This window comes from Microbacterium aerolatum (genome assembly GCF_007988825.1).
GTDB lineage: Bacteria > Actinomycetota > Actinomycetes > Actinomycetales > Microbacteriaceae > Microbacterium > Microbacterium aerolatum.
In genome coordinates this window covers 1-113,814 of the sequence record NZ_BJUW01000008.1, presented here as the reverse complement: position 1 = coordinate 113,814, position 113,814 = coordinate 1, and the positions used below count along the sequence as shown (strand labels likewise).

Here is a 113,814-nt window from a genome sequence, read left to right as displayed (position 1 = left end):
ACCGCAACGACCGCCCCGGCCACCAAGCAGGTCGCCATCAACGACATCGGATCTGCTGAGGACTTCCTGGCCGCGGTCGAGAAGACTCTGAAGTTCTTCAACGACGGCGACATCATCGAAGGCACGATCGTCAAGATCGACCGCGATGAGGTTCTGCTCGACGTCGGATACAAGACCGAGGGTGTCATCCCCTCCCGCGAACTTTCCATCAAGCACGACGTAGACCCCAACGAGGTCGTCAAGGTCGGCGACGAGGTCGAGGCTCTCGTTCTCCAGAAGGAGGACAAGGAAGGCCGTCTGATCCTCTCCAAGAAGCGTGCGCAGTACGAGCGCGCCTGGGGCGACGTCGAGAAGATCAAGGAAGACGACGGCGTCGTCACCGGTACGGTCATCGAGGTCGTCAAGGGTGGACTCATCGTCGACATCGGCCTCCGTGGCTTCCTGCCGGCATCGCTCATCGAGCTGCGTCGCGTCCGCGACCTGACCCCGTACCTGGGCCAGGAGATCGAGGCGAAGATCCTCGAGCTGGACAAGAACCGCAACAACGTGGTGCTCTCGCGCCGCGCTCTGCTCGAGCAGACGCAGTCCGAGTCGCGCACGACGTTCCTCAACAACCTGCACAAGGGCCAGGTCCGCAAGGGCCAGGTCTCGTCGATCGTCAACTTCGGTGCGTTCGTCGACCTGGGCGGCGTTGACGGCCTCGTGCACGTCTCCGAGCTGTCCTGGAAGCACATCGAGCACGCCTCCGAGGTCGTCGAGGTCGGCCAGGAGGTCACCGTCGAGATCCTCGAGGTCGACCTCGACCGCGAGCGCGTCTCCCTGTCGCTGAAGGCGACGCAGGAGGACCCGTGGCAGGTCTTCGCCCGCACCCACGCGATCGGCCAGATCGCTGCGGGCAAGGTCACCAAGCTCGTTCCGTTCGGTGCGTTCGTCCGCGTCGCAGACGGCATCGAGGGCCTCGTGCACATCTCCGAGCTCTCCAGCAAGCACGTCGAGCTGGCTGAGCAGGTCGTCTCCGTCGGCGAAGAGGTCTTCGTCAAGGTCATCGACATCGACCTCGAGCGTCGCCGCATCTCGCTGTCGCTCAAGCAGGCCAACGAGTCGGTCGACCCCAACGGCACCGAGTTCGACCCGGCCCTGTACGGCATGCTCGCCGAGTACGACGACAACGGCGAGTACAAGTACCCGGAGGGCTTCGACCCCGAGACCGGTGCGTGGAAGGAAGGCTTCGACGCTCAGCGCGAGGCATGGGAGCAGGAGTACGCTGCGGCCCAGGCTCGCTGGGAGGCCCACAAGGCTGCGGTTGCGAAGGCAGCCGAGGCCGAGGCCGCCGCTGGCGACGACTTCGGCGCAGCCGCTGGTCAGTCGTTCGCGAGCGACTCCACCGGCGCCGGCACGCTCGCCGATGACGAGGCTCTCGCCGCTCTGCGCGAGAAGCTCTCGGGCGGCAACGCGTAAGCATCACTGACGAAACGGGCCGTCATCCTTCGGGATGGCGGCCCGTTTCGCGTTCCCGTATACACGAGATTCGCCGGTTGTGACGGAACATTACGGCGCGACTCGTCACATTCGCCCTGCTCCGCGACGATGGAGGCATGACCTCCGCACTCCTCTCGTCGCGCGCTGAGACCGTCGCGCCCTCCGGCGCCGCGACCGCCGTGAGCCTGGAAGGTGTGGAGCGCCATTTCCCGGTCGCCGAAGGGCGTCGCCAGGTGCTTCGCGGCCTCGACATCGACCTCGGCGCCGGCGAGATCGTCGCCGTCGTCGGACCGTCCGGATGCGGAAAGTCGACGCTCCTGCGTCTCATCGCGGGACTCGACACCCAGAGCGGCGGCGTGATCACGATCGACGGGTCCGGCGTCACCGACACCGACGAGCGCACCGCCGTCTCCTTCCAGGAGCCGCGACTGCTCCCGTGGCGCACCCTCGCCCAGAACGTCGAGCTCGGCCTGCCCCGCCGTCTCCGCGGCCGCGCCCGCAAGGACCGCGTCAGCGAACTGCTCAGCCTCGTCGGCCTCGAGCACGCCGCGAACCAGCGCCCGCGCGAGGTCTCCGGCGGCATGGCGCAGCGCGCCTCGCTCGCCCGCGCTCTCGCCCGCAACCCCAGCGTGCTGCTGCTCGACGAGCCCTTCGGCGCTCTCGACGCGCTGACTCGCCTGCGGATGCAGGATCTGCTGCTCGACATCCACGCCGCGGAGCCCACCACCATCCTCCTCGTGACGCATGACGTCGAAGAGGCCCTCTACCTCGCGGACCGCGTGCTGCTGCTGCGCTCGCTGACCGTCGACCCCGACCCGGATGCCACCTCGATCGCGCGCACCATCAGCGTTCCCGGCATCCGACCGCGAGACCGCGCCGATCGCGGCATCGCGGACCTGCGCGCCGAACTCCTCGAAGGACTCGGCGTCGACACCCACCACAGCACACTGGAGACCCGATGAGCCTCATCACCCGCCGAATCGTCCCTGCGACCGCGATCGCCGGTGCGATGATGCTCATGGCATCCGGCTGCGTCGCAGGCGAGAACGCCGACGCGGCACCCGCCGACGCATCCAGCGAATGGTCCGCGAGCACCGTGACCGTCGACTGGGCGACATACAACCCGCTCAGCCTCGTCATCAAGGACCAGGGCATCCTCGACGACATCCTCGGCGACGACGTCACCGTCGAGTGGGTGCAGTCCGCCGGCTCCAACAAGGCCAATGAGCTGCTGCGCTCGGGCTCGGTCGACGTCGGCTCGACTGCCGGCTCGGCAGCGCTGCTCGCCCGCGCCAACGGCTCGCCCATCAAGGTCATCGACATCTACTCGCAGCCGGAGTGGTCGGCCATCGTCGTCGGCCCCGACAGCGACATCACCTCCGTCGAGGACCTCGCCGGCACCTCGGTCGCCGCGACCAAGGGCACCGACCCGTACTTCTTCCTCCTGCAGGCTCTCGAGTCCGCCGGCCTCAGCGTCGACGACATCGAGGTGCAGAACCTGCAGCACGCCGACGGCCGCGCGGCACTCGACGGCGGTTCCGTCGACGCGTGGTCGGGCCTCGACCCGATCATGGCGGCAGCCGAGGTGGAGACCGGTGACCAGCTGATCTACCGCAACGTCGACTTCAACACCTACGGCTTCCTCAACGCGACCGAGGAGTTCATCACCGACCACGCCGACCTCGCACAGGCCGTCGTCGACGCCTACGAGCAGGCGCGTGTGTGGGCGCTCGAGAACCCCGAGGAGACCGCGCAGCTGCTCGCCGATGCGGCCGGGATCGACATCGACGTGGCCACCACGGTCATCGAGGAGCGCTCGAACCTCGACGTCAGCGGCGTCCCCGGCGACGCGCAGCTCGAGGTCCTCGAGAAGATCGCTCCGGTGATCGTCGACTCCGGTGACGTGCAGGGCGGTCAGGATGCCGTCGACAAGGCCCTGTCCGAGATCATCTTCGCCGACTTCGCCGAGAAGGCGGTCGCAGGAGAGTGAGCGCATCGATCCCGGACCAGCGCGTGACCGTTCCCGCAGACTCGCGGGAGGCGCGTGAGTTCGCCGCCGGCCGCGGACGGAACACGGATGCTGCGCCCCGGGGTCCGTGGAGCCGCCCAGGAGTCCGCCTCATCGGCGGGCTCCTGGTCCCCGTCGTCATCCTCGTCGCCTGGCAGATCGCCACGACCTCGGGCCTGGTGCCGACGTACCGGCTTCCGACCCCCGCGTCGGTCTTCACCGCCGGAGTCGAGCTCGCCGAACGCGGGCAGCTGTGGACCCACATCGCGATCTCGGTGCAGCGTGTGCTGCTCGGCTTCGCGATCGGTTCGCTGATCGGCCTCGCCATCGCCGCCATCGTCGGCCTCTCGAAGCTGGGCGACGTGCTGCTGAGCCCGACGCTCGCAGCCCTCCGCGCCGTCCCGTCGCTCGCCTGGGTGCCGTTGCTGATCCTGTGGATGCAGATCGGCGAGGAGTCGAAGGTCACGCTGATCGCGATCGGCGCGTTCTTCCCGGTGTACACGACCGTGGCCGACGCCCTGCGGCACGTCGACCCGCATCTCGTCGAGGCCGGCCGCTCGTTCAGCCTGCGGGGCTGGTCACTGTTCCGCACGGTGCAGCTGCCGGCCGTCATCCCGTCAGTGATGTCCGGTCTGCGCCTGGCGCTCGCGCAATCGTGGCTCTTCCTCGTCGCGGCCGAGCTGATCGCCTCCTCGATGGGCCTCGGCTTCCTGCTCGACGACTCGCAGAACAACGGTCGTGTCGACCGCATCCTCCTCGCGATCGTCCTGCTCGCACTGCTGGGCACGATCACCAACGCGATCCTCGGCTTCATCGAAAGGCGACTGCTCAAGCGATGGACCTGATCGATGAGACGAGCCAGACCGAAGCCCGCCTGATCGAGGACCGCGTCTTCCCGCCGTCGCCGGAGTTCCGCGCGCAGGCGAACGTCACCGAGGAGATCTACGGTCAGTCGGATGCCGACCCGATCGCCTTCTGGGAGGGCGCCGCCAAGCGGCTGGACTGGGCGACACCGTGGCACACGGCTCTGGAGTGGAACCCGCCGACCGACGGCGCGATCCCGTCGGCGCGGTGGTTCACCGGCGGGACGCTCAACGTCGCCTACAACTGCGTCGACCGGCACGTCGAGGCCGGTCGGGGCGACAAGGTCGCGCTGCACTTCGAGGGCGAGCCCGGCGACCGCACCGCCGTGACCTACGCCGATCTGCAGCGCCGCGTCTCGCAGGCAGCCAACGCGCTCACCGCGCTCGGCATCGTGCCGGGGGACCGTGTCGTCGTTTACCTTCCGGTGCTCATCGAGACGGTGGTCATCGCCCTGGCGTGCGCACGCATCGGCGCTGTGCATTCGCTCGTGTTCGGCGGATTCTCGGCCGAGGCCGTACGCTTCCGTCTCGCCGACACCGACGCCAAGCTGTTGGTCACCAGCGACGGCCAGTTCCGGCGCGGCACCGCCGTCGAGGTAAAGTCCGCCGCTGACATCGCCGCCGCCGACCTGCCAGCCCTCGAACACGTGCTCGTGGTCCGCCGCACCGGTCAGGATGTGGCATGGACCGAGGGACGCGACGTCTGGTGGCATGATGTCGTCGACACCGCCGCAAAGACGCATGAGGCGCAGCCGTTCGAGGCGGAGCATCCGCTCTTCATCATCTACACCTCCGGCACCACCGGGAAGCCGAAGGGGCTCGTACACACCTCCGGCGGCTACCTCGCACACGCGAGCTGGGCGCACTGGGCGCACTTCGACGCCAAGCCCGACGACGTGCACTGGTGCACCGCCGACCTCGCCTGGGTGACCGCGCACACCTACGAGATCTACGGCCCGCTCTCGAACGGCCTGACCCAGGTGATCTACGAGGGAACGCCCGACAGCCCGCATCGCGAACGGCACCTCGAGATAATCGAGCGCTACGGCGTGACGGTGTACTACACGGCGCCCACGCTCATCCGCACGTTCATGACCTGGTTCGGTGACACGCTGCCGGGTGGCCACGACCTGTCCAGCATCCGCCTGCTCGGCACCGTCGGCGAGGCGATCAACCCGGAGGCCTGGGTCTGGTTCCGCCGCACCTTCGGGCGCGACGAGCTGCCGATCATCGACACGTGGTGGCAGTCCGAGACGGGCGCCGCCATGATCGTGCCGCTGCCAGGGGTGACCGCGCTCAAGCCTGGGTCGGCGTCGGTGGCGCTCCCCGGCATCGACGTCGCAGTGGTGGACGAGCAGGGCGACGAGGTCGCGGCAGGACGCTCAGGTACCCTCGTCGTTCGGCGGCCCTGGCCGGGCATGGCCCGCACCGTGTGGGGCAACCCGCAGCGCTACCGCGACTCGTACTGGTCGGCGTACGCCGGGCGCGGCGAGTACGGCGGCTACTACGTCGCCGGCGATGGCGCGACGCGGGACGCAGACGGGTACATCTGGATCCTCGGACGCCTGGACGACGTCGTGAACGTCTCCGGCCACCGGCTGTCGACGATCGAGATCGAATCTGCGCTCGTCGCCGACCCGACGGTGGGGGAGGCCGGCACGGCCGGCGTCTCCGATCCGTTGACCGGCCAGGCTGTGGTGGCGTTCGTCATGGCGTCCGGCATCGGCGATCTCGCGGCATCCGCTCTGCGCGACCGCGTCGCACGTGAGATCGGCCCGGTCGCGAAACCTCGGCATATCGTCGTCGTCCCGGACCTGCCCAAGACCCGCTCGGGGAAGATCATGCGCAGGCTCCTCGCGCCACTGTGGGAGGCTGAACAGGACCGCCGCGCCGGCCGCGAGCCGCAGCCGCTGGGGGACACCACATCGCTGCAGAATCCGGATGCAGTGGAAGGCATCGCCGCCGCGCTTGCGGCGTTCTGAACTCGAGAACAGCACCGAAGGAAGTCATGACGGAAGAACACCGCTTCGGGTTCCGCACTCGCGCGCTCCACGCCGGCGGAACACCGGATGCCGCCACCGGCGCGCGCGCCGTGCCGATCTACCAGACCACCTCGTTCGTCTTCGACGACGCCAAGGATGCCGGAAACCTCTTCGCCCTGCAGAAGTACGGCAACATCTACTCGCGCATCGGCAACCCCACGGTCGCGGCGCTCGAGGAGCGGCTCGCCTCGCTCGAGGGTGGAATCGGGGCCGTCGCCACGGCATCCGGCATGAGCGCGGAGTTCATCACGTTCGCCGCTCTCGTCGGCGCGGGCGACCACGTCGTCGCATCCGCACAGCTCTACGGCGGCACCGTCACCCAGCTCGATGTCACGCTGCGCCGGTTCGGCGTGGAGACGACCTTCGTGCCCTCGACGGATCCTGCCGATTACGCAGCGGCGATCCGTCCCGAGACCAAGGTCGTCTACGTCGAGATGATCGGCAACCCCTCGGGTGAGATCGCCGACATCGAGGGCCTGGCCGAGGTCGCGCACGCGGCCGGTGTGCCGCTCGTGGTCGACGCGACGCTCGCCACCCCGTATCTCGCGCGTCCGCTCGAGCACGGCGCCGACATCGTGATCCACTCGGTCACGAAGTTCCTCGGCGGCCACGGCACGACCCTCGGCGGTGTGGTCATCGAGAAGGGCACGTTCGACTGGGGAAGCGGCAAGTTCCCGCAGATGACCGAGCCCGTCGAGTCCTACGGCGGCATCAAGTGGTGGGACAACTTCGGCGAATACGGATTCCTCACCAAGCTCCGCTCCGAGCAGCTGCGCGACATCGGCCCCGCGCTCAGTCCGCAGTCGGCGTTCAACCTGCTGCAGGGCATCGAGACGCTGCCGCAGCGCATTGACGCGCACCTCGCGAACGCGCGGATCGTCGCCGAATGGCTCGACTCCGACCCGCGCATCTCGTACGTCACCTGGGCGGGGCTGGAGTCGCACGCTCACCACGAGCGCGCGAAGAAGTACCTGCCGCTCGGCCCCGGTTCGGTGTTCGCCTTCGGTGTCGCGGCTGACGACGGGCGCGCCGCGGGGGAGACGCTGATCGAGAATCTGCAGCTCGCCTCGCACCTCGCCAACATCGGTGACGCGCGCACGCTCGTCATCCACCCGGCATCGACCACGCACCGTCAGTTGACCGCCGAGCAGCTCGTCGCCGCCGGCGCTCCCGCCGACCTCATCCGGATCTCGGTCGGTCTGGAAGACCCCGACGACATCATCTGGGACCTCGACCAGGCCCTCACCGCAGCGACCGGAGCCACACGATGAGCACGAACGACACCTGCGAGTTCACGCCGCCGGCGGCCGCGACCGACGGCGTCGCGTGCGAGCTTCCTGGGGTCGCTCCGGCGTCGGACCCGGGTCGCAACTGGGCGAGCCCGAGCCAGCAGGAGCGCTTCGCGCTGCTGCGCCGCTCGCGCTCCGTCGCGATCGTCGGGGCGTCGAACAACCCGGCACGTGCCTCCTACTTCGTCGCGACGTACCTGCTGTCGAGCTCGCCGTACGACGTGTACTTCGTGAACCCCATGGCCGACGAGATCCTCGGTCAGCCCGCGTACGCGTCGCTCGCCGACCTTCCGGTGGTCCCCGACATCGTCGACGTGTTCCGCAAGCACGACGACCTCCCCGGCGTCGCGCAGGAGGCGGTCGACGTCGGCGCGAAAGCGCTGTGGCTGCAGCTCGGATCCTGGAATGAGGATGCCGCCGCGATCGCAGAGGGCGCAGGTCTCTCGGTCGTCATGGACCGCTGCATCAAGATCGAGCACGCCCGCTTCCACGGCGGTCTGCATCTCGCCGGTTTCGACACGGGCGTCATCAGCTCCAAGCGGCAGTTGCTCGGGCGCTGAGTCATAGGGGCGGAGCGCGCAGACGATAACCTGTGGTCATGTCGAACGGCACGGTCAGCAGGTGGCGCACCATGCGGGCGGACCGGACCCGCGAGCGCACCGTCGTTCTGAACCAGCTGCTGCTGGGAGTCGTAGCTCTGCTCTCCGCGACCATCGCGTTCGCAATGGAAGCGGTCGCCGTCCCCGAGCTGGTCCTCGGGGGGCTGCTGCTGGTCGCAGTCGTGACGGGCATCGCTCTGGCCGTGCCGTGGAATCGGATTCACGCGCCGTGGAGCGCGCTGCTCCCGATCTGCGACATCCTTGCGATCGCCCTGCTACGGGAGTCGAACCCGTCCGCCGGCTTCTCGCTGCTGTGGATCTTCCCCGCTATGTGGATCGCCGGCTCCTTCGGACTGCTGGGACTCGTCGTCGTGAATGTCCTCACGAACGGCGTGTATTGGCTGACAGTGGCGCTGGATCCAGCACAGTCCCTGACCCCCGTCATCATTCTCATCCCCATGACCATCGTCGCGGTCTCCACCACGGCCTACCTGGCATCGAAGCGCGCCGCCGCGCAGCGAGCCCTTCTCGACGCGCAGGCGCGCCTGCTCGCCCGCGCCGTGGAGCGGTCGCGCCGTCAGGAGGACCTCGTCACGGAGGTCCTCGACGCGGTCGACTTCGGTGTGATCCGCCTCGGCATTCGCGGTGAGGAATCCGTGCGCAACGAGGCTCACGCCCGGATGCAGCGGATGCTCGCCCCCGGCGGCGCAGAGCAGGCCGCGTTCGCCGAGGACGGCCTGACCGAGCTGGGTGTCGAGCAGACGCCGCTCGCCCGCGCCCGCCGCGGCGAGACGTTCGACGGCGATCTGGTCTGGTACGGCAAGCCCGGCAAGGGACGACGCGCACTCAGTGTGACCTCCCGTGCGCTGGAGAGCGCGGGCGGCGAGCGAGTAGGCGGCATCCTCGTGTCCCGCGATGTGACGGATGAGGTCATGGCGTTGCGCGCGAGGGAGGATCTCGTCGCTTCGGTGTCGCACGAGTTGCGTACGCCTCTGACAGCGATCCTGGGGTACCTCGAACTCGTACTCGACGGCGACGACCTCTCGGCAGCCTCCCGGCGCGGGCTGGAGGTGGCTGAGCGCAACGCGGCCCGACTTCTCGACATCATCGCCGATCTTCTGACCGTGTCCGCCGATCACCACGGCGGGGTGCGACTTTCCATCGATCAGCGGGTGGCGCGGGTGGACGAGATCGTGCACTCGAGTGTCGAAGCCTTGCTCCCCCGAGCCGCGGAACGGCAGATCACTCTCGACGACGCCGGGATCGAGCAGGTCACGGCCTTCATCGACCCGCTGCGCATCCGGCAGGTCGTCGACAACATCATCGGCAACGCCGTGAAGTACAACGTCGATCAGGGGCGCGTCGAGGTCGGCGTCACCGCCGACATGGACCACGCCTGGATCGTGGTTCGCGACGACGGCACCGGGATCTCTGCGGAGGAGATTCCGCGCCTGTTCGAACGCTTCTTCCGCGCGGATGCCGTCCGCAAGACCACCACGCACGGCAGCGGACTCGGACTGTCGATCAGCCGGGAGATCGCTAGAGCTCACGGCGGTGAGATCACCGTCCAATCCGAACTCGGCAGCGGATCGACCTTCCTGATCCGATTGCCTCTGCGCGAGAAGGGAAGACGCAGCTGATGGAACTCGACGTCGCCACAGTCTCGGTGATGACAGCCTTGGTCGTCATCACCGCCGGAATCCTGTTCATCGTCGAGACGGTGCTCCGGGAGGACGATGCCATCGGCCGCATCTGGTCGATCGCCTTCCTCGCCGGGATCCTCGCCTCGGTCGCCTACGCGGTGTGGGCGTTCGTCCCGGAGACGTGGGGGGCCGTCGCCGTCGGCAACGCCGCGTTCGTGGCTAGCTCGGGCTTCATGTGGCTCGGCTGCCGCCGGTACAGTGCCCGCGCCGTCGGCTGGGCCGAGGCCGTCGTGGTCGTCGCCGCTCTGGCGGCCGCGACGGCAGTCATCGTCGAGGGTCCCGACGGCGGAGGATGGGCGGGCGCCGAGGTGATGTTTCTCGCTCTGTGCGTGCTGCCGGCGGCCGCCGCATGGGAGACGGTGCGCGGCTCCTTCGTCGGCATCCGTACGTCCCTCGCGCTCGCCTTCGTGTTCAGCATCCAGTCGGTGTACTACCTGGCGCGCCTCATCGTCCTGCTCACCGCCGGCCAGGACAGCGACGCGTTCCTGGTCTGGTGGGGCACCGTCCCGACGAGCGTGCTCACCGTGGTCCTCACGATCGTCGTGGTCGTGACCGTGTCGGTCCTCCGCGCCGAGCGCGCCGGCCTGCGAGGGCGGCGCCGGCTCGCCGCGCCGGGTGCGGCGTTCTCGGGCATCCTCGAACCGGTGTGGTTCGAGAGGTTCCTTGCGGATGCGGTGAACCGCGGATCGACCAGGGCCGAACGGATCGCCGTGATCTCCACGCGGATCGACGATCTTGGGCTGGTATCGACCGCCTTCGGTGCGAGCGAGGCGGAGAGCCTCCGGAAGGCGTGGCACGACGCCGTGCGATTGCACGCGCCGACGCAGACCTGGATCGGGGATGACGGCAGCGACGGAGTCGTGCTGAGCACGGTCGTCGACTCTGAGGCCGACGCCCGACGGCTCGGCGCCACCCTTCACCGTGCGATCTATGACGGGCTCAACAGCGTAGAGGTGAGCGTCATACCCGTTCTCGGTGTTGGCGTTGCGCTGAGCGACGCATCGCGCGCGGACGCGAGTGCGTTGATCGCTGCCGCCAGGACGGCGGCCGCCGAGGCGGCGGTCAGCGAAGACACCAGCGTCGTCGTCTCGCGCTGACAATCAGGCGGTGCGACGGTAGCCGACGCCCCGAACCGTCTCGATCCAGCGCGGGTCGGATGGAGATTCGCCGAGCTTGCGGCGCAGGTTCGCCACATGCACCTCGATGGCCCGTCGGTCGTGTTCGCTGATGAAGTCGCTCGTCATTCCGCGCTCGCCCCGTACTGTCAGCGCCAGCTGTGTCTTGCTGACCACCCGGCCTGCGGACTGGAGGAGGTCGAGCAGGATGTCGAACTCGCTGCGGGTGAGCTCGACGACTTGTCCGTCCACCACGGTGATGCGCGTCTCCGGCTCGACGTGAAGCCCGCGGTGTTCGACATGGTCCTCGGCGGGCGCCGCTGAAGCTGCCGGTGCCGTCTCATCGGCCTGCAGGCCGCGCGGACGTCGGAGCATCGCCTCGACGCGTGCCCTGACCTCGCGCGGCCGGAACGGCTTGGTGATGTAGTCGTCGGCCCCGGACTGCAGCCCCTGCAGGGCATCGATCTCCTCGGAACGAGCGGTGAGCATGAGCAGGTAGGTGGCGCTGAACGTGCGGATGCGCTTTGCAGTTTCAAAGCCGTCCATGCCCGGCATGCTCACGTCGAGGGTCGTGATGACCGGGTTGTGCCGGCGCACGAGCTCGACGCCCTCGGCGCCGGTGCCGACCCCATGCACCGTGAACCCGGCCTGCTCGAGGATGTCCGTGAGAAGCAGGCGGATGTCGGGCTCGTCCTCGATGACGACGGCGATGCTCATGTGCGGCAGATCCTCACTTCCGGCCCGCCAGCTCTCGGTCTCTGCATCGTCCGGAGCGTGCCGGGGGGCGGCCGGCGGATCTTCCGAGATGATATCGCAGAAGACCCGCTTGAACTCCTCACCTGGCAAGGGTGCTCCGTCCCGTCATCGACATACCGTGGAAGCCCCGCCGGCCTCGGCCACCTGGAAGTAGATCGCGATGGTCTGCCAATCCGCTCCCGTGCCGCGCACCCGAGGCAGCTCACCGCAGGTCCACCCGTCACGAGCGGTGAACTGCGCCCCCGCAGGGATTCTGGCGTTCTTCCAGGACCAGGTCCGCCCGCTCCCGGTCGCCGTGCTGAGATCGACGTCGAAGGCTACTGAACGCGCGCCGGCGGGGGTCTGCAGGTTGATGTAGTAGTTGCGGATCTGGTTGCCCGGGCTGCCCCATCCGGTGAAGGTGATGCTCGTCACCGTGCAACCGGTCAGCACCCTGCCGTCATTGCCGTACGCCGTGCAGGCATTCGTGGGTGCCACCACCCACGTGCCTGACGTCACCGCCGCAGCGGCATGCGTCGTGTCCGTCCACGCCGCTGATGTCTGCTCGACGGGGCCGCGGCCGCCGGATGCGGCCCCGATGGTTCCGACGAGCAGGAGGGCCAGGGCCGCTGCGAGCGCCGAGAAGCGCCCGCGCCTCATGCCAGGGCCGGCTTCCGCGACGGGCGGTCGGTCGGCGGCGTCAGCATCGTCAGGCCGAGCAGTCCCAACAGCCCGGCGAACAGAGGAGCGGCCACGGCCGGCGTGGTCATGCGCATCACCGCCGCTCCCCAACCCGACAGCTGCACAGAAGGCTGCCAGACCTCGCCCGAGACGGTGTAGTCCAGCGCGTCCGAGTAGGCGTTGTTGTCGCCCTTCATCGTCACCGTGTACGTTCCGTCATAGACCGGCGCGATCGCCGCGATCCGGTGAGTGACGAGGTCTCCGGTGAGGTCGCTGGGCAGGCTGACCACGTCGCCGACCGCGAGTTCGTCCACCGGGACCCGCGTGTCGATGATGAGGTCTCCGGTCATGATGCCCGGTTCCATGGACCCGGAGATGACGATCAGCGGCTTGATGATGCCGGCGGTGGTCGTTGCCCACACCACGGCGCACGTCACGCCGACTGCGGCGAGCGCCCACAGGGTGATGAGGGAGAGGCGGCGCAGGATCTGCATCTTCGTGCTCTTGTCTGTGTGAGGTGGTCGACGAGGTGGGCCGGGTCAGGAGGTGGCGGTGGCGGAGACCGTGACCACGACAGTGCCGGACTTGCCCTGGTTGACCGGAGCCCAGTCGGCCGGAGTGGTCACGGTGAGCTGGAACTGATCCTGTGCGCCGGTGGAGCCGGTCGGGGTGAGGGTGGTGATCAGCCCGGAGACGGAGGCGGTCGGCTTCGTGGTGAACGTGCTGTTCGACGCGAACGCGACCTGGGAGGTGAGGGCGGCGTTGACCGAGCTCTCGTTGCGGACCCAGAGGTCGATGGTGCGGGTCTGAGCGGGCAGGAGGTTCGCGAACTGGCTGGCCGGGATGACGAGCTCGACGGCGTCGGCGTTGCCGGACTGCGTCCACGCCTTGCCGTCCAGCGAGCCCTGCAGATCGAAGGTCGCGGCAGCGGCGGGCGCGGAGAAGAAGGTGTTGTCGGTCCAGGCGGCGCTGGTGATCGCGGCGCCGACACCGCCGACGGCGAGCGCGGCCAGCCCGAAGGCGACGAGGGGGTGGCGCTTGTTGCGCTTCTGGGTGGTCGTGTTCGATGTCATGTTTCGAGAGTAAGAACACGACCTCAGCTCGCCCCCAAGCGGACCTCAACTGAATGCAAGGATTCCCTCAGGTTCTGTGCGGTGGCGGTGGTCGCTCATGGAAGACTGTGAGGCATGCCACTCATCGCCCTGACCGGCGGCATCGCGTCCGGGAAATCCACGATCGCGCGTCGCCTCGAGGAGCACGGCGCGGTCATCGTCGACGCGGATCAGATCGTGCGCGACGTGCAGGCGCCGGGATCGCCGGTGCTGCAGGAGATCGCCGCAGCGTTCGGCGACGAAGTCATCGACGCGTCCGGTGCCCTGCACCGCGCAGCTCTGGGGGCGAGGGTGTTCGGAGACGATGCGGCGCTGAAGCGGCTCAACTCGATCGTGCACCCTGCCGTCCGGGCCGAGTCGGCGCGACGTTTCGAAGCGGCCTTCGCCGCGGACGCCGAATCGTTCGTCGTGTACGACGTCCCGCTGCTCGTCGAAGCGCGGGTGGACGATCCCTGGGACACGATCGTGGTCGCGCATGCGCCCGCCGCGGAGCGGTTGAGAAGGCTCGTCGAACTGCGCGGCATGGAACCCGAGGCCGCGCAGGCGCGCATCGACGCGCAGGTGCCGGATGAGAAGCGTCTCGAGATCGCCGACGTCGTGATCGACACGTCGGACACCATGGCGCACACGCTCGAGCAGACGGATGCCGTCTGGAAGCAGCTCACGGGCAGGTGAGCACGCCGGACTTCCCCGGCCACGTCCCCGGCTCCCGCTCGTATAGACGTCTGATCGCCGGGCTCTTCTGTGCCGGTGTCGCCACGTTCGCGCAGCTGTACTCGCTGCAGGCCGTTCTGCCGCAGGTGAGCGCCGATCTCGGCGTCGCCCCGTCCACAGCGGCGCTGACCGTGTCGGCCGCCACTCTCGGCATCGCCGCGGCCGTCATCCCCTGGTCGATGGTGGCAGACCGGATCGGCCGGATCCCCGCGATGGCGATCGGCATCGTCGCCGCGACCGCCTTCGGGCTCGCGGCGCCGCTGAGCACGGGCATCGAGATGCTGCTGGCACTCCGCCTCGCCGAGGGGATCGCGCTCGGCGCCGTGCCGGCGGTCGCGCTCGCGTACCTCAGCGAGGAGGTGCACCCGCGCCACGTCGCCGCAGCGGCAGGCAGTTACACCGCCGGAACCACGGTCGGCGGCCTGTCCGGCCGCCTGATCGCCGGCCCGTTGGGTGAGTCCTTCGACTGGCGGGTCGGGGTGTGGAGCGTCACCGTGCTGTGTGCGCTCGCCGCGACGATGTTCCTCTGGCTGTCGCCCCGCGCACGACGTTTCGTGCCCGGCCGTCATCGAGCGGATGCCGGATCCGGGAAGCTCGCACGCCTCGCAGGCTCGCTGCGCTCACCGCAATTGCTGGCCCTGTACGCGCAGGGGTTCCTGCTGATGGGCGCCTTCGTCGCGGTGTACAACTACCTCGGCTTCCACCTGATCGCCCCGCCGTTCCTCCTGCCGGTGTGGCTGGTGACTCTGCTGTTCCTCGCCTACCTCGCAGGCACCGTGTCATCGCCGTGGGCAGGAGTGCTGGCATCCCGATACGGGCGACGCCGCGTCCTGCTGAGCGCGATCGGCGTCTTCGGCGCCGGCCTCGCGCTCATGCTCGTGCCGCACCCGGTCGTCATCCTCGCGGGGCTCGTGATCTTCACCGGAGGCTTCTTCGGGGCGCACGCGATCGCGTCGAGCTGGGCGCCCGTCCTCGCCTCCGCGGACAGTCGAGCGCAGGCGCCGTCCCTCTATTACTTCGCGTACTACGCCGGATCGAGCCTGTTCGGCTGGGCGCTCGGCATCGTGTTCGGCAGCGCCGGCTGGAACTGGTTCATCGCGGCGGTGATCGCGACGGACGCACTCGCCGCGGTGATCGCGATGGCGGCGTTGCGCGCCGACCGGGATCCGGCCGCATCCCGCTGACCGCAACCGGCTCAGACCCGAGTGTCGGTGGTGGCGCTTACGCTGGAATCATGCAAACCACGCGCAGCGTCCGTCCGTTCGAGGTGATCAGCGAGTACATGCCTGCCGGCGACCAGCCGCAGGCGATCGCCGAACTCGCGGCGCGCATCAACGCCGGTGAGACCGACGTCGTGCTGCTGGGCGCCACGGGTACCGGCAAGTCCGCGACCACCGCCTGGCTCATCGAGCAGGTACAGCGTCCGACGCTCGTCATGGCGCACAACAAGACTCTGGCAGCGCAGTTGGCGAACGAGTTCCGCGAGCTCATGCCGAACAACGCGGTCGAGTACTTCGTCTCGTACTACGACTACTACCAGCCTGAGGCGTACGTGCCGCAGACGGACACCTTCATCGAGAAGGACTCGTCGATCAACGCCGAAGTCGAGCGCCTGCGCCACTCCACCACGAACTCGCTGCTGAGCCGCCGCGACGTGGTGGTGGTCTCGACGGTCTCGTGCATCTACGGCCTCGGGTCGCCAGAGGAATACCTCCGGGCGATGGTGGCGCTGCAGGTGGGGGAGCGCTACGACCGCGACGCCCTGATCCGGCAGTTCATCGCGATGCAGTACAACCGCAACGACGTCGACTTCTCGCGCGGCAACTTCCGCGTGCGCGGCGACACGATAGAGATCATCCCGGTATACGAGGAGTACGCGATCCGCATCGAGCTGTTCGGCGATGAGATCGAGGGGCTCTACTCGCTGCATGCGCTCACCGGCGAAGTCATCGAGAAACTCGACGCCGTGCCGATCTTCCCCGCGTCGCACTACGTCGCCGGGACCGACGTCGTGCAGCGCGCGATCGGCACGATCGAGGCCGAGCTCGCCGAGCGGCTGGCAGAGTTCGAGCGCCAGGGCAAGCTGCTCGAGGCGCAGCGCCTGCGCATGCGCACGACGTTCGACCTCGAGATGCTCCAGCAGCTCGGGTTCTGCTCGGGCATCGAGAACTACTCGCGTCACCTCGACGGCCGGGCTCCCGGCGAACCGCCGCACACGCTGATCGACTTCTTCCCCGACGATTTCCTGCTCGTGATCGACGAGTCGCACGTCACGGTGCCGCAGATCGGCGCGATGTACGAGGGCGATGCGTCGCGTAAGCGCACTCTCGTCGACCACGGGTTCCGCCTGCCGAGCGCGATGGACAACCGGCCGCTGCGTTTCGACGAGTTCAAGAACCGGATCGGCCAGAGCGTGTATCTGTCGGCGACCCCTGGCAAGTACGAGATGGGCATCGCCGACGGCGTCGTCGAGCAGATCATCCGTCCCACCGGCCTCGTCGATCCCGAGATCATCGTCAAGCCGTCCAAGGGTCAGATCGATGATCTGCTCGAGGAGATCCGACTGCGCGTCGAGCGCGACGAGCGCGTGCTCGTGACCACGCTGACCAAGAAGATGGCCGAGGAGCTCACCGACTTCCTCGGCGAGCACGGTGTCCGTGTGCGCTATCTGCACTCGGACGTCGACACGCTGCGACGCGTCGAGCTGCTCAGCGAGCTGCGTCAGGGCGTGTACGACGTGCTGGTCGGCATCAACCTGCTACGCGAGGGTCTCGACCTGCCCGAGGTGTCGCTGGTCGCGATCCTGGATGCCGACAAGGAGGGCTTCCTGCGCTCAGGGACCTCGCTCATCCAGACGATCGGCCGTGCGGCGCGAAACGTGTCCGGCCAGGTGCACATGTACGCCGACAACATGACCGACTCGATGGCGAAGGCGATCGAGGAGACCGATCGTCGCCGCGAGAAGCAGGTCGCCTACAACAAGGAGAACGGGATCGATCCGCAGCCGTTGCGCAAGCGGATCGCCGACATCACCGATGTGCTGGCGCGTGAGGCCTCCGACACGCAGGAGATGCTGCGCGGCAAGGGCAAGACGAAGTCCGGCAAGGGCAAGAGCCCGACACCGCAGCTGCGTCGCGAGGGCATCGCCGCCGAGGGAGCACAGCAGCTCGAGTCGACCATCGAAGACCTGTCTGCGCAGATGCTCGCCGCCGCTGCGGAGCTGAAGTTCGAACTCGCCGGGCGGCTGCGGGACGAGGTGCAGGATCTCAAGAAGGAGCTGCGGGCGATGGAGCGCGCCGGCCACGCCTGAGCCGGCCACGTCGAACCGCGAGGATGACGAACATGGATGATGCCGTAACCGAGCTCGCCGATCGCGTACGTGCGCTGCTGATGGCGGAGCCGGGGCTCGAGGAGAAGCGGATGTTCGGCACCCGTGCCTTCCTGCTCGACGGGAGGATCCTCGTGGGCGCCCGCAAAGAGGGCGTGCTCCTCGTGCGTGTCACCGAGGAGAAGGGCGCCACGCTGCTGACAGAGCCCGGAGTCTCTGTCGCGGTGATGGGCGCGAAATCGATGGGGCCGAGCTGGCTGGATGTGGCGGCCACGGCGATCGAGAGCGACGATGCGCTGATGTTCTGGGTCGACGCAGCCAGGGACAGCGCTGCCGGCTGACCCGCGGGCGCGTCACCTCACGGGCAGCGCTGCAGGCTGACCGGCAGAGGCGGGAGCGAGTTCAGGGGCAGTGCATGAGCGGCTTCGGGCCGCTGCGATCGATCTGATGCTCGTTCATCGGATGGCCGCACAGCGGGCATGCCCGCTCGGCGCGCTGAGCCTCAGTCGGCGGAGGTGTCGACTCATACGGGCCGACGGCCGCCGGGCCTGCGAGCTTGATGAGGTTCGTGTTGAACCACCGGTACAGCCCACCGGCCTCGCGGATGCGGACGCGAAGCGGCACTCGATCCGAATTGCTCTCCATGATCATTAGTGTACTAACAGTTAGTGCATATGTAGAATCAGATCGTGACCGACGCCGACGACATGCTCAAGCTCGAGAACCAGCTGTGCTTCGCCCTGGTGACCGCAGCACGCAACGTCGTCGCGATCTACCGGCCCATTCTCGAGCCGCTCGGGCTCACGCATCCGCAGTACCTCGTCATGCTCGCGCTGTGGGAGAGGTCGCCGCGGTCGCTGAACGATCTCGCAGCCGACCTCGCGCTCGACCCCGCGACGGCATCGCCGCTCGTGAAGCGCCTCGAGAAGGAGGGGCTCATCGCTCGCGAGCGCAGCAGCGAGGACGAACGCCGCCTCGACATCCGCCTCACGGATGCCGGCACGAGGCTGCGCGAGCGCGCCGTCGACGTGCCCCGCCAGGTGATGGCAGCCGTCCACATGGACGTCGATCAGATCGCCACGTTGCGCGACGGGTTATCCCCATTCGCCGGTCGCGTACCGGTCTGATCCCTCGCCCCGCATAGGCTGAGGGCATGCCGTCGCCGTTGCCGAACTCGATTCGGGGGGACGAGTGAAGCGTCTCGCCTACACGGCAGGGCTGGTCGGACTGTTCGCGATCGTCATGCTCGCGGCATCCGTTCAAGGCACGCCCACGATCACGCCCCCCTTCCTGGCGCGCATCGATGGCGAACGGTTCGAACCGCCAGAGCCGACGATGACGCCTGACGGGTCTCCCACCCCGCTGCCGGAACCCGGCTCGGATCTCACCGAAGTGATCATCGGCGCGATCTTCCTGATCTTCGCGCTCGTCGCCGCCACCCTGATCGTCACTCTCGTGGTCAGGGCGCTGATGCGTGCGTGGCGGGATCGCCCGCTCCGACGCCGTGACGACGGAGGCGCGGCCTTCGAGCTGTCCGGGGACGAGTCTCCGGAGGACGCCGCCGCTCCCGCCATCCGACGCGGAATCGAGGGCGCTCTGCGCTCCATCGAGGAGCGCACAACACCGGCCGACGCCATCATCGCCGCCTGGGTGGGGCTCGAGGAGAGCGCGGCGGACGCCGGACTCACCCGAGGCCGCAGCGAGACGCCGGCGGAATTCGCACTGCGTATCATCACCCGACGCGCCGGCATCACGGATGCCGCGACCGATCTTCTGCGGCTGTACGAGCGCGTGCGGTTCGGCGGGCACCAGGCCGACGAGGCCGACAGGACGGCGGCACGAGCGGCGCTGAAGACGATCGAGGAGGGCTGGCGATGACGCGGGCCCGGATCATCGCGACGTTCATCGTCGCGGCCATCGTCGGACTCCTGCTCGTCTTCGCCGTCGGGGTCGAGCCGACCTTCGCGATCGCGTGGGGTGTGCTCGCCGGCATGTTCGTGCTGTGCGCTCAGCTCGTCATCCCCGACGATCCCCGCGGCGACGCCCCCGACATCCCGGCGGGCCCCGAGCGCCGCGGCACCGCGATCTCCCGGATGGCATGGTCGCTGAACCCGCGCACCGGTGAGGCCGGCGAACTGATCACGCGGCGGGTGCGTGCCATCCTGCGGCATCGGCTGCGGCGGGTCGGTCTCGACACCGATGCATCGGCAGACCGCTCGCAGATCGACGCGCTGCTGGGAGCGGGCCTCTGGACGCGTATGACCACTCCGGGAACGAAACGCCAGGACATCGAGGAGGCGCTGGAAGCCATCAGCAGGCTGTCGCCGGACAGGGAGAACCAATGACTCAGAACATCTCGATCGCCGAGACCGGAGCGCGAATCCTCGCCGCGGTACGCACCGTCGTGGTCGGCATGGACGACCCGGTCGAGATCGCACTGGCGACGATCCTCGCCGGAGGGCACGTGCTGTTCGAGGACGTCCCCGGCCTCGGCAAGACGCTCGCGGCGCGAAGCCTGGCAGCCGCCCTCGGACTCGACTTCCGGCGCCTGCAGTGCACGCCCGACATGCTCCCCGGCGACGTCACCGGCTCGTATGTCTACGCACCGGACACCGGCGAGTTCGTCTTCCGCCCCGGCCCGATCTTCACCGGGCTTCTGCTCGCCGATGAGATCAACCGCACCACGCCCAAGACCCAGTCGGCGATGCTCGAGGCGATGGCGGAGCGCCAGGTCACCGTCGAGGGGAACAGCTTCGCGCTGCCCGCACCGTTCCACGTCGTCGCGACGTCGAATCCCATCGAGTACGAGGGCACCTATGCTCTGCCGGAGGCGCAGCTCGACCGGTTCATGGTGCGGCTCTCGGTCGGCTATCCGGAGACGGAAGGGGAGACGCAGATCCTGCTCAACCGCGTGGCGCGCCAGCAGGAAGCCACCCACGTCGCCCCGGTGATCGACGCCGCGCACCTGCTCGAGGTGCAGCAGGCCGTGGAGGCGATCCACGTGCACCCCGACATCGCGCGTTATTGCGTCGAGCTGACCCGCGCCACCCGGCACGCCCAGAACGTCGCGGTCGGGGCCTCGCCCCGCGGCTCGCTCGGACTCCTGCTGCTCGGACGCGCGCTCGCCGCTCTGGACGGCCGCGAGTACGTGCGTCCGGATGACATCAAGCGGATCGCCGTGCCCGTTCTCGCCCATCGGCTGACGCTGACGCCGCAGGCCTGGGCGCAGGGCGTCAGCGCCGAGCAGATCGTCCGCAACGTGGTCGGCCAGGTCCCGGTGCCTCCGACGGTGGGCGCGCCCGCGTGACGACCGTGACCGGGCGGCGCCGCTGGGGCCCAGGGCTCGTGCTCGGGTTCGCCGGAGCGGTCGTTCTCGCCGGCGCCGGACTGGTGTTCTCGCGGCCCGACGTCGCAGCGATGGGACTCCCACTCGCGATCGTCAGCGTCTCGGCGCTGCTCCGAAGAGCGGATGCCGCTCCCGTCGAGGTCGCCGTCGTCCCGGCCCCTGAAGACGGCGGCGACGGGATGCTGCGTACGGAGGTGCGTGTCACCGGCGCCGCCGATCTCGCGCAGCTCGTTCTCGTGCAGTCCGAACGGCGTACCCGCCGGCTCGTCGTGCCGACCGACGGCTCCGTCGTCGTCGCCGACAGTCGTCCGCTGCACTCCGGACCCGTTACGGCGCTGAAGGCATCCGCTCGCGGTGTCTGGTCTGACGGCCTGCTCCTCGAGAAGTCGACGCCCGTCGTGGAGTCGGTCCGGAACGTCGCACCCGACGCGATCGGGCTGCCGGCGCTCCCGCTGTCCTCGCGGCTAACCGGGATGCACGGCACGCACGAAGGGCGGCGACTGGGTCAGGGCGGCGACTTCCGCGACATCCACCAGTTCGTGCCCGGTGACGAGCTGCGCCGCGTCGACTGGCGCGCGACCGCGCGCATGGCACGCCGACCCGGCGACCTGATGGTGCGCCGGACGAACACGCTCAGCGACGCCACGATGGTGATCGCGATGGACACGGCCGACGACCTGGGAACCGTCGTCGCAGGATGGGGGAGCGGCGACCTGGAGCGCAGCGGACGGACGTCCCTCGACGTCTCGCGTCAGGCCGCGCGGTCGATCGCCGCCGCCGCGATCGAAGCCGGCGACCGCGTCGCGCTGCACGTGCTGACCCATGGCGGGCGCTCGGTGCGCAGCGGGGCGGGGTCTCGGCACCTGGCACGGGTGGAGGCGGCCATCGCAGCGACCGGGCAGGCCGGCGAGGACGCCCGCTTCCGGCGGACTCCGCCCGTGCCCCACGGGTCGGTGATCTTCGTCCTGTCCACGTTCTTCGACGGCGCGGCATCCGACATCGCTCTGACGTGGCGGGCATCCGGCCACCGCGTCGTCGCCGTCGACGTGCTGCCGACGCTCGACACGGGTCGCCTGAGCCGCGAACAGCAGCTCGCTCTGCGAACGGTGCTCGCCGAGCGGGAGGACGTGCTGCACGACCTCCGCGCCGCCGACATCGACGTCGTGGAGTGGCGAGTGGAACCGGCCACGGTCATGAGCGCGACGGCGAGGGCGAGGCGATGAGCGGCGACACCCGGCGAAACGACCGCATCCGCACCGGCGCTGCGATCGCAGGGCCGGTGCTGCATGCTCTGCTGCCCGTGACGGCCGCCGTGGCCGCGCTGCTGCTCGTCCCCGTTACCGTGTGGCAGCTCGCCGTCGTCGGCACCGCGCTGCTCGGGATGCTGTTCCCTCAGACTCTGGGCGGCTGGCTGTCCATCGCCTGCCTCGCCGTCGGGACGCTGCTGGGCACGCCGAGCATGTGGTCGGCAGCCGCCGCCGTACTGCTCGTCCATCTCATGCACGTGCTCTCCTCGCTGCTGCCGGTCGTGCCGTGGCGAGGGCGGGTGCTCGTCCGCGCGCTCCGGCCCACCCTGCGCCGCCTGCTCGTGGTGCAGCTGATCGCGCAGCCGGTCACCCTCATCGTGATGCTCGTACGGTTGTCAGACGGTGCCGCAGTACAAGGGGCGGTGCTCGCCGGCGCGGCTGCCGTCACCGGCTTCGCCTGCCTGTTCCTGCTGCGCCTGGCCGGGCGCTCGAACCGAGCCTGAACGTTCGCACGGAGCCAATGTCGGTGGCCCCTCGTAGAATTGTTCGGTGCCCATTGTTCCCGTCGCCAGTCCCGGAAAACTCAGTGTTCGCGGTGCCCGCGTACACAATCTCAAGAACGTCGATATCGACATCCCCCGCGATTCGCTGGTCGTGTTCACCGGGCTCTCCGGATCCGGCAAGTCCAGTCTCGCGTTCGACACGATCTTCGCCGAAGGTCAGCGTCGCTATGTCGAGTCGCTGAGCGCGTACGCGCGTCAGTTCCTCGGCCAGGTCGACCGACCCGACGTCGACTTCATCGAGGGTCTGAGTCCGGCGGTCTCGATCGATCAGAAGTCGACGAACCGCAACCCGCGGTCGACCGTCGGCACGATCACCGAGATCTACGACTACATGCGTCTGCTGTGGGCGCGCATCGGCGTCCCGCACTGCCCGGAGTGCGGTGAGCGCATCCAGCGCCAGACCGTGCAGCAGATCGCCGACCAGCTGATGGAGCTGACGGAGCGCACCAGGTACCAGATCGTCGCCCCGGTCGTCTCGCAGAAGAAGGGCGAGTTCGTCGACCTGTTCCGCGAGCTCGGCGCGAAGGGCTACTCGCGCGCGATCGTCGACGGCGACCTCATCCAGCTCGCCGAACCTCCCAAGCTCAAGAAGAGCTACAAGCACGACATCGCCGTGGTCGTCGACCGTCTGGTGGCATCCGATGACATCCTCGGCCGCGTCACCGACTCGGTCGAGACCGCGTTGAGCCTGGCCGGCGGCGTCGTCCAGGTCAACTTCGTCGACGAAGAGGGGGATGCCGCGTGGCAGTCCTTCTCCGAGAAGCTGGCCTGCCCCAACGGGCATGCGATCACCCTCACCGAGATCGAGCCCCGCACCTTCTCGTTCAACGCACCGTTCGGCGCCTGCCCCACCTGCTCCGGGCTCGGCACGCGCATGTCGGTCGACGTCGACCTCATGCTCGGGGACGAGGACCTCTCGATCCGCCAGGGAGTCATCATCCCGTGGACGACGCAGGGCAAGGGACTCTTCCAGTACTACGAGCGGCTGCTCGAGGGACTCGCGAGCGACCTGAACTTCTCGCTCGACACCCCGTGGAAGGACCTGCGCGTCGACGTGCAGGATGCCGTGCTGCGCGGAGACAACTACAAGGTCACGGTCAAGTGGAAGAACCGCTACGGCCGCGAGATGCGCTACGCCTCGGGATTCGAGGGCGTCGTGCCCTACATCGAGCGGCAGTACGCCCAGGCCGAGAGCGACAACCAGCGCGCCCGCTGGGGCGAGTACCTGCGCGAGGTGCCCTGCCCGGTGTGCGACGGCAACCGCCTCAAGCCCGAGGTGCTCGCCGTCAAGGTGCACGGCCACTCCATTGCCGAGGTGTCGCACCTCAGCCTCGCCGACGCGCGCGGCTTCATGGAGAAGCTGAAGCTCACCGACCGTGAGGCGAAGATCGCCGCTCAGGTGCTCCGCGAGATCCGTCTGCGCCTGGACTTCCTGCTGCAGGTCGGCCTCAACTACCTGAACCTCAGTCGCTCCGCGGGCTCGCTCTCCGGCGGTGAGGCGCAGCGCATCCGCCTGGCCACCCAGATCGGCTCCGGACTCACGGGCGTGCTCTACGTGCTCGACGAGCCGTCGATCGGCCTGCACCAGCGCGACAACCGGCGCCTCATCGAAACGCTGCAGAAGCTGCGCGACCTCGGCAACACGCTCATCGTCGTCGAGCACGACGAAGAGACGATCGAGGCCGCCGACTGGGTCGTCGACATCGGTCCCGGTGCCGGCGTCAACGGCGGTGGAGTGGTGCACTCGGGGCCGTACTCGGCGCTGCTCGGCGACACCGAATCGATGACGGGCGACTACCTGTCCGGCAGGCGTGAGATCCCCACGCCGAAGAAGCGCCGCAAGATCGACAAGAAGCGGCAGCTGACCGTCGTCGGCGCACGCGAGAACAACCTGAAGAACGTCACGGCCGACTTCCCGATCGGCGTGCTGACCGCCGTCACCGGTGTCAGCGGCTCGGGCAAGTCGTCGCTGGTCAACGACATCCTCTACCGGGTGCTCGCGTCCAAGCTCAACGGCGCGCGCACGCTCGCCGGTAAGCACACCCGCGTCACCGGCCTCGACAACCTCGACAAGGTCATCCACGTCGACCAGGCGCCGATCGGCCGCACGCCGCGCTCGAACCCGGCGACCTACACCGGCGTCTTCGACCGTATCCGCACGCTGTTCAGCGAGACGCCGGAGGCGAAGGTACGGGGCTACCAGCCGGGCCGGTTCAGCTTCAACGTCAAGGGCGGTCGCTGCGAGGCATGCTCGGGCGACGGCACGATCAAGATCGAGATGAACTTCCTGCCCGACGTGTACGTCGACTGCGAGGTCTGCCACGGCAAGCGCTACAACCGCGACACCCTGGCCGTGCACTACAAGGGCAAGAACATCGCCGAGGTCCTCGAGATGCCCATCGAGGAGGCCGCCGAGTTCTTCGAGCCGATCCAGGCGATCCACCGCTACATGAAGACGCTCGTCGACGTCGGACTCGGCTACGTCCGGCTCGGGCAGTCGGCCACGACGCTCTCCGGCGGCGAGGCGCAGCGCGTCAAGCTCGCCACCGAGCTCCAGCGCCGCAGCAACGGCCGCAGCGTCTACGTGCTCGACGAGCCGACCACAGGTCTGCACTTCGAAGACGTGCGCAAGCTCCTCGAGGTCCTGAACGGCCTCGTGGACAAGGGCAACACCGTGATCGTCATCGAGCACAACCTCGATGTCATCAAGTCGGCAGACTGGGTCATCGACCTGGGTCCTGAGGGCGGCTCCGGCGGTGGGGAGATCCTCGCCACCGGCACTCCCGAGCAGATCGCACGGGTCGAGGAGAGCCACACCGGCCTGTTCCTCGCAGAGATCCTCGGGGAGGGGCGCGGAGCCCGGAAGGCCAGCTGATGGCCGACGTGCTCCCGTACAAGCCGAAGCAGGGCGAGATCCCGACCGCTCCCGGCGTGTACCGCTTCCTCGATGCTCAGGGCCGGGTGCTGTACGTCGGCAAGGCGAAGAACCTGCGTCAGCGCCTGTCGAACTACTTCGCGCCGCTGCGCACGCTGCACGAGCGCACCCGGCGGATGGTCACCACTGCGGCCTCGGTCGAATGGACCGTCGTGCCCACCGACGTGGACTCCCTGCAGCTGGAGTACATGTGGATCAAGGAGTTCGATCCGCCCTTCAACGTCAGGTACAAGGACGACAAGTCGTACCCGTTCATGGCCGTGACGCTGGGGGACGAGGCGCCGCGCGTTCTCGTGACGCGCAACCGAAAGATCCCGCGGGCGCGCTACTTCGGTCCCTACCCCAAGGTGTGGGCGGTGCACGAGACCATCGACCTGATGATCAAGGCGTTCCCGATCCGCACCTGCAGCGACGCCAGCTACAAGCGCGCCATGGCGACGGGGCGGCCGTGCTTCCCCGGCCAGATCGGCAAGTGCGGCGGACCCTGCTCGATGAAGGTGACGATCGAGGAGCACCGCGCGATCGTCGACGACTTCGTCGCTTTCATGGCGGGCGGCGACGAGCGCTTCACCAAGGAACTCACCAGGCGGATGCAGTCGGCCTCCGCAGCCATGGACTACGAGGCGGCCGCGAAGTATCGCGATCAGCTCGCCTCGATCGAAGCCGTGCTCGGCAAGAGCGCCCTGGTGCTTCCCTCCGACGAGGATGCCGACCTGTTCGGCATCGCCGAGGATGAGTTGGCCGCGACGGTGCAGCAGTTCTCGATCCGCGGCGGACGCGTGCGAGGAGTGCGCGCGACGACCATCGAGAAGGAGCTCGACATCTCCGGCTCCGACCTCGTCGACCAGGTGCTCCAGCGTGCGTACGGCGAGGGCATCGATATCCCTCGCCGTGTCCTCGTACCCTCACTGCCCGACGACGTGGCCGAACTCGAGGAGTGGCTGCGCGAGCGCAGAGGGCGCCGGGTGGAGATCGCGGTGGCTCAGCGCGGCCAGCGCGCCGAACTCATGCGCAACGCCACCCTCAACGCCCAGCAGGCGCTGATCAGGCACAAGACCCGCCGCACCGGCGACTACGTCGCGCGCACCCAGGCCCTGACCGATCTGCAGGAGGCGATCGACCTGGAGTCCGCGCCGCTGCGAATCGAGTGCTTCGACATCTCGCATCTCGGCGGCACGAACGTGGTCGCGTCGATGGTGGTGTTCGAGGACGGGCTGCCGCGCAAGGATCAGTACCGGTCGTTCAACATCGCCGAGACCACCGACGACACCGACTCCATGTACCAGGTGCTCATGCGCCGCCTCGCGTATCTGGACCCTTCGACAGGCTCAGGGGCCGAGTTGTCGATCGCTGAGCCCGTCGAAGTGTCGACAACGGATGACGCCTTCGCCGACGGCGAGGTCGTGACGACCCGGAAGAAGCCGCGCTTCGCGTACCCGCCGCAGTTGCTCCTCGTCGATGGCGGCAAACCGCAGGTCGAGGCGGCGGCCCGCGCGCTCCGCGACTCCGGGCACACCGAGATCGGCCTGTGCGGCATCGCCAAGCGGCTCGAGGAGGTGTGGCTGCCGGGGGAGGACTTCCCGGTGATCCTGCCGCGCACCAGCGAGGCGCTCTATCTGTTGCAGCGCCTTCGCGATGAGGCGCACCGATTCGCGATCACGCATCAGCGCAAGCGCCGCCGCCGTGACATCGGCACCGTGCTCGAAGAGGTCCCAGGGCTCGGTGCCTCCCGCATCAAGACGCTCCTGCGTCACTTCGGATCGGTCAGCGCGCTCAAGGGCGCGAGCTCGGAACAGATCCAGGAGGTGCCGGGCATCGGGCCCGCGCTGGCGCTGAGCATCCACAGCCACCTCGCGAGTAGATAGGCTGGTCTCCACAGGAAGAGGGAGTACGGATGACCACCGAGGGGGAGAACGAATTCCTCATCGTCACCGGCATGTCCGGTGCCGGACGTTCCACGGTGGCGAACGCCCTCGAAGACCTCGGCTGGTACGTGGTCGACAACCTTCCTCCGCAGATGCTGCGGCCGCTTCTCGATCTCACCGATATCGGTGGGGGAGCGCTTCCGAAGGTCGCCGCGGTCGTGGACGTCCGCGGGAGGAACCTGTTCAACGACTTCCCCGAGGTGGCGCGCGCACTCCGCTCACGCGGCAGCGTCCGCGTGCTGTTCCTCGACGCCTCCGACGATGTCCTCGTCCGACGGTTCGAGTCGGTGCGTCGACCGCACCCGCTGCAGGAGGACGGCACGCTGCTCGACGGCATCCGCCTCGAACGCTCCAGGCTCACGCTCGTGCGCGAGGCCGCCGACATCGTGATCGACACGTCGTCGCTGAACATCCATCAGCTGGCGACGCAGGTCTCCGAGACCTTCTCAGAGGAGGGTGCGGCCAGACACCGGCTGACCATCCTCAGCTTCGGCTTCAAGTACGGGCTCCCCACAGACGTGGATCTCGTGGCCGATATGCGATTCCTGCCCAACCCGTACTGGAACGATGACCTGCGCGGTTTCACCGGGCAGGATGCTCAGGTGCGCGACTACGTGCTCACGCAGGAGGGTGCCTCCGAATTCCTCGAGGCCTACGCGAAGGCACTCACACCCGTGCTCGAGGGGTATCAGCGCGAGAACAAGGGGCACTCGACCGTGGCGATCGGATGCACCGGTGGAAAGCACCGGTCGGTGGCGATGGCCGAGGAGCTCGCGAAGCGCCTGGCCTCCGTCCCCGGCGTCGCCGTGAGCGTGCGGCACCGGGATCTCGGACGCGAGTAAGTGACGCGGGCCGCGGCCGGTAAACTGATTGTTTGCGTCGCGATCCGACGCGCGTAGCTTTACAAGGAGTCCCGTGGCGCTAACCACCGATGTCAAGGCTGAACTCGTCAGCATCCGAAACGCACCTCCGACGGTGCGCGTCGCGGAGGTCACCGCGATCCTCCGGTTCGCCGGCGGGCTCCACTCCATCGCCGGCCGCGTCGCCGTCGAGGCGGAGGTCGACGCCGAACTGCTGGCACGTCGTGTCGCCCGCGACCTCGCCGAGATCTACGGGGTGCGTCCCGAGCTAGCCCAGGTGCAGTCCGCCAGCTCGCACGACGGCGCCCGCTACGCGGTGCGCGTGATCGGCGCGGGGGAGACTCTCGCCCGTCAGACCGGACTGCTCGACCAGCGCCGCCGCCCTGTCCGCGGCCTGCCGAACCGCCTCACCACCGGGTCGCGCGAGGAGCTCGCCGGCCTCTGGCGCGGTGCCTTCCTCGCCGCCGGTTCCCTGTCGGAGCCCGGCCGCTCCGCGATGCTCGAGGTCTCGTGCCCGACGTCGGAGGCCGCCATGGCACTCGTGGGCGCCGCGCACCGGCTCGGCGTCGCCGCCAAGGCACGTGAGGTGCGCGGCATGCCGCGCGTCGTCGTGCGCGAAGGCGAGGCCATCCGCTCGATCCTCGCCCAGATGGGTGCCCAGAAGACGGCAGCCGCGTGGGAGGAGATGCGCCAGCGTCGCGAGGTGCGCGCGGGCGTGAACCGCCTCGTGAACTTCGACGACGCCAACCTGCGCCGGTCCGCGCAGGCAGCCGTGGCCGCCTGCGCCCGCGTCGAGCGCGCGCTGGAGATCCTCGGCGAGACCGTCCCCGACCATCTGCGCCTCGCCGGCGAGCTGCGGCTCGCGCACCGCGATGCGAGCCTGGACGAACTCGGACACCACGCCGATCCGCCCCTGACCAAGGATGCCGTCGCCGGCCGCATCCGCCGTCTGCTGGCCATGGCCGACAAGCGCGCGCAGCAGGACGGCGTCCCCGGCACGGAGTCCGCGGTACCTGCCGGCCTCGACGTCTAGGACTCCCTCGTCATCCGCGGAAGCATCCTCGCCGCCGGCGCGTTGTCGTCACTAAGATGAAGAAGTCTGCTCCGCGTCGCATTCGGGTGGCGCGGAGGAACCGACAAGCGCCGCGGCGCGGCGCGGATTGGATGAAAGCGACATGGCTGTTTACACGCTCCCCGACCTCCCCTACGACTTCGCGGCGCTGGAACCGCACATCAGCGGCAAGATCATGGAGCTCCACCATGACAAGCACCACGCCACCTACGTCGCCGGTGCGAACACGGCCCTCGAGGCTCTCGCCGAGGCACGCGACAGCGGCAACCTCGCGAACGTCAACAAGCTCGAGAAGGACCTCGCGTTCAACCTCGGCGGTCACGTCAACCACTCGATCTTCTGGACCAACCTGTCGCCGAACGGCGGCGGTCAGCCCGAGGGCGAGCTGAAGGCCGCCATCGACGAGTACTTCGGCTCGTTCGATAAGTTCCAGGCTCACTTCACGGCTGCCGCCACCGGCATCCAGGGCTCCGGCTGGGCTGTTCTCAGCTGGGACTCGATCGGTCAGCGCCTGATCATCCAGCAGCTGTTCGACCAGCAGGCCAACACCGCTCAGGGCACGATCCCGCTGTTCCAGCTCGACATGTGGGAGCACGCCTTCTACCTCGACTACCTCAACGTCAAGGCGGACTACGTCAAGGCGGCGTGGAACATCGCCAACTGGGAGAACGTCGCGCAGCGCCTCGACGTCGCCCGCAAGCAGACGAACGGCCTGCTGGTACTGTCGTAATCGGGTCGCGTCCCGACGGGCCTCGGCTCGTCGGGACGCCATCTCAGCCAAAAACCCCGAGCGTTGCGTCGGCATGCAGATGTGGGCGCCGCACATGAGAAACAGGGAGACCTGAGTGTCTGTCAAGATCGGCATCAACGGCTTCGGCCGTATCGGACGCAACTACTTCCGCGCGGCTCTCGCGCAGGGAGCTGACCTCGAGATCGTCGCGGTGAACGACCTCACCGACAACAAGACGCTTGCGCATCTGCTCAAGTACGACTCCATCACCGGCCGCCTGGACGCCGAGGTGTCGTACGACGACGACAGCATCACGGTCGGCGGGCGCCAGATCAAGGCATTCGCCGAGCGCGACCCCGCCAACCTTCCCTGGGGCGAGCTGGGTGTCGACATCGTCATCGAGTCCACCGGCTTCTTCACCAAGGCCGAGCTCGCCAAGAAGCACATCGAGGCCGGCGCCAAGAAGGTCCTGATCTCGGCTCCCGCCACTGGTGACGACGCCACGATCGTCATGGGTGTTAACGAGGACGTCTACGACCCCGCGAACCACCACATCATCTCGAACGCTTCCTGCACCACCAACTGCCTCGCGCCGCTGGCGAAGGTCTTCAACGACGCGTTCGGCATCGAGAACGGTCTGATGACCACGGTCCACGCGTACACCGCCGACCAGAACCTGCAGGACGGCCCGCACGGCGACCTGCGCCGCGCACGCGCCGCCGCAGTCAACATCGTCCCGACCTCGACCGGTGCTGCCAAGGCCATCGGCCTGGTCCTCCCGGAGCTGAAGGGCAAGCTCGACGGCTTCGCGCTGCGCGTTCCGGTTCCCACCGGCTCGATCACCGACCTCACCGTCACCGCCTCGCGTCCCGTGACCGTGGACGAGGTCAAGGCGGCGTACAAGGCCGCTGCCGAGGACGGCCGTCTCAAGGGCATCCTGAAGTACACCGAGGACGAGATCGTCTCCAGCGACATCGTCACCGACCCGCACTCGTCGATCTTCGACGCAGGTCTCCTGCGTGTCATCGGCAACCAGGTCAAGCTCTCCAGCTGGTACGACAACGAGTGGGGCTACTCCAACCGCCTCGTCGACCTGACCGAGTACGTCGCAGAGCGTCTCTGAGCCTGACATGACCCTGCGCACCCTGGAATCGCTGGGTTCGCTCGAGGGCAAGCGCGTCATCGTCCGTTGTGACCTGAACGTCCCCCTGAAGGACGGCGTCATAACGGACGATGGCCGTGTACGCGCCTCGCTGCCGACCCTGAACACGCTCATCGAAGCGGGCGCGCGCGTCGTCGTGTGCTCGCACCTCGGACGCCCCGACGGCGCCCCCGATCCGCAGTACAGCCTCGAGCCGGTGGCGAAGCGCCTGTCCGAGCTGCTCGACCAGCCGGTCGCGTTCGCGACGGACACGGTCGGCGACTCCGCACGCGAGGCCGTCGCCGGTCTGGCGAACGGCGAGGTCGTCGTGATCGAGAACCTGCGGTTCAACGCCGGTGAGACGGCGAAGGACGACAGCACACGCAAGGCGTTCGCCGGCGAGCTCGCACAGCTCGGCGACGCGCTGGTGTCGGACGGTTTCGGCGTCGTGCACCGCAAGCAGGCCAGCGTCTACGAGCTGGCCGAGATCCTGCCCTCCGCGGCCGGTCTGCTGATCGCCACGGAGCTGGACGTGCTCGACCGCCTGACCGAGAACCCGGAGCGCCCGTACACGGTCGTCCTCGGCGGATCGAAGGTCAGCGACAAGCTCGGCGTCATCTCGCACCTGCTCCCGCGCGTCGACCGCATCCTCGTCGGCGGCGGCATGCTGTTCACGTTCCTCGCCGCGCAGGGTCACGCCGTGGCATCCAGCCTTCTCGAGAAGGACCAGCTCGACACCGTCCGCGGCTATCTCGCAGACGCCGCCGAGCGCGGCGTCGAGATCGTGGTGCCGACGGACGTCGTCGTGGCCGAGTCGTTCTCGGCGGATGCCGCGCACGAGACGGTCGCGGCGGATGCCATCGAGGACTCCTCGTTCGGCGCATCCGGGATCGGGCTCGACATCGGCCCCGAGACCGGTGACGTCTTCGCTCAGGCGATCCGCGACTCGAAGACCGTGTTCTGGAACGGCCCGATGGGCGTGTTCGAGTTCCCCGCGTTCGCCGCGGGAACCAAGGCCGTCGCGCAGGCGCTGACCGAGGTCGACGGCCTCGGCGTCGTCGGCGGCGGCGACTCCGCCGCCGCTGTGCGTCAGCTCGGCTTCGCGGACGACCAGTTCGGTCACATCTCGACGGGCGGAGGCGCGAGCCTCGAGTTCCTCGAGGGCAAGAAACTACCCGGCCTGGAGGTGCTCGGATGGGCGTAAACACAAGTTCTGAATCGTCGGCTGCGCCGAACAGGGCTCGTACCCCGCTGATCGCGGGAAACTGGAAGATGAACCTGGACCACCTGCAGGCGGTCGCGTTCGTGCAGAAGCTGCACTGGGCGCTCAAGGACGCCAAGCACGAGGACGGCTCCGTCGAGGTGGCGGTCTTCCCGCCGTTCACCGACATCCGCAGTGTGCAGACGCTGATCGATGCGGACAAGATCCCCTTCGCGCTCGGCGCGCAGGACGTCTCGGCCCACGACTCCGGTGCGTACACCGGCGAGGTGTCCGGAGCGTTCCTGTCGAAGCTCGACGCGAAGTACGTCATCATCGGCCACTCGGAGCGTCGTGAGTACCACGCCGAGTCCGACGTCGTCGTGGCGGCGAAGGTGCAGGCGGCGCTCAAGCACGGTCTGGTGCCGGTGATCTGCGTCGGCGAGACCGCCGAGGACCTGGAGAAGTTCGGCGCGAGCGCCGTTCCCGCCGGTCAACTGGAAGCGGCGCTCAAGGGCGTCCCGGCATCCGCCGACATCGTCGTGGCGTACGAGCCCGTGTGGGCGATCGGCTCCGGCCAGGCGGCGACGCCGCAGCAGGCGCAGGACGTCTGCGCAGCGCTCCGCGGTGTGCTGGCGAAGACCCTGGACGAGGACGCCGCCGCGCGCACCCGCATCCTGTACGGCGGTTCGGTGAAGGCGGCGAACATCGCCAGCTTCATGCGCGAACCCGATGTCGACGGTGCGCTGGTCGGCGGCGCGAGCCTGGTGGTCGACGACTTCGCCGCGATCATCCGGTTCGAGAAGCACGTAGGCGTCTGAGCGGTGACGGGGCTGCGGCCCCGTCACCCGTATACTTGACCCTTACGGGCAACCAACTGTCCCTTCGAAAGGCTTTCCCTCGTGGCAATTCTTGAGTTCGTCCTGCAGGTCCTGCTGGGTATCACCAGCGTCCTGCTGACACTCCTCATCCTTCTCCACAAGGGCCGCGGTGGCGGTCTCTCCGACATGTTCGGCGGCGGCATGACCTCGGCGGTCGGCTCCTCCGGGCTCGCGGAGCGCAACCTCAACCGCTTCACCATCGTCCTGGCACTCGTGTGGTTCGTGTCCATCGTCGCGCTGGGGCTCATCACGAAACTCGAGGTGATCTGACATGGCCACTGGAGGCAATGCCATCCGCGGCACCCGCGTCGGCTCCGGCCCGATGGGCGAGCAGGACCACGGCTACCACGCCGACCGCATCGCGGTCTCGTACTGGGACGGGCTCGGCAATGAGACCGTCCGCTACTTCGCGGCCGGACTTCCGGACGAGGAGATCCCGGAGACCATCGACCACCCGCAGTCCGGTCTGCCGGCAGGGCGCGACAAGGCGAACCCGCCGGAGCTCTCGAAGAACGAGCCCTACAAGACGCACCTCGCCTACGTGAAGGAGCGTCGCACCGACGACGAGGCCGAGCAGCTTCTCGACGAGGCGCTCACTCAGCTGCGCGAGCGTCGCGGTCAGTGACTCACCGGCACGCAGCCGCGGCGTCGATGAGTGACTGCGGGGGAGTGCCGTAGGCCGACGTGCCGTTGGCGTCGTCATGGAAGCCCATGCCGATCGCCCATGCCGTCGCCCAGGCCTCGATCGTTCCCTGGTCGCTGTCGTCGTACATGCCCTTGCACTTCACGCTGATCGCGTGCCCGACCTCGTGCGCGACCAGCGCTCTGCTTCGATCGCCGGGCCAGTACCGGGCGACCGAGTCCGACAGCTCGAGGTTCGCGTACCCGGGTTCGCCGTACCACCACGTCGCGTAGCCGCCCATGCTGTCGGCCTCGCCGTACCCGTTCACAAGCGGCGACCAGTCGAAGTCGAGCAGTACGCCGGGGGCCAGATCGCGGGCGAAGGCTTCGATCTCGACCCGCGCGTCATGCAGCGGTCCCTGCTTCTCGGCGAGTTCGGCCTGTTCTGAGGACAGCATCTGCGCTGCAGCCGACTCGAGCTCGGCGTAGGCCTCCGCGGACGTCGCGTCCAGGGCCGCCGCTCCGCTGAGTCGCTCCGCGGCCCGTCGTAGCGCGATGATGTCTGTGTTGCGGGCAGACACGTGCGCTGACTCGAAGGCACCCGCGGCCTCCGCGGCCGAGAGGACTGCGGCCGTGCCCGTCGTGTTCACGGCATCGGATGCCGTCGCGACAGTCGAACGCGTGTCGTCGAAGTCGCCGTGATCTTCGGTGAGCTCGTCGCGATCGGTGTTCAGCTCGGCGGTGGCGCCGAACAGCTCCCACGCCCAGGCGGGCTTGTCCGTCGGCTCAGGCAGCTTCTCGTCGATGAGCGCCGCAGCCTCGTCCTGCGCGTCCGTCGCCTCCGATAGAGCAGCGGTGAAGGTCTCCTTGGAAGCGGCGTCCATGAGGTTCCCGCTGTCGGTCTCGGCGACGGTCGTGGCGACATCGGTCGTATCGGTCAGCGCGAGCAACGTGCGCTCGAGCTCGTCCTGGCTCGCCTTCGCGTCGTCCGCGGCATCCTCGAACGCGAGCAGAGCGTCGTCGTAGCCGACGTTCGCGGCCCAGTGAGTGCCGGCGCAGGCGGCGCCGATCACGAGGATGCCGAGCGCCGTCAGAATCAGGCCGGTGCGTCGGCGACGGGGCTTGCGTTCGGATGCCGGGGCGGGCTCTGCGGCGGCGCCGAAAGCCGATTCGATCTGATGACCGCCTGACGGAGGAACCGGTGACGCTGCCACGTGTCCTCCTCATGAAAGGGAGATGGAGGGGCTGACGAGAATCGAACTCGCATCATCTGTTTGGAAGTGACCCAGATCCCTCGTTCTGAACTTGCGTCGTTCCGGGGTTTTTCCGGGTCAGACGCGAAATCAGAGTAGCAGTTGTTGACACCTGTTTACGCCTATTTACACTGCCGGAGTACACGCGAGTACACGAAACATCCGGCACCAACTCAATCGGCGGTTGTCATCTTGGAAGCCTTGATCGCGCCGTGAGGTGTCATGCCGAGCACGTCGGCGATCTGCTGCCAGGTGTGTCCCTCGGCGCGCGCGTCGAGGATCAGTGCTGCGCGGTCGGCATATAGGGAGTTCACTCGCTGGCTGAGTTCAGCATGGGCGCGGGCGAGATCGTCGAGACTCATGGACATGAGTGTAACTGTGAGTTGCATCGCGCGCGCAATGATGTAACCATCAGTTACATGACCACTCAACTACCAATCCCTGATCTGCACCGGTCGATCTCCTGCCCTGTGGAGTGGTGCAGTGGATCAATCTTGGACCATGGGGGCGCTGGCGATGAACCCGGGGACTGGGTGCATAGCGACGGCCCCGGAGTCGTGGTGATGCCGGGACTCACCCTGTGCCGCAGCCAGATCGCGTCTGGGCCTGTGCGTTGGCACCTCTTCTCGCGCGTCGAAGAGGTTGCCCAAGCCGGGACACGGCAGGAGCTCGCCGACGTGCTTCGCATATGTGCGAGCGCTATCGAAGGCGGCACGCGATGAAGCGCGCCAGCACGCTTGCCCCGGCTTGGCGCACCGCGCTCGAGGCATTCGCGGTCGACAACCCCGGCGAGGGTGCGGCCCATCGGGCGAGAATCACACGCCTGCGCCGCCTGGCCGAGGACCTCGGCGGCGATCCCTGGGACGTCACCCCGGCAGACATCGAGGCGTGGATGGAAGGGCTCGACGCCAGCCCTGATGCCATGCGGAAGTACAGGCAGGCAGCACGCCGCTTCTATCGTTGGGCAATCGCGGCCGGACACATCGACGCAAACCCTGTCGTCGCTGGCGTCATCAGCCAGTACGCGCCCGATGATCGGTGGAGTGATGCGCTGTCGCAGTTCGACAAGGCGCAGAGCGGAGCGAGAATCGCGCCGGCGACCACTCTCAGCCGGGTCGGTCACATTCGCCGGTTCGCTCGTGAAACCGGACTGGAGCCGTGGAAGGTCACCGCAGCCGACTACGCAGCGTGGATCGCGTCGATACCTGGCGCCGGGACAACGCGGGCGAAGCTGCGCGACAGCCTCCGTGCGTTCTACCGGTGGGCGCACCAATGTGGGCGGATCGACGTAGATCCAACGGCCGAGGCGAGCAGGCGTGCAACGACACCCGACGTACCGGAACCGTGGGACGCGCAACTGCGTCCGTGGCGATCGTGGTTGCGCAGCGCTGGATACCCGGAAACGACGGTACGCCTACGCCTCACGCAAATACGGGCGTTCGCCCGCGATCACGCATCGTTGGACCCATGGGACGTCACCATCGACGACCTCATCGACTGGATGGCAGGCCAGCGTTGGATGAGCGAGACCCGCCGTGCGTACAGGTCGGCGTTGCGTTTGTTCTACCGTTGGGCGATCGACACTGGCCGCATTGACGTCGACCCGACCGAGCGACTGCCGACAGTGCGCATGAGCAAGCCGCAGCCTAGGCCCGCGCATGACGACGAATACGAACGCGCGTTGCGGCATGGAAGCCACAGTGACCGACTCGCGCTGCGCCTTGCGGGTGAACTCGGCATGAGGTGCGCGGAGGTGGCACAAGTACATGCTCGCGACATCACCCGCGCCGATGACGGCTGGACGCTGCTCGTGCACGGCAAGGGGTCCAAACAACGCGTGTTGCCTATCCCCGACCACCTCGCGAACCTGCTGCGCGCGCACGAGGGGTATGTGTTTCCTGGAGACCACAACGGTCACGTGGGTACGATCTGGCTTGGCAAGCGGATATCGCGCCTGCTGCCTGATGGTGTGACCATGCACTCCTTGAGGCACAGGTTCGCCAGCAAGGCCTACAACATCGACCGCGACGTATTCACTGTTCAGCAGCTACTCGGTCACTCGTCCCCGGCGACGACACAGCGGTACGTCCTCGTCAACGACGATGCGAAGCGCCGACTTGTCGACATGATGTCCACTGGTCGCTGAGCAGACGAGAGGCGCCCACCCGATCCAGGATAGGCGCCTCTCAACCTCACATCATGCGGCGCGGTCCACGAGCCCTCGCAGTTCGAAGAGCACCTCGTCGCGATCGCACTCTAGCGCCGACGACGCCAGGGCAATCGCGGCCTCGACGACGACGGCAACGCCCATGAGGATGTCCGTGACGTCCGTTCCAGCTTCGACGCCGAGCGGGGCGAGCGCTTCCTGGATGAACTGGTCAGCGGCGAGCTGCTGACTTGGGGCCGGCGGATTGCTGACCGACACGAAGTCGAGCAGCGCCGAACCGATGCGCTTCTGCGAATCGATCATCAGTCCCAGTCCTGCCCACTCGTGACGATCCGCGCCCCGACGCGAATCTGTGTGTTCGAGATCCGACGAACCTCACGGTCGAACTGGGATGTGTCGACGCCCACGCCCACGGTCATCCGGGGCTTGATACCGCCGATGGTCTCGGCGGCGCTCTTCGCTGTCGCGATCGCCTGCGCCGCGGTCGCGGAGAGCACGATCTTGTCACCCTCGATGCGCGCAATCACACCATCGACATCGCCCTCGAACGCTGACACGTCAGCCGATGCCTGCCCAGTCTCCGCCGAGATGAGGATCTGGGCGCCGTCCGGGAGCGTGAGAAGCCGATTCCCCAGCTCATCAATCTCCTCACCAACAGTGCCCGCGTCGGAGAGCAGCCCGAGCAGCACGCCCTGCTGGTCCTGATACTTGCGGTTCGCTTCATCGACGACGCCATTCAGCTCCCGTCCAGCGGTGATAGCGCTCTGGTTCGCCTCGAGCATCTTTTGCTGCTCGGGAGTGAGGGCCTTGAGGGCTTCGCGCTGCTCTTCCGCAAGCGACAGATTCTCCCGGCGCGCATCCGAAACCACGCCGTCAACGACGGCCAGTGCATTCGCATCGCCCACATAGGCACGCACAGCGGTAGGGAAGTCGACGCCGAGCGCGTCGGCGTACGCCTGAACCTCTTTGCGTTTCTCAGGGTCGGTGATCACGTCAGAGGCAGCGGCAGCGATGGTGGTCGCGTCGAGCACGGTGGAACCGGCTTCGATGAACGCCGAGGCCATGTCACTGGCCCGCGCCTCGAGCGCTTCGGCACGCTCGTTGATGGTGTCCATAGCGCCGATGACCAGGCCCAGGCCAGCAGCTCCAGCCGCCGTCGCGGCGAGGCCGCCGATGCCGCCGAGCGCACCCGACCCGGCAAGGCCGGCGAGCGTGTCCTGTGCGATCTGAGGGAGGTCTTCGAGATCACCTCGGAACGACGAGAACGTCTCGCCGAGATTCTGCTTGAGCTCGTCGCCGACCTCTCTCGAGGTGTCACCGAGCTTCCGAAATCCCTTGTCGCCGATGTCGTCGACAGACTTCTCGGTACGTTCGGACTGGCGTTGCACGTCGCGGAGGGAGTCTTCGAGGTCGTCCCCGGCACGCCTGCCGTCGCGGCCGGTCTCGCGGAACTCGTCACCGATATCGCCGATCGCACGCTCGGCGTCTTTCGCGTTCACGCCGTACGCGCGGAGCGCATCCTTGATCTCGTCGTCTGACTTGCCCGCCTCGCGGGCGGCCTTGGCCACCTTGTCGGCGAACGAGTCGACCTTGCTGCCAGAGCGGGCGGACTCGTCGGCGATATCGCCTACCGCGTCCTCCAGATCGGCGAGGGCCTTCTTGCCGTCGCCGGCGCCCTTGACGACACCGGACGCGTTCAGCCCCATGTCGATCTCGAACCGCTTGCTGGTCATCGCGGATCACCTCCCGATGCGGCAGCGCGCACGCGATCGGCGCGCGTGCGGCCGTCGAGCAGCTCGGCGGCACGCTCGGTGAAGTGCTGAAGGCGGTGCGCTTCGTAGCACGCCTCGCAACTGCGCACCTTCGGACGCCGCCAGTCGCTCACGCCCGGCCACGCGCGTGAGTTGACCGCGCCGTTCGCAGGGTCCTCCGATCCGCACACCGGGCACTGCATGAGTGCCAGTCGTGTCTGCTCGCGGCGGGCGGCGTCCTTCTCGGCCTGCTGTGACGCTTCGGCATCGGCTATGAGCCGCAGAGTTACGTAGGCGTCCCACGAGCGCCCCGCATCGCCCAGAATGGCGGCAGACAGCGCCGCCACCTGCGCTCGGAACTCGGCGGCATGCTCGCGAGCCTCACGGGTGCGCGATTCCTCTTGCCGAAGATCAGTCGGGGTGCCACCGAGGACGGCAGAAACATCAACCGGGACATGGCGCGGCGGCACCTTCCCGGCGTTCTGAGTGTCAGCGACGAACCGTGTCAGATGCTGCTCGATGCGTGACCCGTTCGAGAACGAACGCGCTCCGCCGCGGTCGGCCACGGACTCATTGAGGTACTCGCTCCAGTCCCGATCGGTGAGTGGCGAGAGGTGCGCGGCGACTTCCGTCGCTCGAGCCGCCACAGTGTCGTTGAGCCTCCTCGGGATCCACATTTCAGGCGCGGCGGATTCGCTCGAGCGCGGCGCAATGGCGTCGGGCTCCTTCTTGCTTGTCAGTCCGAACATCACGCGTTCACCTCCGACCGGTGAGCGTCGATGTACGACTGGAGGTCGGCGAGGCGGATGCGGACGAGGAGTCCCACGCGAACTGTCGGCAGCTCGCCGTCTGCGATCAACCGGCGGATTGTGCGGGATGAGACGCCGGCCGCGCGCGCAGCGCTGGCGACGTCGTAGAGCAGCGGCTCTTGAATGGTCTTCGACACGGGGAGTGTCCTCTCAATGAAGTGGCCAGCGCCGAATCTGTTCGGCGGGCGATGCTTCGAGAGGGTCTGAACTCACTCACGTGTTTCGCTCACGGTAGCAAGTGGCGTGGACATCGGCCAGCGCGCCACATGACACCGAGTGAAATTGAAACTGAGTATCGCGAAGTCTGGGACTCAGTTCAGGGGGGGATTTTGCTCTTGGAGCCGAAGGCGGGGGTAGTGCCGATCCGCAAAAAAAGACCGCCTCGACGGGTCGAGCGCCGTTCGCCGTGGTCGAGCTGCGCCGTCGATCCCGCCCAGGTGAAGCAGGTGAAGCACCTTGTGCCCCTATTTCTCTCTCCACTTTTTCTATGGGTAAGGAGTAGTAAAGAGGGTGCTTCACCTGCTTCACTCCAGTGATTGCAAGGCATCCAACGTGCTTCACCCGCCCCCCCGAGGGTGCTTCACGGGTGCTTCACTACGTGCTTCACCGGACAAGTGTTCGACGCTCAGACCCCTTATCGTGTCGGCTCGACGGGGAGCGCGAGGGGCCAGGGCGCCCCGTGAAGCACCCGCCGCCCACCGTGAAGCACGTAGTGAAGCACCCAGCGCTACGCGTCGTGCGGCTCGATCATGACGCCGATCCCGGTGTATACGCGCGACATCTTGCCGCCGATGCGGCGCCCCGCTGAGGTGACGCCCACTTGCTTCAGCCGTCCTCCGAACGGACCCGATGACATCGCCTGGTAGCCGTTACGCCGCGACCACTTCACGTAGTGCTGATACACCGTGTCGCGGACGTCGGACTGCTCGACGTCGTGCAGCACGCCATCAGAGTTGAACCACATCATGAATGGGTCTGCCTCGTCGAGCATCTTCCGTGTGGCCTCTTGGACGGCGGCAGGCGGATCGAAGCGCGGCCGAGTCGTGCGCTCCATGAGCCGCCGCAGCGCGATCATGGCCTCGTTGAAGATCCCCGGCGCCTCGGCGTACAGGTCCTGCTCATTGAAGCCCGCGAACTTGCCGCGCAATGGCACATTGAAGTCCAACGCGAGCCAGCGCCGCCGCCAGCCTTCGGAGCTGTCCGAGGTACGGAAGTAGTTGTTCACGGAGAACACCGGCACCGCGTAGGACTTGAACTTGAACGGCGCGCCGAACTTGTGCGATGTCGTCACATAGTCGTCGCCAGTGATGGTCTTGAACACCTCGGGGTTCTCGATGTACCGACTGGATACGTCGCCGGCCAGGTTGATCATCTTGCCGTAGAGGGTTGCGAGCTCGAACTTGCCTTCTGCGATCTGATGCAGCGTGAGCGCGGCCATGTTGTCGGCACCGATCATGTTCTCGAGCACGCGCATGAGCGTTCCCTTGCCGTTGCCGCCCTCGCCGTAGAACAGGAACGCGATCTGTTCGGGGTTGCCGGTCATGAGCAGGTAGCCGAGCACCTCCCACACGTGCCGGATCACCTGAGCGTTGTCCTCGAACGTCACCCTGAGCCAGTCACGAAAGACAGGACACGTCGCCGTGGCGTCGTACCGGAACTGGAGGCGATTCAGAGCGCCCAGCCTCGGATCGTGCCCGCCGAATTCGTGCGCCTTCCAGTAGTACACGCCGTTCATCAGCACGATGTGATCCAGGTAGCCTTCCCCAGGGATGACAGGTGGCCCGACTTCGGGGATAGTCACGTTCAGAAGGTGGGCTTCTACCTGGCCGAGCACCGTGGCCGAGTATCGGTCGCCGAGAGCCGCGGCTACGCGCGCCTTGATCAGCCCTTCGCGTGGCCGGTAGATGCCGGCATCGGTGTCGTACTCGTGGTAGGTGCCGTCGATCGCGCGCCCGAGATCGGGCGCGATCCAGCTCGCAACGTCGACGGCACTGAGCTTGCCGGTATCCGGGTTGATGAATTGAGCGGTCACGATGTCGGGTCTTCCCACGAGTACGGTTCCCAGGTGTGCGGCACGATCAACTCAACGCGAGATAGTGACCCGTCATCGCACTGAGCGTGTCTGACGCCAATCACACCGCGGGCGCTGCTCGGCACGGGATACGCAGGGAGCCCGTAGCCGTGCTTCTCGTGCCCGCGGTATCGGCTCACGTGCTCGTCCGCATAGGGACAGTCGGCGAGAACGACGAACCGGCCAGGATTACCCTCGGCGGGGCGGATCAGCCGCACAATCGACGCCGGAAGCTGAACGGCAGACGCGAACACGGTGAATCCGTCATACCCGCCGTCCTCCCACTCGAACAGCGCGCCGAGCGCGTCGATGAGCGATGCACGGTCGGGAACGGCCACGCCGCGATACGCGAGTGATGCCCGCAGAATCGTCGGGTCTCCGAGCACGTACTCATCCCGCGCCTGCGCAGTGACGGCCGGCAGATGCTGCTTGAGCCAACTCAGCGTGTGCTCGACGCTCGTGACCTTCACAGCACACCTGCCTTGCGCAGATAGGCAGTTGCGGTGCGGATCTCGGAGCGGGACAGCATGACGGCCAGTGGAGTCGCTGAGACGAGGCGCCCGAGTGCGGCGCGAAACTCGCGCGAGGTCGGCGACAGCGAGCGCTCGGCATCCGGCATCGCTTGCATGAATAGCGCGAGCTGCCGCGCGCACAGCGGCGCACCTACCGGCAGCGCAATGGTGCTCAACGGTTCACCTGCGAGGCGAGCACCGGGCGAGTGTTCTCGTCCAGCCAGGTCTGCAGGTCGGCGGGACGGAACCTCAGGTAGCGTCCGACCTTGATGTACGGAATGCGGCGCGTGCTGACGAGGTGGCGCAGTGTGCGCTCGGCGAGGCCTGTGGCCTCCATGGCTTCGCGAAGGCTCAGCGTGCGCAGATCGGGGTTGACAGGTGTACCCATGGTCTTTCTCCAAGGAATAGCTCCACTGGACCGACGCGCGAACGCGCCGATACAGTTCCCTCTATTCCGTGGAGGATCACCATTACGCCAGACCCGTTGTCTGACTCGCTTCACCCGACCCCGGTTCTCACGGGACACCCCAGCGAAGCTGACCCCGGTATACCCCTCTGAACCCAGGAGCACGGACCCTCGACGCGAGCGCCGAGACATTGGTATGACCCCCGGCGGGGCCTGATACCGGGCTACCCGTCACTATAGCGAATACATGGGACAACTCGACTTCTACTGTCGTGCGTGTCACACGGCGCGTAGTCGCGGCACGTCGCCCGGTACTGACATGAGCGCATCGAGGCGCTCGGCGATGAGGCGGTCGGAGTCGTCGGCGGCGTGCGCGTAGATCTGCGCAGCGCGCATCGTCGTATGGCCGAGGCGCTTCTGCACGTCGGGCACGCTCGCGCCGATGCGATAGGCGAGGGTCGCGCCGGTGTGGCGGAGGTCGTGCCAGGTGAGGTCGGTGCGATCGATGATCTTGCGCGCCTTGCCGAATACCTGGCTCAGACGGGTGCTGGACACCGGCGCGCCGGTCTCGAGCGTGAACAGCAGTGCGTCGGGATCGTCGGGTACGAACTCGGCCAGGTGCTGCTCGAGGTCGGCGAGCACGGTGCGCGGCAGGTGGACCGTGCGGCGGCTCTTGGCGGTCTTGGTTGGGCCGAAGGTGATCGACTCGCCGGGGATCTGGATCAGGGCGCGCTCGACGCGCACGGCGCCGTCGGTGAGGTCGATGTGGCGGCGTGCGAGGGCGAACAGCTCGCCGTAGCGCAGGCCTGACCAGGCGGCGAGGGTGACGGCGGCGGCGAGGCGGCGGGGCATGTGGGCGGCGAGCTGCTGGACTTCGGCCGGGGTCGCGGTGCCGCGCTCGCGGGTGCGTGAGGTGCCGGCACTCTTGATCTGGCAGGGGTTGGTCTGCAAGAGCCCGTCCGTGACGGCGGTGGAGAGGATGCCGCGCAGCACCCGGTACGCGTTCGCGGCGGCGGCGTGGCCGGCGTTCTCCGGTGCGGTTCGCGCCGTCGTCGGCATCGGCGAGCCAGCCGCGCGCCATGCATCCATGAGCTTCGGGCTCAGCCGGCCGGTCTTGGGCACATCGATACCCTGTGCACGCGCCCAGACGCGTGCGGGCTGGGTCGGTCGCGAGCCGGGGCGGGTGCCGCGCGTGGTGGCGTGCTCGCGCGCCGCCTGATAGACGGCCGCGTACCAAGTGCGGACGACAGCGGGGGACAGGTCGGCGACATCCATCGTGCCGAGCTCGACGCCGCGCGATCCGCCGGCGGCGCCGATGCGGGGGACGAGCCACCGGTCGATGGTGGCGCTGTAGTGCGCGAACGTGCGCGGCGCGAGATCCGGGCGCGCGGCGAGCCAGGTCGCGGCGTACTCGGCGAGCATGATGCGACCGGCATCAGGGTCGCGCCAGGTGCCCCGCGTCCGGTCGGCATGCTCGCCGGCCAGCCATGACGAGGCGGCGTCCTTCGTGGCGAAGGTCGCCGGTGCCGAGATGCGGCGCCCCTCGTGCCGGTAGAACGCACGCCAGCGGCCGCTCGGGAGCTGCTGAATCGTGCCCCATTGGCCAGGGGCTCGGCGGGTGGCGGAGCGCTTGCGCGGGGACGGTGATGCGGTAGCGGCCATGGGAGCCTCTCTCGGTCAGCGCGTGAGTACACGCGAGTACACGAGAGGGTCTGAACTCACTCCCAGACGACCACCGGAGCCGGATCAGAAAACCCACCTGATCAGGTGTTTTCCAGTGGAGGGGCTGACGAGAATCGAACTCGCATCATCTGTTTGGAAGACAGAGGCTTTACCACTAAGCTACAGCCCCGGACCCTTCGACAAGCTCAGGGACCGTCCCGGCATCTGAATACCGGACTCAACGATCATAGCGGACGTTGAGCGTGCTCCCGTCCGTTAGACTCGACGAGGCCGTTCCCGCGCGCGGGTTCAACCGGGGCGTAGCTCAGCTTGGTAGAGCGCCCGCTTTGGGAGCGGGAAGTCGCAGGTTCAAATCCTGTCGCCCCGACCACGGCCCCTCGACCTCAGGCCGCGCCTGTCGCGCGGAAATCCAAAGGAGAACACACCAGCATGGCGAACAGCACCGTTGAGAAGCTGACCCCGACCCGGGCCAAGCTCACCATCACGGTCACCCCGGACGACCTCAAGCCCTCCATCGCGCACGCGTACGAGCACATCGCGCAGGACGTGCAGATCCCCGGCTTCCGCAAGGGCAAGGTCCCCGCGCCCATCATCGACCAGCGCATCGGGCGCGGCGCCGTCATCGAGCACGCCGTCAACGAGGGCCTCGACAAGTTCTTCCGCGAGGCGGCCGGCGAGCACAGCCTGCGCATCGTCGGTCGTCCGTCGGCCGACATCACCCAGTGGCCGAACGAGAAGGACTTCTCCGGCGACCTGATCGTCGAGGTCGAGGTCGATGTGCGCCCCGAGATCGAGGTGCCCGAGCTCTCCGACATCACGCTGACCGTCGACGCCCTCGAGGCTGACGAGGCGGCGCTCGACGCCGAGCTCGACAACCTGCGCGCACGCTTCGGCACGCTGATCCCCGTCGACCGTCCCGCCGCCAAGGGCGACTTCGTCGAGCTCGACCTCGTCGCGGCCATCGACGGTGCCGAGATCGACCGCGCCGAGGGGGTCTCCTACGAGGTCGGCTCCGGCGAGCTGCTCGAGGGCATCGACGACGCCGTCGAGTCGCTGACCGCGGGTGAGGACACCACGTTCCGCTCCAAGCTCGTCGGCGGCGACCACGCCGGTGAAGAGGCCGAGGTCTCCGTCAGCATCAAGTCGGTCAAGGAGCGCGAGCTTCCCGAGGCCGACGACGACTTCGCGCAGATCGCCAGCGAGTTCGACACCATCGCCGAGCTGCGCGACAGCCTCGCCGAGCGCGTGAACGAGCAGGGCGTCTTCGCTCAGGGCTCCGCGGCCCGTGACCAGCTGATCGAGGCGCTTCTCGAGAAGATCGAGATCCCCGTCCCGCCGCAGCTCATCGAGGACGAGGTGCACAACCACCTCGAGTCCGAGAATCGTCTCGAGGACGACGAGCACCGCGCCGAGGTCACCGAGGCCAGCGAGAAGCAGTTCCGCACCCAGGTCCTGCTCGACACGATCGCCGAGCAGTCCGACGTGCAGGTCTCGCAGGAGGAGCTCAGCCAGTACCTGATCCAGTCCGCAGCGCAGTACGGCATGGCGCCGCAGGAGTTCGTCGAGGCGCTGCAGTCGTCGAACCAGCTCCCCGCGCTCGTCGGTGAGGTCGCCCGCAACAAGGCCCTCGCGATCGCGCTCGGCAAGGTCAACGTCGTCGACTCGAACGGCAAGTCCGTAGACCTCTCGAGCCTCGTCGCCGTCGACGATGAGGACGAGGCTGCTGAGGCTCCGGCCGAGGAGAAGGCTGCGAAGAAGCCTGCTGCCAAGAAGGCTCCGGCCAAGAAGCCTGCGGCCAAGAAGGCCGACGACGCCGCTGACGAGAAGCCCGCCGCGAAGAAGGCTCCGGCCAAGAAGGACGAGGCCAAGAAGGACGAGGCCGACAAGCCCGCCGAGAAGAAGCCGGCCACCCGCGCCGCCGCGAAGAAGGCCGCCGAGAAGGCCGAGTGATCGCACAGCGATTCTGACGAGAGGACGGATGCCCACGGCATCCGTCCTCTCGCGTATTACGAGGAGAACGATGGACGACTGGCAGGATCGCGTCGACGCCGTCTGGGATGACGACACGCTCTCGGACGACGACAGAGTCAGGGCGATCGACGCACTGGCGCTCGAACGCACCGCAGAGGACCCGGTGGCGCTGTTCGAACGGGCAGGTGCGCGGGACTCCGCCGGCGCGGAGATGGCTGCAGTATCTTTCTACCGCCGTGCGCTGGCGGCGGGACTCGATGAGTCGCGCCGCGAGCAGGCGACGATCCAGCTCGCCAGCACGCTGCGCACCCTCGGCCGCATCGACGAGAGCCTCCGGATGCTGAAGGAGAAGCGCGAGCGCGGGGGAGCCCTCAGCGATGAGGCAGCGGCGTTCTATGCGCTGGCGCTCGTGTCGGCCGGTGACAGCGTGGGCGCGGCATCCATCGCTCTGGAGACGCTGGCTCCGCACCTGAGTCAGTACCGGCGCTCGGTCACGGCGTACGCCCGCGAGTTGCGCACGACGCGCTGATATGCCGACGGCGAACACGACCTGAGGGCTGCGTCGTCGCCGGTAGATTCGAATCACCGAACACGGAAACAGGAGCTTGAAATGGCTGAACCCCTTGTCGCGACCAGCGTCTTCGACAGGCTGCTGAAGGACCGCATCATCTGGCTGGGCTCGGAGGTGCGTGACGAGAACGCCAACGAGATCTGCGCGAAGATCCTTCTTCTCGCCGCAGAGGACTCGGAGAAGGACATCTATCTTTACGTCAACTCGCCCGGTGGTTCGATCACCGCGGGGATGGCGATCTACGACACGATGCAGTTCGTGCCGAACGACATCGTCACCGTCGGCATCGGCATGGCCGCGTCCATGGGCCAGCTCCTGCTGACGGCCGGCACGAAGGGCAAGCGCTACATCACCCCGAACGCGCGCGTGCTGCTGCACCAGCCGCACGGTGGCTTCGGTGGTACTTCCAGCGACATCCAGACGCAGGCGCAGCTGATCCTGTCGATGAAGCGTCGCCTGGCCGAGATCACGGCCGCACAGACCGGCAAGTCGGTCGAGCAGATCGACGCCGACGGTGACCGCGACCGCTGGTTCACAGCCGAAGAGGCGCTCGAGTACGGCTTCGTCGACCACATCCGGGAGTCGGCCACCGACGTCATCGGCGGCGGCGGAACCGACCAGGACACCAAGTAAGCGGAAAGCGAGAGCACTCTCATGTACACACCCACCTTCCGCGCTGCCGGCAACATGCCCTCCAGCCGCTACGTCCTCCCGCAGTTCGAAGAGCGCACCGCCTACGGCTTCAAGCGCCAGGACCCGTACAACAAGCTGTTCGAAGACCGCGTGATCTTCCTCGGCGTGCAGGTCGACGACGCGTCGGCCGATGACGTGATGGCGCAGCTGCTGGTTCTGGAGAGCCAGGATGCCGAGCGCGACATCACGATGTACATCAACTCGCCCGGTGGCTCCTTCACCGCCATGACCGCGATCTACGACACGATGCAGTACGTCGCGCCGCAGATCCAGACCGTCGTGCTCGGGCAGGCGGCATCCGCGGCATCCGTCCTGCTCGCCGCCGGCGCGCCGGGCAAGCGTCTCGCGCTGCCCAACGCTCGCGTGCTCATGCACCAGCCGGCCATGGGTGAGGCAGGTCACGGACAGGCGTCCGACATCGAGATCCAGGCCGCTGAGATCCTGCGCATGCGCACGTGGCTCGAGGAGACCATGGCCAAGCACACCGGTCAGCCGGTGGAGAAGGTCAACAAGGACATCGACCGCGACAAGATCCTCTCGGCCGCCGAGGCGCTCGAGTACGGCATCGTCGACCAGGTGCTCACCACGCGCAAGCGTTCCTGACCCTGTTGATCGGGAAGGGCGGCAGTCACTGCGACTGCCGCCCTTCGTCGTCTCCTCGCAGATGTGCACGGCGCTCGCCCCTTCTGCTCATGTGAGCACGCGGATGCGCGCGTGCGTGCTCACGCCTACGCTGGAGACAGACGAAAGGGGGATGCCGTGGATGAAGATCTGCTCACCGTGCGAGTCGCCGAGCTGTACTACGACGAGACCAAGACGCAGGACGAGATCGGCGCCCTCCTGAAGATCTCCCGCTGGAAGGTTGGCCGGCTCCTCACACAGGCACGCGAGAAGGGCATCGTGCGCATCGAGATCGTGCACCCGCGTGCCCGTCGCCTGGGCCTGGAGCGCGAGCTCGCCGAGCGTTTCGGTCTCGGGGATGCCGTGGTGGTACCGGCGCCCGAAGACGAGGGCGCCGAGCTCGAACGCGTCGCGCAGGCCGCTGCCGACCACCTCGCGGCTCTCCGTCCCGTGCCGCGCACTCTCGCCGTCAGCTGGGGGCGCACCCTCACTGCGGTCGCCGACGCGCTGCCGGAGGGGTGGGCCACCGGAGTTGCCGTCGTGCAGCTCAACGGCGGCGTCAGCCTCAACCGGCGCTCCGGGGGAGCCGCGAGCCTCGCCATGACCATCGCCCAGCGCGCAGGCGGCCAGGCGACGCTGCTGCCGAGCCCGGCGATCCTCGAACGTGTCGAGACGAAGCAGGCGATCGAATCCGATCGCACCGTCGCCGGCATCCTCGAGCAGGCCGCCGATGCGCAGACCTACCTCTTCTCCGCCGGCCCAGCCGACGCATCCTCGGCGCATGTCGAGAACGGCTATCTGAAGCCCGCCGACGTCGAGGAGCTCGCCCGGCGCGGCGCGGTCGGCGATGTGCTGGGCCGCTACATCGACGCGGACGGCAACGTCGTCGATCCGCAGCTCGACGCACGAACGGTCGGCGTGAGCCTTGACCGTCTGCGCACCGCGAAGCAGGCGATCTTCGTCACCGCGGGAAGCGCCAAACATGACATCGCGCGTACAGTCGTGACCAGCGGCCTGTGCAGCGTTCTGGTGACCGACGAGACCACAGCCCGAGCATTGTTGGAGGAACGATGACGACGACAGAACTGACCCGCCGCACCGCGGTGGACGTACTGGGCGGTGAGCCCGACGATGCGACGCTTCGCCGGTTCCTGCACGGCCTGCCCGGCGTCGACGCGACCGGCCTCGAGCAGCGCGCGGCCGGCCTCGGAACACGCTCGATCAAGACCACCTCGAAGGCGTGGGCGATCGACAAGATCATCTCGCTGATCGATCTCACCACCCTCGAGGGCGCCGACACCCCCGGCAAGGTCCGGTCGCTCGTCGCGAAGGCCAAGACGCCGGATGCGGCAGACCCCTCCACCCCGCTGGTCGCAGCTGTCTGCGTCTACGGCGACATGGTCGGTCACGCGGTCGAGGCGCTCGGCGCACTGCACGGCGACCCAGACGACGGGAAGATCTCGGTCGCGGCGGTCGCGACCGCCTTCCCGAGCGGACGCTCGTCGCTCGCCATCAAGCTCGCGGACACCGCAGAGGCGGTCGCAGCCGGCGCCGACGAGATCGACATGGTGATCGACCGCGGCGCGTTCCTCTCCGGCCGCTACGGACTCGTCTTCGACCAGATCGCCGCCGTGAAGGAGGCCTGCCGCCGCGAAGACGGCACCTACGCCTCGCTCAAGGTGATCCTCGAGACCGGCGAGCTGAACACCTACGACAACATCAAGCGGGCCTCATGGCTCGGCATCCTCGCCGGCGGCGACTTCATCAAGACCTCCACCGGCAAGGTCCAGCCCGCCGCCACGCTGCCGACGACGCTCCTCATGCTCGAGACCGTGCGCGATTGGTACCGCGGCACCGGCGAGAAGATCGGCGTGAAGCCGGCCGGCGGCATCCGCACCTCGAAGGACGCCATAAAGTACGTCGTCACCGTGGCAGAGACCGCGGGAGAGGAGTGGCTGCAGCCGCACCTGTTCCGCTTCGGTGCCTCGAGCCTGCTCAACGACGTCCTCCTCCAGCGTCAGAAGCTCACGACCGGCCACTACTCCGGCCCCGACTACGTCACGATCGACTGAGGGAACAGAAACATGTCATTCCTGGAATATGCCCCGGCGCCCGAATCCAAGGCGATCCTGAACCTGCGTGACAGCTACGGCCTGTTCATCGACGGCGAGTTCGTCGACGGCAGCGGAAAGAGCTTCACGACCATCTCGCCCGCAGACGAGTCGCACATCGCCGAGATCGCCGGTGCCTCGGACGAGGACATCGACCGCGCCGTCACGGCCGCGCGTCGCGCCTACGACAAGGTGTGGTCGAAGATGAGCGGCCGCGACCGCGGCAAGTACCTGTTCCGCATCGCCCGCCTCGTTCAGGAGCGGGCCCGCGAGCTCGCCGTCGCCGAGAGCCTCGACAACGGCAAGCCGATCAAGGAGAGCCGCGACGTGGACGTACCCCTCGTCGCATCCTGGTTCTTCTACTACGCCGGCTGGGCAGACAAGCTCGACTACGCCGGACTCGGCGCGAACCCCCGCGCGCACGGTGTCGCCGGACAGATCATCCCGTGGAACTTCCCGCTGCTGATGCTGGCCTGGAAGATCGCCCCCGCCCTCGCCGCCGGCAACACGGTGGTGCTCAAGCCCGCCGAGACCACGCCGCTGACGGCGCTGATCTTCGCGGAGATCCTGCAGCAGGCCGACCTGCCCGCCGGTGTCGTGAACATCGTCACCGGCGCAGGCTCCACCGGTGCGACGCTCGTGCGTCACCCCGAGGTCGACAAGGTCGCCTTCACGGGTTCGACCGGCGTCGGCCGCGACATCGCCAAGGCCGTCGCCGGCACTGACAAGAAGGTCACCCTCGAGCTCGGCGGCAAGGCCGCCAACATCGTGTTCGACGACGCGCCGATCGACCAGGCCGTCGAGGGCATCGTGAACGGCATCTTCTTCAACCAGGGCCACGTGTGCTGCGCCGGCAGCCGCCTGCTCGTGCAGGAGTCGATCCACGACGAGGTCCTGGACCGTCTGAAGACGCGCCTGTCGACGCTGCGTCTGGGCGACCCGCTCGATAAGAACACCGACATCGGCGCGATCAACTCCGCCGCGCAGCTCGCCCGCATTCGCGAGCTCAGCGACATCGGTGAGGCCGAGGGCGCCGAGCGCTGGACTGCCGACTGCGCGATTCCCGAGAAGGGCTTCTGGTTCGCTCCGACGATCTTCACCGGCGTCGAGGCATCCCACCGGATCGCCCGGGACGAGGTGTTCGGCCCCGTGCTGTCGGTGCTGACCTTCCGCACGCCCGCTGAGGCGATCGCCAAGGCGAACAACACCCCGTACGGGCTGTCGGCTGGCATCTGGACCGACAAGGGCTCGCGCATCCTCGCCGTCGCCGACCGGCTGCGCGCCGGTGTGGTGTGGGCGAACACGTTCAACCGCTTCGACCCGGCCAGCCCGTTCGGCGGCTACAAGGAATCCGGATACGGCCGCGAAGGCGGCCGCCACGGTCTCACCGCATACCTCAAGGGAGCCGCAGCATGAGCAAGCGACTGACAGTGCCCAAGACGTACAAGCTCGCGATCGGCGGGGCGTTCCCGCGCAGCGAGTCCGGCCGCACCTACGAGGTGCTCTCCGCCAAGGGGGCGTTCCTCGCGAACGCCGCCAAGGGCTCCCGCAAGGACGCTCGGGATGCCGTCGTCGCCGCCCGCGCGGCGGTGAAGGGCTGGTCCGGTGCCACGGCGTACAACCGCGGGCAGGTGCTGTACCGGGTCGCCGAGGTGCTCGAGGGGCGTCGCGCGCAGTTCATCGACGAGATCACCGCCCAGGAGGGCGTCTCGGCAGGCGCCGCAGCCGCACAGGTCGACGAAGCCATCGACCTGTGGGTCTGGTACGCGGGCTGGTGCGACAAGTACGCGCAGGTCGCGGGCAACGCCAACCCGGTCGCCGGACCCTACTTCAACATCTCCGTGCCGGAGCCGACGGGAGTCGTGGCAATCGTCGCGCCGCAGGACTCGACCCTGCTCGGCCTCGTCTCCGTCGTGGCTCCCGCCCTGGTGGCGGGCAACACGGTCGTCGTGGTCGCGAGCGAGAAGTACCCGCTGTCGGCGATCAGCCTCGCTGAGGTGCTCGCGACGAGCGACGTGCCGGGGGGAGTGGTCAACGTGCTGACCGGTTCGCCGGCGGAGATCGCGCCCTGGCTCGCCTCGCACGCCGACGTGAACGCGCTGGATCTGGCCGGAGCCGGTTCGCTGGAATGGGTCGATCTGCAGATCGCAGCGGCCGACACGCTCAAGCGCGTGCTGGCGCCGGGAGCGGTGACGGCGTCGCCGGAGCGGATCGCCGCGTTCACCGAGACGAAGACGGTGTGGCACCCGAAGAGCATGATCTGATCACAACCGCGGCCAATGCGGCTGAGTGTCCGAGGGAGAGGTTAGGCTCGAAGATGTCTCTCAGGCTCTCCAAGGAGGATGCGCATGGCCCGAATCGGTGAAAGCGCTGACCTGTTCAAGTGCTCGTTCTGCGGAAAGAGTCAGAAGCAGGTGCAACAGCTCATCGCTGGCCCCGGTGTGTACATCTGCGACGAGTGCGTCGAGCTGTGCAACGAGATCATCGAAGAGCGCATGGCGGAGTCGTCCGCCGAGGGCGTCGCCGACTTCGAGCTGCCCAAGCCTCGTGAGATCTACTCGTTCCTCGAGGAGTACGTGGTCGGCCAGGAGCAGGCCAAGCGCTCGCTGTCGGTGGCGGTCTACAACCACTACAAGCGCGTGCGCGCGCACGGCACGCTGCAGCTGGCCGAGCAGAAGGCCGACGAGGTCGAGATCGCCAAGAGCAACATCCTGATGATCGGTCCGACGGGTTGCGGCAAGACGTACCTCGCGCAGACCCTCGCCAAGCGCCTCAACGTGCCCTTCGCGGTGGCGGACGCCACGGCGCTCACCGAAGCCGGCTATGTCGGTGAGGATGTCGAGAACATCCTCCTCAAGCTGATCCAGGCTGCCGACTACGACGTCAAGCGCGCCGAACAGGGCATCATCTACATCGACGAGATCGACAAGATCGCGCGAAAGTCTGAGAACCCGTCGATCACCCGCGACGTCTCCGGCGAGGGCGTGCAGCAGGCGCTGCTCAAGATCATCGAGGGAACCGTTGCAGCCGTGCCCCCGCAGGGCGGACGCAAGCACCCGCACCAGGAGTTCCTGCAGATCGACACGACGAACGTGCTGTTCATCGTCGCCGGCGCTTTCGCCGGGCTGGAAGACATCGTCTCCTCGCGGGTGGGCAAGCACGGCGTCGGCTTCGGTGCGCCGCTGCACGACAAGAGCAAGGACCTCGACCTGTTCAGCGAGGTGCTCCCCGAGGACCTGCACAAGTTCGGCCTGATCCCGGAGTTCATCGGGCGTCTTCCGGTCGTCGCCTCCGTCACTCCGCTCGACCAGGATGCGCTGATCGATATTCTCACCGGTCCCCGAAATGCACTGGTCAAGCAGTACCAGCGCATGTTCGAACTCGACGGTGTGGAGCTCGACTTCGAAGAGGACGCGCTGCGATCGATCGCCGACCTCGCGGTCGAGCGCAAGACCGGTGCCCGCGGCCTGCGTGCGATCCTCGAGGACGTGCTCGGTCCGATCATGTTCGAGATCCCGTCCGCGGAGGACGTCAAGAAGGTCGTCGTCACTCGCGCGTCGGTCGAAGAGGGCGCCCCGCCCACCGTCGTCATGGAGCGCAAGCGCAAGAGCGCCTGAGGTCTCATGACCGAGGAGCAGGTGCGTCCTGTGCCCTGGAAGGTCATCGACACCGATACGGTCGTCGCCGACCGGTGGATCAGGTTGCGCGCCGACACCTGCGTGGACGCCGCCGGTCGCACCATTGCGCCGTACTACGTGCTCGAGCCGGCCGAGTGGGTCTCGGTTCTCGCGCTGAACACCGACGGTGACGCGGTCGTCGTGGAGGAGTACCGGCACGGGGCCGGCGTCGTGGCGCTCGGGACGATCGGCGGGGGCGCGGATGCTGACGAGTCACCACGGGATGCCGCGGTCAGAGAGCTTCGCGAGGAAACCGGCTACGAGCCGCGCGAACTCGTCGATCTCGGTGCCACCTGGGCGAACTTCGGGAATCACACCAACCGCGTGCACCATTTCCTCGCGCTCGATTGCGTTCGCGTGGCGGAGCAGTCACTGGATGCCGGCGAGATGATCGCCGTGCGGGTGCTGCCGCTCGAGGGACTCGGCGACCGGCTGCAGCAGAGCTATCACCAGCTCACCTGGTACAAGGCTCTGGCTCACCTCTGAGTCAGTCTCCGATGTGGCTCCCAACCGGGCACAACTTCGGATCACGCCGACGACACGCCGCCTACAGCGTCGACTCCGCGGCGAGTCGCACCGCGCATCCGAAGTTGTGCCCGCAGCTCATCCCAGCCCGCGGCGCTTGAGCAGCGGGGCGATCTCGGCGGTCCTGGACGAGCCTGCTGGCGCGGGGCGTTGAGCGAAGGCGCGTAGCGCCGAAGACGAAACGGGCTGAGCGAGCGACAGCGAGTCGAAGCCGTGATTCGCGTCATTTCAACCCCGGGACGCGACCTGCTCGATCCGGATGTCCGAGGTGCGAAGTACCTTCGCGGCATGCGACCGTTTCAGATCTCCGTGCCCGACGATGTGCTCGACGACCTTCGGGAGCGGCTGAGCCGCACCAGGCTGCTGCCCGATTCACCTCGCCGCCCAGAGACAGGCATGAGCTCGGCGTACCTGGGCGCGCTGATCAGGTCGTGGCGCGATCTCGACTGGCGGGCGCGCGAAGCGTGGCTGAACCAGCATCCGCAGTTCATCGCCGATGTGCGGGGGACCGGCATCCATTTCGTCCATCTGCGATCCGCGCGCGCCGAAGCTCCTGCGCTGCTGATCATGCACGGCTGGCCGCACACGTTCGCGCTGCAGCTCGATCTCGCTCGGCTGCTGCCCGATTTCCACGTGGTGGTTCCGAGTCTGCCCGGATTCGGCTTCTCCGCACCGTACGACGGCACCATGACCGAGACCGTCATGGCCGACACCATGCACGAGCTGATGACCGAGACGCTCGGCTACCAGCGCTTCCTCACCTACGGAGAGGACGTGTCGGCCAACGTCAGCGACCTGATCGCCGCCACCTACCCGGATGCCGTGCAGGGGATCCTCGCGACCCACGCGCACTTCGGCACCGACGAAGAACGCGCACAGCTCGACGACCCGGCCGCGCGAGCGTTCTTCGACCGGCTTGCCGCCTCCGGCGGACCCGACGGTGCGTATGGCCACGTTCAGGGCACGCGGCCCGACACTCTCGCCGCTGCCCTGAACGATTCACCCGCCGGCCTCCTCGCGTGGATCGGCGAGAAGCTGGTCGAATGGAGCGACACGCCCACCTCGGAGCCGCACCTGTTGGAGCGTCGAATCTCGCGCGAGCGCATCCTCACCGAGGCGATGATCTACTGGACGTCGCAGAGCATCGCGACCTCTTTCCGGCCGTACTTCGACGGGGGAGAGCAAGAGACGATTCCGCCCGTCGAGGTGCCGGCTGCCGTCGCGATCCAGCGTCACGAGCACGACTACCCCGAATCGGTCGCGCGCAGCTACTACCGCGACCTTCGCTCGTTCGAGCGGATGCCGGAGGGCGGCCACTTCACGGCCGCCGAGGTTCCGCAGGCGATGGCTGACCGCCTGCGGGCATTCGCGACGGAACTGGGGCTGTTGCACAGCTGAGGGCCGCCGGAACTCATCCCAGCCCGCGGCGCTTGAGCAGCGGCGCGATCTCGGCGTCGCGACCGCGGAAGTCGCGATACGCTCCCAGCGGATCCTTCGATCCGCCGACACCCAGCAGGCGTGCGCGGAAACGGTCGCCGTTCTCACGGGTGAGCCCGCCGTTCTCACGGAACCACTCCACGGTGTCGGCGTCGAGCACCTCGCTCCAGATGTAGGAGTAGTACCCGGCGCTGTAGCCGCCGGAGAAGACGTGCGCGAAGTACGTCGACGAGTACCGGGTCGGCACAGCGGGGTTGTCGAGCCCGATCTCGCCGAGAGCCTCTGCTTCGAATGCGGCGACGTCGGTCACGGCGTCCTGCGTGCCCAGCCGGTGCCACGCCTGATCCAGCCACGCGGCGGCCAGATACTCGCTCGTGTCGTGACCCTGGTTGAACGTCTCCGTCGCGCGCAGCCGCTCGACGATCGCGGCGTCCAGCGGCTCGCCGGTCTCGTAGTGCCGCGCGTAGTTGTCTAGCACCTCGGGCCACAGGATCCACATCTCGTTGACCTGGCTCGGGAACTCCACGAAGTCGCGGAACACGTTCGTCCCGGCGAAGTGCGGGTAGTTCACCGTCGCGAACAGTCCGTGCAGGGCGTGCCCGAACTCGTGGAACAGCGTGGTGACCTCGTCCAACGTCAATAGGGTCGGCTGGCCTTCTCCGGGCTGCGCGACGTTGAGGTTGTTGACCACGACCGGTGCCGTGCCACGCAGGGCGGACTGGCTCACGATCGGGTTCATCCACGCTCCGCCGCGCTTCGTGTCGCGAGTGTAGAGGTCGAGCACGTAGAGCCCGAGTGGCGACCCGCCGGGGTTGAAGACCTCGAATACCCGAGCGCCGGGGTGGTACGCGACGAGGTCGTTGCGCTCGCTGAATGTCACGCCGTACAGCTGCGTCGCGGCGTGGAAGACGCCGTCCTGCAGGACGCGTTCGGCCTCGAACCACGGACGCAGCGCCGCCGTGTCGATGTCGTACTTCGCCGCGCGCACCTTCTCGGTGTAGAACGCCCAGTCGTGCGCCTCGAGGGCGAACGGCTGCCCCTCCGTCTCATCGATGATCCCCTGCAGCTCTGCCTGCTCCTCGCGGGCGTTGGATGCCGCGGCAGGAGCGAGCCGGTGCAGCAGATCGGACACGGCATCCGGACTGCCAGCCGTCTCGTCCGCCGTCACGTACGCCGCATGAGACGAGTAGCCCAGGAGAGCGGCGCGCTCGGCGCGCAGGGCGACGATCTCGGTCAGCACCGCGCGATTGTCGTTGTCATTGCCGCGCGCCGCACGCATTCGCGATGCCGCCATGATGCGGCGCCGGCTCTCGCGGTTCGTCAGCGACGACAGGTACGGATGCCCCGTGAAAAGCGGGAGCGTGATGAGGAATCCGCCCTCGTGACCGCGGTCGGCTGCGGCCCTGGCGGCTGCGGACAGTTCGCCCGACGCGAGTCCGTCGAGCTCCTCAGCCGTCTCGAAGAACACCGCGAGATCGTTCGTGTCGGCGAGCAGATTCTTCTCGAACGTCGTCGTGAGCGTCGAGAGCTGCTGGTTGAGCGCTGTCAGCGTCGACTTGGCCGCATCGTCGAGGCCGGCTCCCGCGTGCGTCATCTCACGGAAGTGCCTCTCGACGAGGTAACGGCTCTCGGAGTCGAGTTCCAGATCGTCGAGCTGCTCGTGCAGCGTCTTGACCCGCCAATAGAGCTGTGCGTCGAGGCGGATCGCATCCTCATGAGCAGCCATCAGGGGAGCGAGCTCCTCGTCGATCGCCTGGATCTCGGCCGTGGCATCCGCCGAGCTCACCGTGTAGAACGCATGCGCCACTCGCTCGAGCATGGCGCCCGCCTGCTCGAGCGGCACCATCGTGTTCTGGAAGGACGGCATCGATCGCACCTGCGTGATGGCGCTGATCTCTGCGAGATGCTCGTCGAAGGCGGCACGGAAAGCCGGAAGGTAGTGCTCGGGGCGGATCGCCGAGTAGTCGGGAAGCGCATAGGGAAGGACGGAAGGCGTGAGAAGCGGGTTCGCGACATCGGTCATCACACGAGCCTACGACGCGGTCCGAGATTCACGCAAAGAAACACTTGCAAAGAAGTCTTTGCAACGATATCTTTGCACTATGACCGAGAACGAGAAGCGCCCGATCGGCGGCGATCGCCGAGTTCTGGATGCCGGAGCGCTCCGCGCGCTGTCGCACCCTCTGCGCGTGCGGATCTTCGACATTCTCGCGCAGGAGGGCCCGCAGACGGCGAGTACCCTCGCCGAAATCCTGGGTGAGTCATCAGGGGCCACCAGCTATCACCTGCGAGCGCTCGCCCGTCATGAACTCATCCGCGAGGTCGAGGGGGAGCGCAGCGGACGGGAACGCTGGTGGGAGCGTCCGCCCGGCGGCATCGTCTACGACTCGAAAGCCGTGCAGGGATCGCCCGCCGGCGAGGCGGCCCTGCAGGTCGCCGTCGCCGAGGTCCACCGTCGCCGCCACGAAGAGCTCATGGAGTTCTTCAGTGGCCGTATTGACAGAGAGCCTGGCGAGTGGGTCGACGCCAGCACGTCGATGACCAGCGGCATCAGTATGACCGCTGAGCAGACCACCGACCTCATCCGCAGGATCGAGGCCGTCATCGACGAAGCCGCGGACGCCTACCGCGGGCAGAAGGGGGAAGGAGTGCGGCGTGTCAGTGTGCGTGCCGACGTCTTCCCGCTGAAGAGCATGACGAGCAAGAAGGAGACCGCATCATGAGTGCACTGGCCATCACCCGCACCTACGCGGTACCGCGCGGTGCGACCGCGCTCGAGCGGTCGTCCATCCGAGTCGCCGAAGCGGTCGCCCGGTGGGCGACGGCGCGCGCCGAGCGCCGGCAGGATCGGCATGAGGCGATGCTCGCCGCGATCCAGGCAGAGCAGACGCGAAAGGCGGACCCGCATGCGGCGGACCACATGCTGTCGCAGATGGGGCTGACTGGGCGGTAGCTCAGTCCTCGAAGGGGCGGGCGATGACCTCGCCGGATGCCGTGAGCAGGACTTCCCATCCGGCATCCAACTCAGCGATCGGCCGGCCCTCGAGCCATGTGAGGGTCCAGTGCGCTTCGACAGGCTCAGCGGCCGAGGCGAGTCGAGCCTCGACCTCTCCGATCGCCGGCAGCAGGGCGGCCGGGACGGATGCCGGAGCATCCGATCCCGCCGCCCAGCGTGTGCCGAGCTGCATCAGTTCTCCTCGATGGGAGCCAGCTCGATCTCGGTGACGGCGAGCTCGTCGCCCTCCGCGATCTCGAGCTCGGCGATGCGGCCGACGGCGCTGAGATCACCGGCAGCGGCGCGAAGCGCCTCGATCGAGTCAGCGGGAGCGGCGATCACGGCCCGCGACACCGGCGTCTTCTGCGAAGCCTTCGCCTCGGTCTTCGCGCGGCGGATGCCGATCAGAGCGGCGCTGGCTGCGGAGAGCACCGACGGGTCGCCGCCCGCAAGGTCTCCAGCGGAAGGCCACGCGGCCGTGTGGACAGAACCCTCTTCGAACCAGCTCCAGGCCTCCTCGGTCGCGAAAGAGACGACCGGGGCGAGCAGGCGCAGCAGCGTCGACAGGGCGATGCGCAGCGCGAGCGCGGCCGAGGACTGCCCGACGTCGGTCTGGTCGTAGGCGCGCTCCTTGACGAGCTCGAGGTAGTCGTCGCAGAACGTCCAGAAGAACGACTCGGTGACCTCCAGTGCGCGGGCGTGGTCGAACGCGTCGAATGCCTTGGTCGCCTCAGCGACGACCTCGTCGAGCGCTGCGAGCATCGAGGCATCCAGCGCGTGAGTCACCTCGGCACCGGACGGCACCGGGAAGGACAGCACGAACTTCGCGGCGTTGAGGATCTTGATCGCCAGGCGGCGGCCGATCTTCATCTGCGTCGGGTTCTGCGGGTCGAACGCGGCATCCACGCCCAGGCGGCTGGAAGCCGCCCAGTACCGGACGGCATCCGAACCGTGCTTCTCGAGGATGTCGGCCGGGGTGACGACGTTGCCCTTGGACTTCGACATCTTCTTGCGGTCGGGGTCGACGATGAAGCCGGAGACCGAGGCGTGCTTCCACGGCGAGCGGCCGTCTTCGAGGGTCGAGCGAAGCATGGTCGAGAACAGCCAGGTGCGGATGATGTCCTGACCCTGCGGGCGCACATCGAACGGGGCCACGAGGTTCCACAGCTCCTCATCGCGCTGCCAGCCACCGGCCAGCTGCGGGGTGAGCGAGGAGGTGGCCCAGGTGTCGAGGATGTCGACCTCGGCCTCGAAGCCGCCGGCCACGCCGCGCTGCGCCTCGGTGTACCCGGCGGGCACGTCGACCGTCGGATCGATCGGCAGCTGCTCGGGCGTCGCCATGATCACACGGTCGAAGTCGCGGTCGCCGTTCTCGTCCAGGCCGTACCAGACCGGGATCGGCACGCCGAAGAAGCGCTGGCGCGACACCAGCCAGTCGCCGGTGAGGCCGCCGACCCAGTTCTCGTAACGCACGCGCATGAAGTCGGGGTGCCACTGCAGCTCGCGACCGTGCGAGAGGAGCTGCTCGCGCAGCTGCTCGTCACGCGCGCCGTTGCGGATGTACCACTGGCGGGTCGAGACGATCTCGAGGGGGCGGTCGCCCTTCTCGAAGAACTTCACGGCGTGGTTGAAGGGCTTGGACACCTCGAGCAGCTCACCGGTCTCCTCGAGCAGCTCCACGACGCGCTTCTTGGCGCTGAAGACGGTCTTGCCGGCCAGCTCCGCATAGGCGGCAGTTCCGGCATCCGATTCGATCGCCTCGGGGGCATCGGCGATCACGCGACCGTCGAGGCCGAGGATCGTGCGGATCGGCAGATCAAGCTCGCGCCACCAGATCATGTCGGTCACGTCGCCGAACGTGCAGACCATGGCGATGCCTGAACCCTTGTCCTGCTGCGCCAGGTGATGCGCCAGAACCGGCACCTCGACATCGAACAGCGGCGTGCGCACCGTCTGGCCGAAGTACGGCTGGTAGCGCTCGTCGTCCGGGTGAGCGACGAGGGCCACGCAGGCCGCGAGCAGCTCGGGGCGCGTGGTCTCGATGTGGATGTCGCCGGAGCCGTCGGTCTTGTGGAACGCGATGCGGTGGTAAGCAGCCTGCTGGTCGCGGTCCTCGAGCTCGGCCTGAGCGATCGCGGAGCGGAAGTCGACGTCCCACAGGGTCGGCGCGAGCGCCTGGTACGCCTCTCCCCGCTCGCGGTTGCGGATGAACCCGAGCTGGCTCTGCCGGATCGTCTCGTCCGAGATCGTGCGGTAGGTCTGCGTCCAGTCCACGCTGAGGCCGAGCTGGCGGAAGACGTCCTCGAACTGCTTCTCATCCTCGACCGTGAGGCGCTCGCACAGCTCGATGAAGTTGCGACGGCTGATCGGCTGCTGGTCAGCGGCCTTCAGGCTCTTCGCGTTCCCCTCGAACGGAGGCGTGAAATCCGTGTCGTAGGGGAGAGTCGGGTCGACGCGCACGCCGTAGAAGTTCTGCACGCGGCGCTCGGTGGGCAGGCCGTTGTCGTCCCAGCCGATCGGGTAGAAGACGCTCTTGCCGCGCATGCGCTCGTAGCGCGCCTTCACATCTGTGTGCGTGTACGAGAAGACGTGGCCGATGTGCAGCGAGCCGGATGCCGTGGGCGGAGGCGTGTCGATCGAGTACACGCCCGCACGACCGAGCTCTGCTGCGCGCAGGCGGTCGAACAGATAAGTGCCCTGTTCAGCCCAGGCGCCGTCCCACTTCGCTTCGAGACCTTCGAGAGCCGGCTTGTCGGGAATCTGGTTCGTTGTGGACGCAGCCATGAAGGTCTCCTTGAGCGATGTATGCGGCACGGTGTGTACGTGCCTGAGTGTGTGGGATGTGCTCAACAGTCTAGCGATCCGCGCTCAGCACCGCGTCGACCGTAAATCGACCCCGTCCAAAAACCGCCGGTAGACTGAATCGACCCCCTTTCATCTTCCCGAGGATTCGCATGCCCACTCCGCTCGTGCGTCGCATTCTGCCCGTCACCGCCTTCTTCGCGGCATCCGCCCTGCTTTTGAGCGCATGCGCCGGCTCGTCAGGCGGCGACTCCGCCGACGGAGGCGAGGTCGTCTGGGCGATCGAGGGCGCGAACCTCGCCGCCGGTCACATGGATCCGCAGACCAGTCAGCTCGATGTGTCCGGCATGGTGCAGCGCGTCGTGCTCGACTCGCTCGTCTTCCAGGAGGCCGACGGGTCGTTCTCGCCGTGGCTGGCGGAGGACTGGACGGTCTCCGAGGACAGCACCACCTACACGTTCGAGCTGCGCGACGACGTCACGTTCCACGACGGCGAGCCCTTCGACGCCGCGGCCGTGAAGGCGAACTTCGACCGCATCGTCGACCCCGAGACCGCGTCGAAGCAGGCGGCCAGCATGCTCGGTGCCGACTTCTACGAGGGCACCACGGTGCTCGGCGACTACACGGTCGAGGTGAAGTTCAGCCAGCCCTATTCGCCGTTCCTGCAGGCCGCGAGCACCGCGAACCTGGGGTTCTATTCGCCGAAGGTGCTGGAGAGCTCGGCCGATCAACTGGCAGCCGGCGGACCGGACGTCAATGTCGGCACCGGTCCGTTCGAGCTCACCGAATACACCCCGGATCAGGAACTCGTCTACACCCGCAACCCCGACTACGCGTGGGGGCCTGACGGCGGCGAGGCGGCGAAGTTCGCGACGCTGCGCGTGGAGCTGCTTCCCGAGGCCTCGGTGCGCACCGGCGTCGTGGAGAGCGGCGAGGCCGACCTCGCCAGCAACATCCCGCCGAACCTGGCCGTCGACCTGCCGGACACCCTGACGGTCGACTCCGTGGAGTATCCCGGGCTGCCGTACTCGCTGTACCTGAACGAGGCCTACGGTGTGTTCGCCGACGAGAAGGTGCGGCAGGCGTTCGCCCGCGGCATCGACATCGACGCGGCCGTCGAGGAGATCTACTTCGGCCAGTTCCCTCGGGCATGGAGCATCCTCGGGTCGACCACTCCCGGATATGACGCATCGCTGGAAGGCTCGTGGCCGTTCGATCAGGACGCCGCGAACACGCTGCTCGACGAGGCCGGCTGGACCGAGCGCGACAGCGACGGCATCCGCATGAAGGATGGCGAGCGCCTCTCGGCGCGCTGGATCGCCTGGACGCCCGTGCCCGACGACAAGGCCGCGCTCGGCAACGCCATCCAGTCCGATCTCGCCGAGATCGGCTTCGAGGTGGAGCGCGAGGTGCTCGAACCCGGCGCATACAACGCGCAGTACGAGCCGAAGACGTTCGACCTCACCGACTGGGGCTTCTCCGGCGTCGACGCCGACCTGCTGCGCAGCCACCTGCACACCGAAGGGTTCCAGAACGCCTCCCAGGTATCGGACCCCGAGATCGACGCCCTGCTCGAAGAGGGCATCGTGACCAGCGACACGGACGCGCGCGCCGAGATCTACCAGCAGCTGCAGCAGTGGAACGCGGAATACACTGCGATCGTGCCGCTCTACAGCCCGTCGTTGATCACCGCATCGAACGACACCGTCTCGGGTCTCGAGTACGACCTGTACGGTCGTCCGTTGTTCTACGAGGTCACGGTCGGCTGATCCGGTCGTGAAACCGCTTCTCATCCGGATCGCGGGGCTCGCGGCATCCGTCGTGATCGTCCTGTGGGGCGCGGCGACGCTGGCGTTCCTCGCTTTCCGGGTGATCCCCGGCGACCCGGTGTCGGTCATGCTCGGGCCGCAGGCACAGGTGAGCGAAGCGGTCAAGGATGGCATCCGCGCCGAGCTCGGGCTCGACCGGCCGCCCCTCGAGCAGTACCTGTCGTACCTCGGACAGCTCGTGCAGGGGAACCTCGGCGAGTCGTACCAGCTGCGGATGCCGGTCACCGAGGTCATCGGACGGCAGCTGGGGGCGACGCTGCAGCTGACGGCGCTCGCGCTCGTCATCGCCGTTGTGCTCGCGCTCGCCGTCGCGCTGCTCGTGCGCGGGCGCTTCTGGCGGGGCGTCGTCGCCGGTGCCGAACTCATCGTGCTGTCGTCGCCGGTGTTCTGGATCGGGATCATCCTGCTCAGCGTCTTCGCGTTCGGGCTCGGGTGGTTCCCGGTCTCCGGCACCCGCAACCCGGCGACGATCGTGCTGCCCGCGGTGACGCTCGCGCTTCCCGTCGCAGCGCTGCTCGGGCAGGTGCTGCGCGACGGCATCGAGGCCGCGGAACGACAGCCCTTCGCGACCACCGTGCGTGCGCGCGGAGCGGGACAGGTGCGGCTGACCGCGCGCCACACGCTGCGTCACGGCGCCGCCGGCGCACTCACCCTGACCGCTTACCTCGTCGGGTCGCTGCTCGGCGGAGCGGTACTGGTCGAAACCGTGTTCGCCCGACCGGGACTCGGCCGCGTGACGCTCGCGGCGATCACCGACCGAGACCTGCCCGTGATCACCGGCATCATCCTGTTCAGCGCGCTGATCTTCGTGGTGGTGAACGTGGTGGTCGAACTGCTGCATCCCGTGCTCGACCCACGGCAGCGACGCAAGTCTCGCGGCGCGTCCGGCGGCGACTCCCTCGGTTCTCGCGTTCTCGATGAGGTGCCGCGATGAGCGTCTCGCGACGGGTGGTGCTCGGCGCCGCGCTGGCGTTCCTCGCCGTGGTCGCGGCGATGGCGCTGTTCCCCGGGCTCATCGCGCACGCAGACCCATTGCGCACCGATGTGCGCGCGGCGCTCGAGGCGCCCAGCGCCGCCCACTGGTTCGGCACCGATCAGAGCGGTCGCGACGTGTTCGCCCGCGTCGTGCACGGCGCAGGCGGCTCGGTCGGCATCGGACTGCTCGCGACAGCCCTCGCGCTGGTGGTGGGCCTCGTCATCGGCGCGCTCTCCGGAATCGCGCCACGACCGGTGGATGCCGCCCTGATGCGCATCAACGATGTGCTGATGGCCTTCCCGGAGTTCCTCGTGGCTCTCGTGGTCGTCGCGATCCTGGGCCCCGGCGCGACCAACGTGGCCATCGCGGTGACGATCGCCGCCGTGCCGGTGTACGTGCGCCTCGCCCGCGTGCAGACGCGCACGTTCGCGCTCGCCGAGCACGTCGAGGCCGCCAGGATCCTCGGAGTTCCGCGGGTGCAGGCGTTCACCCGCCATGTCGTGCCCGGCGTGCTGGGATCGCTCAGCGTCCTCGCGACGATCGGCATCGGGTCCAGCATCCTCGCGATCGCCGGCTTGAGCTTCCTCGGGCTCGGCCCCACCGAGCCGGTGCCGGAATGGGGTCTCATGCTCTCCGGCGGGCGCAACGTGCTCGGCACCGCCTGGTGGATCGCGGTGTTCCCGGGCATCGCGATCACGCTCACGGTGATCTCGGCGACCATTGTGGGCCGCACGTTGCGGGCGCGCGCGGAAGGGCGGACCGCATGACGGCCCTGAGCGTGCACGACCTCACTGTCGCGATCGGGGGACGGAGCCTGGTCGATGGCGTCTCCTTCGACGTCGCACCGGGGGAGTGCATCGCGATCGTCGGGGAGTCGGGGGCGGGCAAGTCGCTGACGGCCGCCGCGCTGCTCGGACTCGCGCCCGACGCGGCGAGCGTCTCGGCCTCCGTGCTCTCCGTCGACGGCGTGGACGTTCGGCGTTTCACCGAGGGGCAGTGGCGAGGCGTGCGCGGAAACCGCATCGGTCTCGTGTCGCAGGACGCCCTGGTGTCTCTGGACCCGCTGCGGCGGATCGGTGCGGAGGTCGCGGAGCCGCTCGCCATCCACACGCGTCTGACCAGGGCGGAACGGCGAGTGAGGGCGACAGAGCTGCTCGAGTCCGTCGCGATGCCGTCACCCGCCGTACGCGCAGCCCAGTATCCGCATGAGCTGTCCGGAGGGCTGCGGCAGCGAGCGCTGATCGCGTCTGCGCTCGCCGGGGAGCCCGCCGTGCTCGTCGCGGACGAGCCGACGACGGCGCTGGATGCCACGGTGCAGGCACACGTGCTGGGGCTGCTGCGAGAGATCGCGGATGCCGGCACCGCCGTCGTCTTCATCAGCCACGACTTCGCGGCGGTGCGCAGGGTGGCCGATCGGGTGCTCGTCATGCGCGCGGGGCGCGTCATCGAGCAGGGCGCGGTGGCCGACGTGCTGGATGCTCCGGCGGAGGCGTACACGCGGGAACTGATCGCCGCGACCGCGCACGAGCCTCGTGTCGATCGATTCGGGCTCGGAGACGCGGTGCTCACAGTCGTCGACCTGTCGAAGACCTTCGCGGGCGTACCCGCTGTGGCGGACGCGTCCTTCACGCTCCTGGAAGGCCAGACCCTGGGCATCGTGGGGGAGTCCGGCTCGGGGAAGACCACGCTCGCGCGCATGATCGTCGGTGTGGAGAAGCCCGACAGCGGCGACCTGCGCTGGAGCGGCGAGCACCGGGTGCAGCTCGTGCACCAGAACCCGCTGGGCGCCTTCGACCCCCGTTGGACGATCGGGCGATCGCTGCGGGAAGCGATCGCTGCGGGCGGGGTGCCGCGAGCAGCGCGTGCCGCACGCGTGTCCGCGCTGATGGCAGAGGTGGATCTCGCACCCGAACTGGCACGGCGCCGTCCCTCGCAGCTGTCCGGAGGTCAGCGGCAGCGCGCCGCGATCGCCCGTGCGCTCGCCGCAGAACCCGACGTGCTGGTGCTCGACGAGCCGGTATCGGCCCTCGACCCGTCCGTCCGCGAGAAGGTGCTGCAGTTGCTCGGGCGCCTGCAGCGCGGCCGTGGGCTGACCATGATCTTCGTGTCGCACGATCTGGATGTCGTCGCGGCCGTCTCCGACGACGTGCTGGTCATGCAGGATGGCGTGATCGTGGAGCAGGGCCCCGTCGCCGCGGTGTTCACCGCGCCGCAGCATCCGTTCACGCAGGAGTTGCTCGCGGCATCCGCCGGGTGATTCTGACACCCCGACCCGCCTCTGTCAGCATTCTCCCAGCTTTGCTACGGTTGGGCACCACGTGGGGACAGAGCTGTCGCTGCGAGAGAGGAAGAAACTCCCATGAGTCCCGTCCTGCTGATGTTCATAGGCCTGGCGTTGTTCGTCTTCGGCTATCTCGTCTACTCCAAGTACCTGGCCAAGCGGGTCTACAAGCTCGATCCGGCCTTCAAGACCCCGGCGCATGAGCTGAACGACGGCGTCGACTACGTGCCGACGAACAAGTTCATCCTGTGGGGCCACCACTTCACCTCGGTCGCGGGAGCCGCGCCGATCGTCGGTCCTGCCATCGCCGTCATCTGGGGCTGGCTGCCGGCCTTCCTCTGGGTGACCCTCGGCACGGTGTTCTTCGCCGGAATGCACGACTTCGGCGCGCTGTGGGCCTCCACCCGCAACAAGGGCCGCTCGATCGGCGCGCTGTCGGCACGCTACATCGGCAAGCGCGGCGCGAACCTGTTCCTCGTCGTGATCTTCCTGTTGCTGCTGATGGTGATCGCCGCGTTTGCCGTCGTCATCAAGAATCTGTTGATCAGCACACCGAGCGCGGTCATCCCCACCTGGGGGGCGATCGTGGTCGCGCTGCTCGTCGGAGTCGCTGTCTACCGAATGCGCTGGCCGCTCGTCCCAGTGACCATCGTCGGCGTCGTGGCGCTCTACGCCCTGATCGTGCTGGGCGACCAGGTGCCCGTCGTACTGCCGGACGACTTCCTCGGCATGGGGCCGGCGACCTTCTGGATCCTCGCGCTGTTCATCTACGGCGCCATCGCCTCCCTGCTGCCGGTGTGGGTGCTGCTGCAGCCGCGCGACTACATCAACGGCGTCCAGCTGTTCATCGGACTCGGCCTGCTGTACGGCGCGGTGCTGATCGCCACGCTGTTCGCCGCAGACAAGCCCGAGATCGTCGCACCGATGATCAACACGGCGCTGCCCGAGGGTACGCCGAGCATGATCCCGCTGCTGTTCGTCACGATCGCATGCGGTGCCATCTCCGGGTTCCACGGCATGGTCTCGTCGGGCACGAGCTCGAAGCAGCTCGACAAGGAGCCCGACGCCCGCTTCGTCGGCTACTTCGGCGCGATCGGCGAGGGCCTGCTGTCGCTCGGGACGATCCTCGCCGTGATCGGCGGGTTCCGTACGGTCGCGGAGTGGGAAGAGGTCTACAGCTCCTTCGGTGCTGGTGGCGTCGGCGCTTTCGTGGAGGGCGGTGGGATGCTCATGCAGACCGGCATCGGCCTCCCGGCATCCCTCAGCGCCACAGTGCTGGCCACCATGGCCGTGCTGTTCGCCGCGACGACCATGGACACCGGGATGCGGCTGCTGCGGTTCGTCGTGCAGGAGATCGGCGACGCGATGCACATCAGGATCACGAAGTTCCCCGCGACTCTCGTCGTGGTGGTCGTCGGTCTCGGGTTGACGTTCTCGCAGGGTCTCGGTGGTGACGGCGGCCTGCGGATCTGGCCTCTGTTCGGCACGACGAACCAGCTGATGGCAGCCCTGACGCTGTCGATACTCGCCGTGATGCTGATCCGGAAGCGACGCAACGCGCTGCCGGCGCTGCTGCCGCTGATCTTCGTGTTCGTCATGTCCTTCTGGGCTGCGATCGAGCAGCTCGTCTCGTTCGCAAACCCGGAACAGCCGGACTGGCTGCTGTTCGTGCTCGACGTGGTCATCATCGTGGCGAGTATCTGGGTCGCGGTGGAAGCGGTCATCGCCATGCGGAAGGCGGCGACGGACCCGCCCGAACCGGAGGATCAGGATGCCAGCATCCAGGCGGTGCGGGAGGAGGTCTGACCTGTGATGCACCGCACGGCGGCCCGGCGCTTCTCGGAGCGCTGGGCCGCTTTCCGGGAAGGGCTGACCGAGTACTACGCCGGTCCGTACCGCCAGACGCTCGCCCGTGAGAGGCGCGATGAGGACGACCTGTTCACGCTCGTCGTGCTCGGTGAGGCTCTCGGTGTGCCCGATCCGGCGGCGTACTACAGTGCGGAGCTGATGCCCATGCTCGCCGAGGATTTCCACGCCTGGCATCGGCGGATGGGGATGCCGAGGTCGCCGTTGGATCAGATGTCATGCTGCTGACAGATGAGCGCCGCCGCATCCTGTTCGTGGGCGGCAAAGGCGGCGTCGGGAAGACCTCTCTGGCATCGGCGATCGGACTGGCGCGGGCGCGGCGAGGGGCACGGGTACTGGTGGTATCGACCGACCCGGCGCACAACCTCGGCCACCTGTGGGAGTGCGAGGTAGGGGATGAACCGGTGCGGCTCGCCGACGGGCCCGACGGCGGATGCGTCGATGGGATGGAGATCGATCCTGAGGGAACGATCGCGCGGCACTTGGCGGCGGTCGAACAGACCATGGTACGGATGCTGCCGGAACGTCAGCACTCGCAGGCGAGGGAGCATCTCGAGCGCGCGCGGCACGCACCGGGCAGTCACGAATCGGCGGTGCTGGAGAGGATCGCCGAGGCTGCGGACGTCGCAGAGCGAGACTACGATCTCGTCATCTTCGACACCGCGCCATCCGGTCACACTCTGCGACTGCTGGCACTGCCGGGACAGCTGGCAGGTTGGACCGACACCCTGCTGCGCAACCGCGACCGCTCGGAGCGGTTCTCGGCGGCGATGCGGGGACTGACCGGAAACGCTGAGCAGGCGTCCTCCGCCGACGCGGAGCTGCGTCGCACACTGCAACGGCGCCGGGTGCGCTTCGACAGACTGCAGAACGCGATCACCGATGCGGAGGTCTGCGGTTTCATCGTGGTGTTCACCGCCGAAGCGCTGCCGGTCGCCGAGACGCTCGAGGTGATCGAATCGCTCAGAGCCATGCGTGTGGATGTGGCTGCGCTGATCGCGAACAGGCGGTCGCCCGCGGATGCCGGCGAACTGCTGCGCGCCCGTCGTGACGTCGAGGACAAGCACCTGACGGCCGTGCACCTGGCGGTGCCGGATGTCCCTGTGATCCAAGTGCCGCTGCTGGCAGGGGAACTCACCGGTGTCGAGGCGCTGGGAACCCTGGCCGAGTTCGTCGCTCGGCACTGAACGTCCTACTCCTCCCCGCTGGAGGCTCTTCCCCGCGGGGGCGCTGAGCGGAGCGGCCGCAGGCCGCGCGGCCGAAACGGGGTGAGCGACCGAAGGGAGTCGAAGCCGTGCTTCAGTCCTTGACTTGAATCCCGACCCCTGCGGCGAGCGTCGGCGCGAGTTGCTGCACCTGGAACATCGTGAGCGTCGTGCCCCGGAGGCTGTTCGCATCGGTGAAGGCGCCCGCATCGAGGCCCCGAAGGTCGACGTCCTTCGAGCGCAGCCCCCGCGGGTCGACCTCGTCGCTGCGGCAGTCGTCGAAACGCACGCGGGTGAGCTCGGCCTGTGGAGTGTCGAGGGTGCGTATCGTCGAGTCGGCGACGAGGACGTCGGTGGCCTTCGCTCCACCGAGGTTCAAGTAATCGACGCGCAGGTCCCTCAGCTCGAGCTCATCGATGCGGGCGCCGCTCAGATCTAGCGTCCCGATGCGCCCGCCGGTGATGCGCAGTCGCCGGATGCTCGCGTTACGCATGGGCATGGATGCCACGCGCACACCGTGCATGTCGACGTCGAGGATCGTCGCACCGGTGAGATCGAGCGTGTCGACGTCGGCCTCGATGACGCACTGCTCGAGTGAGCAATGGGCCAGGTCGACGTCGCCGGTGAGATCGAGCCGGGCGGCCAGAAGATCGGCGCCCCGCGCCGGCTGGGCTTCGGCGAACTCGTCGGGCAGGTCAGGCGGTGAGACACGTGGAGCGGCGGGGGAGTCTGCGGTGCGAGCCATGTCTTGAGCGTACTGGCCACTTTGCGCTAGATTGCTAGTATGCAAGCAAGTGAGGCGAAGAAGTCGCAGTTCAACGTGTACCTGCCCTCTGATCTCATCCGAGAGGTGAAACACCGGGCGATCGATGAGAGCACCAGCCTGTCCGCGCTCGTTGAGACGGCACTGCGCGCATACCTGGAGGAGAAGGCATGACCGTCGTCCAGCAGATCCTGTACACCGACAGGCCTGAGCGCTGGTGGGCGCTGGCCGAGGCGCTCGGCTTCGTGGCGCCCTATCCGCCGACGCCGGCATGGGGCGAGTTTCACGCCGACGGAGTGCTCGCCGTGCACGAAGCGACGCCCGACCACAGCCCTGGAACGGTCGACATCCACCTCGTCGTCGTAGACCTGGATGCCGCGGCATCCGCTCTCTTGTCCTTCGCTGTCGAGCGCACGGTCATGGCGGGTGTGGGCGAGATGCTGGTCGTGCGTGCGGCATCCGGCGTATCCATCACGGTCTCGGAGGGTGCTGTGCAGCACGGTGCCGGCGAGATCGCCGTCCAGCCGATCTGGTTCCAGGAGGATCTGGCCGAGCCTCGGGCGATTCTCGAGGCGCTCGGTTTTCGGGCCGGCATCGCGGCGGACCGCGGCGGCTGGGTGGAGATGCTGGGTGACGGCGGCTCGGTCGGCTTGCACGCGGGGAAGCCCCGGGTCGGTCTGTCGTTCGAAGCGCGCGGGGACGTGGACGCGCTGGCCTTGCGGCTGCAGGATGCCGGGTTCGAGGCATCCGTCGTCGACGAGGCGTTCGCCCGCACCGTGCGCGTGGCCGACCCCGATGGTGGCGACGAGGCCTGGATCAACGGCGTCCAGGACGACCTCCACGGGTACCACCGGGAGGAGTGAAGCCCGTCGAAGCCGTGCGAGCGGCACGGGATGCCGCGTACAATGGACCCACCAGCGTTGATCCGGCCATCACCGGGGAGCTCTCGGAAGAACGGTCGCGAGACCCACTAGAACCGAGCGGGGCAGGCCCGTCATCGCCGCAGTGAGAGTGGCAGCGCCGTGAGGCGCAGCACGCGGGGTGGTACCGCGGTCCACAGGATCGTCCTCGCAAGCAGCATCCACCCACGACACTGCGAGCGCACATGACCTACCCACGCCCCTCCGCCTTCGGCCCCGCCGCCGACGCCTCGGCCGCCTCTGTCGCAGCCAGCCCGCGGTTCCCCGAGATCGAGCGCGAGATCCTCGAGTTCTGGAAGCAGGACGACACCTTCCGCGCTTCCATCGCACAGCGCGAGGACGCAGACGAGTGGGTCTTCTACGACGGCCCTCCCTTCGCCAACGGACTGCCGCACTACGGCCACCTGCTCACCGGCTACGCCAAGGACCTGTTCCCGCGCTTCCAGACCATGCGCGGCAAGAAGGTCGACCGGGTGTTCGGCTGGGACACGCACGGTCTTCCGGCCGAGCTCGAGGCCATGAAGCAGCTCGGCATCACCGAGAAGAGCGAGATCGAAGACATGGGCATCGATGTCTTCAACGGCAAGGCCCGCGACTCCGTGCTCGCGTACACGGAGGACTGGAAGGACTACGTCACCCGCCAGGCCCGCTGGGTCGACTTCGACCGCGGCTACAAGACCCTCGACCTCGGCTACATGGAGAGCGTGCTCTGGGCCTTCAAGACGCTCTACGACAAGGGCCTCGCCTACGAGGGTTACCGCGTGCTGCCGTACTGCTGGCGCGATGAGACGCCGCTGTCGGCTCACGAGCTGCGCATGGACGACGACGTCTACCAGGACCGCCAGGACCCCTCCGTCACCGTCACATTCCCGCTGGTGGGCGCGAAGGCCGAGTCGCTGGGGCTCACCGGTGTACGCGCCCTCGCCTGGACGACGACCCCGTGGACCCTTCCGACCAACCTCGCGCTCGCCGTGGGTCCGGACATCGAGTACGTCGTTCTGCCGGCCGGACCCGCTGGAGCGGCCGACGTGCATCAGGACCGCGCCGCACCCTCCGCCGACCGCGTGGCCGTCGAGTCCTCCGCGCACCGTTACCTGCTCGCAAAGGACCTGCTCGGCGGCTATGCCAAGGATCTCGGCTACGAGAACTCCGACGACGCCCTGGCCGCGGTGGACTCGACCCTCCGCGGTGCAGAACTGCAGGATGTGACCTACGACCGGCTGTTCGACTACTACGCAGACGAGGAGACCTACGGCACGCAGCGAGCCTGGCGCATCCTCGTCGACGACTACGTCACCACCACCGACGGCACCGGCATCGTCCACCAGGCGCCCGCCTACGGTGAGGACGACCAGCGTGTCGCGGGAGGCGCCGGCATCCCGACCATCCTGTCGCTCGACGACGGCGGCCGCTTCCTGCCGAACGTGACCGACGTCGCCGGCGAACTGTGGATGGACGCGAACACCCCGCTTGTGCGGATCATCCGCGACAACGGCCGTCTGGTGCGGCTGCAGAGCTACGTGCACTCGTACCCGCACTGCTGGCGCTGCCGGAACCCCCTGATCTACAAGGCCGTGTCGAGCTGGTTCATCCGCGTCACCGACATCAAGGACAGGATGCTCGCGAACAACGAGCAGATCACCTGGGTGCCCGAGAACGTCAAGGAGGGGCAGTTCGGCAAGTGGCTCGAGGGCGCCCGCGACTGGTCGATCAGCCGCAATCGGTACTGGGGCTCGCCCATCCCGATCTGGAAGAGCGACGACCCCGAGTACCCGCGCGTCGACGCCTACGGATCACTGGAAGACCTCGAGCGCGACTTCGGCACGCTGCCGCGCAACCCGCAGGGTGAGATCGACCTGCACCGCCCGTACATCGACGACCTGACCCGCCCGAACCCGGACGACCCCACCGGCAAGAGCACCATGCGCCGCATCGAGGATGTGTTCGACGTCTGGTTCGACTCCGGATCGATGCCGTACGCGCAGGTGCACTACCCGTTCGAGAACCAGGAGTGGTTCGACTCGCACTCGCCGGCCGATTTCATCGTCGAGTACATCGGGCAGACCCGCGGCTGGTTCTACGTCATGCACGTGCTCTCGACCGCACTGTTCGACCGTCCTGCCTTCACCGGCGTCAGCTGCCACGGCATCGTGCTGGGCAACGACGGCTACAAGATGTCGAAGTCGCTGCGCAACTACCCGGACGTCTCGGAGGTCTTCGACCGCGACGGCTCCGACGCCATGCGCTGGTTCCTGATGTCGAGCTCGGTGCTGCGCGGCGGCAACCTCGCCGTGACCGAGGAAGGCATCCGCGCTGGCGTGCGCGAGTTCCTGCTGCCGCTGTGGAGCTCGTGGTACTTCTTCGCCACGTACGCGAACGCCTCGGGCGACCCTTCGACAGGCTCAGGGACCGAATCCGGCCGCTCGGCCGGATATGAAGCACGGTGGCGCACGGACTCGACCGACGTGCTCGACCGGTACATCCTGTCTCGGCTTGGCGAACTCGTCCGCGACGTGGCATCCGACCTCGAGGGGCTCGACTCCACCACGGCATCCGCACGCCTGCGCGACTTCGCCGAGGTGCTGACGAACTGGTACATCCGCCGCTCGCGCGACCGCTTCTGGGTCGGCGCCGACGCGTCCGCCGAGGGCGCAACGGACGCGTTCGACACGCTGTACACCGTGCTCGAGACGCTGACGCGGGTCGCAGCACCGCTCGTGCCGCTGATCAGCGAGCGCATCTGGCGGGGACTCACCGGCGGACGCAGCGTCCACCTGACCGATTGGCCGGACGCCGACGCGTTCCCCGCAGCGGACGACATCCGCGAAGCGATGGATGCCGTGCGCGAGCTGTCCAGCGTCGGCAACGCCCTGCGCAAGAAGGAGAAGCTGCGTGTGCGCCTGCCGCTCGCGCGCTACACCGTCGTCTCGCCGGTCGCCGATCAGCTCGGACAGTTCGAGGACATCCTGCGCGACGAGCTCAACGTGAAGTCAGTCGAGCTCGTCCAGCTCACCGACACGGCTGCCGCCGAGTACGGCATCAGCCACCGCCTCAGCGTCAACGCCCGCGCCGCGGGTCCGCGTCTGGGAAAGCAGGTCCAGCATGTCATCGCCGGCGCCAGAGCGGGTGTCTGGGAGGAGCAGAACGGTGTCGTGATCGTCGACGGCATCGCGCTCGAGCCCCAGGAGTACGAGCTCGTGCTGGAGACCGCAGGGCGTCCTGAGGGCGAAGCGCTCGCCGTCGTGCCCGGTGGCGGATTCGTGCTGCTCGACACGCAGACGACGCCGGAGCTCGAGGCGGAGGGAATGGCGCGCGACGCCATCCGCGTCGTCCAGGAGGCGCGCAAGAACGCCGGCCTCGACGTCAGCGACCGCATCGTGCTGGCGCTGAACGTCGCCCCCGAGAACGCCGAGGCGCTGCAGGCCCACGCCGAGCTCATCGCGGGGGAGACCCTGGCCGTCGCTTTCGCCGTTCAGCCCACGGACGAGATGGACGAGCTGGTGAAGGACGTCACCAGCCCCGGCGACGGGGTGTTCCGCAGCGGCGCGACCGCGCTGGGGTCGGACAAGGCGCCCGTCATCGTCACGATCGACTCGAACCTCGAGGGAGCGACGAATGTCTGACCGCGATCGCGCCGACGCCGTATACGAAGCACTGCTCTCGCGAGCAGGGGAGCGGTGGGTGCAGCCCCGCAAGGAGCGCACCGCCCGCATTCTCGAACTGCTCGACGATCCGCAGCGCACCTACCGCGTCGTGCACATCACCGGCACGAACGGCAAGACATCCACCGCGCGCATCGTCGAGAGCCTGCTGCGTGCGCACGGACTGCGCACTGGCCTGTTCACCAGCCCGCACCTGGAGCGGTTCACCGAGCGCGTCATGATCGACGGCGAACCCATTGCGGATGCCGCGATCGCGGACGCCTGGGACGAGATCGAGCCGTTCGTCGGAATCGTGGACGCGGAGCTTGAGGCAGCTGGCGAAGCACCGCTGACCTTCTTCGAGCTCCTCACCGTGGTCGCCTTCGTCGCGGCATCCGACGCCCCCGTCGACGTGCTGGTGCTCGAGGTGGGCATGGGAGGCGCGTGGGACTCGACGAACACCGCCGACGGCGACGTCGCCGTGTTCGCGCCGATCGCCATCGACCACGCCGACCGCCTCGGCGACACGATCGCGAAGATCGCCGAGGTCAAGGCCGGCATCATCAAGGAGGGCGCGGCCGTCGTCTCGGCGCAGCAGCCCGCCGAGGCCGCCGAGGTCCTGCGCCGCGTGGCTGCGGAGAAGAACGCCACGATCGCGTTCGACGGCGACGAGTTCGGGCTGAGCGAGCAGAAGCTGGCTGTCGGCGGTCAGCTTCTGACGATCCGCGGGCTCGCCGGAGCGTACGTCGAGGAGTACCTGCCGCTGTACGGTGCGCACCAGGGTCACAACGCCGCTCTCGCGGTCGCTGCGGTCGAGTCGCTCATCGGCGCGCGTTCGCAGCGCATCGCCGACGACATCATCACCGACGGACTGCAGGGCGCGACATCTCCCGGACGACTGCAGCTGCTGGGCATCGCGCCGACGGTGGTCGTCGACGCCGCCCACAATCCGCACGGGGCCGAGGCGCTCGCGCAGTCGCTGGATGACAGCTTCGACTTCGACGAGTGGGGGCTCGTGCTCGGCGTCCTCGCCGACAAGGATGCCGCCGGCATCATCGCGCACCTCGCGCCCGCGGCCGCGCACGTCTTCGCCACGGCGCCAGAGTCCGACCGAGCGAACGACGCGGATGCCATCGCCGACCTGGTCGAGAATGCCGGGTACCGGGCGACCGTGCACCCGTCGCTGGCGGATGCCGCGGACGCCGCGCGCGAATGGGCGGCATCGTCCGACCGCCGCGCCGTCGTGATCGCAGGATCGGTCGTGCTCGCAGGGGAGGCCATCGCCCTCTCCGAGGAAGAGGACTGGAAGTCGGGGTGGCGCGCATGAGAGCCCAGCGCACCCTGGTGCAGAAACTCGCCCCGATCGTGCTCGGCTTCGAGGCGATCGTGGTCTTCCTCGCCGGCCTCGTGATCTTCGGTCTGAAGACCCTGCCCGAACCCGTCCCGCAGTGGTGGGGTGTCGTCGGAGGCAGCGTCGTGGCGCTCACGATGATCGCCCTCGCCGGCATGATCGCCAAGCCCTGGGCCATCGCCGCCGGATGGGTGCTGCAGGGAATCGTGGCGCTCTCCGCGATCTTCGTTCCCGCCATCCTCCTCGTGGTGCTCGTTTTCGGAGGCATGTGGGCGTATGCGACGATCATGGGGGCCCGGTTGGACACACGACGTCCCGCCGACGCGAATCAGAACACGTACGAAACCGATACTCACACAGAGAGCGACTGACATGGCCACCGAAGAAACCCTCGTCCTCGTCAAGCCCGACGGCGTCGCCCGCGGCCTCACCGGCTCGATCCTGGCCCGCATCGAGGCAAAGGGCTACGCGCTCGTCGACATCCGCCTGGTCGAGCCCGACCGCGACCGCCTCGCCGCCCACTACGCCGAGCACGAGGGCAAGCCGTTCTACGAGCCGCTGCTCGAGTTCATGATGTCCGGCCCGTCCGTGGCGATCCGCCTCGCCGGCAACCGCGTCATCGAGGGCTTCCGCTCGCTGGCGGGCACCACAGACCCGACCACGGCAGCCCCCGGAACGATCCGCGGCGACTTCGGCCGCGACTGGGGCCTCGCTGTGCAGCAGAACCTCGTCCACGGTTCCGACAGCCCCGAGTCCGCTCAGCGCGAGCTGGGCATCTGGTTCTCCTGACCCTTCGACGGACTCAGGGACCGACCACGAAGCCCGCCGGCATCCCTCACGGGAGCCGGCGGGCTTCTGCGTTGTTCAGAAGATCATTCCGACGACCTCGCCGAGCAGGTCGAGGCCGCGCAGCTGCGCCAGCAGGATGACGACGGCGTACGCGAGGATCGTCGCGAGCGGCACCCACGCCATCAGGCGTCCGGCGCGCTCCTGCACCTTCTCCGAGCGGCTGAGCGTCCCGTTGCGGAACAGGTGGACCACCGTGGCGAAGAAAGTCGGGATCGTCACCGCCCACGTGAGCATGCACCACGGGCACAGCACGCCGAGGTTCGGCGCATACAGGCTCTGAGCGATGAGCCAGCAGACCAGGCCGAAGGCGAACAGGATGCCGGCACCGAACGTCGCCCAGAACCAGCGGGGGAAGCGCGCGCCGGCGAGCACGGCGACGCCCACCACGATGGGCGCCATCCAGCCGGCGAGCCCGATGATCGGGTTCGGGAAGCCGAACACCTCGCCCTGCCAGGAACCGAGGTTCTTGCCGCACTGGATCATCACGCTGACGTTGCAGCTGAGGTCGGCGTCGGGGTTCGCGAGCTGGATGAACTTGTCGAGCGTCAGCTGGAACGCCGCCCACCAGCCGACGACGCCGGCGATGATCAGCCAGACGGCATAGAACACGGGGCGGGTGCGCTGCTCGCTCATATCGGGATTATCTCAGCGTCCGCTATGGATGTGGCGTGAAGCGGGCCGGTGAAACAGGCTGTTGGAACCCCGAATGCCACGAAGTGGGCGACATGGTGCGATAATGGCGTGTGATGCACCGCTCGGCGCCGCCGTTCTACGCATCGACGCAGACTTCGGGGTCCAATGCCCCTCGCGATCAGAGCCATGAGCCGGTCGCAAACCGAGTGAGTTCGCGGCACCGCAGGTGCCGCACGAGATTTCGCGGCACCCAGTGCCCGCGCAGGGAGTACGCCAGAGATGGCCGATGAGACGAATGACAACAACGCCCCTACCCTCGACGAGAACGCAGCGACTCCGGTAACACCGGGCGCTTCGGCGGTGACGGACGCGCAGGCGGATTCTCCGGCTGCCGCCGAGGCCGAGTCGGTGGAAGCCGAGTCGCCTGCTGAGGCCGAGTCGGCGGCCGAGCCGGATGCTGCGACCCAGCCGGATGCTGAGCCTGTCGAAGCACCGGCGGACGCTTCGACAAGCTCAGGGACCGACGCTGCGAGTTCAGAGGCCGGCGCTGCCACCGAGCCGGCCGCCGAGCCCAAGGCCGACGAGAAGCCCGCGAAACCGGCTGAGCCCGAGCCGCTGACCGCGGTCTCGCTCGGCCTCATCCCCGAGGTCTTCGTCTCGCGGGTGTCGACGCAGCTGCACTTCTACGCGCCCGAGATCGCTCCGCTCCCGGCTCGTCCCGGACGCGACCGTGACCGCGACAGCGACCGTGACACCCGCGACACCGATCAGGATGACTCGTCCTCCGGACGCCGCGGACGCCGCCGTCGCGGTGGCAGCGGCGACGGCGACGACCAGCGGGACGAACCGCGTCAGCGCCAGCGCGCCGTCGAGTACATCACCGAGCCGAAGGCGATCAAGGGCTCGACGCGTCTCGAGGCCAAGAAGCAGCGTCGTCGCGACGGCCGTGATGCCGGTCGCCGCCGCCCTGTGGTGACCGAAGCAGAGTTCCTTGCGCGCCGCGAGTCCGTCGACCGCAAGATGGTCGTCCGCTCCAAGAACGGCCGCACGCAGATCGGCGTGCTCGAGGACGCCGTGCTCGTCGAGCACTACGTGGCTCGCAACCAGGACGCGTCACTCATCGGCAACGTCTACCTCGGCCGCGTGCAGAACGTGCTGCCGAGCATGGAGGCCGCGTTCGTCGACATCGGCCGCGGCCGCAACGCCGTGCTGTACTCCGGCGAGGTCGACTGGGACGGCGTCGAGACCGGCAACCAGCCCCGCCGCATCGAGCTCGCGCTCAAGCCGGGCGACCGCGTGCTCGTCCAGGTCACCAAGGACCCGGTCGGCCACAAGGGCGCCCGCCTCACCAGCCAGATCTCGCTGCCAGGCCGCTACCTCGTGTACGTGCCCGGCGGATCGATGAACGGCATCAGCCGCAAACTGCCCGACAACGAGCGCGCGCGTCTGAAGCGCATCCTCAAGGAGGTGCTCCCGGAGTCCAGCGGCGTCATCGTCCGCACGGCCGCCGAGGGCGCAACCGAGGACCAGCTGACCCGCGACGTCCAGCGCCTCACCTCGCAGTGGGAGCACATTCAGAAGCAGGTCGAGAACCAGCAGGCTCCCGCGCTGCTGCACGCAGAGCCCGATCTGCTGGTCAAGATCGTCCGCGACGTCTTCAACGAGGACTTCACGAAGATGCTCATCCAGGGCGAGGAGTCGCAGCGGACGATCCGTGCCTACCTCGAGAGCGTCGCTCCGGATCTGCTCGAGCGCGTCGAGTCCTACGAGGACGACGTCGACCCGTTCGACGCGTTCCGCATCACTGAGCAGATCGAGAAGGCTCTCGACCGAAAGGTCTGGCTGCCGTCCGGCGGATCGCTCGTGATCGACCGCACCGAGGCCATGACGGTCGTCGACGTCAACACCGGCAAGTTCGTCGGCTCCGGCGGAAACCTCGAAGAGACCGTCACGAAGAACAACCTCGAGGCGGCGGAGGAGATCGTCCGTCAGCTGCGACTGCGCGACATCGGCGGCATCATCGTCGTCGACTTCATCGACATGGTCCTCGAGTCCAACCGCGACCTCGTGCTGCGCCGCCTCGTGGAGTGCCTGAGCCGCGACCGCACCAAGCACCAGGTCGCAGAGGTCACCTCGCTCGGTCTGGTCCAGATGACCCGCAAGAAGCTGGGCCTCGGCCTGCTGGAGACCTTCAGCGAGGCGTGCGAAGTCTGCGCCGGCCGCGGTGTCATCGTGCACCACGATCCCGTCGTCAAGCACCGCTCGAACAACAGCGGTGGAGGACAGTCCGGCAGCCGGCGCCAGCGAGGCGGCGGGAACGGTCAGCAGAACCAGAACGCTCAGCAGGCCAGCTCCGTTGCCCACGGCATCCCCGAGGGCGCGAAGTCCGCGCTCGCCCAGATCGCGGCATCCACGCTCGCGCCGAGCGTCGAGACGATCATCGACGTGCCCCCGGTCGCCGAGCCGGAGCAGGCCACGCCCCAGGAGCGGCCCAAGAAGCCGCGCCGCAAGCGCGGCTCCGACCGCAACAGCTCACCCAAGACCGAGGCGGAGCAGCTGCTCGACTCGGTGCTGGACGCACTTCCGGAGCCCAAGGCTCCCGGTCAGGGGCGCAACCGGCGTCGCGTGACGACTGCAGCGCTCACCGGCACCCCGGTGAGTGTGTCGTCATCACCCGCGCCGCTCCCGAGCGGTGACGCGGAGTCCTGAGGCGACCAGTCGTCGAACCAGCTCCTTGCCGCCGACGTGCTCAGCGCCGGCGGCGATGAGACGGGGGAGTGCCTCTTCGGGGACGTCGTAGTGGTCGCGGTCGAACGACCGCGGGGGAAGGCCGTTGGTGCGCGCGAAGGCGTGCAACTCGTCCAGGCTGCTGTCACTGACCAGATGGGCCCACAGACGTCCGTGTGCGGGCCAGATGGGGTCGTCGATCAGTACGCTCACTCAGAGATCCTACGGCCGGGCGACACGGGCTGGCTTCGCTTTGCGAGAGTGTCCCTGATCCGGTAAAGTAGTCCCTTGGTGCGTGAGCTGAGTCGTCCCCACAGGATGACGTGCTGCAGCCTTGTGCTCGCATCCGTCAGACCTGCGACGAACGCAGGCACAGTCTTCCCGTGAGATTTCCGGAGCTTCCCGCTCCCCAACGAAACAGGTATCAAGTGGTTTACGCAGTAGTGCGCGCCGGTGGACGGCAGGAGAAGGTCGAGGTCGGCACGATCGTTCAGCTCGATCGTGTTCAGGCTGCTCAGGGCGAGAAGATCGAACTGCCCGCAGTGCTCCTCGTCGACGGCGCCACGGTGACCACCGACGCCGACAAGCTGGCCAAGGTCAAGGTCACCGCCGAGGTCATCGGCAACCTCCGCGGCCCGAAGATCGTCATCCAGAAGTACAAGAACAAGACCGGCTACAAGAAGCGTCAGGGCCACCGCCAGGAGCTCACGCGCGTCAAGATCACCGGCATCAAGTAAGCAGAAGAGGCTAGGACATGGCACACAAAAAGGGCGCAAGCTCCACCCGCAACGGTCGTGATTCCAACGCCCAGCGACTTGGCGTGAAGCGCTTCGGCGGTCAGCAGGTCAGCGCAGGCGAGATCATCGTCCGTCAGCGCGGCACCCACTTCCACCCCGGCGTCAACGTCGGCCGCGGTGGTGACGACACGCTGTTCGCTCTCGAGGCGGGCGCGGTCGAGTTCGGCGCGAAGGGCGGCCGCAAGGTCGTCAACATCGTCGCCGCTGCGCAGTAATCGCAGCACAAAGACATCCGGTTCGGGGCGGGCTTCGGCTCGCCCCGTCCGCGTATCCAGGGAGTTCCACATGGTCACGTTCGTCGACACGGTGACGCTGCATCTGCGCGCCGGCAAGGGCGGCAACGGCTGTGTCTCGGTGCACCGCGAGAAGTTCAAGCCGCTGGGCGGTCCTGACGGCGGCAACGGAGGCGATGGCGGCGACATCGTCCTCGTCGCCGACACACAGACCGGCACCCTGCTCTCGTACCACCACTCGCCGCACCGCTCCTCCGGCAACGGCGGTTTCGGCATGGGAGATCACCGCTCCGGCTACGAGGGCGAGACCCTCGAGCTCCCGGTTCCGGTCGGTACCGTCGTCAAGAGCACCGACGGCGACGTCCTGTTCGACATGGTCACACCGGGCGACAGGTTCGTCATCGCCGAGGGCGGCCGAGGAGGGCTCGGCAACGCTGCCCTGGCCAGCCCCAAGCGCAAGGCTCCCGGCTTCGCTCTGCTGGGAACCCCCGGCTTCGAGGGCGATGTCGTCCTCGAGCTCAAGACCGTCGCAGACGTCGCTCTGGTCGGCTATCCCTCCGCAGGGAAGTCGAGCCTGATCGCCGCGATCTCTGCCGCGCGCCCGAAGATCGCCGACTACCCGTTCACCACGTTGCACCCGAACCTCGGCGTCGTGCAGGCCGGCGATGCGCGCTACACCGTCGCCGATGTGCCCGGTCTGATCGAGGGCGCCAGCGAGGGCCGTGGCCTGGGTCTGGAGTTCCTGCGGCACGTGGAGCGCTGTTCCGCCCTCCTGCACGTGCTCGACTGCGCAACCCTCGAGCCGGGTCGCGACCCGATCTCCGACCTCGACGTCATCCTCGCCGAGCTAGCCGCCTACGAGGTGCCGGAGGGGCAGACACCGCTGCTGGAGCGCCCTCAGCTCGTCGCCCTGAACAAGATCGACGTCCCAGAGGCGCGCGATCTCGCCGACCTGGTCCGCCCTGAGCTCGAAGAGCGCGGCTTCCGCGTGTTCGACATCTCGACCGTCTCGCACGAAGGTCTCCGCCCCCTCACGTTCGCCCTCGGTGAGATCGTCGAGAAGCACCGCGCCGAGACCGCCGTCGAGGCGCCGGCAGAGCGCGTCGTCATCCGCCCTCGCGGTGCCGAGAAGCCGTTCACCATCCGCATCGATGGCGGCTCGTACGGCACGTTCTACCGCATCCTCGGCGAGAAGCCGGTGCGCTGGGTGCAGCAGACCGATTTCCAGAACGAAGAGGCCGTCGGCTACCTCGCCGACCGCCTCGAGCGCCTCGGCGTCGAGGACGAGCTGTTCCGCGTCGGGGCGACACCGGGCGCGACCGTCGTCATCGGCGAGGGCGAGGGGCTCATCTTCGACTGGGAGCCCTCTATGCGCTCTGCCGCCGAACTCGCGACCGCACCGCGCGGCACCGACCCCCGCCTCGCTCCGAACGCGCGCAGGACGACGGGTGAGCGCCGCGAGCAGTACTACGAGCGGATGGATGCCAGGGCAGCCTTCCGTGCCGAGCAGGACGAGAAGCGCCGGGCCACGGCGGGACAGGACTTCGACGGGGACGACGCGTGACAGCGCGAACCCGTGCCGACCTGGCCGGCGCCGCCCGTATCGTCGTGAAGGTCGGCTCGTCGTCGATCAGCGGCGAGTCCTCCTGGCGGATCCCGATGATCGTGCACGCGCTGTCGAGCGCGCACGCGCGCGGATGCGAGATCGTGCTGGTCTCCTCCGGTGCCATCGCCACCGGCATCCCGTTCCTCGACCTGGATGCCAGGCCCACCGACCTCGCGACCCAGCAGGCTGCTGCAGCAGTGGGGCAGAACGTGCTCGTCTACCGGTACCAGGAGGCGTTGCGACCGTTCCGGATCGTCGCGGGACAGGTGCTGCTCACCACCGGCGACCTCGAGAACTCGACCTCGCGCAGCAACGCGCGCCGCGCCATGGAGCGTCTGCTCGGACTGCGCATCCTGCCGATCGTGAACGAGAACGACACGGTCGCCACGCAGGAGATCCGCTTCGGAGACAACGACCGACTCGCCGCTCTCGTGGCGCAGCTGATCCAGGCCGACGCCCTGGTGCTCCTCAGCGACGTCGACTGCCTCTACACGAAGCCGCCGACGGATCCGACGGCCGAGCCGATCGACATCATCAAGGCCGATGCCGATCTCGCCGGCCTCGAGTTCGGCGCGACGGTCGTCAACAGTGTCGGCACCGGCGGAGCGGCCACGAAGGCCTCTGCCGCGCGCCTCGCCGCGGCATCCGGGATCGGAGCGCTCGTGACGAGCGCGGATCTGGTGGACCGGGCGCTGAACGGCGAGGAGATCGGCACCTGGTTCGAGCCGGCCGTCACCGCGTAACAGCACGGCTGGATCTCGTAAGCTGAACGAGTGACCACCGAATCTCCGCAGGACCGGCTGGAGCGCGCCAAGGAGGCGTCGCGAGCCACCGCTCGTCTGACCAGCGATGAGAAGGGCCGTGCGCTCGAAGGCATCGCCGTGGCGCTCGAGGAGAACGCCGAGACGATCATCGCCGCCAACGCCCGCGACATCGAGAACGGTCGTCAGAACGGCATCGGGGATGCCCTGATCGATCGTCTCCGCCTCGATGGCACCCGCGTCTCCGCGCTGGCATCCGCCGTCCGCGAGATCGCCGCGCTGCACGACCCGGTCGGTCAGGTCATCGGAGGACACCGGATGCCGAACGGAGTGAACCTCGAGCAGGTGCGCGTGCCCTTCGGCGTCGTGGGAGCCATCTACGAAGCACGCCCCAACGTCACCGTCGACATCGCGGCGCTCGCGCTCCGCTCGGGCAACGCGAGCGTACTGCGCGGCGGCAGCGCCGCCCGCGAATCGAACACCGTGCTCGTGCAGGTCATGCGGGATGCGCTCGAGAGCGCCGGCATCACACCGGAGGCGGTGCAGACCGTCGACGACTTCGGGCGCGACGGCGCCAAGGCACTGATGCACGGGCGCGGCCTCATCGACGTGCTGGTTCCCCGCGGCAGCGCCGCCCTCATCGAGACGGTCGTCACCGAATCGACGGTGCCCGTCATCGAGACCGGCGCGGGCAACGTGCACATCGTGCTGGACGAATCCGCCCCGGACGACTGGGCTCGCGAGATCGTGGTCAACGCCAAGGTGCAGCGGCCGAGCGTCTGCAACGCCGTCGAGACCGTGCTCGTGCTCCGGCAAGCGGCACCGCGGCTGGTGCCGCTGGTGGCGAGCGCCCTGCAGAGCGAGGGCGTGGCGGTGCACGGCGATGACATGGTCGTCGGCCTCATGAGCAACGTCATCCCCGCGACCGAGGAGGACTGGGCGACGGAGTACCTCAGCCTCGACGTCGCGATGAAGGTCGTCGACACGCTCGACGACGCGCTGGCCCACATTCGCAAGTACAGCACCGGTCACACCGAGTCGATCGTGACAACCGATTCGCGCAATGCCGAGCGCTTCCTCGCCGAGGTGGATTCCGCCGTCGTCATGGCCAACGCATCCACGCGCTTCACGGATGGCAGCGAATTCGGTTTCGGCGCGGAGGTCGGCATCTCGACGCAGAAGCTCCACGCCCGAGGCCCGATGGGGCTGTCGGAGCTGACCAGCACGAAGTGGCTGGCGCGTGGGGCGGGTCAGACGCGCGGCTGAGCGATAGGATGGGTGCGCGTCTACTCGCACCCGGTCACGAAACGGAGTCAGGATGAACCTCGTCGCACACATTGCGATGGCAGCCGCTGAAACAGAGCACCACGGAAACGTCGCGCTGGAGACACTCATCTTCGGGCTGATCGCCGCGGCTCTGTTCGCAGTGCTGGGGCTCGTCACGTTCTCGTACCGTCACGTCGCCAACCGTCACTCCGCCAAGGCCGAGGCCTGGGCGCAGAAGCATGGCGCCGACGGCCATGGGGCAGGGCACGGCCACTAAGGCGTATGGAGACGACGGCCACGCGTGCCCCCCGGATCGGAGTGATGGGCGGGACGTTCGATCCGATCCACCACGGGCACCTGGTCGCGGCGAGTGAGGTCGCGCATTCCTTCGACCTCGACGAGGTCGTCTTCGTCCCGACCGGCCACCCCTGGCAGAAGTCGAACGTCACCCCCAGTGAGCACCGCTACCTGATGACGGTGGTGGCCACGGCATCCAACCCGCAGTTCACAGTGAGTCGCGTCGACATCGACCGCGAAGGCCCCACCTACACGATCGACACGCTCCGCGATCTGAAGCAGCAGCGTCCCGACGCCGAGCTGTTCTTCATCAGCGGCGCCGACGCCGTGGCGCAAATTCTCAGTTGGAGGGACCATGATGAACTGTGGGAGCTGGCCCACTTCGTCGCGGTCTCCCGTCCAGGACACGTTCTGAGCACGGATGGCCTCCCGAGCGACAACGTCAGCCAGCTCGAGGTGCCGGCGCTGTCGATCTCGTCGACGGCATGCCGTGAGCGTGTGAGCGACGATCAGCCGGTCTGGTACCTCGTTCCCGACGGGGTCGTCCAGTACATCGCGAAGCATCATCTGTATCGGAGCAAGGCATGAGCACATCGGATCAGCAGGGCAACCAGCCGCTGACCCGCAAGCAGCTGCGGGAGATCCGCCTCACCGGCGCCACGCCGGTCATCGGAGCGGACGAAGCCGCGGCAGCTGCGAAGGCGGCAGCCGAGCAGGCCCCGGCAGCGCCTCTGCCGCGCGCTGCGGAACCTGCAGACGTGCCGCCCGCGCCCGCAGCGGTTGACGACGCCTCCGCGCCGCTGACGCGCCGTCAGGCCCGCGCGCAGGAGCGCATCCGCACGGCATCCGTTCCGCTGATCGAACCGGCCGAGTCGGCTCCAGCGGACCAGGAAGAGGACAGCGCGCCGTCCGAGGACCTGGTCTCCGGCGTGCCGGTCTTCGCACCGGTGCCCGCAGAAGCAGCAACGCAGCACGCCGGGGAAGCCTCGCAGGCCCCCGAGGATGAGGCCTCCGTCGCTGAGGCCACGGATGCCGACGAGACCGAGGCAGAGACCGAAGCCGGGTTCCCGTTCGATACCGAGTCCGAGCACGACGATTCCGACGAAGACCACGATGAACTCCCGGTCGCAGAACCCGTCGCCACGGGGGAGCGCCCCGTCGTCAGCCCGGCCTTCGGGCGTCAGCTGCTCGGCGAGCAGTCCGAGGTCCCGGAGTTCACGCCCTCGTTCGACGAGCTGATCACGACGGGATCCTCTGGGTCGCACCGTGCGCCGAACACGCTCATCTTCACGCACCCGGGTGAGGGATCGCTGTCCGGGCCCGTCGCCTCGACCGGTGAGGTGCTCATCACCGGCAGCTACGAACTGCCGCGGGGCATGGGGTCGCGGGGGCATGCGCACGGCACCACCGACGGCAAGGACATCGACGCCGTCCTCATCGACGGCGAGCTGCCGCCGGCATCCTCGCCCACGCCGATCGCAGCCAGCTCTGCGGTCAGCACCATCAAACCTGCCGGTGAGGTCATCCGACCGCCGGCGCCCGACAAGGGCAACAGGCTCATGCTGACTTTGGCGATCACGGCAGGCGGGCTCGCTCTGCTCGTCGCTGCCGCGCTCATCGTCGCATTTACAACGAATGTGCTGGGATGATGCAATCACCTGAGAATGCCGAGGCGATGCTCAAGATCGCCGCAGACGCCGCTGTTTCCAAGGGCGGTGAGGATCTCGTCGCGCTGAACGTGTCGGAGCCGCTGCCCCTGGTCGACATCTTCCTGCTGGTCACCGGTAACAGTGAGCGCAACGTCGCCGCAATCGCCGACGAGGTCGAGGACCGGTTGGGCGAAGCCGGTCACAAGCGCGTGCGCCGAGAGGGCCGCACAGAGGCCCGCTGGGTGCTGCTGGACTTCGGCGATCTGATCGTGCACGTCTTCCACGGCGAGGAGCGGGTCTACTACGGTCTCGAGCGCCTCTGGAAGGACTGCCCGGTCGTCCCGATCGAGCTCACCGAGGCTGCGGCGGAATCCTCTTCCTGACATGACGGTGCACTTGGTCACCGGTGCGGGCGCCGGTATCGGCGCCGCGGTGGCGCGTCGTCTTCATGAACGCGGCGATGAGCTCGTGCTGCTGGTCCGCGACGCCGGACGCGCACGCGAGGTCGCCGCACAGTTCCCGGGGGCCTCGACGCTGGTCGGCGACCTGGCGCAGCCGGGTCGGCTGTCATGGGCGTTCTCGAAGCAGCATCTTCCGGATCGCATCGACACGCTCGTGCACGTGGCCGGTGTCGTGGATCTCGGTCCTGTGGCCGACCTTCCGCTGGCGGTTTGGGAACGGCAGCTTGCAGTCAACCTGCTCGCCCCGGCCGAGCTCACCAGACTCTTGCTGCCGATGCTCCGGGTCTCGCGCGGGCAGGTGCTGTTCGTGAACTCCGGCGCGGGGCTCCGCGCCAATGCGGACTGGGCGGCGTACGCGGCATCCAAGCACGGTCTGAAGGCTCTCGCCGATGCGTTGCGCGCGGAAGAGGCCGAGAACGGCGTCCGCGTGACGTCGGTCTTCCCCGGACGCACGGCGACGGGGATGCAGGAGCGGGTGCACCAGCAGGAGGGCGCGGAATACGACCCGGAGCGCTTCATCGACCCGGAATCCGTCGCGACGACCATCCTCACGGCACTCGACCTGCCGCGCGACGCGCAGATCACCGACCTGTCGGTGCGCCCCGGCGTCTGACACCGCGGTCTACCTCTTCGCCGGAAGGCGCGCAAGGCCCTCGAACGGCTGCTAGCTGCGACCTAGCGTGGGATCAGTCGAACCAAGGAGGCTGACCCATGGATGAGATGGACGAGCATCGCCCGCACGAGACGCCCGGCGCGGACGGCGGGCATCCCTCGCAGGCGGAGGGTGAGGATCCCGCACGCGCAGGCCAGCACCCGGATCCGGCGCTCGACGGGCACCCATCGCAGGCAGAAGGCGAAGACACGACGGAGGAAGCCGATGGCTGACGGAGATGTGATCACGCGCTCGAAGAACGGCCAGTGGGTCAACCATGTCGAGGGCGAACCGGAGAACTCGCTGAGCTTCAGCAGCCGTGAGGAGGCCGTGGTCGCCGGCGCGAGCTTCGCCTCCGAGCGCGGCACCCGGCACAGTGTCGAGGAGCCGGAGCCGACCGGCGGCATCGGCGACGGCGGCGATGCTGACGACGCACCGGCAGTCGTGGGACACAAGGAGACGGACAGCCCGCTCCCTGATACGACCGACGAGAACGGGATGCCGCTGGACAATCCCTCCGGCTGATCAGGCACTCCGGCCGATCAGGCCCTCCGTCGGATCAGGCGCGCAGCCGGTAACGCAGTTCCGGCCTGCCGACGCCGCCGTACGTGGGGGTGCTTGCGGCGAGGCCCGACTCGACGAGGCGCTCCAGATAGCGTCGTGCGCTCACCCTGGACATCCCCAGCGTCTCGGCGAGCTCGCTGGCGGAGACGGACTGACCGTGACGTCCCATGGTGTCGGCGACGCGTTGCAGCGTGGCCCTGGAGACGCCCTTGCGCTGCCCGGCGAGCGCGACCGCATCGCGCCGCATCAGGGCGTCGACGGTGACCTGATCGAGTTCGCCGGTGTCGCCCAGCTCGGCGTCGCGCGCAAGAGTGCGGCGGACGTCGTCCAGTCGCTCGTGCAGCGTCTGCATGGGGAACGGCTTGACGACATAGTGATGCACACCGTGCGCGCGAGCGCGGCGGACGGTCTCGAGATCGCGCGCGGCCGTGACCGCGATCACCTCGACATGGCCGCCCGCCGTTCTGAGCCGGCGCAGCACGTCGATGCCGGACATGTCCGGCAGGTACACGTCCAGGAGCATGACATCCGGTCGTTGCTCACTCAGTGCGCGCAGGGCCTCGGCGCCCGTCGGGGCGACGCCGACGACCTCGTAGTGCGGATGCCGTTCCACGAAGCCCCTGGTGACGTGCGCGACCGCGAAGTCGTCCTCGACGATCAGAGTACGAAGCCTGTTCATGTCGGCACCCCGACACGCTCCGCGGCCGGTAGCCGCACGGCGAAGCGCGCACCGCCGGCCGTCGCGGGGGAGAGCTCCACCGTTCCGCCGCGTCGTTCGACGATCCGCGCCACCAGCGTGAGTCCGTACCCGCGCTGCCGGTCGTCGCTCTTGGTCGAATAGCCGAGACGGAAGACGTCGCCGCGATGCTCGATCGGCACCCCGGGCCCGTCGTCCTCCACGAGGATGGTCGTGTCACCGCCGGCATCCCGTTCGATCGCCACGCTGACGTGGCCGCCGCGGCCGGCAGCATCCAGGGCGTTCTCGATTAGGTTGGCGACCACCGTGCTCAGATCGCCGTCCGCGGGACCGGACGGCAGACGCCCCGCGTCCGAGACGATGAGGTCGACGCCGAGTTCGCGTGCGCGTGCGCGCTTGGCCAGCAGGATCGCGGCGAGCTCGATGTCCTGTACGCCGTCCGGGGCATCCAGGTGGCTCAGCGCGCCCCCGTCGCCGGCACGTTCGATGACACGACTGGCGGCATCGAACTCGCCGAGCTCGATCAGCCCGCCGATCGTGTGCAGGGTGTTCGAGAACTCGTGCTGCTGTGCGCGCAGGCCCTCCGCGAGGCTCTGGGCGCCGGCGAGGTCCCGCAGCGCCTGGTCGAGCTCGGTGCGGTCCATCAGAGTGACGACGGTGCCCACACGCCGGTCCTGCACTCGCACCGCGGCGGCCCGTGCGACCAGCACGCGCTCTCCGGAGAGCACCAGGCGCTGCGGAGTGGAGTCGTCACCGCTCGAATCCGCGATGAGCGCGGTCAGATCGTCGAGCAGTTCGGATGCCGGACGGCCGATCGCCTCGGCCGGCGATCCGAGGCCCAGCAGGCGCGCCGCCGAGTCATTGCACAGCGAGACGTCGCCGCGCTCGTCGAGAGCGAGCATGCCTTCGCGAATGCCGTGCAGTGTCGCCTCGCGCGTCTCGAGAAGCCCGCGGATCTCGTCGGGCTCGAGACCGTAGATCCGGCGGCGCACGATGCGCGCGACGCCCGTCGCGGCGACGACTCCGACGACGGTTGCCGCGCCCAGCGCGAGCAGGAAGCCGGTGATGTCGCCCAAGAAGTCCTCCCGGAGCGCGGACTCCAGGATGCCGACCGAAACCTGTCCCATCACGTCGCCGTCGGCATCGAAGACCGGCACCTTCACACGCCACGACTCGCCGAGCGTGCCGGTCTGGGTGCCGACATACATGTCACCGGCCAGCGCGACGCTCGGATCGGTCGAGACCGGTTCGCCGATGCGCTCCGGATTGGGGTGCGAGAACCGGATGCCCTCGTCGTCCGTCACGACGACGTAGGCGACGTTCGACGAGTCGCGGATGAGCTCTGCGATGGGCTGGATGACCGCAGCGGGATCGGCGTCGTCGTATGCGTCGACGATCGTGGGCAGCTGGGCCACGGACTGCGCGACCGCGATCATGCGCTCCTGCGATGCCTCGCGGATCTGTCGCTCCTGCATGAGCATGGCCGCAAGGCCAACGGTGAGCACGATGGCGAGCACGATGAACACCTGCAGCAGCACGAGCTGCGTGCGGAGCGTCATCGCCTTCACCACGCTCCCATGCTATTCGACCGGCTCGGCACCGCTCCGGGTACGTAATGACCAAAACCTCCCGTGCTGAACACAACCCGAGGCCGGTCCTGCACCCGTCATAGGCTCGCCGAACCCGCACCCGGCATCGACGCCGGAGAGGACTCGAGGAGGAGTTCATGACACAGCACATCCGCATCCGCACCCGTCTGGCCGCAGTGGCCGTTCTCGGCGTCGCGGCCATGTCCCTGGCAGCGTGCACCGGTTCGTCACCAGGAGGCAGCGCGAACGGCGATGGTGGCGCGGCCGCGATCGACAGCGCCGCGGTGATCGCCCCCGCCGATCCCGGCGGCGGGTGGGACCAGACCGCGCGGGCGTTCGCGCAGACGCTGAGCGATGAGTCGCTCGTGTCGTCCGCGCCGGTCACGAACATCGGTGGCGCCGGCGGAACCGTCGGACTCGCGTCGCTCGCGACCGAGACCGACCCCAACACCCTCATGATCACCGGCAGCGTCATGGTCGGAGCCGTGGAGACGAACGCTTCGGACGTGCGCATCGAAGAGATGACGCCGATCGCGAAGCTGACCGAGGAGCCGCTCGTCGTCGTGGTGCCGAAGGACAGCCCGTACGACACCATCGAGGACTTCGTCGACGCCTGGGCGGAGGAGGGCGCCGCGATGGCGATCACCGGCGGATCCGCCGGCGGCATCGACCACATCCTCGCCGCCCAGCTGCTGATCGGTGCCGGAGTGGAGGCCGCAGACGTTCCGGACACGCTCAACTACATCGCCAACTCCGGTGGCGGCGAGGCGCTCACACTACTGCTCGGCGGCCAGGTGCAGGCCGGGATCTCCGGAGTCGGCGAGTTCGCGCAGCAGGTGGAGGCCGGCGAGCTCAAGGCGCTGGCCGTTTCGTCCGATGAGCCGGCCGAACTGCTCCCCGACGCCCCGACACTGACCGATGAGGGCATCGACCTCGTCGTCACGAACTGGCGCGGACTCATCGCTCCCGGCGGCATTTCCGACGATGAGAAGACGGCGCTCGAGGAACTCGTCACGGCGGCGCACGACAGCGAGTCGTGGACGAGCATCCTCGAGACGAACGGATGGACCGATGCGTTCCTGATCGGCGACGAGTTCTCCAGCTTCCTGGAGGGCGACATCGCGACGACGCAGGAGACGCTGAAGACGATCGGACTCATCGAATGACGGATCCCGTCATTCCAGGGGCGTCGGCTGCGGCCGGCGCCCCGCGCTCGCGCAGGTTCGGTGAGCTCGCCTTCATCGGGGTGATCCTGGTGTTCTCCGTCGTCGCGCTGGTGATGACCGGGTTCATCCGCGAGCCGATGGGATCGTCGAACGTGCTCGGCGCGCGTGTGGTTCCCTACGCCGTGACCGGTCTGATGCTGCTGTCATCCCTTGCGGCGTTCATCGCGGTCCTGCGCGGCGATGTCGGTGCGCCGGATGAGGGCGAAGACGTCGACACAGAGGCGCGCACGTCGTGGAAGACCGTCGTGCTGCTCGCTCTGGCGTTCGCCTCGCTCATGATCGTCATCCCGATCGCGGGATGGCCGGTGGCGGTGGTGGTGCTGTTCACCGGCGCTTCGCTCGCGCTGGGAGCTGGGAGCTGGTGGCGCACCTTGATCATCGGCGTCGGCCTCGGGGTTGTGACGCAGCTGTTGTTCGGTACGCTGCTGGGGCTCTCCCTGCCGCCGTTCGGCACGATCCTCCCGGGGGTGTTCGGTGGATAGTCTGCAACTGCTCATGGACGGCTTCGCGACCGCGCTGCAGCCGCAGTACCTGCTGTTCGCGTTCGTCGGAGTGCTGCTCGGCACCGCTGTCGGCGTGCTCCCCGGCATCGGGCCGGCGATGACGGTGGCTCTGCTGCTGCCACTGACGTACACGCTCGACGTCACCAGTGCGATCATCATGTTCGCCGGCATCTACTACGGCGGCATGTACGGCGGATCCACGACCTCGATCCTGCTGAACACTCCGGGGGAGTCGGCGTCGATCGTCACGGCCCTGGAGGGCAACAAGATGGCGCGCATGGGACGTGCCACCGCCGCGCTCGCGACTGCGGCGATCGGCTCGTTCATCGCCGGCACCATCGCGACGGGACTGCTCACGCTGTTCGCGCCGTTCATCGCCGACTTCGCGGTCACCCTTGGGCCCGGCGACTACTTCGCGCTGATGATCGTCGCCTTCCTCACCGTCGGCGCTCTGCTGGGTGCGAGTCCGATCCGCGGCATCGTGTCGCTGGCGATCGGCCTGTTCCTGGGGCTCGTCGGCACCGACACCCTCACCGGCCAGGCGCGCTTCACCTTCAGCATCCCGAACCTCGGCGACGGCATCGACGTCGTGATCGTGGCCGTCGGGCTGTTCGCGGTCGGTGAGGCGCTCTACGTCGGCTCCCGCCTGCGCAGTGGCGCGCTGCCGATCATCCCGGTGTCCGGAAGCTGGCGTTCGTGGATGAAGAAGAGCGACTGGAAGCGGTCCTGGAAGCCGTGGCTGCGCGGCACGGCGATCGGGTTCCCGATCGGGTCGATCCCGGCCGGCGGTGCGGATGTGGCGACGTTCCTGTCGTACGCGACCGAGAAGCGCCTCACGAAGGAGCCCTATCGCAAGCAGTTCGGCAAGGGCGCGATCGAGGGCGTCGCTGGTCCTGAGGCGGCGAACAACGCGGCAGCGGCCGGCGTGCTCGTGCCGCTGCTGACCCTGGGCCTGCCGACCACGGCGACCGCCGCCATCATCATCTCGGCATTCCAGACGTATGGCATCCGTCCGGGGCCGCTGCTGTTCGACAGCCAGCCGGCGCTCGTGTGGGCGCTGATCGCGAGCCTCTACATCGGCAACGTCGTGCTCATCATCCTCAACCTGCCGCTGGTGGGCATGTGGGCGAAGGTGCTACAGATCCCGCGTCCGTACCTGTACGCGGGGATCCTGGTCTTCGCCGGGCTCGGCGCATACGCGGCGAACTTCACGGTGTTCGACATCGGCGTGCTGCTGCTGCTCGGGATCATCGGCTTCTTCATGCGCAGGCACGGCTACCCGGTGTCGCCCATGGTCGTCGGCGCCATCCTCGGTCCGATGGCGGAGGAGCAGCTGCGCAAGGCCATGGCGATCAGCCAGGGCGACCCGCTGTACCTCGTGCAGAGCCCCGTGTCGATCGTGATCTACTCGGCCATGGTGGTGATCATCGTACTCGGCGTCTGGCTCAAGCGCCGTCAGGCACGATTCGAGGCCGCGCTGGCGGATGTCGACACCGCGACGATCCGCACGGTCGACGAGGAGATCGCCGACCAGCTGCGCGAGCGATAGGGTCGGTTCACACGGAGCGGCGCACCGTCAGCAGGAAGAAGCTGTCTTCCCGCGCGAGGACGCTGTGCCGCTCCGGTGGGATGGGCATGATGTCCCCGGCGCTGAGCTCCCAGGACCGGCCCTGACCGGTCAGCCGCAGGTGGCCGCTGAGCACCTGCAGCGTCGCCTCCGGCGGACTGTCGTGCTCGGGGAGCTCGGCTTCGTCGAGCAGCGCCATGGCGGTCTGTCGCAGCACCGCGTCACGACCTCCGTAGAGCGTCTCGGCTGCCCGGCGGGAGCTCGATTCGCGGGCCTTGTCGAGGAGCCTCTCCTCGAGCTCCGTGAGATTCGTGTGCGTCAGGGGTGATCCGGTCACGATCTGCTCCTTTCGGCGAGCGACGTCCCTGCCATCCTCGCATCGAAGGTGCTGAATGCAAGAGGGCGGCAGCCGGAGTGAACCGGCTGCCGCCCTCTCCCGGGCGTCATCAGATGATCTGACGACCTTCCTTCTTGGCCTCTCGGGCGTCCTTTGCGAACGCCCGGATGATCACGACGAGGGTGCCGATGACGATCACTGGCCAGATGAGTACATAGACGGTCAGCATGAGCGGGTCCATCACTGCTCCTTTCCGGTGGACGTTGTGGCGGAGCGGTCGACGTCGGCGCCGTGCACGACGCTCTCCGCCTCGCCGATGATCTCGGTCTCAGCGGTGTCGAAGTCGCCCGTGCGGTGCCGGATGACGGAGAAGTCGAACCGCTTGTCCTTGTTCAGCATCGTGATGCCGGCGCACACGATCGTGCTGACCGCGTAGGCGACCAGCGATCCGGACAGCACCGGATACGTGTGCAGGAACCCGATCGCGAACGGAGCGGATGCCACGCTCGCCACGGCGCCGACGATCACAGCGACGCGAAGACCGAAGAAGCCGAACGACATCAGCCCGAGCACGACGCCGATGCCGATCACCGACAGCACGTCGCTGGCGATCCCGAGACCGCCGGAGAGGTCCACCCACTCGAAGCGCACCGGCAGGAACGCTGCGAGGGCGGCAACGACCGCGACGCTGAAGGCGACATTGGTGACGCGGTTCCAGTAGAAGCTCGCGATCACCGGGAACACCAGCGCGCCCCACATCGCACCGACGAACACCAGCAGGTCGAGGATGTTGAACTGCATCGACGCGAAGCACAGCGCGGCGGCGGTCGCCCCGACCATCGTCAGGCGTCCCACCAGCAGCATCGTCTTCGGGTTGGCATTCTTCTTGCCTGCGATGTTCTGGCCGTAGATGTCGGCCATCATGATCGACGACAGCGCCGTCATGTCGGCATCCGCCGTCGACGAGAGCGAACCGATGATCATGACGAAGAACACGCAGATCAGGATCGGGCTGAGGTAGGTCGCCGCCATCTGCGGGATGAGGTTGTTGACGTCGCCGCCCATCGGCTCGATCCCGGCGTACAGGGCGATGACGCCCAGCATCCCGACCCCGATGATGGTGGCGCCGTACCCGACGGTCGCGGTGACGAACGTCTTCTTGATCAGGTCCTCGCGCACCGCGAAGAGGCGCTGTGCGATGGTCTGGTTGCCGATCGCGTACGCGAGCACGGCTGCGATGTACGGCGCGCCCTGGTTGAAGAACGCGTCAGAGGAGAAGAAGTCGCCCTGCTGCGGGGTCGGGTTCTTTGCTCCCTCGACGAAGAGGTCGGGGCCACCGGCCGCGAAGAAGATCACCGGGATGATGATCGCCACCGCGCCCAGCATCGCGAGGACCTGCGCGAAGTCGGTCAGCACCGAGGCGCGGAATCCCGACCAGAGGGTGTACGCGAGCACGCCGACCGCGATCGCGACGATGCCCTGCGTGAACGTGAACGGCGACAGCATCGCGACCAGCGCGCCACCCGCGATGAGGTTCGAGGTCAGGCTGATGAGGCTGCCGAGCACGTTGGATCCGGCGAGCATGAGCTGGCTCGAGCGTCCGTGCCGGGCGAACATGACCTCGGCGATCGTGTGGGCCTTCGGCGCGACCTTTCGGATGCGGCGCCCGAAGGGGTAGATGAGCAGGATCATCAGCGCGCCCCAGAGTCCGTAGTGGATGGGGCCGGAGATGCCGTAGGTGTAGCCGGACGTGGCCGAGGCGTACATGGAGGAGGCCCAGATCCAGGTGGCGGTCATGGATGCGGCGGAGATGCCGAATCCGATCTTGCCGCCGCCGGTCATGTAGCCGTCGGCGTTCTCCTTCTTGCGGGAGATGCGGATCGACATGTACAGGCTGCCGCCGAAGAACAGCAGCATGAGCAGGACCACGATCGGTCCTGAGAGTGTTTGGAGGTCGCCCACCGGATGTTTCTCACTTTCTCGTCTGGATGCGGCGTGAGCCGCCTGGGGAAGGAGAAAGCGTTCGCTAAGTGGGGGAGAAGGAGGTGGACGGGCAGGTGGACATCGAGGGATCTGAAGCTGTCAGCATGGCGAACGAACCTGGACCACTGAGGCGCATGGCAGCGCACAGACGAGAGGCCCGGGGTGCGGCTCCTTTCCGGTCGTCCGCGTTCCGGGCGCACCGAACGTCGGTGCATCCTCAGCGGGATTCGAGTGATTGCGGTGAGCGCGCAGTCAGGCGCGCTTCGCGTGCGAGCGCGCAGTGCGCTCCCTGCTCATGCGGGCACGAGCATCCTTTCCACCATAGCAATCTCTCAGGGAAGTCCCGACCGGGCCCGATTTCAGCGGAAGAGGACGAGGACGTAGACGGCGAAAACCGCCAGGTGCGTCGCGCCGTGCATCGCCGTCACGCGCTTCGCCGCGAAGGTCGTCAGTGAGAGCAGCAGCGTCACGCCGAGCAGCATCAGGTCGGCCGGTGCCTCGGCGAGGATCACGGTCTGATCCGTGAGCATCCCGATGACGAGCACGGCCGGGATGGTCAGCCCGACCGTGGAGACCAGCGCCCCGTGGCAGAGGTTCACGACACGCTGGATCTCACCGCCGAGCGCGGCGCGGATCGCGGTGATCGATTCGGGAAGGAACACGATCGCGGCGATCAGGACGCCGGCGAGGGCCGTGGGCGCGCCGAGGCGGCCGAGGCCGTCGTCGAGGAGCGCTGCCATGTCGTGCGAGAGCAGGACGATGGGGATGACGGTCACGACGAGCACGGCGAGCCGCACGATGACTTCGGTGCGGTGCACGCGAAGGGTGTCGCGGATGCTGTGTTCTCCGGCGTCCGCCGAGCTCGACGTGCGTCGCACCACGCGTTCGTCCACCTCAGTGAAGTCGGCGGCCTGCGCGCCCATCTGGCGGAACAGGAAGAACCCGTACAGCAGCACGGTGAGGATGACCACGGGGATCGACTGCGCCGACGTGTAGGCGCCGTCCTGCCCGATGAGCGCGGGCAGGGCGAAGGCGAGCGCTGTGAGGACCACGAGCATCGCGAGATACGCGGACGTGCCGGTGCGGTTGTGCGCCATGCCGCGGTGACGGATGCCGCCGAGCAGCAGCGCGAGGCCGATCACGAGGTTCAGGATGATCATCGACACCGCCATGACGGAGTCGCGGGCGATCGTGGCGTGCTCACCGGGTCCGAGCATCACCGCCGAGATGAGGATCACCTCGATCAGCACGATCGACAAGGTCAGCACGAGCGAGCCGTACGGGTCTCCCAGGCGGTGCGCGAGCGCCTCGGCCTGCTTGACCACGCCGAACGCGCAGATGAGGATCACGGCGACGATGATCGTGAGCGCGATGACCAGCAGCGGCGCGGGGACGGGAGCTGTGAGCAGGGGATGGGCGAGCAACAGGGCGCCGAACGCGCCCCAGCCGAGTGCGATCCGTGCGATATCGGATGCCGAGATCAGCCGTTTCAGGCTGCCAATGGGGGACATGGCCGGAACTCCTTGCGGGGCCGTCCCCGTGTGAGGTGTTCGGGAGGGTCGTCCCTCACGATCAGAGAATGTCGGCCGCCGACTCGCGGTCGCCAGCCTTGATGATACGGGATTTGCTGTCTTCGCGAGATGAGCGAGCAGCCGACGCCTGCGGTAGAATATGACGCCAGGAACATATTTGGAGGTGATGTCATGGTCGCTGCATCCACACTCGTGCGTGCTGCGCGCAAGAGCCTCGGCCTTACGCAGAGTGCGCTCGCCGACCGGACCGATGTCGACCAGGCGAGCGTCTCCCGATTCGAGCGCGGGCGTGACGCTGAGTTCAGTACGGTCGCCCGGCTTCTCGGCGGTGCTGGACATCGGTTGTACTCGGCGCCTACCCGACGCGACGACGCGGCCACGATCGGCGGCGAGATCCGCGGTTACCTACGTGTCGGCGACAAGCACAGCGCCCTTCGTGCGTTCATCCAGCTCAGCGACAACCTCGTTGCAGAGCATGGACTCGTCCGCGGGGTGCTGGGCCTTGCCGAACCAGAATCGACCGGTGATCTCGCATGGGATGCTGCCCTCGCAGCGCTCGTTGATCTGCGGCTCAGTGAGGACGGGCTGCCGACTCCGAGCTGGGTGGATGATCCGAAACGAATTCTCCGCGAGCCGCGCACGCTCGACATCGATCCCGCAGACCCCATCCCTGCGCTTTCCGATGTGCCTGCTCCGTTCGCGAAGCGCGGCGTTCTGCTCTGGGGTGACACGCTTGCGAGTGTGTGAACCATGACATTGTTTGACCGAAGCGATCTGTTGACGGGGCTACGCGACCTCATCGCCGAACTGCAGGGTGCCGGAGAGAGCGTAGGCATACGTCTCGTCGGCGGCGCAGCCCTGGCGATCCGATACTTCGAGCGCCGGGCGACGAATGACCTCGATTCCCTTCACGTCCAGCCGGGAAGCAATGACGCCGTGCTTGCTGCGGCATCTCGTGTCGGTGTCCGGCGTGGGTGGGATGAAGGATGGTTCAACTTCGCTGTAGAGAATGCGGATTCTGTTCCGACCTTCGGGCGTCGCACCGTCGAGTGGGAGACCATCTACGACCGAGACGGTGTCGTCATCCAGGTGGCGTCGAAAGAGGCGCTGCTCGCGATGAAGCTTCGCGCCAACCGGCCGGGCCGTGACGTAGATGACATCCGCCAGCTGCTTGCGCTCTGCGACATTACGACGCTCGCCGAGGCGGAGGAGCTCTACGAGGACTTCTACCCGGGTGACGGGCTTGAGGATCGGGCTGTCGGCATCGTCGAGCGCATCCTTGCCGGTGGCCTGCCGACGGAGGTTCCGTCGCCGGGCCGTATCGATCTCTGACGCGGTGACGAAGGCTTGTGATGCCGAGAATGGTGGACCTGAGGGGACTCGAACCCCTGACCCCCTGCATGCCATGCAGGTGCGCTACCAGCTGCGCCACAGGCCCATCTCGTTTCCCCGGGTGAGCGGGGCAACTTGAAAAGAATACAACACGCGCAGCGGTTGGTGCCAATCGGCGCGACGCCGGGCGGGTCTTCGGGAACACATCCGCAGATGTATGCGTTGTGATGGATATGGAGATCCTCGAGAGCATCGTCATCGGCGCAGGCCAGGCGGGCCTCTCGACCTCTTTCCACCTCAAGCGCCTGGGAATCGATCACCTCGTCCTGGACGCGAACGAGAACCCCGGTGGCGCCTGGCAGCACCGGTGGGATGCCCTGACGATGAATGACGTGCACGGCGTCGCCGAGTTGCCCGGCGCGGTGGCCCCCGCCCGCGATGACCAGCGCGCCAACGCCGTGGTGCCGGCATCCTTCGCCGAGTACGAGCGCGCAGGAAGTCTCCCGGTGGTGCGCCCTGTGCACGTCGATCGCGTCACCGATGAGGACGGCATCCTCGTGGTGCACGCGGGGGAGCGCGAGTGGCGCACTCGCACGCTCGTGAACGCGACCGGCACATGGAGCCAGCCGTTCCTGCCGCGCTACCCGGGCATGGAGACGTTCCTCGGCGAGCAGCTGCACACCGTCGACTACCCGGGCCCGGAGCACTTCCGTGGCAAGCGGGTACTGGTCGTCGGAGGCGGTGCGTCCGCCGTGCAGTTCCTCGGCGCACTCGCCCCGATCACCGACACGCTATGGGCCACGCGCCGCGAGCCGGTCTGGCGCGACGACGACTTCACTCCTGAAGCCGGCGCGGCAGCCGTCGCCCTCGTCGAGCGGCGCGTCGCGCAGGGGCTTCCGCCGCAGAGCGTCGTCGGCGTCACCGGGCTCATGCTGCGTCCGCAGGAGCGCGAGGCCGAGCGTCTGGGCGCATACTCCGACCGTCGGCCGATGTTCCAGCGCATCGAACCGGACGGCGTGCGGTGGGCCGACGGCTCCTTCGAGCGCGTCGACGTGATCCTCTGGGCCACCGGGTTCCGCCCCGCCATCGGATACCTCGGCCCGCTTCACCTGCGCAGTGAGGCTGGCGGCATCCAACTCGACCGAAACGGCCGCGGCACGACGGCCGTGAAGGATCCGCGCATCCAGCTGGTCGGCTACGGTCCGTCGGCCAGCACGATCGGTGCGAACCGCGCGGGACGCACGGCCGCGGTGGGAGTGCAGCGAGCGCTGTCCTCGCTCGTCACCAGCGGTTGAGCACGTCCTCGGCCCAGCCCTCGATGCCGTCGACTCCGACACGGCTTCCCGTATCGTCGAGCACCCAACCGCTCCACGTCCCGAACAGCTGATCCGTGCGCGTCGAGATCACGAGGACGTTCGTGCGCGAGTGCTTGTTGTGGAAGGGCGTGAACGTCAGATCCGCGCTCTCGCCGTGGATGTGCCAGGGCCGCAGCCAATCGGAGGAGTCGTAGTCCCAGACCAGCTCCTCGCTGATCTTGGACAGGTGTCCGTCGACGACGAGGGCGTTCTCGGTGGCTCCCGAGCCATCGGTCCATTTCGAACCGAGCTGCAGGCCGATCACCCGGCCGTCGACGGTCCCGCTTCCGGCCGCCCAGTTCCACCACACCTGATACGGCCAGCGGCCACGGCCGTGATCGAGCACCGCCCAGCTTCCCTCCGGCACGTCGAAAGTCGTACCGTCGATCGTCAGAGTTCCATACGCGGGCCGCGCGACGTCTTTCACGGTGTACTGGAAATGGCGGATGCGTCCGTTCCGCCGCCACGGCACCACAACGCCCAGCGCCTCGTGTCCGGCCGGCCGTCCGGCCGTGATGTCGAACGTCACCCGCGGCGCGCTGCCACGGAGCGTCGTCGCATCCTCGATCTCGTCGATGTCGAGTGTGACCTTCGAGGTCTGCGCGCGTGCGGGGCCATCGCCGAGCGAGGCAGGGAGTGTCGCGCTTCGACCGCCAGGCGACAGCACGGTGGTCTCGATCTCCTCGCCGGTCGCCCGATCCAGGACCCACACGGAATGGAGGGACAGATAGTCGATGCACGACACAGTCAGCGCGATGACGTGCGTCGGGGTCATGACGCCCCAGTACTCCCAGCGCTTGTTGCGGCCCCAGTGCCGCCTGGAGGGGATGCCGGAGGTATCGTGCAGCGGAGTGCGCGTCCAGCCGAGTGCAGCCGGGTTCAGTCCGCCACGGGCGTCGGTGAGCGGGACGCGCTCGGTGATCTCACGCTCGGTCATGGTGCTCCAGATTCTAAGGGCACCGGCCCTATCGACCGCGACGGCGGTTAGCCTGGAGGCATGTCCCGTGTCATCGTCTTCGGCGGCCACGGCCGCATCGCGCTCCTGCTCGCCCCGATCCTCGTCGCCCGCGGTGACGAGGTCACATCCGTGATCCGCAATCCCGATCACGTCTCCGACGTCGAACAGACCGGCGCCACCGCACGCGTCGCCGACATCGAGCAGTCGGACACTGCGGCTATCGCCGACCTCATCCGCGGTCACGACGCCGTCGTGTGGTCGGCGGGAGCGGGCGGAGGAGACCGGGAGCGCACCTATGCCGTCGACCGGGATGCCGCGATCCGCTCGATGGACGCCGCATCCGCCGCAGGCGTCAAGCGGTATGTCATGGTGTCGTGGCTCGGGTCCACCGCCGATCACGGCGTGCCGGAGGACGACTCGTTCTTCCCATACGCGGACGCCAAGTGGGCTGCCGACGAGCATCTGCGCGGCACCGATCTCGACGGCACGATCCTTGGCCCCGGAACCCTCACCCTCGACGACCCCACCGGGCGCATCGACCTCGAAGCTCCTGATCGTGGACGCGTCGCACGCGCCGACGTCGCGGCGGTGATCGCCGGCGCGATCGCCGAGCCGCTGACGATCGGCCGGACGATCCGGTTCGGGAACGGCACGCCGGAGTCGTCGGAGCCGATCGCCGCCGCACTGAAGCGCTGACACCATGCGCCGAGTCTCGATGCTCGGCACTGCGGCGCTCCTCACCGCCGCAGTGTTGGGTGCGGGAGCTCCGGTCGAGACCGCGACCGCCACCGCACGGACCGAGACCGTGGAATCCGCCGGCCCGCACGGTCCGGCCGCCGAGGCAGAGCGCCGCGTGGCGGAGATGACCACGACCGAGCAGGCCGCGAGCATCGTGATGGGGCACATCCCGACGACCGATGCCGCGACGCTCGCCGGCTACATGCAGGACACCGGCATCGGCGGGTTCATCCTCATGGGCGCGAACGTCCCCGGCAGCGAGGACGCACTTCGCACGGTGACGGCCGCGCTCGACACCGATCAGGACGTGCCACCGCTGATCGCGATCGACCAGGAGGGCGGCGACGTCTCACGCCTGCCGTGGGACGAGTTCCCCGGCTCCCGCACCCTGAAGGACAGCCCTGCCGCCGAGACCGGTGCGGCCTTCGCGGCACGCGCGGCTCTCGTCACCCGCGCCGGCGCGAACGTGAACTTCGGCGTCGTCGCCGACACGACAGCTGACGCGTCGTCGTTCATCCACGCGCGTTCCCTCGGGGCCGCCCCGTCGGATGCAGCGGATCGTGTCGCCGCCGCTGTCGCCGCGGAGGAGCCGTTCGTCGCCTCGACCCTCAAGCACTTCCCCGGCCACGGCGCCGCACCCGGTGACTCGCACGAACTGATCCCGAGCACCCGCGAATCGCTGGACGAGTGGCGCAGCAGCGACGCGCTTCCGTTCGTCGCCGGGATCGAAGCCGGGGCGTCCGTGCTGATGTTCGGTCATCTCGCGTACACCGCGGTCGACGACGTCCCCGCCTCGCTGTCGCCGCGATGGCACGACATCGCCAGGGACGATCTCGGCTTCGACGGCGTGATCGTCACGGACGATCTGGGCATGCTGATCTCCACCGGGATTCCGGAGTACGCCGATCCGGTAGCGAACGCCGTGGCGGCCGTCACCGCGGGCAGCGATCTCGTGCTGATGATCGCCCACTCCACACCGGATACGGCGGCTCAGCTCGTCGTAGGGATCGAGGCGGCCGTCGATGACGGCACCCTGCCCGCCGAGCGTCTTCAGGAAGCCGCGGAACGCGTCATGACGCTGCGGCTCGAGCGCGCGGCATCCGGCGCCGTCTGGGCGCCCTGCGCCGGTTGTGAACCGGTGTCCTGACCCGTGTGAAGCCACGCGTCCAGCATCCGTCCGCGCAGCGCGTTGCCGCGCTCGGCGAACCCCCGCTGACGGCGCACGTACTCGGCCTTGCCCTCGGGGGTCTCGATCGGCACGGGCACGACGTCCCAGTCCGACAGGTCGTAGGGCGCCGCCTCCATATCGAGCAGGCGGATGTCGCGGGCGAGTTCGAACGTGTCCAGCAGCAGTTCGCCCGGGATCAGCGGACCGAGCTTCATGGCCCACTTGTACAGGTCCATGCCGGCATGCAGGCAGCCGGGCTGCTCCAGCGCGGGCTGATCGTCACGCGTCAGGTTCGTGCGGTTGCGGGGCACGGCGGGGGGCGTGAAGAACCGGAAGGCGTCGAAGTGGGTGCAGCGCAGATCGTGCGCCTCGACCACCGCATCGGTGCCGGCTTGGCCCAGCCTCAGCGGTGCGGGATGCCGGTGCTCCTCCTCGCGGTAGACCATCGCCCATTCGTGCAGGCCGAAGCAGCCGAACTGCCCCGGTCGCGCGGCGGTGCGGCGCAGCATCCGTTCGATGAGATCCGCGAGGGGCGCCTTCTCGCGCGCGAAAGCTGCGGCATCCGGAACCACGGAATCCGGCGACGAACCGGCCGTGTACCAGCGCCAGCCCGCCCGCTCCGGCGCGCCCTGGAGCTCGATGCCGGCACCGGGATGCCAGCGCCTCAGCTGAGAGGGCGAGTAGGAGTAGTAGGTGAACAGGAAGTCCCAGACGGGGTGCTTCTCACCGCGAGATGCGCGTTCGCGATGTGCGGACGTCAGTGCGTCGGCGCGGGCCTGGTGCGCATGCTCACTCGCAAGCCACGCAGTCCGGTCCAGGGAGAACACGATCGGCTCACTCAGTGCAGGATGCCGACGTCTGTGAGCTTCTCGCGGAGCCCGGCGCCATCGGAGGCGGCGACCCACGGCGCGGCGTGGGGGTGTTCGTCGGTGGCCGCGCGACCACCGGCGAGCATCGCCTCGGTCGTGGAGAGCTGACGGATTGCGACACCGGCCACCGAGTCGGGATGCTCGATCATGAACTCGGAGTAGATCGCCTCGTCGTGCTGCCCGTCGTCGCCGATCAGGAGCCACTTGACGTGCGGGAACTCCTCGGCGAGACGGCGCAGGTTGCGCAGCTTGTGCTCCCGGCCACTGCGGAACCAGCGGTCGTGGGTAGGCCCCCAGTCGGTGAGCAGCATCGATCCATACGGGAACAGGTGCCGGTGCATGAACCTGCTGAGAGTCGGGGCGACGTTCCATGCGCCGGTCGACAGATAGATCATCGGAGCGCCGGGATGCTGACGCTTCAGCTGATCGAGGAGCACCGCCATCCCGGGGACGGGGATGCGGGCGTGCTCGTCCACGACGAAGGAGTTCCACGCCGCGATGAACGGGCGAGGAAGCGCGGTGACCATCACGGTGTCGTCGACATCGGACAGGATGCCGAAGTCCACGTCGTCGCCGACGATGAACGCGGTGCCCTCGACGGGCTCCTGCCCTTCGACCGACATCGTGAACGTCTGCCAGCCGGCCTCGAGGTCGACGTCGAGCACGGCGTCGATCACGCCACCTCGGTCCGCGATGACCTCGTGCGTGTGCCCGGCGATCGTGATGCGCGCCTTCGCGAAACCGACCGGGATGCCGACGAAGCTGCGCCAGCCGCGCACCGACGCGTATTCGCCGTCGGCGTTCGGACGTCGCGGGGGAACGATGAGGACCCGCCCCAGCACACGCACCCAGCCGGTACCGCCGTAACCCGCGAACGGCAGGATGCTCGCGGTGCGTCCACGACGTCGCGCCCGGCTCTCCCGCCAGACGTGCAGACGGTGCTCGAGGCGTGCGAACCAGTGGATTCTTGGTTTCTTGGCGGTGTCTTCGGACATCGCCATCAGTCTTTCACGTCGTGGCCGGTGTTCTCGTCGGCATCCGAGACGTGCATGTGCCGCGACTCCCACCGGGTCAGCAGCTTCTTGCCCAGGAACACCAGCAGCAGGAACAGGACGATCACGCCGACGAACACATAGCCGGCGAAGTGCACGCGATCGACGAGCTCGCGGAACCCTCCCGCGGCGAGCGAGGTGACGCTCACGTACGCGCCGGCCCAGATCAGGCAGGCAGGGGCCGTCCACGCGAGGAAGCGGCGGTACGAGTAGGTGCTCATCCCGACCGTGAGCGGGACGAGCGAGTGCAGTACCGGAAGGAACCGCGACAGGAAGATCGCCAGGCCACCTCTCCGTGCCAGATAGCGCTCGGCTCGGTCCCAGTGATGGGGACCGATCCTGCGGCCGATCCAGGAGCCTCTGATGCGCGGGCCGAGCCAACGCCCCAGCCAGAAGCCGATGCTCTCGCCGATGAGTGACCCGATTACGACGGCGATGACCATCGCGACGACCTCGACCGGGCCGTCCACGCCGATGGAGGCGATGATGACGATGGTGTCGCCCGGGACGATGAGGCCGATGAGGATGCTCGTCTCGAGCATCACTGCCAGCCCCGCGATGAGGGTGCGGGCGACCGGGTCGACAGCCTGCACGGCATCCAGGAGCCACAGCAGGAAGTCGTCCACGCAACGAGAATACGCACCTTACGCTGTGATCGTGCCCAGTGATCCGCTGCTCGACGTGCGTCGTATCGATGCGAGCGTCGACCTGCCGCGGCTCTTCCGCGCGCTCGCCGCCGTGCATCCGGACCTGTTCTGGCTGGATGCCGGTGCGAGCGCCGTCGACGGCTGGAGCATCATCGGCATCGGCGAGCCGGATGCTGCGGGCCCGGGTGACGTGCGACTCGACGTGGCTGCGGGGACGGGTGGGCTGCCACCCTTCCGCGGGGGCTGGGTCGGCTGGCTGGACTACGAGAGCGGTGCACGGCGGGCCGGGGCTCCCGCTCCGGAGCCCGAAGGCGGACCGGCCTGGCTGCGTGTGACGGCCGCGGTGGCCGTCGATCATTCCACGGGTGAGGTGTGGGAGGTGGGGGAGAGGCTTCGACTCGCTGCGCTCGCTCACCCCGTTTCGTCTTCGGAGGCTTCGCCTCCTTCGCAGGGCGACCCGCAGCAGGAGTGCACAGCATCCGCCCGCCACACCCCGGACGAATACGCCGCCCTTATCGAGCGCTGTCGCGACGCGATCCGCGCCGGCGACGCGTATCAGCTGTGTCTCACGACGCGGTTCACTGTCCCCGGCGAGCACGACGCCGTCGAGGCGTACCTGCGACTGCGGACTGCGACTCCCGCACATCACGGCGGATTCGTCCGCATCGGCGCTCGCGCCCTCCTCAGCGCGAGTCCGGAGACGTTCCTGCACGCGGCGGGCGGACGCATCCGCACCCGTCCGATCAAGGGCACCCGTCCTCGAGGAGCGGACGCGGCATCCGATGCGGCGCTCGCCGCCGAACTGAAGGCGAGTCCGAAGGAACGCGCCGAGAACGTCATGATCGTCGACCTGATGCGCAACGACCTCTCACGGGTGTGCGAGCCGGGATCGATCCGCGTGGAGGGACTCTGGGAGGTGGAGTCGTACCCGGCCGTGCACCAGCTGGTGAGCACCGTCAGCGGCCGTGGCGCCGCAGGCCTCACCGTGCAAGGACTGTGGGATGCCGCGTTCCCCGCCGGCAGCATGACCGGCGCTCCGAAGCTGTCGGCCATGACGCTCCTGCATGAGCTCGAGTCCGGCGCCCCGCGCGGGGTGTACAGCGGCTGCTTCGGGTATGTGGGTGCGGACGGCGCCGTGGATCTGGCGATGGTGATCCGCAGCATCCTCATCGACGGCGATCGGGCGGTAGTCGGCGCCGGGGGAGGCATCACCTGGGGGTCGGAGTCGGACGCGGAAGTCGCCGAGGTGGCGACCAAGGCCGGTGCCCCGCTGGCGGCTCTGGGAGCAGAGCTTCCGGCGGCCTGGCGCCGCGGGTGATCCGATATCCTGAAAGTTCCTGACTTCCTGAGATTGGCCGTTCGTTGTCTGAATTCTCCACCGCCTCCGCCGAGTCCGTCGACGAGTCCACGTCGGCGCACGCCATCCAAGCCAAGTGGCAGAAGTACTGGGCCGACAACGACACGTTCCTCGCGGGCGGCGCGGAAGACAACCGTCCCCGCAAGTTCGTGCTGGCGATGTTCCCGTATCCCTCGGGCGACCTGCACATGGGCCACGCGGAGAACTACCTGTATTCCGACATCGTCGCGCGCTTCTGGCGGCACCGCGGGCACAACGTCCTGAACCCGATCGGGTGGGACTCCTTCGGCCTTCCCGCCGAGAACGCGGCGATCCGCCGCGGCGCCGACCCGCGCGAGTGGACGTACCAGAACATCGACCAGCAGAAGGTCGGCTTCAAGGCGTACGGCGTCTCGTTCGACTGGACGCGCGAGCTGCACACCTCCGACCCCGAGTACTACCACTGGAACCAGTGGCTGTTCCTGCAGCTGCACGAGCGCGGTTTGGCCTACCGCAAGAAGAGCCCGGTGAACTGGTGCCCGAACGACCAGACCGTGCTCGCGAACGAACAGGTCGTCGACGGCCGGTGCGAGCGCTGCGGCGCCGAGGTGATCAAGAAGAAGCTGACCCAGTGGTACTTCAAGATCACCGACTACGCCGACCGGCTGCTGGACGACCTGAACCAGCTGGAGGGCCGCTGGCCGCACAAGGTGCTGCAGATGCAGCGCAACTGGATCGGCCGTTCGATCGGCGCTGACGTCGACTTCCGCATCGAGGACCGCGACGAGCCGGTCACGGTGTTCACGACCCGGCCCGACACCCTGCACGGTGCGACGTTCTTCGTCGTGGCTCCCGACTCCGACCTGGCCGCGGAGCTCGCGGCGGATGCTCCGGAAGAGGTGCGCACGGCCTTCCAGGAGTACCTCGGGAAGGTGCAGAAGACGACCGACATCGACCGTCAGTCGACAGACCGCCCCAAGACCGGCGTGTTCCTGGAGCGGTTCGCGGTGAACCCGGTCAACGGTGAGAAGCTGCCGATCTGGGCTGCCGACTACGTGCTGGCCGACTACGGTCACGGTGCCGTCATGGCTGTGCCCGCGCACGACCAGCGCGACCTCGACTTCGCCCGTGCGTTCGACCTGCCGGTCAAGGTCGTCGTCGACACCACCGCCCCGGTCACCGGAGCCATGCCCGTCATCGACGTCGATGAGGACGGTGTTCCGATCGAGCCCGCCGAGGGCCTCGACGACCAGCATCCTTCTGTCACTGGCGTCGCGCTCGCCGGCGAGGGGCGGATGATCAACTCCGGCGACCTCAACGGACTGTCCAAGCGCAACGCCGTCGCGCGTGCGATCGACCAGCTGACTGCCGCTGGCACCGGTCGCGCGGCGAAGAACTACCGGCTGCGCGACTGGCTGATCTCGCGCCAGCGGTTCTGGGGCACCCCGATCCCGATGCTGCACCACGAGGACGGAGAGGTCACTCCGGTTCCTGTCGAGCAGCTGCCGGTGCGACTGCCGAGTGTGGAGGGCCTCGACCTCTCGCCGAAGGGCTCGTCCCCGCTGGGCGCCGCCGAGTCGTGGGTGCGTACTGTCGACCCCGCCTCCGGCGAACCGGTGCTGCGCGACCCCGACACCATGGACACCTTCGTGGACAGCTCCTGGTACTTCCTGCGCTTCCTGTCACCGAACAGCGACCAGTTCGCCTTCGACCCGGCGGAAGCCTCGCGTTGGGCACCGGTCGACTCGTACATCGGTGGTGTCGAGCACGCGATCCTGCATCTGCTCTACGCGCGCTTCATCACCAAGGTCCTGTTCGACATGGGGCTGATCGACTTCACCGAGCCGTTCTCCAGCCTGATCAACCAGGGCATGGTGATCCTCAACGGCGCCAAGATGTCCAAGAGCAAGGGCAACCTGGTGCTCTTCCAGGAGGAGCTCGACAAGCACGGCGCCGACGCGCTGCGCGTCGGACTCGCTTTCGCAGGGCCCGTGGAAGACGACAAGGACTGGGCGGATGTCTCCACGACCGGCGCCCAGAAGTTCCTGGCGCGTGCGCTGCGTCTGAGCCACGAGGTGTCGAGCCCCGTGGACGTGCTGTTCAAGGACGGCAACGCGGCGCTGCGCCACGGTACGCACAAGCTGCTGGCGGATGCGCCGGCGCTGGTCGAGCAGACGAAGTTCAACGTGCTGGTGGCACGCCTGATGGAGCTGGTCAACCTCACCCGCAAGACAGTCGACTCGGGCGCCGGTGCCGGCGACCCTGCCGTCCGCGAAGCCGTCGAGACGGTCGCCGTGATGCTCGACCTCATCGCTCCGCACACCGCGGAGGAGATGTGGGAGGCGCTCGGGCACGAGCCGTCGGTGGGCCTGGTCACGTGGCGTCAGGCTGATCCTGCGTTGCTCGTCGAAGACACCATCACGGCCGTCGCCCAGGTGAACGGCAAGGTGCGCGCGCAGCTCGAGGTTCCCGCGAAGATCACGGCGGACGAGCTGGAGGCGCTGGCACGGGGTGACGAGCGCGTCATCCGCGCGATCGGCGACAAGGAGATCGTCAAGGTGATCGTCCGCGCGCCGAAGCTGGTGAACTTCGCCGTCAAGGGCTGACCGAGCCGCACGTGATTGCCGGGATCTCGTTCGCGGGTCGTTGAGCGAGCGCAGCGAGACGAAACGGGTTGAGCGAGCCGCAGGCGAGTCGAAGCCAGTCCTCAGCCCGACCGACCCTGCACACCCGACCGCATCAACGGATTCTCCACTGATGCGGTGGTCCCGGCATCCTGCGCTCGGCGCCCGGGCCTAGCGTGGCGGGGTGCCAGCGAGTGAATCCGCATCTGCTCCGGCGGTGCGTTCGCGTCTGCGACTGAGCATCGGCGCGGCCGTCGTGCTCGGGCTCGTCGTGCTGTCGGCAGCGGTAGGTCTCGGCATCATGCGCGGGCAGGCGGATCCGACGCAGACGGTGCAGATCGATGCACCCGAAGACGACGTCTCGGTCGGCGGCGAGCTGTACGTCCACGTGCTGGGGCAGGTGGATGAGCCGGGTCTGTACGTGCTGGAGCCTGACGCCCGCGTGGTGGACGCGCTGGCCGCGGCGGGAGGCACCCTCGACGATGCCGATCTGCAGGCGGTGAACCTGGCCCGGCTGCTGAGCGACGGCGAGCAGCTGGTCGTGCCGGCGGTAGGAGCCGCGCCGGACGGCGGCGCGACCGCTCCCGTCGGCGACGGCCTGATCGACCTCAACAACGCAGATCAGGCTGCGCTGGAGACGCTGCCGCGGATCGGCCCGGCGCTCGCGCAGCGGATCATCGACTGGCGCGAGGCCAACGGACGGTTCGGCTCGGTGGATGACCTGCTCGCGGTATCGGGCATCGGCGAGAAACTCCTCGCGGGGCTCCGCGACCTGGTGCGGGTATGACCGGCGGCACGCGGGTGCGTGACCTGCGGCTTGTGCCGCTGGCCGGGCTCGTGTGGGCCATGTCGCTGGTGTGCGTCTACATCCCGGAGGCCGCATGGTGGGGCGTCGCCGTCGCAGGCATCGTTGGAGTCGGGATGCTGTGGCGAATGTCGCGGCGCGGTGAAGAGCCCCGCCCGCGCGGCGGTCTGGTCGTGCTCCTCGCCCTTGCCGCCGCGGCGACTGCGCTGACCGCGGCTCTCGCCGCCCCCGCGCGCGATGCCGCTGCCTCGCTGGACGGGCGGGTGGTCGAGGTCGTCGTAGAGATCTCATCCTCATCGGCGAAGGGTAGCGACGGCAGAGTCTGGTTCGACGTGCAGTCGATGCGCGCAGGGACGCTGGGATCGCCGGAGCCGCTCGTCGCGCCGATGCGCGTGGGCGTGGATCCTGCTGCAGGGCTGGACCTCGGTGCCGTCATCCGCGTGACCGGGGATGCGATGGCGACCGACGCGGGGGAGCGCGCCGCGATCGTCGTCTTCGGGATGCGGGTCGAGATCGTGGAGCCCGCGCAGGGCGTGTTCGGCATCGCCGCTCAGGTGCGGGAGGACTTCGTCACTCGGGCGACCCGGCTGCCCGAACCCGGCGCAGGCCTGCTGCCCGGCCTCGCCGTGGGCGACACCAGAGCCGTGTCCGAGGAGCTCAACGCCGCGATGCTCACTAGCGGTCTCAGTCATCTCACGGCGGTCAGCGGCGCGAACTGCGCGATCGTCGTCGGCGCCGTCTTCTGGTTCGTCGGGATCTGCGGCGGCGGCCGACGCCTGCGTATCGTGGCGGCGCTCACCGCCCTGGCCGCCTTCGTAGTGCTCGTGACACCGGAACCCAGCGTGATCCGCGCCTCGGTCATGGCGGGGCTCGCCATGCTGACTCTGCTGTGCGGGCGGCCGAGTGCCGGCCTCGGCGTGCTCTGCCTCGCCGTGACCGGCATCCTGATCTCCGACCCGTGGCTCGCGGCGACGCCAGGGTTCGCGCTCTCCGCCGCGGCGACCGCGGCCCTCATCGTGCTGGCTCCGCCGCTCTCGCGCGGCATGTCGCGATGGATGCCACGGCCTCTCGCCTTTGCGATCGGCATCCCCATCGCCGCACAGCTGGCCTGCGGGCCGATCATTGCCCTGTTCGCCGAGCAGCAGTCGCTGATCGGCGTCCCCGCGAACATGCTCGCCGACCCGGCGGCGCCCATCGCCACGGTCGTTGGCTTGCTCGCCTGTCTCGCCGCACCCATCCCACCGCTGGCGGATCTGCTCGCGGCATCCGCCTGGCTGCCGGCAGCATGGATCGCGACGACCGCGACCGTCTCCTCATCGGTGCCCGGCGGCACCGCTCTCGTGGTGCCGGGGATCGGCGCCGCGCTCCTGGTCGCCGTGCTGAGCGGCGCGATCGGGATCCTGCTCGCCGGCGCGACGCCGTTCCGGGGGCGAGCGGCGCAGTGGTCGCGGATCGCGTCGGTCGCGACGCTCGTCGTGGCGGGAGGTCTGCTCGGCGGGCGGATGCTGCTGGCCGGACCGCTCGTCGGCACGACGGTGCCGGAGGACTGGGCGATCGCGGCGTGTGACGTGGGGCAGGGCGACGCGCTCATCGTCCGATCGGAGGAGCGGATCGCGCTCATCGACACCGGCATGGAGCCCGAGCCGCTAACGACGTGTCTGAGTGCCCTGGGGATCGACCGGATCGACCTGCTGGTGCTCACGCACTTCGATGCCGATCACGTCGGCGCCGCGGGCTCGGTCGCAGGGCGGGTGAGCACGGTGCTGCACGGTCCTGTCGAATCGGATGACGAGCGGCGACTGCTCGCCATGCTTCGCGAGGGTGGTGCGCCGACGGTGGAGGCATCCGCCGGCCTGCACGGCACGCTCGGCGGCGCACAATGGCGGGTGCTGTGGCCGCGGAAGAACTCTGCCGCCTTTCCCGCCGG

Annotated in this window: 113 protein-coding genes and 3 tRNA genes (1 of these 116 only partly in view); 82 read left to right on the top strand and 34 right to left on the bottom strand. The window is 68.0% G+C overall.

Going from position 1 to position 113,814, the window contains the following annotated elements; all coding sequences use genetic code 11:
- From rpsA to MAE01_RS10135, 9 genes are all read left to right on the top strand, one after another.
- A protein-coding gene (gene rpsA / locus MAE01_RS10175) for a 30S ribosomal protein S1 (protein ID WP_147039438.1) crosses the window boundary here: on the top strand, positions 1-1,458 show its 3' portion. The gene continues 6 nt to the left of window position 1, outside the view; only the last 1,458 of its 1,464 coding nucleotides appear in the window; the start codon falls outside the window, past its left edge; it ends in the stop codon at positions 1,456-1,458.
- Between the two features lie 137 nt (positions 1,459-1,595).
- Entirely contained in the window at positions 1,596-2,441 is an 846-nt protein-coding gene (locus MAE01_RS10170) for an ABC transporter ATP-binding protein (protein ID WP_147039437.1), read from the top strand.
- A complete protein-coding gene (locus MAE01_RS10165; RefSeq protein WP_147039436.1) occupies positions 2,438-3,469 on the top strand; it encodes an aliphatic sulfonate ABC transporter substrate-binding protein in 1,032 nt (343 codons plus the stop codon). The genes MAE01_RS10170 and MAE01_RS10165 overlap by 4 nt, the downstream gene beginning before the upstream one ends.
- A complete protein-coding gene (locus MAE01_RS10160; protein ID WP_229718164.1) occupies positions 3,466-4,332 on the top strand; it encodes an ABC transporter permease in 867 nt (288 codons plus the stop codon). The genes MAE01_RS10165 and MAE01_RS10160 overlap by 4 nt, the downstream gene beginning before the upstream one ends.
- A complete protein-coding gene (gene acs / locus MAE01_RS10155; RefSeq protein WP_147039435.1) occupies positions 4,323-6,332 on the top strand; it encodes an acetate--CoA ligase in 2,010 nt (669 codons plus the stop codon). Before MAE01_RS10160 ends, acs begins: the two co-directional genes overlap by 10 nt.
- A 26-nt stretch (positions 6,333-6,358) precedes the next feature.
- A complete protein-coding gene (locus MAE01_RS10150) occupies positions 6,359-7,663 on the top strand; it encodes an O-acetylhomoserine aminocarboxypropyltransferase/cysteine synthase family protein (protein ID WP_147039434.1) in 1,305 nt (434 codons plus the stop codon).
- Positions 7,660-8,241, top strand: coding sequence for a CoA-binding protein (locus MAE01_RS10145; protein ID WP_147039433.1), 582 nt, complete (start codon positions 7,660-7,662; stop codon positions 8,239-8,241). The genes MAE01_RS10150 and MAE01_RS10145 overlap by 4 nt, the downstream gene beginning before the upstream one ends.
- A 38-nt stretch (positions 8,242-8,279) precedes the next feature.
- Entirely contained in the window at positions 8,280-9,920 is a 1,641-nt protein-coding gene (locus tag MAE01_RS10140) for a sensor histidine kinase (RefSeq protein ID WP_147039432.1), read from the top strand.
- A complete protein-coding gene (locus tag MAE01_RS10135) occupies positions 9,920-11,080 on the top strand; it encodes a hypothetical protein (protein ID WP_147039431.1) in 1,161 nt (386 codons plus the stop codon). Before MAE01_RS10140 ends, MAE01_RS10135 begins: the two co-directional genes overlap by 1 nt.
- Before the next feature lie 3 nt (positions 11,081-11,083).
- Here MAE01_RS10135 and MAE01_RS10130 read toward each other — a convergent pair whose 3' ends face one another.
- The 4 genes from MAE01_RS10130 to MAE01_RS10115 all read right to left on the bottom strand — a co-directional run bounded on the left by MAE01_RS10130 (position 11,084) and on the right by MAE01_RS10115 (position 13,587).
- Entirely contained in the window at positions 11,084-11,815 is a 732-nt protein-coding gene (locus MAE01_RS10130) for a response regulator transcription factor (protein ID WP_147039430.1), read from the bottom strand.
- 144 nt (positions 11,816-11,959) lie between these two features.
- Positions 11,960-12,493, bottom strand: coding sequence for a hypothetical protein (locus MAE01_RS10125; protein WP_147039429.1), 534 nt, complete (start codon positions 12,491-12,493; stop codon positions 11,960-11,962).
- The gene (locus tag MAE01_RS10120; protein WP_147039428.1) at positions 12,490-13,008 is read right to left on the bottom strand and encodes a signal peptidase I; all 519 of its coding nucleotides are present in this window, start codon (positions 13,006-13,008) and stop codon (positions 12,490-12,492) included. Before MAE01_RS10120 ends, MAE01_RS10125 begins: the two co-directional genes overlap by 4 nt.
- A gap of 45 nt (positions 13,009-13,053) precedes the next feature.
- The gene (locus MAE01_RS10115; RefSeq protein ID WP_147039427.1) at positions 13,054-13,587 is read right to left on the bottom strand and encodes a hypothetical protein; all 534 of its coding nucleotides are present in this window, start codon (positions 13,585-13,587) and stop codon (positions 13,054-13,056) included.
- Between the two features lie 114 nt (positions 13,588-13,701).
- Here MAE01_RS10115 and coaE point away from each other — a divergent pair, with 114 nt between their 5' ends.
- From coaE to MAE01_RS10095, 4 genes are read left to right on the top strand one after another with little or no spacing between them, the layout of a single operon-like run.
- Positions 13,702-14,301, top strand: a complete 600-nt coding sequence (gene coaE, locus MAE01_RS10110) for a dephospho-CoA kinase (RefSeq protein WP_147039426.1) — start codon at positions 13,702-13,704, stop codon at positions 14,299-14,301.
- Positions 14,298-15,524: an MFS transporter gene (locus MAE01_RS10105; protein WP_147039425.1), complete on the top strand. Its 1,227-nt coding sequence runs from the start codon at positions 14,298-14,300 to the stop codon at positions 15,522-15,524. The genes coaE and MAE01_RS10105 overlap by 4 nt, the downstream gene beginning before the upstream one ends.
- 50 nt (positions 15,525-15,574) lie before the next feature.
- Entirely contained in the window at positions 15,575-17,650 is a 2,076-nt protein-coding gene (gene uvrB, locus MAE01_RS10100; RefSeq protein ID WP_147039424.1) for an excinuclease ABC subunit UvrB, read from the top strand.
- Positions 17,651-17,682: 32 nt separating this feature from the next.
- The gene (locus tag MAE01_RS10095; RefSeq protein WP_147039423.1) at positions 17,683-18,009 is read left to right on the top strand and encodes a TfoX/Sxy family protein; all 327 of its coding nucleotides are present in this window, start codon (positions 17,683-17,685) and stop codon (positions 18,007-18,009) included.
- A gap of 61 nt (positions 18,010-18,070) precedes the next feature.
- Here the strand turns inward: MAE01_RS10095 and MAE01_RS10090 are convergent, their stop codons facing one another.
- Positions 18,071-18,313 (bottom strand): hypothetical protein, encoded by a 243-nt coding sequence (locus MAE01_RS10090; protein ID WP_147039422.1) that lies wholly within the window; start codon positions 18,311-18,313, stop codon positions 18,071-18,073.
- Positions 18,314-18,375: 62 nt separating this feature from the next.
- Between MAE01_RS10090 and MAE01_RS10085 the strand changes: the two genes are divergently transcribed.
- From MAE01_RS10085 to MAE01_RS10010, 16 genes are all read left to right on the top strand, one after another.
- Entirely contained in the window at positions 18,376-18,795 is a 420-nt protein-coding gene (locus MAE01_RS10085; protein ID WP_147039497.1) for a MarR family winged helix-turn-helix transcriptional regulator, read from the top strand.
- 64 nt (positions 18,796-18,859) lie between these two features.
- Entirely contained in the window at positions 18,860-19,546 is a 687-nt protein-coding gene (locus MAE01_RS10080; RefSeq protein ID WP_147039421.1) for a DUF4129 domain-containing protein, read from the top strand.
- On the top strand, positions 19,543-20,013 hold the full coding sequence (locus tag MAE01_RS10075) for a hypothetical protein (RefSeq protein WP_147039420.1): 471 nt from the start codon (positions 19,543-19,545) through the stop codon (positions 20,011-20,013). The genes MAE01_RS10080 and MAE01_RS10075 overlap by 4 nt, the downstream gene beginning before the upstream one ends.
- Positions 20,010-20,975 carry an AAA family ATPase gene (locus MAE01_RS10070; RefSeq protein ID WP_147039419.1) on the top strand — a complete coding sequence of 322 codons (966 nt, stop codon included), beginning with the start codon at positions 20,010-20,012 and terminating at the stop codon, positions 20,973-20,975. The genes MAE01_RS10075 and MAE01_RS10070 overlap by 4 nt, the downstream gene beginning before the upstream one ends.
- The gene (locus MAE01_RS10065) at positions 20,972-22,237 is read left to right on the top strand and encodes a DUF58 domain-containing protein (RefSeq protein WP_147039418.1); all 1,266 of its coding nucleotides are present in this window, start codon (positions 20,972-20,974) and stop codon (positions 22,235-22,237) included. Before MAE01_RS10070 ends, MAE01_RS10065 begins: the two co-directional genes overlap by 4 nt.
- On the top strand, positions 22,234-22,764 hold the full coding sequence (locus tag MAE01_RS10060; RefSeq protein ID WP_147039417.1) for a hypothetical protein: 531 nt from the start codon (positions 22,234-22,236) through the stop codon (positions 22,762-22,764). The genes MAE01_RS10065 and MAE01_RS10060 overlap by 4 nt, the downstream gene beginning before the upstream one ends.
- 46 nt (positions 22,765-22,810) lie before the next feature.
- Positions 22,811-25,699: an excinuclease ABC subunit UvrA gene (gene uvrA, locus MAE01_RS10055; RefSeq protein ID WP_147039416.1), complete on the top strand. Its 2,889-nt coding sequence runs from the start codon at positions 22,811-22,813 to the stop codon at positions 25,697-25,699.
- Entirely contained in the window at positions 25,699-27,624 is a 1,926-nt protein-coding gene (gene uvrC, locus MAE01_RS10050) for an excinuclease ABC subunit UvrC (protein ID WP_147039415.1), read from the top strand. Before uvrA ends, uvrC begins: the two co-directional genes overlap by 1 nt.
- A gap of 29 nt (positions 27,625-27,653) precedes the next feature.
- Positions 27,654-28,526, top strand: a complete 873-nt coding sequence (gene rapZ / locus MAE01_RS10045; RefSeq protein WP_147039414.1) for an RNase adapter RapZ — start codon at positions 27,654-27,656, stop codon at positions 28,524-28,526.
- Positions 28,527-28,599: 73 nt separating this feature from the next.
- Positions 28,600-29,577, top strand: coding sequence for a DNA-binding protein WhiA (gene whiA / locus MAE01_RS10040; protein ID WP_147039413.1), 978 nt, complete (start codon positions 28,600-28,602; stop codon positions 29,575-29,577).
- Between the two features lie 142 nt (positions 29,578-29,719).
- Complete coding sequence (locus tag MAE01_RS10035) at positions 29,720-30,346, top strand: superoxide dismutase (protein WP_147039412.1); 627 nt, start codon at positions 29,720-29,722, stop codon at positions 30,344-30,346.
- 115 nt (positions 30,347-30,461) lie between these two features.
- A complete protein-coding gene (gap, locus tag MAE01_RS10030) occupies positions 30,462-31,469 on the top strand; it encodes a type I glyceraldehyde-3-phosphate dehydrogenase (RefSeq protein ID WP_147039411.1) in 1,008 nt (335 codons plus the stop codon).
- Between the two features lie 7 nt (positions 31,470-31,476).
- On the top strand, positions 31,477-32,691 hold the full coding sequence (locus tag MAE01_RS10025; protein WP_147039410.1) for a phosphoglycerate kinase: 1,215 nt from the start codon (positions 31,477-31,479) through the stop codon (positions 32,689-32,691).
- The gene (gene tpiA / locus MAE01_RS10020) at positions 32,682-33,506 is read left to right on the top strand and encodes a triose-phosphate isomerase (protein ID WP_147039409.1); all 825 of its coding nucleotides are present in this window, start codon (positions 32,682-32,684) and stop codon (positions 33,504-33,506) included. Before MAE01_RS10025 ends, tpiA begins: the two co-directional genes overlap by 10 nt.
- An 81-nt stretch (positions 33,507-33,587) precedes the next feature.
- Entirely contained in the window at positions 33,588-33,836 is a 249-nt protein-coding gene (gene secG / locus MAE01_RS10015) for a preprotein translocase subunit SecG (RefSeq protein ID WP_147039408.1), read from the top strand.
- Position 33,837: 1 nt separating this feature from the next.
- A complete protein-coding gene (locus tag MAE01_RS10010; RefSeq protein WP_147039407.1) occupies positions 33,838-34,191 on the top strand; it encodes an RNA polymerase-binding protein RbpA in 354 nt (117 codons plus the stop codon).
- 1 nt (position 34,192) lies between these two features.
- Here the strand turns inward: MAE01_RS10010 and MAE01_RS10005 are convergent, their stop codons facing one another.
- Positions 34,193-35,401, bottom strand: coding sequence for a hypothetical protein (locus MAE01_RS10005; RefSeq protein ID WP_147039406.1), 1,209 nt, complete (start codon positions 35,399-35,401; stop codon positions 34,193-34,195).
- A 212-nt stretch (positions 35,402-35,613) separates the two neighbouring features.
- On the bottom strand, positions 35,614-35,802 hold the full coding sequence (locus MAE01_RS10000; RefSeq protein ID WP_147039405.1) for a hypothetical protein: 189 nt from the start codon (positions 35,800-35,802) through the stop codon (positions 35,614-35,616).
- 356 nt (positions 35,803-36,158) lie between these two features.
- Between MAE01_RS10000 and MAE01_RS09995 the strand changes: the two genes are divergently transcribed.
- On the top strand, positions 36,159-37,586 hold the full coding sequence (locus tag MAE01_RS09995) for a tyrosine-type recombinase/integrase (protein WP_186806199.1): 1,428 nt from the start codon (positions 36,159-36,161) through the stop codon (positions 37,584-37,586).
- Between the two features lie 51 nt (positions 37,587-37,637).
- On the opposite strand, the gene MAE01_RS09990 is transcribed toward MAE01_RS09995, so the two are convergent.
- The 10 genes from MAE01_RS09990 to MAE01_RS09945 form a co-directional block, all read right to left on the bottom strand.
- On the bottom strand, positions 37,638-37,910 hold the full coding sequence (locus tag MAE01_RS09990; RefSeq protein ID WP_147039403.1) for a hypothetical protein: 273 nt from the start codon (positions 37,908-37,910) through the stop codon (positions 37,638-37,640).
- Complete coding sequence (locus MAE01_RS09985) at positions 37,910-39,175, bottom strand: hypothetical protein (RefSeq protein WP_147039402.1); 1,266 nt, start codon at positions 39,173-39,175, stop codon at positions 37,910-37,912. Before MAE01_RS09985 ends, MAE01_RS09990 begins: the two co-directional genes overlap by 1 nt.
- Before the next feature lie 161 nt (positions 39,176-39,336).
- Positions 39,337-40,110 carry a hypothetical protein gene (locus tag MAE01_RS09980; RefSeq protein ID WP_147039401.1) on the bottom strand — a complete coding sequence of 258 codons (774 nt, stop codon included), beginning with the start codon at positions 40,108-40,110 and terminating at the stop codon, positions 39,337-39,339.
- On the bottom strand, positions 40,107-40,304 hold the full coding sequence (locus MAE01_RS09975; protein ID WP_222591670.1) for a helix-turn-helix domain-containing protein: 198 nt from the start codon (positions 40,302-40,304) through the stop codon (positions 40,107-40,109). The genes MAE01_RS09980 and MAE01_RS09975 overlap by 4 nt, the downstream gene beginning before the upstream one ends.
- A 590-nt stretch (positions 40,305-40,894) precedes the next feature.
- Positions 40,895-42,199: a DNA primase family protein gene (locus MAE01_RS09970; protein WP_147039400.1), complete on the bottom strand. Its 1,305-nt coding sequence runs from the start codon at positions 42,197-42,199 to the stop codon at positions 40,895-40,897.
- Positions 42,196-42,708, bottom strand: coding sequence for a hypothetical protein (locus MAE01_RS09965; RefSeq protein WP_147039399.1), 513 nt, complete (start codon positions 42,706-42,708; stop codon positions 42,196-42,198). The genes MAE01_RS09970 and MAE01_RS09965 overlap by 4 nt, the downstream gene beginning before the upstream one ends.
- Positions 42,705-42,926 carry a hypothetical protein gene (locus MAE01_RS09960; RefSeq protein ID WP_147039398.1) on the bottom strand — a complete coding sequence of 74 codons (222 nt, stop codon included), beginning with the start codon at positions 42,924-42,926 and terminating at the stop codon, positions 42,705-42,707. Before MAE01_RS09960 ends, MAE01_RS09965 begins: the two co-directional genes overlap by 4 nt.
- Positions 42,923-43,138: a helix-turn-helix domain-containing protein gene (locus MAE01_RS15985; protein WP_186806198.1), complete on the bottom strand. Its 216-nt coding sequence runs from the start codon at positions 43,136-43,138 to the stop codon at positions 42,923-42,925. Before MAE01_RS15985 ends, MAE01_RS09960 begins: the two co-directional genes overlap by 4 nt.
- A gap of 297 nt (positions 43,139-43,435) precedes the next feature.
- Positions 43,436-44,818: a tyrosine-type recombinase/integrase gene (locus MAE01_RS09950; protein ID WP_147039396.1), complete on the bottom strand. Its 1,383-nt coding sequence runs from the start codon at positions 44,816-44,818 to the stop codon at positions 43,436-43,438.
- Between the two features lie 116 nt (positions 44,819-44,934).
- A tRNA-Gly gene (locus tag MAE01_RS09945) sits at positions 44,935-45,008 on the bottom strand.
- Between the two features lie 124 nt (positions 45,009-45,132).
- Here MAE01_RS09945 and MAE01_RS09940 point away from each other — a divergent pair.
- The 12 genes from MAE01_RS09940 to MAE01_RS09885 all read left to right on the top strand — a co-directional run bounded on the left by MAE01_RS09940 (position 45,133) and on the right by MAE01_RS09885 (position 56,406).
- Positions 45,133-45,209: transfer RNA gene (locus MAE01_RS09940), tRNA-Pro, on the top strand.
- Positions 45,210-45,268: 59 nt separating this feature from the next.
- Positions 45,269-46,789, top strand: a complete 1,521-nt coding sequence (gene tig, locus MAE01_RS09935; protein ID WP_147039395.1) for a trigger factor — start codon at positions 45,269-45,271, stop codon at positions 46,787-46,789.
- Positions 46,790-46,859: 70 nt separating this feature from the next.
- The gene (locus tag MAE01_RS09930) at positions 46,860-47,339 is read left to right on the top strand and encodes a tetratricopeptide repeat protein (protein ID WP_147039394.1); all 480 of its coding nucleotides are present in this window, start codon (positions 46,860-46,862) and stop codon (positions 47,337-47,339) included.
- An 81-nt stretch (positions 47,340-47,420) separates the two neighbouring features.
- Positions 47,421-48,014: an ATP-dependent Clp protease proteolytic subunit gene (locus MAE01_RS09925; protein WP_147039393.1), complete on the top strand. Its 594-nt coding sequence runs from the start codon at positions 47,421-47,423 to the stop codon at positions 48,012-48,014.
- A gap of 21 nt (positions 48,015-48,035) precedes the next feature.
- Positions 48,036-48,677 (top strand): ATP-dependent Clp protease proteolytic subunit, encoded by a 642-nt coding sequence (locus tag MAE01_RS09920; RefSeq protein ID WP_147039392.1) that lies wholly within the window; start codon positions 48,036-48,038, stop codon positions 48,675-48,677.
- A 156-nt stretch (positions 48,678-48,833) separates the two neighbouring features.
- Positions 48,834-49,769: a sugar-binding transcriptional regulator gene (locus MAE01_RS09915; protein ID WP_147039391.1), complete on the top strand. Its 936-nt coding sequence runs from the start codon at positions 48,834-48,836 to the stop codon at positions 49,767-49,769.
- Positions 49,766-50,767, top strand: a complete 1,002-nt coding sequence (gene deoC / locus MAE01_RS09910; protein ID WP_147039390.1) for a deoxyribose-phosphate aldolase — start codon at positions 49,766-49,768, stop codon at positions 50,765-50,767. The genes MAE01_RS09915 and deoC overlap by 4 nt, the downstream gene beginning before the upstream one ends.
- Positions 50,768-50,779: 12 nt before the next feature.
- Positions 50,780-52,222 carry an aldehyde dehydrogenase family protein gene (locus tag MAE01_RS09905; RefSeq protein ID WP_147039389.1) on the top strand — a complete coding sequence of 481 codons (1,443 nt, stop codon included), beginning with the start codon at positions 50,780-50,782 and terminating at the stop codon, positions 52,220-52,222.
- Complete coding sequence (locus MAE01_RS09900) at positions 52,219-53,070, top strand: aldehyde dehydrogenase family protein (RefSeq protein WP_147039388.1); 852 nt, start codon at positions 52,219-52,221, stop codon at positions 53,068-53,070. The genes MAE01_RS09905 and MAE01_RS09900 overlap by 4 nt, the downstream gene beginning before the upstream one ends.
- Before the next feature lie 84 nt (positions 53,071-53,154).
- Positions 53,155-54,423 carry an ATP-dependent Clp protease ATP-binding subunit ClpX gene (clpX, locus tag MAE01_RS09895; protein WP_147039387.1) on the top strand — a complete coding sequence of 423 codons (1,269 nt, stop codon included), beginning with the start codon at positions 53,155-53,157 and terminating at the stop codon, positions 54,421-54,423.
- Positions 54,424-54,429: 6 nt separating this feature from the next.
- Positions 54,430-54,969, top strand: a complete 540-nt coding sequence (locus MAE01_RS09890; RefSeq protein WP_147039386.1) for an NUDIX hydrolase — start codon at positions 54,430-54,432, stop codon at positions 54,967-54,969.
- Positions 54,970-55,296: 327 nt separating this feature from the next.
- Positions 55,297-56,406, top strand: coding sequence for an epoxide hydrolase family protein (locus MAE01_RS09885; protein ID WP_147039385.1), 1,110 nt, complete (start codon positions 55,297-55,299; stop codon positions 56,404-56,406).
- Positions 56,407-56,419: 13 nt separating this feature from the next.
- On the opposite strand, the gene MAE01_RS09880 is transcribed toward MAE01_RS09885, so the two are convergent.
- A complete protein-coding gene (locus tag MAE01_RS09880) occupies positions 56,420-58,468 on the bottom strand; it encodes a M3 family metallopeptidase (RefSeq protein WP_147039384.1) in 2,049 nt (682 codons plus the stop codon).
- A gap of 79 nt (positions 58,469-58,547) precedes the next feature.
- On the opposite strand from MAE01_RS09880, the gene MAE01_RS09875 reads away from it, so the two are divergent.
- The gene (locus MAE01_RS09875; RefSeq protein WP_147039383.1) at positions 58,548-59,168 is read left to right on the top strand and encodes an ArsR/SmtB family transcription factor; all 621 of its coding nucleotides are present in this window, start codon (positions 58,548-58,550) and stop codon (positions 59,166-59,168) included.
- Positions 59,165-59,398, top strand: coding sequence for a hypothetical protein (locus MAE01_RS09870; RefSeq protein WP_147039382.1), 234 nt, complete (start codon positions 59,165-59,167; stop codon positions 59,396-59,398). Before MAE01_RS09875 ends, MAE01_RS09870 begins: the two co-directional genes overlap by 4 nt.
- 1 nt (position 59,399) lies before the next feature.
- On the opposite strand, the gene MAE01_RS09865 is transcribed toward MAE01_RS09870, so the two are convergent.
- Both MAE01_RS09865 and valS read right to left on the bottom strand, forming a co-directional pair.
- On the bottom strand, positions 59,400-59,633 hold the full coding sequence (locus MAE01_RS09865) for a hypothetical protein (protein WP_147039381.1): 234 nt from the start codon (positions 59,631-59,633) through the stop codon (positions 59,400-59,402).
- Positions 59,633-62,224 carry a valine--tRNA ligase gene (valS, locus tag MAE01_RS09860; RefSeq protein WP_147039380.1) on the bottom strand — a complete coding sequence of 864 codons (2,592 nt, stop codon included), beginning with the start codon at positions 62,222-62,224 and terminating at the stop codon, positions 59,633-59,635. The genes MAE01_RS09865 and valS overlap by 1 nt, the downstream gene beginning before the upstream one ends.
- Before the next feature lie 170 nt (positions 62,225-62,394).
- Here valS and MAE01_RS09855 point away from each other — a divergent pair, with 170 nt between their 5' ends.
- The 7 genes from MAE01_RS09855 to MAE01_RS09825 all read left to right on the top strand — a co-directional run bounded on the left by MAE01_RS09855 (position 62,395) and on the right by MAE01_RS09825 (position 70,381).
- The gene (locus MAE01_RS09855) at positions 62,395-64,011 is read left to right on the top strand and encodes an ABC transporter substrate-binding protein (RefSeq protein ID WP_147039379.1); all 1,617 of its coding nucleotides are present in this window, start codon (positions 62,395-62,397) and stop codon (positions 64,009-64,011) included.
- 7 nt (positions 64,012-64,018) lie between these two features.
- Complete coding sequence (locus MAE01_RS09850; protein WP_147039378.1) at positions 64,019-65,005, top strand: ABC transporter permease; 987 nt, start codon at positions 64,019-64,021, stop codon at positions 65,003-65,005.
- On the top strand, positions 65,002-65,814 hold the full coding sequence (locus MAE01_RS09845; protein ID WP_147039377.1) for an ABC transporter permease: 813 nt from the start codon (positions 65,002-65,004) through the stop codon (positions 65,812-65,814). Before MAE01_RS09850 ends, MAE01_RS09845 begins: the two co-directional genes overlap by 4 nt.
- Positions 65,811-67,304 (top strand): dipeptide ABC transporter ATP-binding protein, encoded by a 1,494-nt coding sequence (locus MAE01_RS09840; RefSeq protein ID WP_147039376.1) that lies wholly within the window; start codon positions 65,811-65,813, stop codon positions 67,302-67,304. The genes MAE01_RS09845 and MAE01_RS09840 overlap by 4 nt, the downstream gene beginning before the upstream one ends.
- A gap of 102 nt (positions 67,305-67,406) precedes the next feature.
- Positions 67,407-69,134 (top strand): carbon starvation CstA family protein, encoded by a 1,728-nt coding sequence (locus MAE01_RS09835; RefSeq protein ID WP_147039375.1) that lies wholly within the window; start codon positions 67,407-67,409, stop codon positions 69,132-69,134.
- A 6-nt stretch (positions 69,135-69,140) separates the two neighbouring features.
- Positions 69,141-69,422 carry a cory-CC-star protein gene (locus MAE01_RS09830; RefSeq protein WP_147039495.1) on the top strand — a complete coding sequence of 94 codons (282 nt, stop codon included), beginning with the start codon at positions 69,141-69,143 and terminating at the stop codon, positions 69,420-69,422.
- Positions 69,413-70,381: an ArsA family ATPase gene (locus tag MAE01_RS09825; RefSeq protein WP_147039374.1), complete on the top strand. Its 969-nt coding sequence runs from the start codon at positions 69,413-69,415 to the stop codon at positions 70,379-70,381. The genes MAE01_RS09830 and MAE01_RS09825 overlap by 10 nt, the downstream gene beginning before the upstream one ends.
- Before the next feature lie 112 nt (positions 70,382-70,493).
- On the opposite strand, the gene MAE01_RS09820 is transcribed toward MAE01_RS09825, so the two are convergent.
- Complete coding sequence (locus tag MAE01_RS09820) at positions 70,494-71,144, bottom strand: pentapeptide repeat-containing protein (RefSeq protein ID WP_147039373.1); 651 nt, start codon at positions 71,142-71,144, stop codon at positions 70,494-70,496.
- A 39-nt stretch (positions 71,145-71,183) separates the two neighbouring features.
- Between MAE01_RS09820 and MAE01_RS09815 the strand changes: the two genes are divergently transcribed.
- The 6 genes from MAE01_RS09815 to ndk all read left to right on the top strand — a co-directional run bounded on the left by MAE01_RS09815 (position 71,184) and on the right by ndk (position 77,863).
- Entirely contained in the window at positions 71,184-71,336 is a 153-nt protein-coding gene (locus tag MAE01_RS09815) for a ribbon-helix-helix domain-containing protein (RefSeq protein ID WP_147039372.1), read from the top strand.
- The gene (locus tag MAE01_RS09810; protein WP_147039371.1) at positions 71,333-72,025 is read left to right on the top strand and encodes a hypothetical protein; all 693 of its coding nucleotides are present in this window, start codon (positions 71,333-71,335) and stop codon (positions 72,023-72,025) included. The genes MAE01_RS09815 and MAE01_RS09810 overlap by 4 nt, the downstream gene beginning before the upstream one ends.
- 242 nt (positions 72,026-72,267) lie before the next feature.
- Entirely contained in the window at positions 72,268-75,705 is a 3,438-nt protein-coding gene (ileS, locus tag MAE01_RS09805) for an isoleucine--tRNA ligase (protein WP_147039370.1), read from the top strand.
- Positions 75,698-77,050: a bifunctional folylpolyglutamate synthase/dihydrofolate synthase gene (locus MAE01_RS09800; RefSeq protein ID WP_147039369.1), complete on the top strand. Its 1,353-nt coding sequence runs from the start codon at positions 75,698-75,700 to the stop codon at positions 77,048-77,050. The genes ileS and MAE01_RS09800 overlap by 8 nt, the downstream gene beginning before the upstream one ends.
- Positions 77,047-77,445, top strand: coding sequence for a DUF4233 domain-containing protein (locus MAE01_RS09795; RefSeq protein WP_147039368.1), 399 nt, complete (start codon positions 77,047-77,049; stop codon positions 77,443-77,445). The genes MAE01_RS09800 and MAE01_RS09795 overlap by 4 nt, the downstream gene beginning before the upstream one ends.
- Before the next feature lies 1 nt (position 77,446).
- On the top strand, positions 77,447-77,863 hold the full coding sequence (gene ndk / locus MAE01_RS09790) for a nucleoside-diphosphate kinase (protein WP_147039367.1): 417 nt from the start codon (positions 77,447-77,449) through the stop codon (positions 77,861-77,863).
- 75 nt (positions 77,864-77,938) lie between these two features.
- Here ndk and MAE01_RS09785 read toward each other — a convergent pair whose 3' ends face one another.
- Positions 77,939-78,556: a vitamin K epoxide reductase family protein gene (locus MAE01_RS09785; protein WP_147039366.1), complete on the bottom strand. Its 618-nt coding sequence runs from the start codon at positions 78,554-78,556 to the stop codon at positions 77,939-77,941.
- A gap of 279 nt (positions 78,557-78,835) precedes the next feature.
- Here MAE01_RS09785 and MAE01_RS09780 point away from each other — a divergent pair, with 279 nt between their 5' ends.
- Positions 78,836-81,265 (top strand): Rne/Rng family ribonuclease, encoded by a 2,430-nt coding sequence (locus MAE01_RS09780; RefSeq protein WP_147039365.1) that lies wholly within the window; start codon positions 78,836-78,838, stop codon positions 81,263-81,265.
- On the opposite strand, the gene MAE01_RS09775 is transcribed toward MAE01_RS09780, so the two are convergent.
- Entirely contained in the window at positions 81,227-81,496 is a 270-nt protein-coding gene (locus MAE01_RS09775; RefSeq protein WP_147039364.1) for a DUF4031 domain-containing protein, read from the bottom strand. The two genes, MAE01_RS09780 and MAE01_RS09775, sit on opposite strands and share 39 nt — an antisense overlap.
- Positions 81,497-81,711: 215 nt before the next feature.
- On the opposite strand from MAE01_RS09775, the gene rplU reads away from it, so the two are divergent.
- From rplU to MAE01_RS15975, 12 genes are all read left to right on the top strand, one after another.
- Complete coding sequence (gene rplU / locus MAE01_RS09770; protein WP_067200357.1) at positions 81,712-82,020, top strand: 50S ribosomal protein L21; 309 nt, start codon at positions 81,712-81,714, stop codon at positions 82,018-82,020.
- A gap of 17 nt (positions 82,021-82,037) precedes the next feature.
- The gene (gene rpmA / locus MAE01_RS09765; RefSeq protein WP_147039363.1) at positions 82,038-82,295 is read left to right on the top strand and encodes a 50S ribosomal protein L27; all 258 of its coding nucleotides are present in this window, start codon (positions 82,038-82,040) and stop codon (positions 82,293-82,295) included.
- A gap of 70 nt (positions 82,296-82,365) precedes the next feature.
- Positions 82,366-83,877 carry a GTPase ObgE gene (obgE, locus tag MAE01_RS09760; protein ID WP_147039362.1) on the top strand — a complete coding sequence of 504 codons (1,512 nt, stop codon included), beginning with the start codon at positions 82,366-82,368 and terminating at the stop codon, positions 83,875-83,877.
- Complete coding sequence (gene proB, locus MAE01_RS09755) at positions 83,874-84,662, top strand: glutamate 5-kinase (RefSeq protein WP_147039361.1); 789 nt, start codon at positions 83,874-83,876, stop codon at positions 84,660-84,662. The genes obgE and proB overlap by 4 nt, the downstream gene beginning before the upstream one ends.
- Positions 84,663-84,692: 30 nt before the next feature.
- The gene (locus MAE01_RS09750) at positions 84,693-85,946 is read left to right on the top strand and encodes a glutamate-5-semialdehyde dehydrogenase (RefSeq protein ID WP_147039360.1); all 1,254 of its coding nucleotides are present in this window, start codon (positions 84,693-84,695) and stop codon (positions 85,944-85,946) included.
- Positions 85,947-85,998: 52 nt separating this feature from the next.
- Positions 85,999-86,223: a hypothetical protein gene (locus tag MAE01_RS09745; protein WP_147039359.1), complete on the top strand. Its 225-nt coding sequence runs from the start codon at positions 85,999-86,001 to the stop codon at positions 86,221-86,223.
- Positions 86,224-86,228: 5 nt separating this feature from the next.
- A complete protein-coding gene (gene nadD / locus MAE01_RS09740) occupies positions 86,229-86,831 on the top strand; it encodes a nicotinate-nucleotide adenylyltransferase (protein WP_147039358.1) in 603 nt (200 codons plus the stop codon).
- Entirely contained in the window at positions 86,828-87,892 is a 1,065-nt protein-coding gene (locus MAE01_RS09735) for a hypothetical protein (protein ID WP_147039357.1), read from the top strand. Before nadD ends, MAE01_RS09735 begins: the two co-directional genes overlap by 4 nt.
- Positions 87,892-88,275 carry a ribosome silencing factor gene (rsfS, locus tag MAE01_RS09730; protein WP_147039356.1) on the top strand — a complete coding sequence of 128 codons (384 nt, stop codon included), beginning with the start codon at positions 87,892-87,894 and terminating at the stop codon, positions 88,273-88,275. The genes MAE01_RS09735 and rsfS overlap by 1 nt, the downstream gene beginning before the upstream one ends.
- 1 nt (position 88,276) lies before the next feature.
- Positions 88,277-88,966, top strand: a complete 690-nt coding sequence (locus MAE01_RS09725) for an SDR family oxidoreductase (protein WP_147039355.1) — start codon at positions 88,277-88,279, stop codon at positions 88,964-88,966.
- 98 nt (positions 88,967-89,064) lie between these two features.
- Positions 89,065-89,238 (top strand): hypothetical protein, encoded by a 174-nt coding sequence (locus tag MAE01_RS15980; RefSeq protein ID WP_186806205.1) that lies wholly within the window; start codon positions 89,065-89,067, stop codon positions 89,236-89,238.
- Positions 89,231-89,530 carry a DUF2188 domain-containing protein gene (locus MAE01_RS15975; protein ID WP_186806197.1) on the top strand — a complete coding sequence of 100 codons (300 nt, stop codon included), beginning with the start codon at positions 89,231-89,233 and terminating at the stop codon, positions 89,528-89,530. Before MAE01_RS15980 ends, MAE01_RS15975 begins: the two co-directional genes overlap by 8 nt.
- Before the next feature lie 34 nt (positions 89,531-89,564).
- Here the strand turns inward: MAE01_RS15975 and MAE01_RS09720 are convergent, their stop codons facing one another.
- Positions 89,565-90,248, bottom strand: coding sequence for a response regulator (locus tag MAE01_RS09720; RefSeq protein WP_147039354.1), 684 nt, complete (start codon positions 90,246-90,248; stop codon positions 89,565-89,567).
- Complete coding sequence (locus MAE01_RS09715) at positions 90,245-91,837, bottom strand: ATP-binding protein (RefSeq protein WP_229718167.1); 1,593 nt, start codon at positions 91,835-91,837, stop codon at positions 90,245-90,247. Before MAE01_RS09715 ends, MAE01_RS09720 begins: the two co-directional genes overlap by 4 nt.
- A gap of 155 nt (positions 91,838-91,992) precedes the next feature.
- Between MAE01_RS09715 and MAE01_RS09710 the strand changes: the two genes are divergently transcribed.
- From MAE01_RS09710 to MAE01_RS09700, 3 genes are read left to right on the top strand one after another with little or no spacing between them, the layout of a single operon-like run.
- Positions 91,993-93,021, top strand: a complete 1,029-nt coding sequence (locus tag MAE01_RS09710) for a Bug family tripartite tricarboxylate transporter substrate binding protein (protein ID WP_147039353.1) — start codon at positions 91,993-91,995, stop codon at positions 93,019-93,021.
- Positions 93,018-93,563 (top strand): tripartite tricarboxylate transporter TctB family protein, encoded by a 546-nt coding sequence (locus MAE01_RS09705; RefSeq protein WP_186806196.1) that lies wholly within the window; start codon positions 93,018-93,020, stop codon positions 93,561-93,563. The genes MAE01_RS09710 and MAE01_RS09705 overlap by 4 nt, the downstream gene beginning before the upstream one ends.
- Positions 93,556-95,133, top strand: a complete 1,578-nt coding sequence (locus MAE01_RS09700) for a tripartite tricarboxylate transporter permease (RefSeq protein WP_147039351.1) — start codon at positions 93,556-93,558, stop codon at positions 95,131-95,133. The genes MAE01_RS09705 and MAE01_RS09700 overlap by 8 nt, the downstream gene beginning before the upstream one ends.
- A 7-nt stretch (positions 95,134-95,140) precedes the next feature.
- On the opposite strand, the gene MAE01_RS09695 is transcribed toward MAE01_RS09700, so the two are convergent.
- The 4 genes from MAE01_RS09695 to MAE01_RS09685 form a co-directional block, all read right to left on the bottom strand.
- Positions 95,141-95,488, bottom strand: coding sequence for a cupin domain-containing protein (locus MAE01_RS09695; protein WP_267901854.1), 348 nt, complete (start codon positions 95,486-95,488; stop codon positions 95,141-95,143).
- A gap of 109 nt (positions 95,489-95,597) precedes the next feature.
- On the bottom strand, positions 95,598-95,729 hold the full coding sequence (locus MAE01_RS16095; protein WP_222591669.1) for a putative transporter small subunit: 132 nt from the start codon (positions 95,727-95,729) through the stop codon (positions 95,598-95,600).
- Complete coding sequence (locus MAE01_RS09690) at positions 95,729-97,405, bottom strand: sodium:solute symporter family protein (RefSeq protein WP_147039492.1); 1,677 nt, start codon at positions 97,403-97,405, stop codon at positions 95,729-95,731. Before MAE01_RS09690 ends, MAE01_RS16095 begins: the two co-directional genes overlap by 1 nt.
- Positions 97,406-97,830: 425 nt before the next feature.
- On the bottom strand, positions 97,831-98,982 hold the full coding sequence (locus MAE01_RS09685; RefSeq protein WP_147039350.1) for a calcium:cation antiporter: 1,152 nt from the start codon (positions 98,980-98,982) through the stop codon (positions 97,831-97,833).
- 192 nt (positions 98,983-99,174) lie between these two features.
- Between MAE01_RS09685 and MAE01_RS09680 the strand changes: the two genes are divergently transcribed.
- Together MAE01_RS09680 and MAE01_RS09675 are read left to right on the top strand one after the other, a co-directional pair.
- Positions 99,175-99,750 (top strand): helix-turn-helix domain-containing protein, encoded by a 576-nt coding sequence (locus tag MAE01_RS09680; protein ID WP_147039349.1) that lies wholly within the window; start codon positions 99,175-99,177, stop codon positions 99,748-99,750.
- A gap of 3 nt (positions 99,751-99,753) precedes the next feature.
- Complete coding sequence (locus tag MAE01_RS09675; protein WP_147039348.1) at positions 99,754-100,335, top strand: nucleotidyl transferase AbiEii/AbiGii toxin family protein; 582 nt, start codon at positions 99,754-99,756, stop codon at positions 100,333-100,335.
- A gap of 30 nt (positions 100,336-100,365) precedes the next feature.
- Here the strand turns inward: MAE01_RS09675 and MAE01_RS09670 are convergent.
- Positions 100,366-100,441, bottom strand: a tRNA-Ala gene (locus MAE01_RS09670).
- Positions 100,442-100,568: 127 nt separating this feature from the next.
- Here MAE01_RS09670 and MAE01_RS09665 point away from each other — a divergent pair.
- Entirely contained in the window at positions 100,569-101,630 is a 1,062-nt protein-coding gene (locus tag MAE01_RS09665; protein ID WP_147039491.1) for an NAD(P)-binding domain-containing protein, read from the top strand.
- Here the strand turns inward: MAE01_RS09665 and MAE01_RS09660 are convergent.
- Positions 101,617-102,627 carry a DUF2804 domain-containing protein gene (locus MAE01_RS09660; RefSeq protein ID WP_147039347.1) on the bottom strand — a complete coding sequence of 337 codons (1,011 nt, stop codon included), beginning with the start codon at positions 102,625-102,627 and terminating at the stop codon, positions 101,617-101,619. The two genes, MAE01_RS09665 and MAE01_RS09660, sit on opposite strands and share 14 nt — an antisense overlap.
- 60 nt (positions 102,628-102,687) lie before the next feature.
- Here MAE01_RS09660 and MAE01_RS09655 point away from each other — a divergent pair, with 60 nt between their 5' ends.
- Positions 102,688-103,344, top strand: coding sequence for an SDR family oxidoreductase (locus tag MAE01_RS09655; protein WP_147039346.1), 657 nt, complete (start codon positions 102,688-102,690; stop codon positions 103,342-103,344).
- A 4-nt stretch (positions 103,345-103,348) separates the two neighbouring features.
- Entirely contained in the window at positions 103,349-104,533 is a 1,185-nt protein-coding gene (locus tag MAE01_RS09650) for a glycoside hydrolase family 3 N-terminal domain-containing protein (protein WP_229718169.1), read from the top strand.
- Here the strand turns inward: MAE01_RS09650 and MAE01_RS09645 are convergent.
- Genes MAE01_RS09645 through MAE01_RS09635 form a run of 3 tightly spaced genes read right to left on the bottom strand, consistent with a single transcriptional unit; the run spans position 104,437 to position 107,101 of the window.
- Positions 104,437-105,381 carry a 3-methyladenine DNA glycosylase gene (locus tag MAE01_RS09645; RefSeq protein ID WP_229718170.1) on the bottom strand — a complete coding sequence of 315 codons (945 nt, stop codon included), beginning with the start codon at positions 105,379-105,381 and terminating at the stop codon, positions 104,437-104,439. The genes MAE01_RS09650 and MAE01_RS09645 overlap by 97 nt on opposite strands.
- A gap of 11 nt (positions 105,382-105,392) precedes the next feature.
- Complete coding sequence (locus MAE01_RS09640; RefSeq protein ID WP_147039345.1) at positions 105,393-106,418, bottom strand: App1 family protein phosphatidate phosphatase; 1,026 nt, start codon at positions 106,416-106,418, stop codon at positions 105,393-105,395.
- A gap of 5 nt (positions 106,419-106,423) precedes the next feature.
- Positions 106,424-107,101: a DedA family protein gene (locus tag MAE01_RS09635; protein WP_147039344.1), complete on the bottom strand. Its 678-nt coding sequence runs from the start codon at positions 107,099-107,101 to the stop codon at positions 106,424-106,426.
- 31 nt (positions 107,102-107,132) lie between these two features.
- Here MAE01_RS09635 and MAE01_RS09630 point away from each other — a divergent pair, with 31 nt between their 5' ends.
- The 4 genes from MAE01_RS09630 to MAE01_RS09615 all read left to right on the top strand — a co-directional run.
- Positions 107,133-108,440 (top strand): anthranilate synthase component I family protein, encoded by a 1,308-nt coding sequence (locus MAE01_RS09630; protein WP_371861771.1) that lies wholly within the window; start codon positions 107,133-107,135, stop codon positions 108,438-108,440.
- Positions 108,441-108,484: 44 nt separating this feature from the next.
- A complete protein-coding gene (leuS, locus tag MAE01_RS09625; RefSeq protein WP_147039342.1) occupies positions 108,485-111,064 on the top strand; it encodes a leucine--tRNA ligase in 2,580 nt (859 codons plus the stop codon).
- 202 nt (positions 111,065-111,266) lie between these two features.
- Positions 111,267-111,869: a ComEA family DNA-binding protein gene (locus tag MAE01_RS09620; protein WP_229718171.1), complete on the top strand. Its 603-nt coding sequence runs from the start codon at positions 111,267-111,269 to the stop codon at positions 111,867-111,869.
- A partial coding sequence (locus MAE01_RS09615) for a ComEC/Rec2 family competence protein (protein WP_147039341.1) occupies positions 111,866-113,814 on the top strand: 1,949 nt, incomplete at its 3' end. The genes MAE01_RS09620 and MAE01_RS09615, both read left to right, overlap by 4 nt.

Coding starts and splice junctions, on each gene's coding strand:
- MAE01_RS10170 (WP_147039437.1), top strand. CDS start 1,596: ATGACCTCCGCACTCCTCTCGTCGCGCGCTGAGACCGTCGCGCCCTCC.
- MAE01_RS10165 (WP_147039436.1), top strand. CDS start 2,438: ATGAGCCTCATCACCCGCCGAATCGTCCCTGCGACCGCGATCGCCGGT.
- acs (WP_147039435.1), top strand. CDS start 4,323: ATGGACCTGATCGATGAGACGAGCCAGACCGAAGCCCGCCTGATCGAG.
- MAE01_RS10150 (WP_147039434.1), top strand. CDS start 6,359: ATGACGGAAGAACACCGCTTCGGGTTCCGCACTCGCGCGCTCCACGCC.
- MAE01_RS10145 (WP_147039433.1), top strand. CDS start 7,660: ATGAGCACGAACGACACCTGCGAGTTCACGCCGCCGGCGGCCGCGACC.
- MAE01_RS10140 (WP_147039432.1), top strand. CDS start 8,280: ATGTCGAACGGCACGGTCAGCAGGTGGCGCACCATGCGGGCGGACCGG.
- MAE01_RS10135 (WP_147039431.1), top strand. CDS start 9,920: ATGGAACTCGACGTCGCCACAGTCTCGGTGATGACAGCCTTGGTCGTC.
- MAE01_RS10130 (WP_147039430.1), bottom strand. CDS start 11,815: ATGAGCATCGCCGTCGTCATCGAGGACGAGCCCGACATCCGCCTGCTT.
- MAE01_RS10125 (WP_147039429.1), bottom strand. CDS start 12,493: ATGAGGCGCGGGCGCTTCTCGGCGCTCGCAGCGGCCCTGGCCCTCCTG.
- MAE01_RS10120 (WP_147039428.1), bottom strand. CDS start 13,008: ATGCAGATCCTGCGCCGCCTCTCCCTCATCACCCTGTGGGCGCTCGCC.
- MAE01_RS10115 (WP_147039427.1), bottom strand. CDS start 13,587: ATGACATCGAACACGACCACCCAGAAGCGCAACAAGCGCCACCCCCTC.
- coaE (WP_147039426.1), top strand. CDS start 13,702: ATGCCACTCATCGCCCTGACCGGCGGCATCGCGTCCGGGAAATCCACG.
- uvrB (WP_147039424.1), top strand. CDS start 15,575: ATGCAAACCACGCGCAGCGTCCGTCCGTTCGAGGTGATCAGCGAGTAC.
- MAE01_RS10095 (WP_147039423.1), top strand. CDS start 17,683: ATGGATGATGCCGTAACCGAGCTCGCCGATCGCGTACGTGCGCTGCTG.
- MAE01_RS10090 (WP_147039422.1), bottom strand. CDS start 18,313: ATGGAGAGCAATTCGGATCGAGTGCCGCTTCGCGTCCGCATCCGCGAG.
- MAE01_RS10085 (WP_147039497.1), top strand. CDS start 18,376: ATGCTCAAGCTCGAGAACCAGCTGTGCTTCGCCCTGGTGACCGCAGCA.
- MAE01_RS10075 (WP_147039420.1), top strand. CDS start 19,543: ATGACGCGGGCCCGGATCATCGCGACGTTCATCGTCGCGGCCATCGTC.
- MAE01_RS10070 (WP_147039419.1), top strand. CDS start 20,010: ATGACTCAGAACATCTCGATCGCCGAGACCGGAGCGCGAATCCTCGCC.
- MAE01_RS10060 (WP_147039417.1), top strand. CDS start 22,234: ATGAGCGGCGACACCCGGCGAAACGACCGCATCCGCACCGGCGCTGCG.
- uvrC (WP_147039415.1), top strand. CDS start 25,699: ATGGCCGACGTGCTCCCGTACAAGCCGAAGCAGGGCGAGATCCCGACC.
- rapZ (WP_147039414.1), top strand. CDS start 27,654: ATGACCACCGAGGGGGAGAACGAATTCCTCATCGTCACCGGCATGTCC.
- MAE01_RS10035 (WP_147039412.1), top strand. CDS start 29,720: ATGGCTGTTTACACGCTCCCCGACCTCCCCTACGACTTCGCGGCGCTG.
- MAE01_RS10025 (WP_147039410.1), top strand. CDS start 31,477: ATGACCCTGCGCACCCTGGAATCGCTGGGTTCGCTCGAGGGCAAGCGC.
- tpiA (WP_147039409.1), top strand. CDS start 32,682: ATGGGCGTAAACACAAGTTCTGAATCGTCGGCTGCGCCGAACAGGGCT.
- MAE01_RS10010 (WP_147039407.1), top strand. CDS start 33,838: ATGGCCACTGGAGGCAATGCCATCCGCGGCACCCGCGTCGGCTCCGGC.
- MAE01_RS10000 (WP_147039405.1), bottom strand. CDS start 35,802: ATGAGTCTCGACGATCTCGCCCGCGCCCATGCTGAACTCAGCCAGCGA.
- MAE01_RS09995 (WP_186806199.1), top strand. CDS start 36,159: ATGAAGCGCGCCAGCACGCTTGCCCCGGCTTGGCGCACCGCGCTCGAG.
- MAE01_RS09990 (WP_147039403.1), bottom strand. CDS start 37,910: ATGATCGATTCGCAGAAGCGCATCGGTTCGGCGCTGCTCGACTTCGTG.
- MAE01_RS15985 (WP_186806198.1), bottom strand. CDS start 43,138: ATGGGTACACCTGTCAACCCCGATCTGCGCACGCTGAGCCTTCGCGAA.
- MAE01_RS09950 (WP_147039396.1), bottom strand. CDS start 44,818: ATGGCCGCTACCGCATCACCGTCCCCGCGCAAGCGCTCCGCCACCCGC.
- tig (WP_147039395.1), top strand. CDS start 45,269: ATGGCGAACAGCACCGTTGAGAAGCTGACCCCGACCCGGGCCAAGCTC.
- MAE01_RS09930 (WP_147039394.1), top strand. CDS start 46,860: ATGGACGACTGGCAGGATCGCGTCGACGCCGTCTGGGATGACGACACG.
- MAE01_RS09925 (WP_147039393.1), top strand. CDS start 47,421: ATGGCTGAACCCCTTGTCGCGACCAGCGTCTTCGACAGGCTGCTGAAG.
- MAE01_RS09920 (WP_147039392.1), top strand. CDS start 48,036: ATGTACACACCCACCTTCCGCGCTGCCGGCAACATGCCCTCCAGCCGC.
- deoC (WP_147039390.1), top strand. CDS start 49,766: ATGACGACGACAGAACTGACCCGCCGCACCGCGGTGGACGTACTGGGC.
- MAE01_RS09905 (WP_147039389.1), top strand. CDS start 50,780: ATGTCATTCCTGGAATATGCCCCGGCGCCCGAATCCAAGGCGATCCTG.
- MAE01_RS09900 (WP_147039388.1), top strand. CDS start 52,219: ATGAGCAAGCGACTGACAGTGCCCAAGACGTACAAGCTCGCGATCGGC.
- clpX (WP_147039387.1), top strand. CDS start 53,155: ATGGCCCGAATCGGTGAAAGCGCTGACCTGTTCAAGTGCTCGTTCTGC.
- MAE01_RS09890 (WP_147039386.1), top strand. CDS start 54,430: ATGACCGAGGAGCAGGTGCGTCCTGTGCCCTGGAAGGTCATCGACACC.
- MAE01_RS09885 (WP_147039385.1), top strand. CDS start 55,297: ATGCGACCGTTTCAGATCTCCGTGCCCGACGATGTGCTCGACGACCTT.
- MAE01_RS09880 (WP_147039384.1), bottom strand. CDS start 58,468: ATGACCGATGTCGCGAACCCGCTTCTCACGCCTTCCGTCCTTCCCTAT.
- MAE01_RS09875 (WP_147039383.1), top strand. CDS start 58,548: ATGACCGAGAACGAGAAGCGCCCGATCGGCGGCGATCGCCGAGTTCTG.
- MAE01_RS09870 (WP_147039382.1), top strand. CDS start 59,165: ATGAGTGCACTGGCCATCACCCGCACCTACGCGGTACCGCGCGGTGCG.
- MAE01_RS09865 (WP_147039381.1), bottom strand. CDS start 59,633: ATGCAGCTCGGCACACGCTGGGCGGCGGGATCGGATGCTCCGGCATCC.
- valS (WP_147039380.1), bottom strand. CDS start 62,224: ATGGCTGCGTCCACAACGAACCAGATTCCCGACAAGCCGGCTCTCGAA.
- MAE01_RS09855 (WP_147039379.1), top strand. CDS start 62,395: ATGCCCACTCCGCTCGTGCGTCGCATTCTGCCCGTCACCGCCTTCTTC.
- MAE01_RS09845 (WP_147039377.1), top strand. CDS start 65,002: ATGAGCGTCTCGCGACGGGTGGTGCTCGGCGCCGCGCTGGCGTTCCTC.
- MAE01_RS09840 (WP_147039376.1), top strand. CDS start 65,811: ATGACGGCCCTGAGCGTGCACGACCTCACTGTCGCGATCGGGGGACGG.
- MAE01_RS09835 (WP_147039375.1), top strand. CDS start 67,407: ATGAGTCCCGTCCTGCTGATGTTCATAGGCCTGGCGTTGTTCGTCTTC.
- MAE01_RS09830 (WP_147039495.1), top strand. CDS start 69,141: ATGCACCGCACGGCGGCCCGGCGCTTCTCGGAGCGCTGGGCCGCTTTC.
- MAE01_RS09825 (WP_147039374.1), top strand. CDS start 69,413: ATGCTGCTGACAGATGAGCGCCGCCGCATCCTGTTCGTGGGCGGCAAA.
- MAE01_RS09820 (WP_147039373.1), bottom strand. CDS start 71,144: ATGGCTCGCACCGCAGACTCCCCCGCCGCTCCACGTGTCTCACCGCCT.
- MAE01_RS09815 (WP_147039372.1), top strand. CDS start 71,184: ATGCAAGCAAGTGAGGCGAAGAAGTCGCAGTTCAACGTGTACCTGCCC.
- MAE01_RS09810 (WP_147039371.1), top strand. CDS start 71,333: ATGACCGTCGTCCAGCAGATCCTGTACACCGACAGGCCTGAGCGCTGG.
- ileS (WP_147039370.1), top strand. CDS start 72,268: ATGACCTACCCACGCCCCTCCGCCTTCGGCCCCGCCGCCGACGCCTCG.
- MAE01_RS09800 (WP_147039369.1), top strand. CDS start 75,698: ATGTCTGACCGCGATCGCGCCGACGCCGTATACGAAGCACTGCTCTCG.
- MAE01_RS09795 (WP_147039368.1), top strand. CDS start 77,047: ATGAGAGCCCAGCGCACCCTGGTGCAGAAACTCGCCCCGATCGTGCTC.
- ndk (WP_147039367.1), top strand. CDS start 77,447: ATGGCCACCGAAGAAACCCTCGTCCTCGTCAAGCCCGACGGCGTCGCC.
- MAE01_RS09785 (WP_147039366.1), bottom strand. CDS start 78,556: ATGAGCGAGCAGCGCACCCGCCCCGTGTTCTATGCCGTCTGGCTGATC.
- MAE01_RS09780 (WP_147039365.1), top strand. CDS start 78,836: ATGGCCGATGAGACGAATGACAACAACGCCCCTACCCTCGACGAGAAC.
- rpmA (WP_147039363.1), top strand. CDS start 82,038: ATGGCACACAAAAAGGGCGCAAGCTCCACCCGCAACGGTCGTGATTCC.
- obgE (WP_147039362.1), top strand. CDS start 82,366: ATGGTCACGTTCGTCGACACGGTGACGCTGCATCTGCGCGCCGGCAAG.
- MAE01_RS09745 (WP_147039359.1), top strand. CDS start 85,999: ATGAACCTCGTCGCACACATTGCGATGGCAGCCGCTGAAACAGAGCAC.
- nadD (WP_147039358.1), top strand. CDS start 86,229: ATGGAGACGACGGCCACGCGTGCCCCCCGGATCGGAGTGATGGGCGGG.
- MAE01_RS09735 (WP_147039357.1), top strand. CDS start 86,828: ATGAGCACATCGGATCAGCAGGGCAACCAGCCGCTGACCCGCAAGCAG.
- rsfS (WP_147039356.1), top strand. CDS start 87,892: ATGCAATCACCTGAGAATGCCGAGGCGATGCTCAAGATCGCCGCAGAC.
- MAE01_RS09725 (WP_147039355.1), top strand. CDS start 88,277: ATGACGGTGCACTTGGTCACCGGTGCGGGCGCCGGTATCGGCGCCGCG.
- MAE01_RS15980 (WP_186806205.1), top strand. CDS start 89,065: ATGGATGAGATGGACGAGCATCGCCCGCACGAGACGCCCGGCGCGGAC.
- MAE01_RS15975 (WP_186806197.1), top strand. CDS start 89,231: ATGGCTGACGGAGATGTGATCACGCGCTCGAAGAACGGCCAGTGGGTC.
- MAE01_RS09720 (WP_147039354.1), bottom strand. CDS start 90,248: ATGAACAGGCTTCGTACTCTGATCGTCGAGGACGACTTCGCGGTCGCG.
- MAE01_RS09710 (WP_147039353.1), top strand. CDS start 91,993: ATGACACAGCACATCCGCATCCGCACCCGTCTGGCCGCAGTGGCCGTT.
- MAE01_RS09705 (WP_186806196.1), top strand. CDS start 93,018: ATGACGGATCCCGTCATTCCAGGGGCGTCGGCTGCGGCCGGCGCCCCG.
- MAE01_RS16095 (WP_222591669.1), bottom strand. CDS start 95,729: ATGGACCCGCTCATGCTGACCGTCTATGTACTCATCTGGCCAGTGATC.
- MAE01_RS09690 (WP_147039492.1), bottom strand. CDS start 97,405: ATGCTGCTGTTCTTCGGCGGCAGCCTGTACATGTCGATCCGCATCTCC.
- MAE01_RS09685 (WP_147039350.1), bottom strand. CDS start 98,982: ATGTCCCCCATTGGCAGCCTGAAACGGCTGATCTCGGCATCCGATATC.
- MAE01_RS09680 (WP_147039349.1), top strand. CDS start 99,175: ATGGTCGCTGCATCCACACTCGTGCGTGCTGCGCGCAAGAGCCTCGGC.
- MAE01_RS09675 (WP_147039348.1), top strand. CDS start 99,754: ATGACATTGTTTGACCGAAGCGATCTGTTGACGGGGCTACGCGACCTC.
- MAE01_RS09665 (WP_147039491.1), top strand. CDS start 100,569: ATGGAGATCCTCGAGAGCATCGTCATCGGCGCAGGCCAGGCGGGCCTC.
- MAE01_RS09660 (WP_147039347.1), bottom strand. CDS start 102,627: ATGACCGAGCGTGAGATCACCGAGCGCGTCCCGCTCACCGACGCCCGT.
- MAE01_RS09655 (WP_147039346.1), top strand. CDS start 102,688: ATGTCCCGTGTCATCGTCTTCGGCGGCCACGGCCGCATCGCGCTCCTG.
- MAE01_RS09650 (WP_229718169.1), top strand. CDS start 103,349: ATGCGCCGAGTCTCGATGCTCGGCACTGCGGCGCTCCTCACCGCCGCA.
- MAE01_RS09640 (WP_147039345.1), bottom strand. CDS start 106,418: ATGTCCGAAGACACCGCCAAGAAACCAAGAATCCACTGGTTCGCACGC.